General features: G+C 72.9%; 98 protein-coding genes, 1 tRNA gene and 2 pseudogenes (2 of these 101 cut by a window edge). 38 read left to right on the forward strand and 63 right to left on the reverse strand.

Annotated elements, in window-relative coordinates; genetic code table 11:
* Positions 1–636 carry the 5' portion of a PP2C family protein-serine/threonine phosphatase gene (locus ABFX46_RS23435; RefSeq protein WP_346045176.1) on the reverse strand. The gene continues 483 nt to the left of window position 1, outside the view, so the window shows 636 of its 1119 coding nt (coding positions 1–636); the start codon lies at positions 634–636; its stop codon lies off the left edge, out of view.
* A gap of 141 nt (positions 637–777) precedes the next feature.
* Here ABFX46_RS23435 and ABFX46_RS23440 point away from each other — a divergent pair, with 141 nt between their 5' ends.
* A complete protein-coding gene (locus ABFX46_RS23440) occupies positions 778–993 on the forward strand; it encodes a hypothetical protein (protein WP_346045177.1) in 216 nt (71 codons plus the stop codon).
* 13 nt (positions 994–1006) lie between these two features.
* Here the strand turns inward: ABFX46_RS23440 and ABFX46_RS23445 are convergent, their stop codons facing one another.
* The 8 genes from ABFX46_RS23445 to ABFX46_RS23480 all read right to left on the reverse strand — a co-directional run bounded on the left by ABFX46_RS23445 (position 1007) and on the right by ABFX46_RS23480 (position 7003).
* Positions 1007–1483 (reverse strand): ribose-5-phosphate isomerase, encoded by a 477-nt coding sequence (locus tag ABFX46_RS23445; RefSeq protein ID WP_346045179.1) that lies wholly within the window; start codon positions 1481–1483, stop codon positions 1007–1009.
* Between the two features lie 55 nt (positions 1484–1538).
* Entirely contained in the window at positions 1539–2525 is a 987-nt protein-coding gene (locus ABFX46_RS23450) for a hypothetical protein (RefSeq protein ID WP_346045181.1), read from the reverse strand.
* Between the two features lie 46 nt (positions 2526–2571).
* Positions 2572–3531, reverse strand: a complete 960-nt coding sequence (locus ABFX46_RS23455) for an ATP-binding protein (protein WP_346045183.1) — start codon at positions 3529–3531, stop codon at positions 2572–2574.
* Positions 3532–3637: 106 nt separating this feature from the next.
* The gene (locus ABFX46_RS23460; RefSeq protein WP_346045184.1) at positions 3638–4390 is read right to left on the reverse strand and encodes an energy-coupling factor ABC transporter ATP-binding protein; all 753 of its coding nucleotides are present in this window, start codon (positions 4388–4390) and stop codon (positions 3638–3640) included.
* Positions 4387–5151 carry a cobalt ECF transporter T component CbiQ gene (gene cbiQ, locus ABFX46_RS23465; protein WP_346045186.1) on the reverse strand — a complete coding sequence of 255 codons (765 nt, stop codon included), beginning with the start codon at positions 5149–5151 and terminating at the stop codon, positions 4387–4389. The genes ABFX46_RS23460 and cbiQ overlap by 4 nt, the downstream gene beginning before the upstream one ends.
* The gene (locus tag ABFX46_RS23470) at positions 5151–5525 is read right to left on the reverse strand and encodes a PDGLE domain-containing protein (protein WP_346045188.1); all 375 of its coding nucleotides are present in this window, start codon (positions 5523–5525) and stop codon (positions 5151–5153) included. Before ABFX46_RS23470 ends, cbiQ begins: the two co-directional genes overlap by 1 nt.
* A 13-nt stretch (positions 5526–5538) precedes the next feature.
* Positions 5539–6213 (reverse strand): energy-coupling factor ABC transporter permease, encoded by a 675-nt coding sequence (locus ABFX46_RS23475; protein ID WP_346045189.1) that lies wholly within the window; start codon positions 6211–6213, stop codon positions 5539–5541.
* A 175-nt stretch (positions 6214–6388) separates the two neighbouring features.
* Positions 6389–7003, reverse strand: a complete 615-nt coding sequence (locus ABFX46_RS23480; RefSeq protein ID WP_346045190.1) for a mycothiol-dependent nitroreductase Rv2466c family protein — start codon at positions 7001–7003, stop codon at positions 6389–6391.
* 178 nt (positions 7004–7181) lie between these two features.
* Here ABFX46_RS23480 and pepN point away from each other — a divergent pair, with 178 nt between their 5' ends.
* Complete coding sequence (gene pepN / locus ABFX46_RS23485) at positions 7182–9716, forward strand: aminopeptidase N (protein WP_346045191.1); 2535 nt, start codon at positions 7182–7184, stop codon at positions 9714–9716.
* Between the two features lie 71 nt (positions 9717–9787).
* Entirely contained in the window at positions 9788–10783 is a 996-nt protein-coding gene (locus ABFX46_RS23490) for a hypothetical protein (RefSeq protein ID WP_346045193.1), read from the forward strand.
* Here ABFX46_RS23490 and malQ read toward each other — a convergent pair.
* Both malQ and ABFX46_RS23500 read right to left on the reverse strand, forming a co-directional pair.
* Positions 10764–12764, reverse strand: coding sequence for a 4-alpha-glucanotransferase (gene malQ, locus ABFX46_RS23495; protein ID WP_346045194.1), 2001 nt, complete (start codon positions 12762–12764; stop codon positions 10764–10766). The genes ABFX46_RS23490 and malQ overlap by 20 nt on opposite strands.
* A gap of 28 nt (positions 12765–12792) precedes the next feature.
* Positions 12793–14217, reverse strand: coding sequence for an amidase (locus ABFX46_RS23500; protein ID WP_346045196.1), 1425 nt, complete (start codon positions 14215–14217; stop codon positions 12793–12795).
* Positions 14218–14415: 198 nt separating this feature from the next.
* On the opposite strand from ABFX46_RS23500, the gene ABFX46_RS23505 reads away from it, so the two are divergent.
* The 3 genes from ABFX46_RS23505 to ABFX46_RS23515 all read left to right on the forward strand — a co-directional run bounded on the left by ABFX46_RS23505 (position 14416) and on the right by ABFX46_RS23515 (position 17939).
* A complete protein-coding gene (locus ABFX46_RS23505; protein WP_346045197.1) occupies positions 14416–15306 on the forward strand; it encodes a nuclease-related domain-containing protein in 891 nt (296 codons plus the stop codon).
* A gap of 322 nt (positions 15307–15628) precedes the next feature.
* Positions 15629–17491 carry a dihydroxy-acid dehydratase gene (gene ilvD, locus ABFX46_RS23510; protein ID WP_346045199.1) on the forward strand — a complete coding sequence of 621 codons (1863 nt, stop codon included), beginning with the start codon at positions 15629–15631 and terminating at the stop codon, positions 17489–17491.
* Positions 17492–17591: 100 nt separating this feature from the next.
* Positions 17592–17939, forward strand: a complete 348-nt coding sequence (locus ABFX46_RS23515; RefSeq protein WP_346045201.1) for a DUF1330 domain-containing protein — start codon at positions 17592–17594, stop codon at positions 17937–17939.
* Here ABFX46_RS23515 and ABFX46_RS23520 read toward each other — a convergent pair.
* On the reverse strand, positions 17936–18154 hold the full coding sequence (locus tag ABFX46_RS23520; RefSeq protein WP_030171066.1) for an FmdB family zinc ribbon protein: 219 nt from the start codon (positions 18152–18154) through the stop codon (positions 17936–17938). The two genes, ABFX46_RS23515 and ABFX46_RS23520, sit on opposite strands and share 4 nt — an antisense overlap.
* A 213-nt stretch (positions 18155–18367) precedes the next feature.
* Positions 18368–18868, reverse strand: coding sequence for an HNH endonuclease (locus ABFX46_RS23525; RefSeq protein WP_346045203.1), 501 nt, complete (start codon positions 18866–18868; stop codon positions 18368–18370).
* Positions 18869–19142: 274 nt separating this feature from the next.
* Between ABFX46_RS23525 and ABFX46_RS23530 the strand changes: the two genes are divergently transcribed.
* Entirely contained in the window at positions 19143–21254 is a 2112-nt protein-coding gene (locus ABFX46_RS23530) for a prolyl oligopeptidase family serine peptidase (RefSeq protein ID WP_346045204.1), read from the forward strand.
* Positions 21251–22018 carry a class I SAM-dependent methyltransferase gene (locus tag ABFX46_RS23535; RefSeq protein ID WP_346045206.1) on the forward strand — a complete coding sequence of 256 codons (768 nt, stop codon included), beginning with the start codon at positions 21251–21253 and terminating at the stop codon, positions 22016–22018. The genes ABFX46_RS23530 and ABFX46_RS23535 overlap by 4 nt, the downstream gene beginning before the upstream one ends.
* Positions 22019–22175: 157 nt before the next feature.
* On the opposite strand, the gene ABFX46_RS23540 is transcribed toward ABFX46_RS23535, so the two are convergent.
* Both ABFX46_RS23540 and ABFX46_RS23545 read right to left on the reverse strand, forming a co-directional pair.
* Positions 22176–22766, reverse strand: a complete 591-nt coding sequence (locus tag ABFX46_RS23540; protein WP_346045208.1) for a GNAT family N-acetyltransferase — start codon at positions 22764–22766, stop codon at positions 22176–22178.
* 6 nt (positions 22767–22772) lie between these two features.
* Complete coding sequence (locus tag ABFX46_RS23545; protein ID WP_346045210.1) at positions 22773–24380, reverse strand: NsdA family TPR-like regulatory protein; 1608 nt, start codon at positions 24378–24380, stop codon at positions 22773–22775.
* A gap of 418 nt (positions 24381–24798) precedes the next feature.
* Here ABFX46_RS23545 and ABFX46_RS23550 point away from each other — a divergent pair, with 418 nt between their 5' ends.
* From ABFX46_RS23550 to ABFX46_RS23565, 4 genes and pseudogenes are all read left to right on the forward strand, one after another.
* Positions 24799–25098 (forward strand): hypothetical protein, encoded by a 300-nt coding sequence (locus ABFX46_RS23550; protein ID WP_346045211.1) that lies wholly within the window; start codon positions 24799–24801, stop codon positions 25096–25098.
* A 300-nt stretch (positions 25099–25398) separates the two neighbouring features.
* Positions 25399–26454: a mechanosensitive ion channel family protein gene (locus ABFX46_RS23555; protein WP_346045213.1), complete on the forward strand. Its 1056-nt coding sequence runs from the start codon at positions 25399–25401 to the stop codon at positions 26452–26454.
* Positions 26455–26515: 61 nt separating this feature from the next.
* Positions 26516–26881 (forward strand): annotated as a pseudogene (locus ABFX46_RS23560) (globin); the annotation flags it as partial.
* Positions 26882–26961: 80 nt separating this feature from the next.
* Positions 26962–28536 carry a glycoside hydrolase family 13 protein gene (locus ABFX46_RS23565; RefSeq protein WP_346045214.1) on the forward strand — a complete coding sequence of 525 codons (1575 nt, stop codon included), beginning with the start codon at positions 26962–26964 and terminating at the stop codon, positions 28534–28536.
* 91 nt (positions 28537–28627) lie between these two features.
* Here ABFX46_RS23565 and ABFX46_RS23570 read toward each other — a convergent pair whose 3' ends face one another.
* The 19 genes from ABFX46_RS23570 to ABFX46_RS23660 all read right to left on the reverse strand — a co-directional run bounded on the left by ABFX46_RS23570 (position 28628) and on the right by ABFX46_RS23660 (position 51404).
* Positions 28628–30037, reverse strand: a complete 1410-nt coding sequence (locus tag ABFX46_RS23570) for a S28 family serine protease (RefSeq protein ID WP_346045215.1) — start codon at positions 30035–30037, stop codon at positions 28628–28630.
* Positions 30038–30200: 163 nt separating this feature from the next.
* Positions 30201–30794 (reverse strand): GNAT family N-acetyltransferase, encoded by a 594-nt coding sequence (locus ABFX46_RS23575; protein ID WP_346045216.1) that lies wholly within the window; start codon positions 30792–30794, stop codon positions 30201–30203.
* Positions 30791–31222 carry an acyl-CoA thioesterase gene (locus tag ABFX46_RS23580; RefSeq protein ID WP_346045217.1) on the reverse strand — a complete coding sequence of 144 codons (432 nt, stop codon included), beginning with the start codon at positions 31220–31222 and terminating at the stop codon, positions 30791–30793. The genes ABFX46_RS23575 and ABFX46_RS23580 overlap by 4 nt, the downstream gene beginning before the upstream one ends.
* A gap of 55 nt (positions 31223–31277) precedes the next feature.
* Positions 31278–32606, reverse strand: a complete 1329-nt coding sequence (locus tag ABFX46_RS23585; RefSeq protein WP_346045218.1) for an enolase C-terminal domain-like protein — start codon at positions 32604–32606, stop codon at positions 31278–31280.
* Entirely contained in the window at positions 32603–34114 is a 1512-nt protein-coding gene (locus ABFX46_RS23590) for an aldehyde dehydrogenase (NADP(+)) (RefSeq protein WP_346045220.1), read from the reverse strand. The genes ABFX46_RS23585 and ABFX46_RS23590 overlap by 4 nt, the downstream gene beginning before the upstream one ends.
* Before the next feature lie 97 nt (positions 34115–34211).
* The gene (locus ABFX46_RS23595) at positions 34212–34880 is read right to left on the reverse strand and encodes a hypothetical protein (RefSeq protein WP_346045222.1); all 669 of its coding nucleotides are present in this window, start codon (positions 34878–34880) and stop codon (positions 34212–34214) included.
* Positions 34877–35380, reverse strand: coding sequence for an RNA polymerase sigma factor (locus ABFX46_RS23600; protein WP_346045223.1), 504 nt, complete (start codon positions 35378–35380; stop codon positions 34877–34879). Before ABFX46_RS23600 ends, ABFX46_RS23595 begins: the two co-directional genes overlap by 4 nt.
* Before the next feature lie 556 nt (positions 35381–35936).
* Positions 35937–37601, reverse strand: a complete 1665-nt coding sequence (gene ettA / locus ABFX46_RS23605; RefSeq protein ID WP_346045225.1) for an energy-dependent translational throttle protein EttA — start codon at positions 37599–37601, stop codon at positions 35937–35939.
* Between the two features lie 106 nt (positions 37602–37707).
* Positions 37708–39000 carry a sensor domain-containing diguanylate cyclase gene (locus ABFX46_RS23610; protein WP_346045226.1) on the reverse strand — a complete coding sequence of 431 codons (1293 nt, stop codon included), beginning with the start codon at positions 38998–39000 and terminating at the stop codon, positions 37708–37710.
* 1428 nt (positions 39001–40428) lie between these two features.
* Positions 40429–40890, reverse strand: coding sequence for a single-stranded DNA-binding protein (locus tag ABFX46_RS23615; RefSeq protein ID WP_346045228.1), 462 nt, complete (start codon positions 40888–40890; stop codon positions 40429–40431).
* Positions 40891–40974: 84 nt separating this feature from the next.
* Entirely contained in the window at positions 40975–42678 is a 1704-nt protein-coding gene (locus tag ABFX46_RS23620) for a GTPase family protein (protein WP_346045230.1), read from the reverse strand.
* Entirely contained in the window at positions 42675–44648 is a 1974-nt protein-coding gene (locus ABFX46_RS23625) for a GTPase family protein (RefSeq protein ID WP_346045232.1), read from the reverse strand. The genes ABFX46_RS23620 and ABFX46_RS23625 overlap by 4 nt, the downstream gene beginning before the upstream one ends.
* Positions 44645–45883, reverse strand: coding sequence for a uroporphyrinogen-III C-methyltransferase (gene cobA, locus ABFX46_RS23630; RefSeq protein ID WP_346045234.1), 1239 nt, complete (start codon positions 45881–45883; stop codon positions 44645–44647). The genes ABFX46_RS23625 and cobA overlap by 4 nt, the downstream gene beginning before the upstream one ends.
* Before the next feature lie 128 nt (positions 45884–46011).
* Positions 46012–47088: a nicotinate-nucleotide--dimethylbenzimidazole phosphoribosyltransferase gene (gene cobT / locus ABFX46_RS23635; RefSeq protein WP_346045236.1), complete on the reverse strand. Its 1077-nt coding sequence runs from the start codon at positions 47086–47088 to the stop codon at positions 46012–46014.
* Between the two features lie 15 nt (positions 47089–47103).
* Positions 47104–48117 (reverse strand): Rv2231c family histidinol phosphate aminotransferase CobC, encoded by a 1014-nt coding sequence (cobC, locus tag ABFX46_RS23640; RefSeq protein ID WP_346045237.1) that lies wholly within the window; start codon positions 48115–48117, stop codon positions 47104–47106.
* Positions 48114–48830 (reverse strand): precorrin-8X methylmutase, encoded by a 717-nt coding sequence (locus ABFX46_RS23645; RefSeq protein ID WP_346045239.1) that lies wholly within the window; start codon positions 48828–48830, stop codon positions 48114–48116. The genes cobC and ABFX46_RS23645 overlap by 4 nt, the downstream gene beginning before the upstream one ends.
* Before the next feature lie 53 nt (positions 48831–48883).
* Positions 48884–50182 carry a bifunctional cobalt-precorrin-7 (C(5))-methyltransferase/cobalt-precorrin-6B (C(15))-methyltransferase gene (locus ABFX46_RS23650; RefSeq protein WP_346045241.1) on the reverse strand — a complete coding sequence of 433 codons (1299 nt, stop codon included), beginning with the start codon at positions 50180–50182 and terminating at the stop codon, positions 48884–48886.
* 104 nt (positions 50183–50286) lie between these two features.
* Positions 50287–50772 carry a hypothetical protein gene (locus tag ABFX46_RS23655; RefSeq protein WP_346045243.1) on the reverse strand — a complete coding sequence of 162 codons (486 nt, stop codon included), beginning with the start codon at positions 50770–50772 and terminating at the stop codon, positions 50287–50289.
* On the reverse strand, positions 50769–51404 hold the full coding sequence (locus ABFX46_RS23660) for a GNAT family N-acetyltransferase (RefSeq protein ID WP_346045245.1): 636 nt from the start codon (positions 51402–51404) through the stop codon (positions 50769–50771). The genes ABFX46_RS23655 and ABFX46_RS23660 overlap by 4 nt, the downstream gene beginning before the upstream one ends.
* A 60-nt stretch (positions 51405–51464) precedes the next feature.
* On the opposite strand from ABFX46_RS23660, the gene ABFX46_RS23665 reads away from it, so the two are divergent.
* Positions 51465–52061 carry a TetR/AcrR family transcriptional regulator gene (locus ABFX46_RS23665; protein WP_346045247.1) on the forward strand — a complete coding sequence of 199 codons (597 nt, stop codon included), beginning with the start codon at positions 51465–51467 and terminating at the stop codon, positions 52059–52061.
* Positions 52062–52085: 24 nt separating this feature from the next.
* Here the strand turns inward: ABFX46_RS23665 and ABFX46_RS23670 are convergent, their stop codons facing one another.
* Positions 52086–52724 (reverse strand): ATP-binding protein, encoded by a 639-nt coding sequence (locus ABFX46_RS23670; RefSeq protein WP_346045248.1) that lies wholly within the window; start codon positions 52722–52724, stop codon positions 52086–52088.
* 194 nt (positions 52725–52918) lie between these two features.
* On the opposite strand from ABFX46_RS23670, the gene ABFX46_RS23675 reads away from it, so the two are divergent.
* From ABFX46_RS23675 to ABFX46_RS23690, 4 genes are all read left to right on the forward strand, one after another.
* Positions 52919–53764 carry a helix-turn-helix domain-containing protein gene (locus tag ABFX46_RS23675; RefSeq protein WP_346045250.1) on the forward strand — a complete coding sequence of 282 codons (846 nt, stop codon included), beginning with the start codon at positions 52919–52921 and terminating at the stop codon, positions 53762–53764.
* Entirely contained in the window at positions 53761–53961 is a 201-nt protein-coding gene (locus tag ABFX46_RS23680; RefSeq protein WP_163060489.1) for a DUF397 domain-containing protein, read from the forward strand. Before ABFX46_RS23675 ends, ABFX46_RS23680 begins: the two co-directional genes overlap by 4 nt.
* Positions 53962–54114: 153 nt before the next feature.
* Positions 54115–55134, forward strand: coding sequence for an LLM class F420-dependent oxidoreductase (locus tag ABFX46_RS23685; RefSeq protein ID WP_346045252.1), 1020 nt, complete (start codon positions 54115–54117; stop codon positions 55132–55134).
* A 473-nt stretch (positions 55135–55607) separates the two neighbouring features.
* Positions 55608–57263 carry an acetolactate synthase large subunit gene (locus ABFX46_RS23690; RefSeq protein ID WP_346045254.1) on the forward strand — a complete coding sequence of 552 codons (1656 nt, stop codon included), beginning with the start codon at positions 55608–55610 and terminating at the stop codon, positions 57261–57263.
* A 219-nt stretch (positions 57264–57482) separates the two neighbouring features.
* Here the strand turns inward: ABFX46_RS23690 and ABFX46_RS23695 are convergent, their stop codons facing one another.
* Positions 57483–58274, reverse strand: a complete 792-nt coding sequence (locus tag ABFX46_RS23695) for a methyltransferase domain-containing protein (RefSeq protein ID WP_346045256.1) — start codon at positions 58272–58274, stop codon at positions 57483–57485.
* Positions 58275–58412: 138 nt separating this feature from the next.
* Positions 58413–58619: a hypothetical protein gene (locus ABFX46_RS23700; protein ID WP_346045258.1), complete on the reverse strand. Its 207-nt coding sequence runs from the start codon at positions 58617–58619 to the stop codon at positions 58413–58415.
* A 243-nt stretch (positions 58620–58862) separates the two neighbouring features.
* Between ABFX46_RS23700 and ABFX46_RS23705 the strand changes: the two genes are divergently transcribed.
* From ABFX46_RS23705 to ABFX46_RS23720, 4 genes are all read left to right on the forward strand, one after another.
* Positions 58863–60050 (forward strand): sensor histidine kinase, encoded by a 1188-nt coding sequence (locus ABFX46_RS23705; RefSeq protein ID WP_346045260.1) that lies wholly within the window; start codon positions 58863–58865, stop codon positions 60048–60050.
* Positions 60051–60078: 28 nt separating this feature from the next.
* Positions 60079–60726 (forward strand): response regulator, encoded by a 648-nt coding sequence (locus ABFX46_RS23710; protein ID WP_346045262.1) that lies wholly within the window; start codon positions 60079–60081, stop codon positions 60724–60726.
* 134 nt (positions 60727–60860) lie between these two features.
* Complete coding sequence (locus ABFX46_RS23715) at positions 60861–61139, forward strand: hypothetical protein (protein WP_346045264.1); 279 nt, start codon at positions 60861–60863, stop codon at positions 61137–61139.
* 96 nt (positions 61140–61235) lie between these two features.
* Positions 61236–61916, forward strand: a complete 681-nt coding sequence (locus ABFX46_RS23720; protein WP_346045265.1) for a DUF4328 domain-containing protein — start codon at positions 61236–61238, stop codon at positions 61914–61916.
* A gap of 8 nt (positions 61917–61924) precedes the next feature.
* Here ABFX46_RS23720 and ABFX46_RS23725 read toward each other — a convergent pair whose 3' ends face one another.
* The 3 genes from ABFX46_RS23725 to ABFX46_RS23735 form a co-directional block, all read right to left on the reverse strand.
* Entirely contained in the window at positions 61925–65254 is a 3330-nt protein-coding gene (locus ABFX46_RS23725; RefSeq protein ID WP_346045266.1) for a DNA polymerase III subunit alpha, read from the reverse strand.
* Position 65255: 1 nt separating this feature from the next.
* Positions 65256–65531, reverse strand: coding sequence for a DUF6504 family protein (locus ABFX46_RS23730; protein WP_346045267.1), 276 nt, complete (start codon positions 65529–65531; stop codon positions 65256–65258).
* Between the two features lie 105 nt (positions 65532–65636).
* A complete protein-coding gene (locus ABFX46_RS23735; protein WP_346045268.1) occupies positions 65637–65876 on the reverse strand; it encodes a hypothetical protein in 240 nt (79 codons plus the stop codon).
* A 376-nt stretch (positions 65877–66252) separates the two neighbouring features.
* On the opposite strand from ABFX46_RS23735, the gene ABFX46_RS23740 reads away from it, so the two are divergent.
* The 4 genes from ABFX46_RS23740 (at position 66253) to ABFX46_RS23755 (ending at position 71142) form a co-directional block, all read left to right on the forward strand.
* Complete coding sequence (locus ABFX46_RS23740) at positions 66253–66921, forward strand: TetR family transcriptional regulator (protein ID WP_163063487.1); 669 nt, start codon at positions 66253–66255, stop codon at positions 66919–66921.
* A gap of 83 nt (positions 66922–67004) precedes the next feature.
* Positions 67005–67967, forward strand: coding sequence for a quinone oxidoreductase family protein (locus tag ABFX46_RS23745; RefSeq protein ID WP_346045270.1), 963 nt, complete (start codon positions 67005–67007; stop codon positions 67965–67967).
* A 73-nt stretch (positions 67968–68040) separates the two neighbouring features.
* Positions 68041–69363 (forward strand): DUF4389 domain-containing protein, encoded by a 1323-nt coding sequence (locus ABFX46_RS23750; protein WP_346045272.1) that lies wholly within the window; start codon positions 68041–68043, stop codon positions 69361–69363.
* A 45-nt stretch (positions 69364–69408) separates the two neighbouring features.
* The gene (locus ABFX46_RS23755) at positions 69409–71142 is read left to right on the forward strand and encodes a serine/threonine-protein kinase (protein ID WP_346045274.1); all 1734 of its coding nucleotides are present in this window, start codon (positions 69409–69411) and stop codon (positions 71140–71142) included.
* On the opposite strand, the gene ABFX46_RS23760 is transcribed toward ABFX46_RS23755, so the two are convergent.
* Positions 71139–72113 carry an alpha/beta hydrolase gene (locus tag ABFX46_RS23760; protein ID WP_346045276.1) on the reverse strand — a complete coding sequence of 325 codons (975 nt, stop codon included), beginning with the start codon at positions 72111–72113 and terminating at the stop codon, positions 71139–71141. The two genes, ABFX46_RS23755 and ABFX46_RS23760, sit on opposite strands and share 4 nt — an antisense overlap.
* Before the next feature lie 128 nt (positions 72114–72241).
* On the opposite strand from ABFX46_RS23760, the gene ABFX46_RS23765 reads away from it, so the two are divergent.
* Positions 72242–74020 carry a serine/threonine-protein kinase gene (locus ABFX46_RS23765; RefSeq protein WP_346045278.1) on the forward strand — a complete coding sequence of 593 codons (1779 nt, stop codon included), beginning with the start codon at positions 72242–72244 and terminating at the stop codon, positions 74018–74020.
* 13 nt (positions 74021–74033) lie between these two features.
* Here the strand turns inward: ABFX46_RS23765 and ABFX46_RS23770 are convergent, their stop codons facing one another.
* A complete protein-coding gene (locus ABFX46_RS23770; protein ID WP_346045280.1) occupies positions 74034–74672 on the reverse strand; it encodes a LysE family translocator in 639 nt (212 codons plus the stop codon).
* A 130-nt stretch (positions 74673–74802) separates the two neighbouring features.
* On the opposite strand from ABFX46_RS23770, the gene ABFX46_RS23775 reads away from it, so the two are divergent.
* The gene (locus ABFX46_RS23775) at positions 74803–76335 is read left to right on the forward strand and encodes a glycosyltransferase family 39 protein (RefSeq protein WP_346045282.1); all 1533 of its coding nucleotides are present in this window, start codon (positions 74803–74805) and stop codon (positions 76333–76335) included.
* A 3-nt stretch (positions 76336–76338) separates the two neighbouring features.
* Here the strand turns inward: ABFX46_RS23775 and ABFX46_RS23780 are convergent, their stop codons facing one another.
* Genes ABFX46_RS23780 through ABFX46_RS23795 form a run of 4 tightly spaced genes read right to left on the reverse strand, consistent with a single transcriptional unit; the run spans position 76339 to position 80075 of the window.
* Complete coding sequence (locus ABFX46_RS23780) at positions 76339–76965, reverse strand: DUF1444 domain-containing protein (protein ID WP_346045284.1); 627 nt, start codon at positions 76963–76965, stop codon at positions 76339–76341.
* Positions 76966–77003: 38 nt separating this feature from the next.
* On the reverse strand, positions 77004–78515 hold the full coding sequence (locus ABFX46_RS23785; protein WP_346045286.1) for a cobyric acid synthase: 1512 nt from the start codon (positions 78513–78515) through the stop codon (positions 77004–77006).
* The gene (locus tag ABFX46_RS23790) at positions 78512–79417 is read right to left on the reverse strand and encodes a cobalamin biosynthesis protein (protein WP_428831299.1); all 906 of its coding nucleotides are present in this window, start codon (positions 79415–79417) and stop codon (positions 78512–78514) included. Before ABFX46_RS23790 ends, ABFX46_RS23785 begins: the two co-directional genes overlap by 4 nt.
* Positions 79392–80075, reverse strand: a complete 684-nt coding sequence (locus ABFX46_RS23795) for a phosphotransferase (protein WP_346045287.1) — start codon at positions 80073–80075, stop codon at positions 79392–79394. The genes ABFX46_RS23790 and ABFX46_RS23795 overlap by 26 nt, the downstream gene beginning before the upstream one ends.
* A 224-nt stretch (positions 80076–80299) precedes the next feature.
* On the opposite strand from ABFX46_RS23795, the gene ABFX46_RS23800 reads away from it, so the two are divergent.
* A tRNA-Arg gene (locus ABFX46_RS23800) sits at positions 80300–80376 on the forward strand.
* A gap of 192 nt (positions 80377–80568) precedes the next feature.
* On the opposite strand, the gene ABFX46_RS23805 is transcribed toward ABFX46_RS23800, so the two are convergent.
* Positions 80569–80862: a hypothetical protein gene (locus ABFX46_RS23805; RefSeq protein WP_346045289.1), complete on the reverse strand. Its 294-nt coding sequence runs from the start codon at positions 80860–80862 to the stop codon at positions 80569–80571.
* Positions 80863–81579: 717 nt separating this feature from the next.
* Positions 81580–81879: a DUF6247 family protein gene (locus ABFX46_RS23810; RefSeq protein ID WP_346045291.1), complete on the reverse strand. Its 300-nt coding sequence runs from the start codon at positions 81877–81879 to the stop codon at positions 81580–81582.
* A 957-nt stretch (positions 81880–82836) separates the two neighbouring features.
* Between ABFX46_RS23810 and ABFX46_RS23815 the strand changes: the two genes are divergently transcribed.
* On the forward strand, positions 82837–85839 hold the full coding sequence (locus tag ABFX46_RS23815; protein WP_428831300.1) for an NACHT domain-containing protein: 3003 nt from the start codon (positions 82837–82839) through the stop codon (positions 85837–85839).
* Positions 85840–85854: 15 nt separating this feature from the next.
* Here the strand turns inward: ABFX46_RS23815 and msrA are convergent, their stop codons facing one another.
* On the reverse strand, positions 85855–86361 hold the full coding sequence (gene msrA / locus ABFX46_RS23820) for a peptide-methionine (S)-S-oxide reductase MsrA (RefSeq protein ID WP_346045295.1): 507 nt from the start codon (positions 86359–86361) through the stop codon (positions 85855–85857).
* Between the two features lie 195 nt (positions 86362–86556).
* Between msrA and ABFX46_RS43560 the strand changes: the two are divergent.
* The 3 genes and pseudogenes from ABFX46_RS43560 to ABFX46_RS23830 form a co-directional block, all read left to right on the forward strand.
* Positions 86557–86997: pseudogene (locus ABFX46_RS43560) on the forward strand (TerB N-terminal domain-containing protein); the annotation flags it as partial.
* Positions 86998–87139: 142 nt separating this feature from the next.
* Positions 87140–87901, forward strand: coding sequence for an exonuclease domain-containing protein (locus ABFX46_RS23825; protein WP_346045297.1), 762 nt, complete (start codon positions 87140–87142; stop codon positions 87899–87901).
* Positions 87902–87947: 46 nt separating this feature from the next.
* Complete coding sequence (locus ABFX46_RS23830; protein ID WP_346045299.1) at positions 87948–91325, forward strand: DUF4132 domain-containing protein; 3378 nt, start codon at positions 87948–87950, stop codon at positions 91323–91325.
* Here the strand turns inward: ABFX46_RS23830 and ABFX46_RS23835 are convergent.
* The 4 genes from ABFX46_RS23835 to ABFX46_RS23850 form a co-directional block, all read right to left on the reverse strand.
* The gene (locus ABFX46_RS23835) at positions 91303–92793 is read right to left on the reverse strand and encodes a DUF6297 family protein (RefSeq protein ID WP_346045301.1); all 1491 of its coding nucleotides are present in this window, start codon (positions 92791–92793) and stop codon (positions 91303–91305) included. The genes ABFX46_RS23830 and ABFX46_RS23835 overlap by 23 nt on opposite strands.
* On the reverse strand, positions 92790–93416 hold the full coding sequence (locus tag ABFX46_RS23840) for an ABC transporter ATP-binding protein (protein ID WP_346045302.1): 627 nt from the start codon (positions 93414–93416) through the stop codon (positions 92790–92792). Before ABFX46_RS23840 ends, ABFX46_RS23835 begins: the two co-directional genes overlap by 4 nt.
* A 150-nt stretch (positions 93417–93566) precedes the next feature.
* A complete protein-coding gene (locus ABFX46_RS23845; protein WP_346045303.1) occupies positions 93567–94496 on the reverse strand; it encodes an FAD binding domain-containing protein in 930 nt (309 codons plus the stop codon).
* On the reverse strand, positions 94493–97024 hold the full coding sequence (locus tag ABFX46_RS23850) for a molybdopterin-dependent oxidoreductase (RefSeq protein WP_346045305.1): 2532 nt from the start codon (positions 97022–97024) through the stop codon (positions 94493–94495). Before ABFX46_RS23850 ends, ABFX46_RS23845 begins: the two co-directional genes overlap by 4 nt.
* A 152-nt stretch (positions 97025–97176) precedes the next feature.
* On the opposite strand from ABFX46_RS23850, the gene ABFX46_RS23855 reads away from it, so the two are divergent.
* Entirely contained in the window at positions 97177–97959 is a 783-nt protein-coding gene (locus ABFX46_RS23855) for an SAM-dependent methyltransferase (RefSeq protein ID WP_346045307.1), read from the forward strand.
* Positions 97960–97970: 11 nt separating this feature from the next.
* Here ABFX46_RS23855 and ABFX46_RS23860 read toward each other — a convergent pair whose 3' ends face one another.
* Positions 97971–98900: an endonuclease/exonuclease/phosphatase family protein gene (locus ABFX46_RS23860; protein WP_428831301.1), complete on the reverse strand. Its 930-nt coding sequence runs from the start codon at positions 98898–98900 to the stop codon at positions 97971–97973.
* Between the two features lie 328 nt (positions 98901–99228).
* Between ABFX46_RS23860 and ABFX46_RS23865 the strand changes: the two genes are divergently transcribed.
* From ABFX46_RS23865 to ABFX46_RS23885, 5 genes are all read left to right on the forward strand, one after another.
* Positions 99229–99996, forward strand: coding sequence for a DeoR/GlpR family DNA-binding transcription regulator (locus tag ABFX46_RS23865; protein ID WP_346045309.1), 768 nt, complete (start codon positions 99229–99231; stop codon positions 99994–99996).
* 76 nt (positions 99997–100072) lie between these two features.
* Positions 100073–101623 carry an amino acid permease gene (locus ABFX46_RS23870; RefSeq protein WP_346045310.1) on the forward strand — a complete coding sequence of 517 codons (1551 nt, stop codon included), beginning with the start codon at positions 100073–100075 and terminating at the stop codon, positions 101621–101623.
* The gene (locus ABFX46_RS23875) at positions 101620–103053 is read left to right on the forward strand and encodes an FGGY family carbohydrate kinase (RefSeq protein ID WP_346045312.1); all 1434 of its coding nucleotides are present in this window, start codon (positions 101620–101622) and stop codon (positions 103051–103053) included. The genes ABFX46_RS23870 and ABFX46_RS23875 overlap by 4 nt, the downstream gene beginning before the upstream one ends.
* The gene (locus tag ABFX46_RS23880) at positions 103050–104513 is read left to right on the forward strand and encodes an NAD(P)/FAD-dependent oxidoreductase (RefSeq protein WP_346045313.1); all 1464 of its coding nucleotides are present in this window, start codon (positions 103050–103052) and stop codon (positions 104511–104513) included. Before ABFX46_RS23875 ends, ABFX46_RS23880 begins: the two co-directional genes overlap by 4 nt.
* Entirely contained in the window at positions 104510–105766 is a 1257-nt protein-coding gene (locus tag ABFX46_RS23885) for an NAD(P)/FAD-dependent oxidoreductase (RefSeq protein ID WP_346045315.1), read from the forward strand. Before ABFX46_RS23880 ends, ABFX46_RS23885 begins: the two co-directional genes overlap by 4 nt.
* Before the next feature lie 11 nt (positions 105767–105777).
* Here ABFX46_RS23885 and ABFX46_RS23890 read toward each other — a convergent pair whose 3' ends face one another.
* The 9 genes from ABFX46_RS23890 to ABFX46_RS23930 all read right to left on the reverse strand — a co-directional run.
* Entirely contained in the window at positions 105778–107478 is a 1701-nt protein-coding gene (locus ABFX46_RS23890; protein WP_346045317.1) for an ABC transporter ATP-binding protein, read from the reverse strand.
* A 7-nt stretch (positions 107479–107485) separates the two neighbouring features.
* The gene (locus ABFX46_RS23895; protein WP_346045319.1) at positions 107486–109270 is read right to left on the reverse strand and encodes an ABC transporter ATP-binding protein; all 1785 of its coding nucleotides are present in this window, start codon (positions 109268–109270) and stop codon (positions 107486–107488) included.
* A gap of 4 nt (positions 109271–109274) precedes the next feature.
* Entirely contained in the window at positions 109275–110324 is a 1050-nt protein-coding gene (locus ABFX46_RS23900) for an iron-siderophore ABC transporter substrate-binding protein (protein ID WP_346045321.1), read from the reverse strand.
* A gap of 83 nt (positions 110325–110407) precedes the next feature.
* Complete coding sequence (locus ABFX46_RS23905) at positions 110408–111298, reverse strand: ABC transporter ATP-binding protein (protein WP_346045323.1); 891 nt, start codon at positions 111296–111298, stop codon at positions 110408–110410.
* The gene (locus tag ABFX46_RS23910) at positions 111298–112344 is read right to left on the reverse strand and encodes a FecCD family ABC transporter permease (RefSeq protein WP_346045325.1); all 1047 of its coding nucleotides are present in this window, start codon (positions 112342–112344) and stop codon (positions 111298–111300) included. Before ABFX46_RS23910 ends, ABFX46_RS23905 begins: the two co-directional genes overlap by 1 nt.
* Positions 112341–113408 (reverse strand): FecCD family ABC transporter permease, encoded by a 1068-nt coding sequence (locus tag ABFX46_RS23915; RefSeq protein ID WP_346045327.1) that lies wholly within the window; start codon positions 113406–113408, stop codon positions 112341–112343. The genes ABFX46_RS23910 and ABFX46_RS23915 overlap by 4 nt, the downstream gene beginning before the upstream one ends.
* A 101-nt stretch (positions 113409–113509) precedes the next feature.
* Positions 113510–114019, reverse strand: a complete 510-nt coding sequence (locus ABFX46_RS23920; RefSeq protein ID WP_346045329.1) for a cupin domain-containing protein — start codon at positions 114017–114019, stop codon at positions 113510–113512.
* 2 nt (positions 114020–114021) lie between these two features.
* The gene (locus ABFX46_RS23925) at positions 114022–114600 is read right to left on the reverse strand and encodes a Dps family protein (protein WP_346045331.1); all 579 of its coding nucleotides are present in this window, start codon (positions 114598–114600) and stop codon (positions 114022–114024) included.
* 80 nt (positions 114601–114680) lie between these two features.
* Positions 114681–115094, reverse strand: partial view of a helix-turn-helix transcriptional regulator gene (locus ABFX46_RS23930; protein ID WP_346045333.1) — the 3' end only. 2319 nt of this gene lie beyond the right edge of the window; only the last 414 of its 2733 coding nucleotides appear in the window; its start codon lies beyond the right edge, outside the window; the stop codon is at positions 114681–114683.

Here is a 115094-nt window from a genome sequence, read left to right on the forward strand (position 1 = left end):
CAGCATCAGGGCCCGGGTCCCCGCGTCGGTGCCCTTGCCGGAGACGTCGACGAGCGCCACCTCCAGCGTCTCGCCGTCGCAGGACGACACGACGAAGTCGCCGCCGAACGACGACCCGCCGGCCTGCAGCATCACGACCTGCGTCTCCCAGCCGTCCGGCAGCTCGGGCATCTCGCCCTGCCGCCGCAGCCGGTCGCGCAGCTCCAGCAGCATCGAGTCGCCGCGCAGGCCCTGCACGCCGAGCTGCTGCCGGGTCCGGGCCAGGGTGAGCGCGAGCACCGCCGTGATCGTCAGCGTGGCGATCATGCCGGGGCCGATCGCGGCGACGTCCTTCCAGGCGTTGTAGGCCGCCATCGCGACGACGACGCCGAGCAGCGCGAGCAGGCTGCGCACCTTCAGCAGCAGCCCGCCGCCGAGCACGATCAGCACCAGCGCGCCGGACGGGGCCAGCCCGCGCGAGTCGCTGGTGGTCGCGAACCCGATCGCGATCGCCAGCACCGCGAGGACAGCGAAGACGTTCCGCTCCCTGGTCAGCTTCCCCTGCCGGGCCAGCCGGTACAGCGCCACGAGCAGCGGGATGCGGCGCAGCACGGCGCGCACCCGCGGCGGAAGGAGCTGCACCAGTCGTTGAAGCATGACTCCGGCACTGTATCGAGCAATCGGGCCCTCCGGTCGGTATCCGGGGACCCGGTGACTCTTTGCAACGGTCCAGCTCCGTTTTATATGGGTATGTGTCACCCAGGGGACAGGTGGTTCCGCGGTGGGAGGAGACGGCGCATGGTCCAGTCCGGAATGCGGATCACGGTGGACGCGGCGATGCGCGCGCGGGACGTGTCGCGTCCCCGCCCCGAGGGCGGGGAACCGCCGGCCGCCGCCCCCGGCCAGGGCCGGACCGCCGAACCCGCCCGGCGCACCAAGGCCGCCAAGAACGCGCGGCGCCGCCAGGGCAAGCGCGGCGCCGCCGCCCGCAGAACGTCCGAGAACGGCCTGTGACCCCTGAGGGTCGTCAGCCCTCGCGCGGGAGCGGGGGCAGTTCGCCGGTGTGCTCGTAGGCGCTGAGCATCCTGATCCGGCGGGTGTGGCGCGGCTCCTTGGAGTAGTGCGTCCCGATGAACAGTTCGACGAACCGGGTCGCGGTGTCCAAGTCGTGCTGGCGGGCGCCGAGCGCGATGACGTTGGCGTCGTTGTGCTCGCGGGCGAGCTTCGCGGTGTCCTCGTTCCAGACCAGCGCGGCCCGCACGCCCTTGACCTTGTTGGCCGCGATCGCCTCGCCGTTGCCGGAACCGCCGACGACGATGCCGAGCGTGCCCGGCTCCGCGGCCGTCCGCTCGGCGGCCCGCAGGACGAACGGCGGGTAGTCGTCCACGGCGTCGTACGCGAACGCGCCGCAGTCGACGGCCTCGTGCCCGTTCTCCTTCAGCCAGGAGACCAGGTGCTCCTTCAGCTCGAAGCCGGCATGGTCGGTTCCAAGAAACACGCGCATGCGGGAATTCTCCCAGGTCGCCGGGCGCCGCTCGCGCGGGGGTCGGGTCGCCGGGTCAGGCGTCCCCGCCGTCGCGCTTGCGGTCGACGATCGTCCGGTCGGCGAGGCCGAGGTCGTCGTCCGTCGCGGCGTCCTTCGCGGCGTCGTCCGCCGCGTCCTCGGGCGCGTCCGGCTTCGGCTCGTCCGGTGCCTCGGGGGCCGCGGGCGGGGCCTGCTCGGGCGCCGGCGCGGACGGCTGCGGCGGCACGGGCGGCGCGCCGTACTGCTGCGGCTGCGGCTGCTGGGGCTGGCCCGGCTGGGGCTGGGCCTGCTGCGGGTACTGCGGCTGCTGCTGGTACGGCTGCTGCTGGTACTGCTGCGGGACGGGCTGCTGGGGCATGCCGCCCCACGGCTGCTGCGGCTGCGCCTGCTGCGGGACGTACGGGACGGCCTGCTGCTGCGCCGGCTGCCCGTAGGGCTGCTGCACCGGCATGGCCGGCTGGTGCGGCGCGTACTGCCCCGGCTGACCGGGCTGCTGCGCCGCCGCGCCGCGCCCGCGGCTCATGAGGAAGCCGAGCAGCATGCCGAGCCCCGCGAGCCAGCCGTAGGCGAACCCGAAGCTCGCTCCCCGAGTGACCGCGCCGAAGATGAACGGGCCGCTGCCGCTGCTGATGTCCAGCGCCCAGCGCAGCAGGACGCCGATGACGAACCCGGCGATCCCGCCCGCCACGACCGTGGCCCACCAGCCGGTCACGACCGCGCCGATCGCGCCGCGCCGGTCGTCGACGGCGCGGGCGCCCGCCACCGCGAAGAGGATCAGCAGGACGAAGAACAGCACGACGCCGAAGTCCAGCACGGCGACGTACCTCCAGGCGGAGTCGCCGGGGGTCAGCCTCCACGAGGGGAAGAGCAGCCAGTACAGCGGCGGTGCGATGCCCTCGTCCCAGTGGAGCCCCGTGTCGTTGATCGCGTCGATGACCCACTGGTTGCCCAGCAGGATCGAGATGAGGGCGATGGGAACCACCGCGCCGCCCGCCATGACCAGCATTCGCCGCATCGTCATGGCGGGCAAGGGTAGTGGCGATCGCTGCCCATCGGTAGGGCCGGGGCTACCCCGCGTAGGCGGTCCCGGCCGCGGCCGGGAAGCGGAAGCCGGGATCGACCTGCGCCTCCAGGTCCTCGCCGGTGGCGCGGCTGGCCCAGCGCCGCGCGTTCTTCACGTGGAACTCGATCGCCTGCCGCTGGAACTTGTCCCAGTCCTTGGCGCGCCCGTCGACCTCGGCGCGCATGCGGTCGAGCGCGGCGGTGTTGCCGTCCTCCAGCGCGACGCCGCCGCGGCCCTGCTCCAGCGCCCGGACGGCGGCGGACTGCCCGAGCCACGTCAGCAGGTCGTCGCCGACGTGCTCGCGCAGGTAGGCGACGTCCTCCTCGCTCTGGACCTTGTTGCCGACGACGCGGATCGCGACGTCGTAGTCGCGGGCGTACTCGGTGTACTGCCGGTAGACGCCGACGCCCTTGCGGGTGGGCTCGGCGACCAGGAACATCAGGTCGAACCGCGTGAACAGCCCGGACGCGAACGTGTCGGCGCCGGCGGTCATGTCGACGACGACGTACTCGCCCGGCGCGTCCACGAGGTGGTTGAGGTACAGCTCGACCGCGCCGGTCTTGGAGTGGTAGCAGGCGACGCCGAGGTCGTCGTCGTTGAACGGACCGGTGGCGAGCAGCGTGACGCCGTCGACCTCCTGGCCCGCCTCGTGGAACGGGTCGTCGCCGCGGAACCGCAGCAGCCGCGAGCCGGCGCCGGGCGGGGTCGTCTTGACCATCGCGTCCGCGGACGAGATGCGCGGGTTGTCGCCGCGCAGGTGCTCCTTGAGCCGCGGGAGCCGGTCGCCGAGCGCGGGGATCTTCGCGGCGCGGGCCTCGTCCAGGCCGAGCGCGACGCCGAGGTGCTGGTTGATGTCGGCGTCGATGGCCACCACCGGCAGCCCGCGCCCGGCCAGGTGCCGGACGAACAGCGACGACAGCGTGGTCTTGCCGCTGCCGCCCTTGCCGACGAACGCAACCTTCACGAATGCCTCATTTCGGGTATGAAAACCGTTACCAGTGTCGAGACGTCGAGTCTTGCGAAGGCGGCGCGGCGAGGCAAGCGGAACGGCCGAAGAGAAGCCGAGTGGATTAGCGGACGGCGGCGGACGGGTCGAAGCCGAACGGCAGTTCGAGCCGGTGGGCGGCCAGCAGGTCCGCGTCCGCGAGCAGGTCGCGGGTCGGACGGTCGGCGGTGATGACGCCGCCCGACAGGACCACCGAGCGCGGGCACAGCTCCGCCGCGTACGGGAGGTCGTGCGTGACCATCAGGACCGTCACGTCCAGGCTCAGCAGGATCTCGGCCAGCTCGCGGCGGCTCGCCGGGTCCAGGTTCGAGGACGGCTCGTCCAGCACCAGGATCTCCGGCTCCATCGCCAGGACGGTGGCGACGGCGACGCGGCGGCGCTGCCCGAAGCTGAGGTGCTGCGGCGGCCGGTCGGCGACGTGCGCCATGCCGACGCGCTCCAGGGCGTCCGCGACCCGGCGGTCCAGGTCGGCGCCGCGCATGCCGAGGTTGGCGGGACCGAACGCGACGTCCTCGCGGACGGTCGGCATGAACAGCTGGTCGTCGGGGTCCTGGAAGACGATGCCGACGCGGCGGCGGATCTCCCGCAGCGCCTTCTTGTCCTTCGGGTCGACCGCGAGGCCGCCGACCCTGACCTCGCCCAGCCCGCCGTGCAGGATCCCGTTCAGGTGCAGGACGAGCGTGGTCTTCCCGGCGCCGTTCGGGCCGAGCAGCGCGACGCGCTCGCCGCGCCCGATCGTCAGGTCGACGCCGAACAGGGCCTGCGTGCCGTCGGGATAGGCGTACGCCAGGCCCTTCACCTCAAGCGACGGGGTCATGGCACCATCCAAGCAGCCAGGGCGACGAGGGCCGCGGCCAGCGGCAGGACGGCGGCGGCGCTCCACTGCACGGCGGACGCGCCGACGTCGTGCACCACCGGCATCCGCCCGTCGTAGCCGCGGCTCACCATGGCCAGGTGCACGCGCTCCCCGCGCTCGTAGGAGCGCAGGAACAGCGCGCCGACCGACTTGGCGAGCACGCCCGTCGCGCGCAGGTCGCGCGCCTCGAACCCCCGGGACGCGCGCGCCACCTTCATCCGCTGCAGCTCCGCCGTGACGACGTCGCCGTAGCGCAGCATGAACGTGGCGATCTGCGTGATGAGCTGCGGCATCCGCAGCCGCTCGATGCCGAGCAGCAGCAGCCGCGGCTCGGTGGTCGCGGCCAGCAGGATCGAGGCGACGACGCCGAGCGTCCCCTTGGCGAGGATGTTCCAGGCGCCCCACAGCCCGCTCTCGCTGAGCCGCAGCCCCAGCACGGTGATCCTCTCGCCCTCGGCGACGAACGGCATGAGGAACGCGAACGCGACGAACGGCACCTCGATGACGATGCGCCGCGCGACCGTCCCGAACGGGATCCGGGCGGCCGCCGCGACGGCCGCGAGCAGCAGCGCGTACAGGCCGAACGCCCAGATCCGCTCGCGCGGCGTGGCGACGACCAGCAGCACGAACGCCAGGACGGCGACGAGCTTGCACTGCGGCGGCAGCCGGTGCACTGGCGAGGCGCCCGGCACGTAGAGCCGGTGCGCGTGGCCCGCGCCCATCAGCCCTTCCGCGCCGGCTCGGACGGCGCCCGCTCGCCCCCCGCGGCCTGCTCGTCGCCGGCGGCCCGCTCGGCCTCCGCACCGGAGCCGCGCCGCCGGACGCCCCAGAACAGCCCGCCGCCGACGAGCAGCACCAGGCCGACGCCGATCACCCCGGACAGCCCGCCGGACAGCCGCGCGTTCTCGACGCCCTTGACGCCGTAGTCGCCGAACGGGGAGTCCTTGAACGAGTGGTCCTTCTCCTTGGCGCTGATGCCCTTGTCGGCGGCGACCTTCTCCAGCCCGTCGGGGCTGCTAGACGCGTAGTGGCTGACGACGCCCGCGAGCACGAGCGAGACGAGCAGGAACCCGATGAAGAAGCGCTTGGTGGTCATGTCGGTTCCCCTCTCAGGCGCGGGACGGCTCGGTGTCGGCGCTCCGCCCGGCGGTGCGCAGCTCCAGCGGCTTCAGCAGCCCGCGCGCCCCGTACACGAGGTCGGGCCGGACGGCGAGCACGCTCGACACGGTCACCGCGGTGATCAGCGCCTCGCCGATCCCGATCAGGACGTGCACGCCGATCATCGCGGTGGCGACCTTGGCGATCGACACGTCCGCCGTGCCGCCGACCGCGTAGATCAGCGTGAACGCGACGGCGGCGGCCGGCACCGAGACGACGGCCGCGACGAAGGACGCGATCGACACGGACGTCTTCGTCTTGGGCAGCACCCGCAGCAGCAGCCGGAACAGCCCGTACCCGATCACGACCGTGGTGAGCGCCATGGTGGTCACGTTGACGCCCAGCGCGGTGAGGCCGCCGTCCGCGAACAGGAGCGCCTGCATGAGCAGGACGACGGAGACGCACAGGACGCCGGTGTACGGCCCGACGAGGATCGCGGCGAGCGTCCCGCCGAGCAGATGCCCGCTCGTCCCGGACGCGACGGGGAAGTTGAGCATCTGCGCGGCGAACACGAACGCGGCGGTCAGCCCGGCGAGCGGCGCGGTGCGGTCGTCCAGCTCGCGGCGCGCCCCGCGCAGCGCGAGCCCGACCCCGGCCACCGCGACCGCACCGGCCGCGACGGACACCGGGGCATCAATGAATCCGTCCGGTACGTGCACGGCTGAACCACCCCTACCCGTTTGCCGTCAGTAGGTCCAGTTTGGCGGCACATCCCTAGTAGTTGCAACATGCTCGCAATAGCAAGCCGCATGTAGCTTGCAGGCAAGCATGCGGAGCGCCCGGCGCGTTCGAGACCGAAGCTCAGTCGAAGATGGGGTCCCTCGTTCGGGTTCGCTTCAGCTCGAAGAAACCGTCCGTGGACGCCACGGCCAGAACGCCGTCCCAGAGCTTGACCGCCGCCTCGCCGCGCGGGATGGGGGTGACGACGGGGCCGAAGAAGGCGCTGCCCTCGACCTCGATGACCGGGGTGCCGACCTCCTGGCCGACGCGGTCGATGCCGTCCTTGTGGGACGCGCGCAGGGCCTCGTCGTAGGCGGTGGAGTCGGCGGCGTCCGCGAGCGCCGGGTCCAGTCCGGCCGCGGTCAGCGCCGCCTCGGCGAGCGCGCGGTCGAGCTTCTGCTTCTCGTGGTGGCGGCGCGTCCCCATCTCGGTGTAGAGGCGGCCGAGCACCTCGGGCCCGTACTTCTGCTCGGCGGCGATGCACACGCGCACCGGTCCCCACGCATCGGCGAGCATGCGCCGGTAGTCCTCCGGGATGTCCTTGTCCTCGTTGAGGACGGCCAGGCTCATCACGTGCCAGCGGACCTCGATCGGGCGCAGCTTCTGCACTTCCAGGATCCAGCGGGACGTGATCCACGCCCAGGGGCACAGGGGATCGAACCAGAAGTCCACCGGGGTCGGTGCGTTCTCAGTCAACGTCGCCTCCAAGAGCGTGAAAGGGCTGCCTTAGACCGACAACCGGGGCGTACCCGTTCCGATTCCCGGGACGGGAGGCCCCCGAAGCCCGCACCTTAGGCCGTGGCGGGCGGACCCGGACGGCGTCCGGTTGGTAGACATGACTTCACCAAGCGAATAAGCCGACCAAGGAGTTCATGTGGCAGGCAACCTCACGCGCGACGAGGCGCGGGAACGGGCCCGGCTGCTCACCGTCCAGTCGTACACGGTCGACCTGGATGTCACCGCGGGCGCGGAGCGCTTCGGGTCGACCACGGTGGTCAGGTTCGGCAGCGCCGAGACCGGCGCGGACACGTTCATCGACCTGCACGGCGCCGTCGTGCGGGAGGCGACGCTGAACGGGAAGGCCCTGGACCCCTCGTCCTATGACGCCGAGAAGGGCCGCCTCCCGCTGCCGGGCGTGGCGGCGGACAACGAACTGCGCGTCGTCGCCGACTGCGAGTACTCGCGGTCCGGTGAGGGCCTGCACCGGTTCGTGGACCCCGTGGACGGCGGCGTGTACCTCTACTCGCAGTTCGAGACGGCCGACGCGCACCGCATGTACACCTGCTTCGACCAGCCCGACCTGAAGGCGACCTTCGAGTTCACCGTGAAGGCGCCGGAGGGGTGGGAGGTCGTCACCAACGAGCCGGCCGAGTCCGCCGAGGGCGGGACGTGGCACTTCCTGCCGACGCCGCAGATCTCGACGTACATCACGGCGCTCGTCGCCGGGCCGTACCACGTCGTCCGGGACGAGTACCGCCGCGAGGACGGCACCGTCATCCCGCTCGGCGTGTACTGCCGCGCGTCGCTCGCCGAGCACCTGGACGCCCCCGCCATCGTGGACGTGACCCGCCAGGGCTTCGCCTACTTCGAGAAGGTCTTCGGCCGCCCGTACCCGTTCACCAAGTACGACCAGCTGTTCGTCCCCGAGTTCAACGCAGGCGCCATGGAGAACGCGGGCGCCGTCACGTTCCTGGAGGACTACGTCTTCCGGTCGCGCGTCACCGACGCCGCCTACGAGCGCCGCGCCGAGACGATCCTGCACGAGATGGCGCACATGTGGTTCGGCGACCTCGTGACCATGCGCTGGTGGGACGACCTGTGGCTGAACGAGTCGTTCGCCACCTACATGAGCGTCCTGTGCCAGGCCGAGGCCACCAAGTGGACGGGCTCGTGGACGACGTTCGCGAACCTGGAGAAGGCGTGGGCGTACCGGCAGGACCAGCTGCCGTCCACGCACCCGATCTCCGCCGACATCCCCGACATCCGCGCGGTGGAGGTGAACTTCGACGGGATCACCTACGCCAAGGGCGCGTCCGTCCTGAAGCAGCTCGTGGCCTATGTCGGCCTCGACAACTTCCTGGAGGGCGTGCGGCGCTACTTCGACCGGCACGCGTGGGGCAACACCGTCCTGACGGACCTGCTGGGCGCGCTGGAGGAGACGTCCGGCCGCGACCTCGCGTCGTGGTCCAAGGAGTGGCTGGAGACGGCCGGCGTCAACACGATGCGGCCCGAGTACGAGGTGGACGGCGACGGCGACTTCACGTCGTTCACCGTCTTGCAGGAGGCCAAGGCCGACTACCCGACGCTGCGCTCGCACCGCCTCGCGATCGGCCTCTACGACCTCACGGGCGACGGGCTCGTCCGGCGCGAGCGGGTCGAGCTGGACGTCGTCGGCGCCCGCACCGAGGTGCCGCAGCTCGTCGGGAAGAAGCGGCCCGACCTCGTCCTGGTCAACGACGACGACCTCACCTACGCCAAGATCCGGCTGGACGAGCACTCGCAGAGGACGCTCATCGAGCACATCGGCGACATCAAGGAGAGCCTGCCGCGCGCGCTGTGCTGGTCTGCGGCGTGGGACATGACGCGCGACGCCGAGATGGCGACCCGCGACTACGTCCGGCTCGTCGCGAAGGGCATCCGCGGCGTCACCGACATCTCGGTCACGCAGACGCTGCTGCGGCAGGCGCGCACCGCCGTCCAGCAGTACGCCGACCCGGCCTGGCGCACCGACGGCCTCGCCCTGCTCGCCGACACGCTCTCCGGACTGGCGCGCGAGGCCGAGCCCGGCTCGGACTTCCAGCTCGCCTACACGCAGGCGTTCGCCGCGTCGGCCGTGTCCGGCGAGCACCTGGCGTTCGTCCGGGGCCTGCTGGACGGCTCGCAGTCGCTCGACGGCCTCACCGTCGACACCGACCTGCGCTGGACGCTGCTGCGCCGCCTCGTCGTCACCGGCCGCGCGGGCGAGGCCGAGATCGACGCCGAGCACGAGCGGGACCGCACCGCCGCCGGCGAGCGGCACGCCGCCGCCTGCAAGGCCGCGGTCCCGGCCGCGGAGGCGAAGGCGGCCGCGTGGGAGCGGGTCGTGTCCGGCGACCTGCCGAACGCCGTCTACCGGTCGACGCTCGGCGGCTTCGTCGAGCCCGACCAGGTCGAGCTGCTGCTCCCCTACGTCGACCGGTACTTCGCCGAGGTCGGCCGCGTGTGGAAGGAGTGGACGAGCGACATGTCGCAGACGTTCGCCGAGGTCGCCTACCCGTTCCTGGTGATCGAGCAGTCCACGATCGACCGGACCGAGGCGTACATCGCCGAGCAGAACCCGCCGGCGGCCCTCGCCCGGCTGCTGTCGGAGGGCCGCGACGGCGTCGCCCGCGCGCTGCGCGCCCGCGCCAAGGACGCCGCGTCCGCCTGACGCCTGTCCAGAACCCCCGTGACCATGCAACGATCGCATGGTCACGGGGCGGGTGGGGGCTGGAGGACGGTATGGAGACGGCACACGACGTGCTGACGGCGCTCGCGCGCCGGTACGCGTTCGGCGACCTGGAGGCGCTGATCACGCAGGGCACGCTCGCCGCCGACGGCCGCTCGACGGCGGTCGCGGCGCTGTGCGCGTTCGGGCAGCGCGTCCTCGACCTGGACGCCGAGGACTTCGGCATGCCGGAGGCCGTCGGCGAGGTCCCGCGCGACCTGCTCGACCGGGCCCGCGCCAGCCGGATGCCGCAGACCGCGCGGGAGCGCCCGCGCGGCGCCCTCGCGAGCCTGCGGCCCGCGTACGCGCTGCTGCTGGAGGTCATCGCGATCCGCTGGTACCGGCGCGACATGGCCGCGCTGGTCGCCGCCGTCCACATCGCGAGCGAGTACCTGCCGATGCTCGCCTGGGAGCCCGTCCTCGGCCACGCCGGCGACCCGGCGCTCATCGGCGCGTCGGTGAGCGGCCCGGGCAGCCGGTTCGGCGTGCCCGTCGAGCCGGGCTCGGCGCGCATGTGCGACCACACGCGTCCGGAGCGGTCCGCGTGCGAGCGGACGCTCCGCGTCTCCAAGGAGCCGGGCCCCGGCTGGCGCGCCTACCTCGACCGCCAGCACAGCCAGGTCGCGTCCGCCCTGGGCGACTGCGCGGCACGCTGCCGCACGCCCTGCACGGTCGTGACCCGGCTGGACGACGCGGTCCGCGCCGACCTCACCGAGCGGTGCCGGCTCGCCGCCGACTTCACCGACAGCGCCCTCGTCAAGCTGCGCCACGCGGCGCCGGTCGGGCACGGGTTCGGCGTCCCGTCCCCGGAGGAGGTGCAGACGGCGTGGACGCGCGCCCGCAAGTCGCTCTCCCACCACCCGCTCGGCCGCAAGGCCCTGGCGGACGCCGGCGACTCCTACCCGCTGCCCGGCCTGCCCGCGCTCTTCTCGGCGATCGCCGGCGCCCGCCTGCGTCCGGACTCGCTGCTCCACGACGTGACCAAGCGGATCACCGCCACGCTGACCTGATCGCGTCCGGGAGGTCCTCCAGGAGGACGGGCATCCCCGCGGAGTCGGCGAGGGGGACGCGCCAGTTGGGGTACTCGTCGACGGTGCCCGGCTGGTTCTGGGTGCGCCGCTCGCCGACGGCGTCGGCGAGGGAGATGCCCGACAGGCGGGCCGGAGTCCGGTCGAGGAACGCGTGCAGGGCGGCGACGATCCGCCCGTCGTAGGCGGTGGAGCCTTCGGCCAGCGCCCGCATGACCTCGGCGGGCCCGGCGGGCAGCAGGCCCTCCTCGTGGAGGAGCGCCAGCCAGTCGCCGAGCCGGCGGCGGTGGTCGGCCTCCTCGTCCTCGCGGGGACGGGTGAGCAGGCCCAGCCGGTCCCGGAGCGCGATGTGGTCGCCGTGGACGAATCCGACGATGGGCGGCATGTCGTGCGAGCCGACCGTGGCCAGGGACAGCTCGCGCCACGCGTCCGGCGGTTTCGGACGTCCCTCGGCGTCGCGTTCGAACCAGAGCAGGGACGTGCCGAGGATGCCGCGGTCGGACAGGCCGTCGCGGAGCTCGGGCTCGACGGTGCCGAGGTCCTCGCCGACCACGACGGCGCCCGCGCGCTCGGCCTCCCAGGCGAGGCAGCCGAGGAGCGCGTCCCGGTCGTAGCGGACGTAGGTGCCGTCGGCCGGCGAACCGCCCTCGGGCACCCACCACAGCCGCGACACCTGCATGGCGTGGTCGAGGCGCAGCCCGCCGCCGTGCCGGAACGCGGCCGCGAGCATCTCCCGGAACGGGAGGTAGGCGGCGCCGGCGAGGCGGTGCGGGTGCCAGGGCGGCTGGCCCCAGTCCTGGCCGCGCTGGTTGAACTCGTCCGGCGGCGCGCCGACGCTCATGCCGGGCGCGAACAGGTCCCGGTAGATCCAGGAGTCGGCGCTGCCGTGCGCGACCCCGACCGCGAGGTCGTGGACGATCCCGACCGGCATCCCCGCGTCCCGGGCCGCCCGCTGCGCGGCCGTCAGCTGGCCGTCCCGGCGCCACTGGAGCCAGGTGTGGAAGTCGACCCGGCCGGCGAGGCGGGCGGCCTCGGCGGCGACCGCGGGGCCTCCGGCGTCGTGGAGCTCGGCGGGCCAGCGGCGCCAGTCCGGGCCGTGCTTCTCGGTGAGCGCGCACCAGGTCGCGAACGCGGTCAGGGCCGTCCCCTCGCGGGCGCGGAACGCGTCGTAGTCGCGCTGCGCCTCGGTGCCGCGCGGAAGCCGGTGCAGGGGTTCGAGCGCCTGGAGCTTGGCCGTCCAGACCGCGTCCCGGTCGATGGTGCCGCCGGGGATGCGCAGCGGCTCGGCGAGCGCGGACAGGCGGTCGCGGTCCTCGGGCGGCAGCGCCGCGTACTCGGGGAGGTCCTCGACGCGCAGGTAGATCGGGGCGGCGAAGCGGCGGCTCATCGGCGAGTACGGGGACGGGCCGACCGGCGGGACGGGCTCGGCGGCGTGCAGCGGGTTGATCAGCGTGAACCCGGCCCCCAGCGCGCGGGCGCTCCAGGCCGCGAGATCGGCCAGGTCGCGCAGGTCGCCCATCCCCCAGGACGCGCGGGACCGCACCGAGTACAGCTGCACGGCGAACCCCCGCAGCCGGTCGGGCACCGCCAGCCTGCGCGGCGCGACCAGCAGCGGCGCGCTGTCGGCGCCCGCGCGCAGGCGGTGCCAGCCGAGCGGGAGGTCCCCGGTCGCGCCGGCCGCGGGGACGCTCTCACCGGTCGCCAGCTCGATGCTCGCGTCCGGGTACCCCGGCAGGCCGTCGCCGCGGCGGACGACCACGACCGGCGGCAGCCCGCGCCCGGGGCCGCCGGCCCGCTCCAGCGCCGTCCTGACGGCGTCCGGCGTCGACGCGTCGACCCCGAGCGCCGCCAGGACCGCGGCGAGCGTGTCCGGCGCGACCGCCGCCTCCCGGCCGCGCCAGTCGGTGTAGCGGGTCGCGACCCCGTGCCGCCCGGCCAGCCTGATCAGTTCGTCGTCGCCCACGCCTGGAGCATGCCCGGCGCGGGCGGGCTCACGCCGTCCAGATCTCCGGCTTGCGGCCGGTCCACGGGCGGGCCTCCTCCAGCTGCGCGGACAGCGAGATGAGCGTGCCCTCGCCGCCGAGCCGCCCGGCCAGCATGATCCCGATCGGCAGGCCCTCGTCGTTCCAGTGCAGCGGGACGTTCACCGCCGGCTGCCCCGACACGTTGTAGACGGCGGTGAACGGGGTGAAGTGCGTCTGCCGCCGGAAGTTCTCCTCCGGCTCCTGGTCGTGGAAGTGGCCGATGGGCACGGGCGGTGACGCGAGCGTCGGGTGCAGGATCGCGTCGAACTGGTCCGTGACGGGGAACGCCGCCCGCAGCGCGCCCTGCAGCGCGGCGTGCGCCTGCATCACCTGCGGCGCGGTGGTGGCGTTCCCGAGCCCGCGCAGCCAGCGGCTCAGCGGCTGCAGCAGGTGCTCGCTCTCCTCCGGGACGGGCGTCATCGTCGCCATCACGCCCCACAGCGTCGCGAAGTGCGGCAGCAGGTCGGCGCCGAGCACCTCGGGCAGGTCGACGACCTCGTGGCCCAGCTCCTCCAGCAGCGCCGACGCGGCCTCGTAGGCGGCGACGCAGTCCGGGTGGACCTCGACGCCCGGCACGGGCGGCCGCATGCTCCGCGCGATGCGCAGCCGGCCCGGCGCCCGGTCGGCGTGGGCGAGGAACGGCCCGTCCGCCGCCGGCGCCCGGTACAGGTCGCCGGGCATGTGGCCGGCCATCACGTCCAGCAGCAGCGCCGCGTCCCGGACGGTCCGGGCGATCGGCCCGTTCGTCGACAGCCCGAACAGGTCGGGGATGACCGGGCCGGCGGAGACCCGGCCGCGGGTCGGCTTGATCCCGAACAGCCCGCACGCGCTGCTCGGGATCCGGATCGAGCCGCCGCCGTCGCTGCCCTGCGCGACCGGCGCCAGCCCGGACGCGACCGCCGCCGCGGCGCCGCCGCTGGAACCGCCCGCCGACCTGGTGAGATCCCACGGCGTCCGGGCCGGAGGCGCGACGTCACTCTCCGTGTAGCAGGGCAGCCCGAACTCGGGCGTCGTCGTCTTGCCCAGCAGCACAGACCCCGCTTGCGCCAGCTTTGTCACCACATGGTCGTCGGCGAATCCGGTCAGCTCGGCGTAGGCCGCCGAGCCGAAGGTCATCCGGACGCCCTCGACCATGTTCAGGTCCTTGATCGGGACCGGGACGCCGTGCAGCGGCGGCAGGTCCGCCGGGTCCGCCGCGTCCAGCACCGCCTTCTCGGCCCGCCACGCCTCCTCGCGGGCCCGCTCCGCGGTGACCGTCACATAGGCGCCCACCTGGGCGTTCAGCCGTTCGATGCGGTCCAGGTAGTGGTCGGTGAGCTCGACCGGGGAGAGGTCCCGGGCGCGGACGGCCGCTGCCATCCGGGTGGCGCTGAGGTCATGTGTTTGTGTCACGAACCGGAACGCTAGACGCCGTGTGCGCGGGCATCAAAGAGGGCAGGGACGATAGGGCGAGGAAAGGTGGAGAGTATCGGCGCACCCGTCCGTCGCGTAAGTTACTCACTGACCGGAGGGCGACAAAACTATTAACCCTCTATGACTAGTCGCCGACCGGCCGGATGATTACTCTGCGCACGGAGGATCATGCCCCCGATGGGAAAGGAATACGGAGCGTCACTCATGGCGATCATGGAGCGGGGCAACACGCAGGGAGCCAGGGGCCACCCCCGGGCCGGATCCGAGGCGGAGGAGGCACGTACGGAGGAGACGCGTGAGCACCACCACCAGGCTCCGGTGAAGGAGAGTCCCGAGGGAGGCTCCGAGGAGCGCGCCACCGAGCGCACCGCCGCGGTGCTGCTCGACGATCCCCGGCTCCGCCGCTGGGCGTGGCGGGCCGGCGCGGCCGTCGTCGCCGGCGTCGCCGTCGCGGTCCTGTCCGGCTGGCGGCTCGGCATCGCCGTCGCGATCCTCGTGGTCGTCGGCGACGTGGTCCGCAGCTCGCGCAAGAGCTCGTCCGTCGCCGCCTGGCAGAAGTCGTCGGCCGCCGAACGGCGCACCGAGCGGCAGCTGAAGGCCCTCCAGCGCAGCGGCTACCTCGTGCTGCACGCGCGGGCCGTGCCGCGCGACGACGACGGCGTCAGCGACGGGCGGATCGACCACCTGGTGATCGGGCCGAGCGGCGTCTACGCCATCGACTCCGAGAAGTGGGACAAGCGCCTTCCGGTGCGCACCATGTCCCACATGAAGCTCTTCCACGGGCCCTTCAACAAGAAGGACCGGCTGGACGAGGCCCGGTGGGAGGCCCAGATGGCCAGCAGCATCCTCGCCGAGCGGGTCGGTTTCGAGGTGCCGGTGCAGCCGTCCGTGGCGATCTACGGGCCGTCCATCCCGTGGAAGGTCATGCGGGTGCGCGACGTCGACGTCTACGCGGGCAACCGGGCCCGCGCCTACCTGCGGCGCCGCCCGAAGATCCTCACCGACGCCGACGTCCGGCGCATCTTCCAGGCGGCGGAGAAGGCCCTGCCGCCGAAGTACCCCGACTGAGTCCGACCGACGGGCCGGCACAAGGCCGACAGGGCCGAGGGCGGCCTGCTTCCCCGGGCCGCCCGCCCCACCGGGGCTCAACGGCGAGCCCCCGCCGGGATCCCGCCGTGCCGTGACCGCCGCCTACGCCGGGACCACCGCCCCCACCGGGACGGCCGCGTCCCGGCTTTTCTCATGCCCGCCCGCCGGTTGGTAGCATCGGAGCCGTCACAGGCCGGCCCGCGCGCGACCTCACGCTGAGCCGGCGGCAGCGCCGCGATCCGCCGCTGCGGGCAACGCTCCCAGGAACACGGCTCGGCTCGTCACAGGTTTGGAGAGGTCTATGCCACCGCTCAGGTCACGCACGGTCACGCACGGCAGGAACATGGCGGGCGCCCGCGCCCTCATGCGCGCCAGCGGCGTCGAACGCGAGGACTTCGGCAAGCCGATCGTCGCGGTGGCCAACAGCTTCACCCAGTTCGTGCCCGGCCACGTCCACCTGGACGAGGTCGGCAAGGTCGTCGCCGGCGCCGTCCGCGAGGCCGGCGGCGTGCCCCGCGAGTTCAACACGATCGCCGTCGACGACGGCATCGCGATGGGCCACGACGGCATGCTGTACTCGCTGCCGTCCCGCGAGATCATCGCCGACGCGATCGAGTACATGGTCAACGCGCACTGCGCCGACGCGCTCGTCTGCGTCTCCAACTGCGACAAGATCACCCCGGGCATGCTGCTGGCCGCGCTGCGGCTCAACATCCCGACCGTGTTCGTCTCCGGCGGCCCGATGGAGGCCGGCAAGCCGGTCGAGGGCGTCATGGGCGGCAACAAGCTCGACCTGATCGACCCGATCATCGCCTCGGCGGACGGCTCGATCGCCGAGGACACGCTCCTCGAGATGGAGGAGAGCGCCTGCCCCACCTGCGGGTCCTGCTCCGGCATGTTCACCGCCAACTCGATGAACTGCCTCACGGAGGCGATCGGGCTGGCGCTGCCCGGCAACGGCACCGTCCTCGCCACCCACACCGCCCGCCGCCGCCTCTACGAGGACGCGGGCCGCACGGTCGTCGAGGTCGCCAAGCGCTACTACGACGGCGACGACGAGTCCGTCCTGCCGCTGAACATCGCCACCCGCGACGCGTTCGAGAACGCCATGGTGCTGGACGTCGCCATGGGCGGCTCCACGAACACGATCCTGCACCTGCTCGCCGCCGCGACCGAGGCCGGCGCCGACTTCGGCCTCTCCGACATCGACCAGGTGTCCCGCCGCGTCCCGTGCGTCTGCAAGCTGGCCCCGGCGACCGGCAAGTACCACGTCGAGGACTGCCACCGCGCGGGCGGCATCCCCGCGCTGCTCGGCGAGCTGAACCGGGCCGGGCTGCTGAACAGCTCCGCCCACTCGATCCACTCCGCGTCGCTGGACGAGTTCGTCGCCAAGTGGGACGTCCGCTCCCCCGACGTCCTGCCCGAGGCGGTCGAGCTGTTCCACGCGGCGCCCGGCGGCGTCCGCAGCACCTCGGCGTTCTCGCAGAGCGCCCGCTGGGAGACCCTCGACCTCGACCGCGAGAACGGCTGCATCCGCTCGGTCGAGCACGCCTACACCGCCGACGGCGGCCTCGCCGTCCTGCGCGGCAACATCGCCCCCGACGGCGCGATCGTGAAGACCGCCGGCGTCGAGGAGGAGCTGTGGACCTTCACCGGCCCCGCCGTCGTCTTCGAGTCGCAGGACGACGCCGTCGAGGGCATCCTCAGCGGCAAGATCAAGGCCGGTGACGTCGTCGTGATCCGCTACGAGGGCCCGAAGGGCGGCCCCGGCATGCAGGAGATGCTGTACCCGACGAGCTTCCTCAAGGGCCGCGGGCTCGGCAAGGCGTGCGCGCTGATCACCGACGGCCGGTTCTCCGGCGGCACCTCGGGCCTGTCCATCGGGCACGCCTCCCCGGAGGCGGCGGGCGGCGGCATCATCGCCCTCGTCGAGGACGGCGACCCCATCGTGATCGACATCCCGAACCGCGTCCTCGAACTGGACGTCCCGGCCGACGAGCTGGAGATCCGCCGCGAGAAGCTGCTCGCCGACCTCGGCGGCTACCGCCCCCGCGACCGGCACCGCCCGGTCAGCGCCGCCCTCCGCGCCTACGCCGCGATGGCGACGTCCGCCTCCACCGGCGCGGCCCGCGACGTCTCCCAGGTGGAGCGCCTCAACGGCTGAGCATTACCCGGCGGGTAATCGTCTTCGTTCCCTCTCCTTGGGCAGAGTGGTGGTCGCCGGACGAACAGAGTCCGGCGGCCACTACCCAAGGGAGTTCACGATGACCGCCTACGCACTCGCCCACCTGCGCCCGCAGCCGCCGCTGCACGAGGACGTCTTCGTCTACATCGAGCGCATCCAGGCCACCTTGGACCCGTTCGGCGGCCGCTTCCTCGTCCACGGGAGCAACCCCGACGTCATCGAGGGCCCGCTGGAGGGGAGCTACGTCCTCATCGAGTTCCCCGACATGGACAAGGCCCGCGGCTGGTACGAGTCGGACGCCTACCAGGCGATCCTCCCCATGCGCACGGACCACATCGACGGCACGGCCGTGCTGCTGCAGGGCGTCCCGCCGAACTACGACGCCGCCGCCACCGGCAAGGCGATGCGCGCGGCCCAGAACGGCTAGGAGCAGCAGCCTCCGCCGCAGCAGCCCCCTCCGCCGGCGGGCTTCGGCGGGGGCGCGGTCCCGCGCGACGTGCCGGTGACGGCGACCGTGGACAGCAGCTTCACCGTGTCGTCATGCCCCTCGGGGCACGGCGCCGGATCGGACGCATTGATCATCGGACGCGAGACCTCGAAGGTCGACCCGCACGCCCGGCAACGGTAGTCATAACGAGGCACCCTCCAAGGATAAGCCCCGGCCACCGGCGCACGGACAGGCACGCGGAGGGCGCTCCAGCCCCCGGAGCGGGCCTGCCCGCCGAGCCGGGCGACCGCAGCGACACGCCACAAACCCGCACGGTCACGACAAACCCGCACCGTGGCGTGAGGATCGACCGGCTCGCAACGGGGGTTCCAGGGGGTCGCCCCCCTGGGTCAACACAGCCCCCTGGGTCATGCAGCCACGTAGGGGGCCCATTGGGGGTCGCCGTCGTGGACGAGGCCGATGAGGCGCCAGTGGGCGCCGCGGGGGACGGCGGGGGTGATGCTGAGCGTCCAGCCCAGTTCGGACAGGAGGCGGTCGGCCTTGCGGTGGTTGCAGGTCATGCAGGAGGCAACGCAGTTCTCCCAGGCGTGCTTGCCGCCGCGGCTGCGCGGGTGGACGTGGTCGATGGTCTCGGCGCGGCGGCCGCAGTAGACGCAGCGGAAGTTGTCGCGGCGCATCAGCGCGGCGCGGGTCAGCGGGACGCGGGTGCGGAACGGGATGCGGACGTAGCGCCGCAGCCGGATGACGGACGGCACCTCCACCGCCATCGTCGCGGAGTGCAGCACCGCGCCCGAGGTGTCGTGGTGGACGATCTCGGCCTTCTCCCGGAGCACGAGGCAGACCGCCCGCCGCAGCGGGAGCGTGGTGAGTGGTTCGTACGTCGCGTTCAGGAGGAGGACCTGCCGCATCAGACGGCCTCCACCGGGTTCTGCTGTGCGTCGGCCTCGGCGGGCGCGGTCGTCCGCGCCTCGAACCGAGGCCCGGTTATTGTCTCCGGTTCCTGCGCACTCGCCATGAGGACCTCCCCAGGGGCGAACCGACCTCCATCAGTGTGGCGTCTGATGGAGTCCGTCCGCTACCCCAATAATCCCCCTTCGGAGCCCGGATCGAACGCGGGGGCGGGTTCGCGGCGAGTCGGAGTGTGCGGGACGGGTGGCCCGGAACGGCCAATACAGTGCATACATGACGCCGTATCCGCCCGCGCAGCGCCAGGACATCGTCGAGGACATCCACGGTCACCGGATCGCGGACCCGTACCGCTGGCTGGAGGACGCCGAGGCCGACGACACCAAGGAGTGGCTCGCGGCGCAGGACCGGCTCTTCCACAAGGTCGTGGACGCGCTGCCGGGGCGGGCGCGGCTGCGCGAGCGGCTCGGCGAGCTGCTCGGCGCGGGCAGCGTCGGCTCCCCCGTGTGGCGGGGCGGGCGCCGGTTCTTCACCCGGCGCGCCGCCGACCAGGAGCACCCCGTCCTCTACACGGTGGACCCGGACGGCTCCGAACGCGTCCTGGTCGACCCCATGGCCCTCGACGTGGACGGGACGACGACGCTCGACGGGTGGCAGCCCGACAAGGAGGGGCGCCGGCTCGCCTACAAGGTCTCGACCGGCGGGGACGAGGAGTCGCTGCTGTACGTCATGGACGTCGCGACCGGCGAGCAGGTCGAGGGGCCGATCGACCGGGCGCGGTACTCGTCGGTGGCGTGGCTGCCGGGCGGCGAGGCGTACTACTACGTGCGGCGGCTGCCCGCGCGGGAGGTCCCGGCGGGCGAGGAGCAGTACCACCGGCGCGTCTACCTGCACCGGGTCGGCACCGAACCCGACACCGCCGACGTGCTCGTCTTCGGCGCGGGGATGGACAAAACCAACTACTACGGGGTCGGGGTCAGCCGGGACGGGCGCTGGCTGACGGTGTCGTCGTCGCAGGGCACGGCGCCGCGCAACGACCTGTGGATCGCGGACCTGTCCGCGTCGTCCCTCGAGGCGCCTGCGCTGCGGGTCGTCCAGGAGGGCGTGGACGCCGGCACCGGCCTGCACGTCGGGCGGGACGGCCGCGCCTACATCTTCACCGACCGGGACGCGCCCCGGTCCCGCCTCTGCGTCGCCGACCCGTCCGACCCGTCGTACGAGCGGTGGCGCGACCTCGTCCCGGAGGACCCGGAGGCCGTCCTCACCGACTTCGCGATCCTGGACGACTTGGAGCGCCCCATCCTGCTGGCCGGGTGGACGCGGCACGCGATCAGCGAGATCACCGTCCACGACCTGGAGACGGGCGAGCGGATCGGGAGCGTGCCGACGCCGGGCTACGGCTCGATCGGCGGGATCATCGAGCGGCCCGAGGGCGGGCACGAGGCGTGGTTCGGCTACACGGACAACGTCACGCCGTCGTCGGTGATGCGCTACGACGCCCGTACGGGCGAGACCACGCTGTGGGCGTCGGCGCCGGGCACGGTCGCCGTCCCCGAGATCGAGACGCGGCAGGTCGTCTACACCTCGCGCGACGGGACGCGGGTGCGGATGCTGATCGCGTCCCGCCCCGGCCTCTCCGGTCCGCGTCCGGCGATCCTGTACGGCTACGGCGGCTTCAACATCTCGCTCACGCCGTCCTACTCGGCGAGCATCCTGGCGTGGGTGGAGGCGGGCGGCGTCTACGCGATCGCGAACCTGCGCGGCGGCTCCGAGGAGGGCGAGGAGTGGCACCGCGCGGGCATGCGGGACCGCAAGCAGAACGTGTTCGACGACTTCCACGCCGCAGCCGAGAAGCTGATCGCGGACGGACTGACGACGCCCGCGCAGCTCGCGATCTCGGGCGGGTCCAACGGCGGCCTGCTCGTCGGCGCGGCCCTCACCCAGCGCCCCGACCTGTACCGCGCGGTGGTCTGCTCGGCGCCGCTCCTCGACATGGTGCGCTACGAGCGGTTCGGGCTCGGCCAGACCTGGAACGACGAGTACGGGACGGCGGACGACCCCGAGGAGTTCGGCTGGCTCATCGGCTACTCCCCGTACCACAACGTCCATGTGGGGACCGCGTACCCGGCCGTCCTGTTCACGACGTTCGGCAGCGACACCCGGGTGGATCCGCTGCACGCGCGCAAGCTGTGCGCCGCCCTCCAGCACGCGACCGCGTCCGACGCCCCGATCCTGCTGCGCAACGAGGCCGAGGTCGGCCACGCCGCCCGCTCGGTGAGCCGCTCGGCCGACCTGATGACCGACACCCTCACGTTCATGGCCGCGCAGACCGGGCTGGCCTTCCCGGAGGGCTCGGACGAATTGACTCGTGGTCTAATAGCGGGATGAGCACGGTGACGCCGCAGACCACCGCCGACCGGGTCCTCGACCTGCTCCGCGAGCCGCCCGAGGCACCGGACCGGTCCGCGGGCTACCTCGACCTGCTCGGGCCCCCGGCGAAGCCGTCCCTCGCCCAGTCGGCGATGGAGTCGACGTTCCTGCCGCGCATGTACGAGAAGGTGTGGCGCCCCATCGGCTTCAACGTCGCCAAGGGCTGGCCGTTCGGCCCCGGCACCGCCGCCGAGCACGCGATGGCCCGCGACTGGCTCGGCCTCACCGCCGACCGGCCCGCGACCGTGCTGGACGTCGCCTGCGGCCCCGGCAACGTCACCCGCGCCCTCGCCGACGGCGTCGCCCCGAGCGGCCTCGTCGTCGGACTCGACGCCTCCGAGACCATGCTCGCCCAGGCCGTCCGCGAACCGCGCGGGACCATCGGCTACGTCCGCGGCGACGCGGTCGACCTCCCGTTCCGCGACGGCGTGTTCGACGCCGTCTGCTGCTTCGGCGCCCTCTACCTGTTCGACGACCCGTGGAAGGCCGTGGACGGCATGACCCGCGTCCTCAAGCCCGGCGGCCGGCTCATCATCCTCACCTCGCGCAGGCCGTCCCCGCTGCCCGGCGCCCGCATCGGCGGCGAACTGCTCCGCCGCGCCACCGGCTTCACCGTCTTCGGCGACGGCGAGGTCGTCCGAGCCCTCACCGCGCGCGGTTTCACCTGCGTCCGGCGGCACCGCTACCCCCTGATGCAGGTGGTAGGAGGCCGACGCTCCTGAAGGTTTCCTGAACCCCTCCCTAGGACACGTCCAAGGATCGCGCTACGCTGCCACAAGAACACGCACGGAACACCCGTGCGACCAAGCACCCCCCTCCTGGGGTTGGGAAGCCTCCAGGAGGGGGTGTGTCGTACCTGTACCGGGCTCGTGCGGTGGGTCAGCGCAGGGGTTTCTCGATGTAGACGTTGACGATGCCGCCGATGGTCTCGCGGCGGGTTTCCCGCCAGCCGAACTTGCGGTAGAGGGCCAGGGCGGGCGCTTGGAGTTCGGTGGTGTCGGCGCGCAGGAGGCGGTAGCCGTATTCGGCGGCGCGCTCCTCCAGGGCGCGGACCAGTGCGGCGCCGTAGCCGCGGCGCTGGACGGCGGGCAGGACGCGCAGGCGGACCATCTCCACGGCGTCCAGGGCGGGGGAACCGGGGGCGTAGCCGCCGAACGCGCGGGCGTGGCCGCCGGGGATGAGGTCGGCGCGCCGCAGGCCGCCCATCGCGACGATGCGGCCGCCGAGTTCGCCGACGAGGAACTCGCCGTCGTTGCGGAGGTAGATGTCCTCCATGCGGAAGAAGTCGTGGTCGTAGTAGACGCCGTCGCCGGGGCGCAGGCCGACCTGGGCCAGGCCCTCGCGGTGCAGGGCCAGGACGGTGCCGTGGTCGGCGGTGTGGTAGCGGCGGATCCGGAGGTCGCCGAAACTCCATACGGGGGGCTCGTCCTGCATCCGGACGAGGTGGCCTTGCGAGAAGGTGCTGCCCATGCGAGGTCAGACCTGTTCGGCCGGAGGGACGGGCGCCGGGCTCTTCACCGAGGGGCCGGCGAGCGCCTCGTAGAAGTCCTTCAACGCGGGGATGTCGCCGTGCTTGGCCGACACGGCCGCGCCGATCTGGCGGGCCCTGTGCACGAGGATGTCGGACCGGTGGTCGGCCGGAAGGTCGAGGATGGCCTCCCGGCCCGCGGTGAGCGCCGCGTCGGGATGGCCCGCGTGCAGCTTGCACATCGCGCGGTCGAGGCGCACCAGGGTCAGGTCGACGCGGTCGGTGGGCGAGTAGAGGGTGAGGGCGTGGCTGAGCACCTCGTCGCCGTGCTTGTGGTCGCCGAGGTTGGTGAAGGTGTCGCCCTCGTAGAAGGCCATCTGCCGGTCGGTGAACCCGAACACCAGGTCGCCGGTGTCGGTCTTGGAGAGCTGGTCGAAGACCGAGCGCCCGCGGACGAGCGCCCGGCGGGCGCTCGGGGCGGCGTCGCCGCGTCCGCGCAGGGCGAGCATGCCGAGCGCGCGGGCCTCCACGGCCGGGGCCATCGCGGCGGCGACGCCGGGCGTCCGGCCGGCGAGGTCCTGGGCCTTGCGGGCCAGGTGCAGCGCCTCCCGGGGGTCGCCGTAGTACATCGGCACCAGGGATTCGCGGACGGTCACCCAGGCGCGCAGCTGCCGGTCGCCGGTCTCGTCGGCGGCGGTGCGCGCGGTCCGGAAGAACGACCGGGCGAGCCGGTGGTCGCCCAGGTTGATCATGATCAGCCCGGACAGCCCGGACAGCTGCGCCGCGATCCGGCACAGCCGCTCCTGGAGTTCGACCGGCTGCCGCTTGTCGCACATGCGGCGCACCTCGCTGAAGTCCAGCAGGACGTCGCAGAGCATGCGCAGGGACGGCGTCGCCTGGTACTGCCGGCCGTAGCCGTAGGTCGTCTCCTCCCACTGGTCCAGCATGGTCGGCGAGACGGTCGCGCCGACCAGGGTGTCGTCCATCTTGCGGCGCAGGTTGTCGACGGCCCCAAGGAACTGACCGTCGAGCGCCACGCCCGCTCCGGCCAGAAGTTGCAGAAGGGTCCTACGAAGCACGATGTCCTCCTCTCCCACATCAATGGTCAGGGGGCCTTCGGCGCGGTCGGGGCCCCGTAAGTCGTTCACGGTGATCCAGGGACGTTCCTCGCCCCTGGGGACGATGGCGCCGACGAGCGCGTCGGCGGCCGGTGGCACCGGGCGCCGCTCGGGGGCGCGCGGTTGGGGGACGCCGGGGGCGCCCGTGCGAGCCGCGTGGCCGCGGCCGCAGATGCAGGGACTCTGGTAGTCGAGCGCGTCGGGCTCGACCCGGTAGACGGCGCAGATGTAGTGCAGGTACTCGGGACCGGGGCGCTTGTAGCCGCTCTCGTAGGCCGACAGCAGCGTCTCCCCGAGCCGGGGCGGCGGCTTGCCGTCCACCTCGTAGAGGGCCTTGACCTGCGCCACGATGTCGGACAGCGCGACGCCGTGGGCGAGGCGGTGCGCCTTGATCCGGCTGGTGCCGAACAGCGGGCCGCACTGCTCGTGGATCTCCTGCGCGATCTGGACCGGACCTTGCCCCCGGGCCAGGGCATGCGCGCGGATCCGGCGAGCCACGTCCGTTTCTTTCCGGGGGGGATCCGACATCGACTCCGGCCTCCTCACCGTCGGGCGGGGACGCCGTTCCCAGGGGGAGGGCGATCGTCCCTGCCACGGCGACCGGTCATTAGATGGCCACGACAGATAATCTCTCGCGCACGCAGCGTAACCCCCGTCACGGGGGTCGCCAAGCGGTTTCGCAGAAGAGGGCGGGGGCCGGAGGCGTCCCGTCCTCCGTGGGTAGAGATTCTTCCTCCGTGGGAGGAGAGCCTTCCTCTGAGGTGGGGTAATCCGGTACTTCGCCGGACGGCCGGTCTCTTGACCCGCCAGTGTGAGAGTTGCAATTCTCGCCGCGAGTGACCGAACGGATTCACAGAGTCGATCATCCGGTCGGTCCGGTCAGCGCCCGGTGCTCGCCCATGGAGGGGGTGTCAAGGTGGTCAGCGACAGACGCGTCGGCTACCTGGAAGAGCTGGAGCACGAACTCGACACGCAGGGTCTGGTCGCCCGCGTCGTCCGGACCCGTTCGGGGCCCGCCTTCCTGCGGGTCGTGAACCCGGAGGCCGCGAGTCTGGCGGAGGACGTCACCTGCGCGCCGGCTCCCGAGACCAAGGACCACTACTTCTGGTGGTCGTGGGGAGAGCGCATGCACCGCGTGGACGACGTGGGCGGCGCCGCCATGAAGCTGGCGCGCGTGCTCCAGCCGCTCCCCCGCGCGGCGGGCGGCCGCCGCTGAGACCGGGCCCCGCCCGAGGGCGCCCACTCCGAACGGCCGGCTCACCGATGACCGGCACCCCATGATCGACACTCGGCTCCCCCAGACCGGGCGTGTCCCGCGGACCGCGGTGGGAAAGGCGCGGCAGCCGCAGGCCCGCGGGACACGCTCGCCGGACAGACCCTCCCCGGCCGCGTCGCGCCGTCTCACCCGGCACCGTACGAACCGGTCGTCACCGTCCCCTACGATCGGGCTCGTACGGCGCCGCGGGTCCACGGTCGAGGTGGCGAGGCACCACAATGGCCGGGGAGGGTCTGCACCATGTCACTCGCGGGATCCGCGCTCGCCGCATCGCTCACCACGCCGCTCACCACGTCCGCTCCGGCGCTCGCCGGGCCCGCCGTCCTGCCCTGGGCCGACAAGGGCTCGCCGGAGTCGGCCTGCGGCGACCCGAGGCCGACCACGGCGTGCCGGCTGGTCTGGAACGTCTCGCACGACACCGGCTTCACCAAGTTCTTCGCGACCTGGCTCGACAAGCCCCTCACCACGCTGCTGCTGATCATCATCACGTTCGTGATCGCGCTGGTCGTGAAGAACATCGCGCACCGCATGATCACCAAGGTCACGCTGCGGATGGCCGAGGGGACGATGTCGGAGCGGGCCCGCGAGCGCTCCCGGGCGGTCTTCGAGGGCAGCCCCGTCCTGCTGAACAAGCGGCGGGCCCAGCGGGCGCAGACGCTCGGCTCGGTGCTGCGCTCGATCGCGTCCGTCCTGATCATGGGGACGGCGCTGTTCAGCATCCTCGGCTCGCTCGGCCTGAACCTCGCCCCCATCCTGGCCAGCGCGAGCGTCATCGGCGTCGCGGTCGGGTTCGGCGCGCAGAACATCGTCAAGGACCTGCTCGCCGGGCTGTTCATGCTCCTGGAGGACCAGTACGGCGTCGGCGACTTCATCGACGTGGGCAGCGCGAAGGGCACGGTCGAGGCCGTCACGCTGCGGGTCACCCGGATGCGGGACGTCAACGGCGTCGTCTGGTACGTCCCGAACGGCGAGATCAAGAAGGTCGGGAACGAGTCGCAGAACTGGGGCCGGGCCGTCCTCGACATCCCCGTCGACATCCACGAGGACACCGAGAAGGTCAAGGAGATCCTGCAGGCCACCGCCGACGAGATGGCCGCCGACGCCGCGTGGAAGGAGCTCGTCCTGGAGCAGCCGTCGGTGTGGGGCGTGCAGGCCCTCGCCGGCGACGCGATCGTGATCCGGGTCGTGCTGAAGACCGCCCCCGGAAAGCAGGGCGACATCGCCCGCGAGCTGCGCGAACGCGTCAAGCGCTCGTTCGACGAGGCGGGCGTCACGGTGGCCACCCCGGCGCCGTAAGCGATCAAGGTGAGGATCGGGACGCATCTCACATATGGTGGGGAGCGCTATGGCTGAACAGGTGACTTTCTACGAGGCGGTCGGCGGCGAGGAGACCTTCCATCGCCTGGTGCACCGCTTCTACCAGGGCGTCGCGGAAGACCCCGATCTGCGCCCCATGTACCCCGAGGAGGACCTCGGTCCCGCCGAGGAGCGGCTGCGGCTGTTCCTGATCCAGTACTGGGGAGGCCCGAACACCTACAGCCGGCGGCGCGGGCATCCGCGGCTGCGGATGCGGCACGTGCCGTTCGTGATCGACGAGGCCCAGCGCGACCGGTGGCTGAAGCACATGCGGGACGCGGTCGAGGAGCTGGAGCTGCCCGAGCCGCTGGAGAAGCAGCTCTGGGACTACTTCACGATGGCGGCGCGGAGCCTGGTGAACGCCCCTTCCTGACGCGGGACGGGTGACGCGGGCCACATGGTGCCGGGCGCGTGACCGCCGCGGCGTAAACGGGTAGATCGCCGTGTATGACGCGAATCCCGTGGTGGCGCAAAGCCGTCGTGTACGAGGTCTACGTCCGCAGCTTCACCGACTCCGACGGGAACGGCGAGGGCGACCTCCAGGGGATCCGCTCCCGGCTCGGCCACCTGCGCGACCTGGGCGTCGACGCGCTGTGGCTCACCCCCTTCTACACCTCCCCGCTGGCGGACGGCGGCTACGACGTGGCCGACTACCGCGACGTCGACCCCCGGTTCGGCACGCTGGACGACTTCGACGCCCTCGTCGCGGACGTCCACGCGCACGGTCTGCGGCTGATCGTCGACATCGTCCCGAACCATTCGTCCGACCGGCACCGCTGGTTCCGGGAGGCACTGGCCTCGCCGCCGGGGTCGGCGGAGCGTTCGCGCTACATCTTCCGTCCCGGACGGCCGGGCGAGCGCCCCGGCGAGGAGGACCCGCCGAACGACTGGCCGTCCGCGTTCGGCGGGCCGGCCTGGACGCGCCTGGACGACGGCGAGTGGTACCTGCACCTGTACGCGCGCGAGCAGCCGGACTTCAACTGGCGCAACCCGGAGGTCGCGCAGGAGTTCGAGGACGTCCTGCGGTTCTGGCTCGACCGCGGCGTGGACGGCTTCCGCATCGACGTCGCCGCCGGCCTGTTCAAGGACGCCTCGTTCCGCGACCTCGGGGGAAGCGACCGCCGCGTCCTGAACGGCCCCATCTGCAGCCGTCCGGAAGTGCACGGGGTGTACCGCAGGTGGCGGCAGATCCTGGACGAGTACGACGGCGACCGCATGGCCATCGGCGAGGTGTGGACGGACGGTCCCGAAGACCTCGCGCTCTACCTGCGTCCAGACGAACTGCACCAAGTCTTCCAGTTCGACCTGCAACTGGCGTCGTGGTCGGCGACGGCCTTCCATGACGTGATAGTCGCCGCGTTGAAGGCGGTGGCGCCTACGGGTGCCGCGCCCACATGGGTGCTGTCCAGTCACGACTCCGTCCGCCACGTGACACGTTACGAGCGGGCAGGGGGTCTCCCTGGGATCGGACGTGCCAGAGCAAGGGCGGCACTCCTGCTGCTGTTGGCGCTCCCCGGCTCGGCGTACCTGTACCAAGGTGAGGAACTCGGCCTGCCCGAGGTGACGGACCTCCCGGACGAGGCCCGCCAGGACCCCATCTTCGAGCGCACGAACGGGGAACTCGCCGGCCGCGACGGCTGCCGCGTCCCGCTGCCCTGGTCGGGCGACGCCGAACCGTACGGGTTCTCCCCCGACGGCGTCCGGCCGTGGCTGCCGATGCCGCCGGACTGGGCGTCCCTGACGGCGGAGGCGCAGGCGTCCGACCCGTCCTCCATGCTGGCCTGGTACCGCGACGCGCTGGCGCAGCGCCGCCGGCTGGCGGACGTCCTGCCGGAGGACGTGGAGTGGCTCGACTCCCCCGGCACGGCCCTGTTCTTCCGGCGCGGCCCGCTCACGTGCGCGCTGAACTGCGGCGAGAACCCGGTGCGCCTGCCGCCGGGCACCCCGCTGCTCACCAGCGCCCCGCTCTACGGCGACCTGCTCCCCGGCGACACCGCCGCCTGGCTCACGTCCAGCCGGTAGCCGCGCTCACGTTGGCGACGCGGTGCGCCGGGCTGTGCCAGGGGTCAGCGCACAGCCGGCGCACCGCGAGCCTTCGCCGGTGGACGTCCTGCTACAGCGGCGGGCGCTGGAGCTGGAGCGGGTCGTCGGCGCGCGGCGCCGACGTGAAGGTCTGGACGCCGGTCTCGGCGCCCGCCCAGCGCTTGACGTCCGCGATCGCCTTGGCCTGCTCGTCGGCGGGCAGCCGGGCGATGAGGCGGGCGCTGTGGTTCATCCCCGGCGCGACGTAGACGGCCGAGTCGCGGGCACCGCGGCCGAGCGTGAACGGCTCGGCGCCCCACGGGTCGTTGGCGCCGTACAGGAACAGCATGTGGCTGGAGTTGTGGCGCACCCAGCGGTCGATGTCGCGCATGGCGCGGCCGTGGTCGAACCGCATCGGGATGTCACGCGGGACGTAGGTCCGCGGCTGGTAGCTGCTCTCGTAGCGCAGCAATGGCCGCAGGTTCTTGAACTTGGGCGACGGCCAGCCGAGCTGCGTGCCCGCCTGGTAGTAGTACGGGATGTACGGCGCGAGCCCCTGGTCGCTGTAGAACGACAGCCCCGAGATGGCGTCGAGCGTCTGGTAGATCTCGTCGTCGGAGGCGTCCACCGGCGGCAGGGACGCGCAGTCGGACTGCAGGCTGTACTGCCAGAACGCCCACTCGTAGTCCATCACCGAGTTCTCGAACGCGCGGTCCTGCGTGCGCAGGATGGTGAAGGTCAGGCCCTGCTCGTCGGCGGCGGCCTTGAAGCGCTTGAGCATCGCGGGGCGGCGCTTCAGGAACTCGCGGGCGAGCGCCTTGACGTGGGCCCGGCACTGCGGGTCGTCGCCGACGGTCGTGAAGAACGCGTCGTAGGCGCGGTCGTCGTTGTTGTTGACGTCGTTGGGCGCGACGTAGACGACGCTGCCGTCGACGTCGTTCGGGTAGAAGCGCTTGTGGTAGACGGCCGTCATGCCGCCCTTGCTCGCGCCGGTCGAGATCCATTTGCCCTTGTAGATGGTCTTGAGCGCGCCGATGAGCCGGTGCTCGTCGGTGGCGGCCTGCCAGATCGTGTCCTTCGTCCAGTCGGTCGGCTCGGGGCGGGACGGGGTGAAGTAGCGGTACTCCACCGAGATCTGGTTGCCGTCGACCAGGGCCGTCGGCTCGGAGGTGAACATCACCTCCGGCGTGTTGTAGCCGCTGGTGTACAGCACCATGGGCTTGTCCGCCGACTTGTGCTGCAGCATGATGCGCTGCTCGAACCACGGCCCCCCGGGCTTGCGGTGGTCGACGGGCTGCCGGTACTCCAGCCAGAACCAGCGGTAGCCGGGAATCGTCGAGGTCTTCTCCGTCACCTGCATTCCGGGAATGGCCTTGAGCTGGGCGAGAATGTCGCCCGCCTGGGCCGTACCGGCCCGGGCGGGACCGGCCTGCGTGGTGATCGCCGCCTGCGCGGCCGTTGCGCCCGCCCCGGTCATTCCGGCGGCGAGCAGCAGTGCCATCGCTCCTCGTGAGACGCGCCGCATTGTGCCCCTTTCACGTGGGTTCTCCACATTCGCGTCGCGACACTAGAGGGAGAAGACGGCCGAAAACGGATTGCTGTAACGCTTGTTACCTATCCGTGACAGCTCGGTTGTCACCGGGCCGCCGGGGCCGAAACGCCGTTCACGCGGGCGGGGTCAGCGCCACTCCGTCGTCCCACGGGGCCAGGCATTCGAAAAGGCGCTCGTCATGCCAGCGTCCGTCCAGGTGGATGTGGCGGCGGGCCGTCCCGACGGCGGTGAATCCGTTGTTCAGCAGGACGCGCTGGGACGCGTGGTTGTCGAGCCGCGTGAACGCCTCGACGCGGTGCAGACGCAGGGCGCCGAACGCCACGTCGAGCGCCTGCCTGAGCGCCTCTGTGGCGACACCGCGGCCGGCGTGCGCGCGCGCCACCCAGTAGCCGACGAAGCAGCTCTGCAGGGGGCCGCGCAGGACGTTGTTGAGCGTGATCCGCCCGGCGAGCTCACCGTCCACCATGATGGCCCCCGGCCACATCTCGCCGGCGGCGTACGCCTCGATGAGATCGTGCAGGTTGTCGCGCTGGCCGTCGACCGTGAAGTACGACTCGTCCCGCTCCGGTTCCCAGGGGCGCAGGTACTCGCGGTTCTCCCGGACCAGTGCGGCGAGCGCCTCCGCGTCCGCCATCTGGACGACGCGGAGCCGCACACCGGGCGGGCGCCCGTCCAGCACGGACGGCGGCCCGGCCAGCGTGGTCATGCGCGGGGCACCACGTAGCGTCCGATGAACTCGCGCTCCTCCGGCGTCCAGCGGCGCAGCCGGTTCGACTCGACGTCGAACGCGACGAGCGTCGAGGTCGCCTCCGCGTACACGTTCTCGTCGTCCCGCACCTCGTAGGCGAGCTTGACCGAGGCGGCGCGGGCCTCGGTCACCCACGTCTCCACCCGGATCGGGTACACGGTCGGCATCAGCGGCAGCCGGTAGTCGATCTCGTGCCGCGAGATCACCATGCCGCGGACGGGCTGCTCGCCCTTGCGCACCGGGTCTCCGTGGAACATCTCCAGGCGCGCGTCCTCCAGGTAGCCCAGGAACTTGACGTTGTTCACGTGGCCCTGGGAGTCGATGTCGCCGAACCGGATGTTGAACTCGTAGACGTGCCGGTACTCGGCCGGAGGCGTCCGCTGCATGTCCTCGCCTGGGGTATGGGGAACCGGGGGTCGGCCCGATGTTACCCGCAGTAGTTCAGTCCCGGACGAGGGAGGGGCGCTTGCGGTCGAACGTCCACCCGGGGATCAGGTACCGCATCGCCGCCTCGTCGTCGCGGTCGCCGAGCCCGTACCGGCCGTAGAGCCGGTGCGCCTCCTCCAGCCGCTCCTCGTCGATGTCGACGCCGAGGCCGGGTGCGTCGGGGAGGGCGATCTCCCCGCCCGCGATGCGCAGCGGGTCCTTGGTGAGGCGCTGGCCGTCCTGCCAGATCCAGTGCGTGTCGATCGCGGTGATCGCGCCGGGCGCGGCGGCGGCGACGTGCGTGAACATCGCCAGCGACACGTCGAAGTGGTTGTTGGAGTGCGAGCCCCAGGTCAGGCCCCACGCCTCGCACAGCTGCGCCACCCGGACCGAGCCGCGCATCGTCCAGAAGTGGGGGTCGGCGAGCGGGATGTCGACCGCGTCCAGCCGGATCGCGTGGCCCAGCTCCCGCCAGTCGATCGCGATCATGTTGGTGGCGGTGCGCAGGCCGGTCGCGCGGCGGAACTCCGCCATCGTCTCGCGTCCGGAATAGCCCAGTTCGGCGCCGCACGGGTCCTCGGCGTAGGCGAGGACGTCCTTGAGCGCACCGCCGATCCGGATCGCCTCCTCCAGCGACCACGCGCCGTTCGGGTCGAGGTTGATGCGCGCGTCCGGGAAGCGCTCGGCGAGCGCCCGCACCGCCTCGGCCTCCTCGTCGGCCCGGAGCACACCGCCCTTGAGCTTGAAGTCGGCGAACCCGTACCGCTCCTGCGCGGCCTCCGCCTGCCGGATGATCGCGTCCGGCGTCAGCGCCTCCTCGCGCCGCACCCGGAACCAGCCGTCCGCGTCCTTCGGGGGCGCTTCATACGGAAGGTCGGCCTTGTTCCGGTCGCCGACGTAGAACAGGTAGCCGAGCATCGGGACCGTCCGGCGCTGGACGCCGTCGCCGAGCAGCGCCGCGACCGGCACGCCGAGGAAGCGTCCCATCAGGTCGAGCAGCGCCGACTCGATCGCGGTCAGCGCGTGGACGGTGATGCGCGTGTCGTGGGTGAGCGGGCCGCGCCCGCCCGCGTCCAGGTGGCCGAAGGCGGCGCGGACGGAGTTCAGGATCTCGTCCGACCGCCCGATGGGCCTGCCGACGATCAGGCCGCGCGCGTCCTCCAGCGTCCTGCGGATGCCCTCGCCGCCCGGCACCTCGCCGACGCCCGTGGCGCCGGACGAGTCGGTGAGCAGCAGCACGTTCCGGGTGAAGAACGGGCCGTGCGCGCCGCCCAGGTTGAGCAGCATGCTGTCGTGCCCGGCGACCGGCACGACCCGCATCTGCGTGACGACCGGTGTGCTCATCGGGGGACCCCCTGGTAGGCGATCGGCCGCTGGAACCGCTCGATGGCGAGGCTCCCCACGGAGGTCGTGCGCGCGTCGGACGTCGCCGGGAACGGGCCGCCGTGGACCATCGCGTGCCCGACCCTGACGCCGGTCGGCCAGCCGTCCCACAGGATCCGGCCGGCCAGGCGCTCCAGGACGGGCAGCAGCCGCGCCGCGTCGTCGCCGCCGCCGTGGATCGTCGCGGTGAGCTGGCCCTCCAGCCCGCGCGCCACGCCGACGGCCTGGTCGAGGTCGTCGCAGCGGACGACGAGCGAGCAGGCGCCGAAGATCTCCTGCTCCAGGTCGGGGCCGAAGTGCGCGGCGTCCACGACCGCGAGCGCGGCCCGGCAGCCGGCCGCCGCGTCGGGCTCCCGCCCGCGCGCGATGATCTCCACGTCCGGACGGCCTTCGAGCCGCCGGACGCCTTCCGCGTAGGCGCTCGCGATGCCCGGGGTGAGCATCGGCGCGCCGGGGTCGGCCTCGATCCGCTTCGCGGCGGCGTCCAGGAACGCGTCGAGGTGCGGGCCCTTGACCGCGAAGACGAGCCCGGGGTTGGTGCAGAACTGCCCGGCGCCGAGCGTCACCGACCCGACGAACCCCTCGGCCAGTTCGGCGGCGCGCGCGGCGAGGGCGTCCGGGAGCAGGAACACCGGGTTGACGCTGCTCATCTCCGCGTAGACGGGGATCGGACGCGGCCGGTTCGCCGCCGCCCGCGCGATCGCGAGGCCCGCCTTGCGCGACCCGGTGAACCCGACCGCCTGGATGCGCGGGTCGGTCACGAGCGCGATGCCGAGCGTCGGGCCGTCCCCGTACAGCATCGAGAACACGCCCTCGGGCAGGCCCGCCGCCTGGACGGCCTCCGACACCGCGCGTCCGACCAGCTCGCACGTCCCGGGGTGGGCGTCGTGCGCCTTCACGACGACCGGGCAGCCCGCCGCCAGCGCCGACGCGGTGTCGCCGCCCGCGACGGAGAACGCGAACGGGAAGTTGCTCGCGCCGAACACCGCGACCGGGCCGAGCGGCACCCGGCCCTGCCGGATCTCGGGCCCGCCCTCGTTCGCGGGGTCCGTGCTCAGGACCGGGCGGTCGCCGTCGCGGAGGCCGTCCAGCGAACCGGGCGCGGCGGCGGCGCGCAGGTCGGCGGCGAAGAGCCGGAGCTGCCCGGTGGTGCGGCCGACCTCGCCGGTCAGCCGCGCTTCGGGGAGGCCCGTCTCCGACATCGCGCGCCGGACGAGGTCGCCGGCGAGGGCGTCCAGCCTCTCGGCGATCGCGTCGAGGAACGCGGCCCGCTGCTCGGCGGTCGTCGCGCGGTAGGCGTCGAACGCCTCCTCCGCCAGGGCGCAGGCGCGTGCCGCGTCGCCCTCGTCGCCGTAGCGGTACTCGGGGTCGAGGTTCGCACCGGTGCGGGGATCGACGGCGGTGATCGCCCTCCCCGTGCCGGCGACGCGGTCGAAGCCGATCACCATGCGTCCGGTGAGCTGCGCCAAGGTCCGTCCTCCGTCCGTGTGGTCCGCAACGGACGATAGGAGACGGGAACGATACCTGTCCAACACGAAAAACGCATCGTTCGATTCGCGGGAGGTATCAGTCTTGAGGGGCGAACGGATCGGTCACCGGACCGGTCGGCAGCGCCGCCGACACGCTGTTCAGCAGGCCGGCGAACTCCGCCAGGCAGGTGGTGCACCGCGCGGCGTGCCGGCTCAGCTCCCGGATCTCCTCCTCGCTGAGCACCCGGTCGGCCGGGACGTCGCGGACGCGGCCGCAGCGGGCCCGCGGCTCGGGCCGGAAACCGGCGAGCATCGCATCGATCCGGTCGGCGGCCTCGGGATGGCCGGCCGCATAGGCCTCCGCGTACGCCTGCGCGGCCTCGGTGACCAGCGGCAGGTCCTCGCGGCCGCGCGACCCGGCGAGCCGGTCGAGCGTCCGGCCCAGGCGGAGCGCGGCGTCCGCGTGGTCGTTGCCGGCCGCGATCCGGTACCAGCGGGCGGCCTCGCCGAGGTTCCCGTCCGCCTCGTGGCGGCGCGCCAGCTCGTAGGCGGCCCGGTCCAGTTCGAGCGACTCGACGAACGACGCGTGCCTGGCCCGGACGATGTCGTCGCGCTGCCGCCGCCGGAACTCCTCCTCCACCTCGCCGAGCCCGACGGCGAACTCCCCCTCGGGCATGGACGCGATGGCCGCCGCGGCATCGGCGAGGGCACCGTCCAGGCCCCCGCGGGACGGCGTCCGCACGGCGCCGTCACGAGGACCCCTCACCGCGCCTCGCCCTCCGCCGCGCCGACGAGCCCGGCCATCCGCCCGCGCGCCCGCTCCACATGCGTCGCGGCGGCGTCCTCGCTCACGCCGAGGATGCGCGCGACGTCCGGCACGGGGAACTCCAGCAGGCAGTGCAGCGCGACGGCCTCCCGCTGCCGCCGCGGCAGCCCGCGGACCGCCGCCATCACGTCGCCTCCCGTTTCGCCCGCGACCATCTCGTCCAGCGACGTGCACTGCTCGCGCGCCTTCGCCTGCCAGCGCCGCAGCAGGGTGGTCGCGACCCGGAACAGCCAGACGCCCGGGCGCTCGCAGGTGACCAGCTCGTCCCAGCCGCACCGCGCGGCGAGCAGGCTCTCCCGCGTGATGGCCTCGACCCAGCGCCGGTCGGCCGTCTGGGCCCGCAGATACCCGGTGAGCCGCGGCGTCCAGTGCCGGTAGAACGCCGGGAACGACGTCAGCGTCTCCCGGTCCCCGCTCACCGCGCCGCCCGGCCCGGCCATGGCCCGCCGCAGAAGATCAGCGACTCCACCACAAAGCTCCTCCGCAGTCGCACGAACGACTTTCATCCCAGTCTTACGCATATGACTGCCACCGGAGCTCACATTCACCAACATCCACCGCACCACCCCAGTGATCAAAAACACCAATGACCGCCAGGTCACCAAAACCCCGCGCCTTCCAGCCCTGATACCCCCAGTCAAGCCCACCAGGAAATTGGAAAACACTCACCAAACCAGACATTCCCCCAACAACACCCGAACCAAATTCCACTCCCTGCGCCCCGCACTCTCTCCCATTTCAACCCCCGCAGGACCGGCCAATCCGAGACCGCAACGGCGACCATCCATGAAGAGTTGGGACCCAGCCCACATGACCGGCCGACCAGCCTGGAACCACGGACCGGCCCAGCGACTCGACCGCTCGCGGGGTGAACGCCGGGCTCAGCAGCCTGCGCATCCGGGTGTGGCCGGGGCGCGCCCTGTCAGGGCGGGAACGCGAACGGCCGCGCGGCACCGGTGAGGGTGTCCGCGCGGCCGTTCGGCGTGGTGCGGTGGGTCAGTCGCGGGTGAGCTTGCGGTGCGTCACCCGGTGCGGGCGGGCGGCGTCGGCGCCGAGGCGCTCGATCTTGTTCTTCTCGTAGTCGGCGAAGTTGCCCTCGAACCAGAACCAGTTCGAGCCCTCTTCCCACGCGAGGATGTGGGTGGCGATGCGGTCCAGGAACCAGCGGTCGTGCGACGTGATCACGGCGCAGCCGGGGAATTCCAGGAGCGCGTTCTCCAGGCTGGACAGGGTCTCGGTGTCCAGGTCGTTGGTCGGCTCGTCCAGCAGCAGGACGTTGCCGCCCAGCTTGAGGGTCAGCGCCAGGTTGAGGCGGTTGCGCTCGCCGCCCGACAGGACGCCCGCCGGCTTCTGCTGGTCGGGGCCCTTGAACCCGAACGCGGCGACGTAGGCGCGGGACGGCATCTCCACATGGCCGACGTTGATGTGGTCGAGCCCGTCCGAGACGACCTCCCACACCGTCTTCTTGGGGTCGATGCCGCCGCGGCCCTGGTCGACGTAGGAGACCTTGACGGTCTCGCCGAGCCGCAGTTCACCGGAGTCCGGCTGCTCCTCGCCGACGATCATGCGGAAGAGCGTGGTCTTGCCGACGCCGTTCGGGCCGATGACGCCGACGATGCCGTTCGGCGGCAGGTTGAACGACAGGTCGTCCATCAGCACCCGGTCGTCGAAGCCCTTCGTCAGCTTGTCGGCGACGATCACCGTGTTGCCGAGGCGCGGGCCCGGCGGGATCTGGATCTCCTCGAAGTCCAGCTTGCGGGTCTTGGCGGCCTCCGCGGCCATCTCCTCGTAGCGCTCCAGACGCGCCTTGCTCTTCGTCTGCCGCGCCTTCGGGTTGGAGCGGACCCACTCCAGTTCGTCCTGGAGGCGCTTCTTGCGCTTGGCGTCCTTGTTGCCCTCGACCTTGAGCCGGTCGGCCTTCTTCTCCAGGTACGTGGAGTAGTTGCCCTCGTAGGGGTAGCAGCGGCCGCGGTCGAGCTCAAGGATCCAGGTCGCCACGTTGTCGAGGAAGTACCGGTCGTGGGTGACGGCCAGCACGGTGCCCTCGTACTTGGCGAGGAACTGCTCCAGCCACTGGACGCTCTCCGCGTCCAGGTGGTTGGTGGGCTCGTCCAGCAGCAGCAGGTCGGGCGCCTCCAGCAGCAGCTTGCACAGCGCCACGCGCCGCCGCTCACCACCCGACAGCTTGCTCACGTCGGCGTCGCCGGGCGGGCAGCGGAGCGCGTCCATCGCCTGCTCCAGCTGGCTGTCGAGGTCCCAGGCGTTGCGATGGTCGAGCTGCTCCTGCAGCTTGCCCATCTCCTCCATGAGCTCGTCGGAGTAGTCCGTCGCCATCTTCTCGGCGATCTCGTTGAACCGGTCGACCATCGCCTTGGTCTCGGCGACGCCCTCCTGCACGTTCCCGAGGACGGTCTTCTCCTCGTTCAGCGGGGGCTCCTGCTGGAGCATGCCCACGGTGAACCCCGGCATGAGGCGCGCTTCGCCGTTGGAGGGCTGTTCCAGACCGGCCATCATCCGCAGCAGCGTCGACTTGCCGGTGCCGTTCGGCCCCAGGACTCCGATCTTCGCGCCCGGCAGGAAATGCAGGGTGACGTCGTCCAGGACGACCTTGTCGCCATGTGCCTTGCGCACACGCTGCATCGTGTAGATGTACTCGGCCATATCCTCAAGCCTAGAGGGTCTCGGGCACCGCTTCGTCGCCCGTGCCGCCCCTGCACGCCCACACGCCCGATACGACCGGCGAGCCCCCGGTCACCGGTGTCGGGTGTCAGCTGTTGCCGGACGTTTTAGGGCCGTCCAGTGCCGGTAGGCACACTCGGTCGCGGCCGGACGACTTGGCGCGGTAGAGGGCCAGGTCGGCGGCGGCCAGCAACTCCAGCAGGTCTTGGCCGTGGGTGCGGAAGAGCGCGACGCCGACGGACACCGTGACCGTGACCGTCCCCTCCTCGGCCGGCACCGCGAGCCTGCGGACGCGGCCGCGGAGCCGTTCCGCCACGCGGCACGCCTCCACGGTGTCGGCGCCCGGCAGCAGCACCACGAACTCCTCGCCGCCGAACCGGCCCACCACGTCGTAGTCGCGCAACTGGTGGCAGAGCGTGCTGGCCACCCCCACGAGCACCTGGTCGCCGATCAGGTGGCCGTGGGTGTCGTTGACCCGCTTGAAGTGGTCGATGTCGATCAGCAGCAGGGCGACCGCGTCGTGGGTGCGCTGCGCCCTGGACAGCTCCGTGTCGGCCTCCCGCTGCCAGGCGGCCGCGTTCAGCAGGCCCGTCTTGGCGTCGGTGCGGGCGGCGGCCTGCAACTGCTGGTGCATCAGGCTGCGCTGCAGCAGCATCACGGGGGGCAGCGCCAGGAAGAGCAGGCCGAGCGACAGGGCGCTGGTGATCGCGACGAGGGTGCCGACGCACAGCTCCACCACGTCCAGCAGCAGGCTCTCGCGGGTCCACAGGACGTCCCGCCAGCGGCTCTCGGGGTTCGCCGCGTGCGCCGCGACCGCGACGAGCGCCGCGTTCACCACCGTGAACAGCGCGGCGCATCCGACGGCGGCCGGGATGCCCGGATACGCGTCGACGACCCACTGCGGCGCCCCCTCCAGCGGCTCCGGCACCACCAGGTGGAACACCACGGAGGCGCACGCACCGGCGATCCCGACGGCGGCGGCGACGACCGCACGCCGGTAGACCAGCGTCCGCCGCACCCGGAACTGCAGCAGCGTCTGCACCGGCACCGGGATCAGCAACGCGTACACCGGCGGCAGCAGCAGCGCGACCGGCAGCCACCAGGCCGACAGCAGGTCGCGGGCGACCCCGGCCGGCATGCCGAGCCGCCGGGTCGCCTCGATGCACACCGCCCCGCACGCCAGCAGCGCCGCGAACGTCATCAGGTCGTCGGCCCGGAACGGGGTCTCCACGAGCCCCGCGACGATGAGCGCCAGATGTACGGCGACGACCACCGGCACGTAGATCACGAGCAGGGACGGACGCCCCAGTCGCGCCCGGCGCCCGGGCGTGCGGGCCAGTTCCCCACCACGGTCCTCGGCGGACGACTGCACTGCCGTCATCCTTCCCCCTTACGCGAATCACGTTGTGTAACACGATAGTTGCAACGTGTGCGGAACGGGCGTGAAACAGGTACGTTCGGGAAGGCACATGCGGGTGACCGTCCCGGCCACCCGCATCCGGGCCCGCGGGATCGCGGTGCTCAGCACATCCTGAGGGGGATATCGCCATGCGCGGCATTTCCTGGATATGACCAGGCCGCAGAAACACCCCTACGGCGCGGGGACGCCGGCCGGGCCCCACACCGGCCGGCCCCCCGCTCCCCCGAACAAACGCACGCGACCCCCACACCGCCCCGCCCCAAAGACACCTCCACCCACCAACCGCCGCCCAGGGCGCCCGACTCACCCAAGACACGCCCACTTGGCCCACAAGCCAGACGCCTCACACGTCAACATGCGCCTGACAGCACACGCCCGCACCTAACAAGCCCGCACACGACGCGGCAACACGGCGACGCGGCAACACGGCAACGCGGCGACGCGGCGACGCGGCACACAGCCCCGCAATATGCGACAGCGCAAGCGACCACGCCCCACGCGACCGCGCGGCTCACATCCCCCCACCTCACGTAGCCGCACCTCACCCGGCCCCGCGCATCCCATGACCACGCACGACGTAGCCACCCTTGGCACGGCCATGCACGACATGGCCACGTGCATGGCCGCACCTTGCGAGGCCGCGGTTCAGGCGGCCGAGGCTCACATGACCGCGCATCACGTAGCCGCGCACCCGCCACCCGCGTCCGACGGCCACCCACATCACATGACCACCCACAACGCGGCCGCACCTCACGTGGCCCGCCTCATATGGTCGGCACCTCACATGGCCCCGCGTCACATGGCCGCGCACGACCTAGCCGCGCAGACCGTGGCCGCGCACCACGTCACCCCGCGTCACGTGGCCGCGCAGACCGTGGCCGCGCAGACCGTGGCCGCGCCTTGCGAGGACGCGGCTCACGGGGCCACACGTCACCTGACCCCTCCTACGCGCCGCGCCTCACGAGGACGAGCACACGTGGCCGCGTCTTACGGGCCGCGCATAACGCTGAGTCACGTTACGTCCCATCAAACGTCACCCTGCGTCACGTGGCCGCGCAGACCGTGGCCGCGCCTTGCGAGGACGCGGCTCACGGGGCCACACATCACCTGACCCCTCCTACGCGCCGCGCCTCACGAGGACGAGCACACGTGACCGCGCCTTATGTGGCCGCGCATCACGTCACCCCGCTTCACGCGGTCGCATTGCATGGTCGCGCCTTGGGGGCCGCCGGGCGTATGGCTGCGCATCCGTGGGCGTTTGTTATGTGCCCCGCCTAGCCTGCTCTGTCTACGTGGCCGTGCGTTGCGGTGGCTCTGTTTTGTGTGGCTGTGCCTTGCGAGGGCGTGGGGGCGTGGTCTCGTTTCTTGTGGTTGGGGGTGCTCTGCGGGTTAGGCGGCTTTGGGTTCTTCTTCGGTTGGGGTTGTCAGGGCCCATTGGTCGGCGGTTTCGCGGGCCAACTGGCGGTCTTCGTCGGTGAGGGGGCCGCTTCGTTGGGTGGGGCGGAAGTCGACGGTGCCTCGGTTCAGGTCAGGGCCCAGGGTCATGGCCTCGACCTCGGCGGAGAAGCGCCACTGGTCGTCGCGTTCGTACTGGCGGATGCGGAGGCGGCCGGTGAGGACGACGGGGGTGCCGCGCCGGAGTTCGGACGCGTTGACGTTCTCGGCGAGGTTGCGCCAGCAGTTGACCGTGACGTGGAGGGGCTCGTCGTCCTGCCACTGGTTGGTCTGGCGGTCGAAGCGGCGGGGTGTGCAGCCCACCCGCAGGGAGAGGAACGGCGTTCCGTTGGACGTTACGGCGTAGCGGGGCTCCGCGGCGACCCAGCCGGTGATGGTGACGTGCGCCTCGTTCACTGTGACCTCCGTTGTCTCGGTTGCGAGACCAACGGTGGCCCAGCGGGAGGGCGGGCGGCAGGGGGTCGGGGAATTGTGGATAACTCAGCCGAGGGCCAGGTCGACGTCCTCGCGGAAGCGGGCGTAGATCTCCAGGTCGTCCTCGATGGGCTCGACGACCTTCTCGAAGGCGACGCGCTCGATGCCGAGCCGCATGTGGTGCTCCATCTTCTCGCCGTGCTTGGCGGACGACAGCGCGACCAGGTTGCGGCAGGCGGAGGCGGTGAGCCAGCCCATGCCGAGGGTGCAGACCACCAGGACGGCCACGTAGGGGATCAGGCCCGCCTGGCCGATGAGGCCGCCCGGGTCGTCGCCGCCCGCGCCGAGGAGGCCGTAGGCGACGAGGAAGCCGATCCACACGACGCTGAGGACGGCGACGAGGACGAGGAAGTACTGCCAGGTCTTCACCAGCCACCACCAGCGCGGCACCGCGTTGAAGGTGGGCAGGGCCTCCTTCAGCGAGTCGCCGAGCGCCTCGGGGATCTCGGTGGCGTGGAAGCGGGCCGCGGCGCGGACGGAGCGTCCCCAGTGGGTCGGGAGGGCGGGGGTCAGGCCCTCGGTGACGCTCTGGAGCGCGTTGTCGACGTCGCCCTGCTGGGCGCCGATCGGGCCGGTGAAGGCGTTGCGGAGCTCCTCGCGCAGTTCGGTGAGGCGCATCCGGCGCAGGGGGTCCGAGCGGAGCCGGTTGACGATGGCGGTGACGGGCCAGCCGACGAAGTCGGCGGCGCGCAGTTCGTAGGCGCTCTCCATGGCCTCGGCGACGGCGGGCGCGCCGGCGGCGTCGGTGAGGGCCTGGATCAGCTCGGCGCGGCGGCCGTCGTCGACGGTGGTCGGCGGCTCGGCCTCGAAGCGGTAGGCGGTGAAGCGCTCGGCGACCCGGTCGACGTCGGCGGACAGGCGCTCGGTGCGGGCGCGGCGGGCGGCGACGGTGTCGATGAGGACGTCGCGGAAGCCGTGCACGCCGTCCTCGGCGACGGCGGAGGTGGTCACGATCCGCGGGTCGGCGAGGCCCTCGGCCTCCAGCAGGCGGCGCAGGTCGGCGACGCAGTCGTCGATCTCGTGCGGGGCGAGCCGGTCGACCTGGTTGAGGACGATCAGCGTGACGCCGGTGTGCCGCGCGAACGGGACGATGTAGTTGCGGTGCAGGGCGGCGTCGGCGTACTTCTGCGGGTCGACGACCCAGACCAGGAGGTCGGCGATGGTGACGAACCGGTCGACCTCGGCGCGGTGCACGGCCTGGATGGAGTCGTGGTCGGGCAGGTCGATCAGCACGAGGCCCTGCAGGCCGGCGTCGGCGCGCTCCAGGTCGAGGGCGCTGGCGCGGGCGTAGCGGTGCCGCTTGTCGACGTCGAGCCAGTCGAGCAGCGGCCCGGCGCCGTCCAGTCCCCAGACGCAGGAGTGGGCCTTGGACGTCATCGGGCGGCGCATCCCGGTCGGCGACAGCTCGAGCCCGCAGATCGCGTTGAACAGGGACGACTTGCCGCTGCCAGTGCCGCCGGCGAGGGTGACGACGGTGTGGTCGCCGGACAGCCGCAGCCGCTGCCCGGCGCGGTCGAGCAGCGCCCGCGCGTCGTCGAGGACGGGCTGCTCCAGCCGTCCGTACCCGGTCTGGACGAGCCGGTCGAGGGCGTTGAGCCGGTCGACCAGCCCGGGCGGGCCGGTGGGCACGGCCGCAGGGGCGGCCTCGCCGAGCGTCGGGATCCCGCCGGTCGCCGCAGGCGAGTTCGCGGGGAGGGCCGAGGTGGTCATCGGGCGACCTCGAGGTTGTAGGTGGCCTGGTACAGCTGGACGGGGACGGTCTCGTCCGGGATGCCGGCCGAGTCGAGCACCTGCCCGAACCGGATGGCCTCCTCGTCGAACAGCATCCCGATGCGGCTGCGCAGGTCGGCGCGGGCCTTGGCGCCCATGCCGCGCAGCGACTCGGCGCCGAACAGCGCCTTCAGCAGCCGCTGCGGGACGGCGCTGTTGCCGCCCTCGACGGCCACGTCGGACGTGCCGTAGCCGAGCAGGCCGATCATCAGGACGAGGGAGACCGCCTCGGTGTCGAACGAGACCAGCTTCGCGACCGAGCGCTTGGTGACGCCCTCGGTGCGGATCAGCTCCTGGACGTGGTCCTGCCAGGAGCTGACGGCCCGGGTGACGCGGCGCGACAGCTCCGGGGAGACGTGCGCGAGGTCGGCGTCCACCCCGGCGAGGACCTGCCGCCCGGACGGGTGGTCGCGCCAGCGCGCGATGACCTGCTCGGCGCCGTGCTCCGCGGACGCCATGATCAGTGATTCGAGCCCGCTGCGCAGCGCCGCCTTCAGCGCGCGCACCCGGGCGGGGCTGCGCCGGCCGGCCCGGCGCCCGGCGGCCCGGCCGCGCCGGGACCGCTGCACGTGCAAGGCCTTCAGCAGGTCGCCGGTGCCGGCGAAGTCCTGCCAGCGGGCGAGGACCTCGCCGCGCAGCAGGGAGCCGTTGCGGGTGGCCTCGTCGAGTTCGGCGAGGGCGGTGCCGTACCCGGCCTCGACCTCGCGGGCCAGCTCGGCGCGCTGCTCGACCTGCGCCTCGACCTGCCGGGCGACCTCGGGGACGCGGGTGCGCAGGCTGTCCAGGACGGCGGCGAGGGTGTCGCTGATGACGATCTCGCGGTCGTCGGCGTCCTCGGCGACGCCGATCAGCCATTCGCGGATGTCCTCGACGGTCTCCTCGGGGAGCCGGCTGTTCTCGATGCGGGTCTCGGGGATGGTGAAGCGCTGCGCGTCGCCGACCTCGTGCTCGTCCAGCATCTCGCCGAAGTGCTCGACGACCTCGGCGCCGGCGCCGTCCGGGACGCGGGACAGGACGACGCCGATCGTGGCGCCGTTCTCCTTGGCGCGCTGCAGCATCTGCCACACCTGCGCGTCGGCGTAGCGGGCGGCGGTGGTGACGCACAGCCACAGGTCGGCGGCGGCCATCAGCTTGGTCGCGAACTCGTAGTGGTCCTCGAAGACGGAGTCGAAGTCGGGGCTGTCGAGCAGCGCGAGGCCGGGCGGCAGCACGTCGCTGCCGATGATGACCAGCTGGTCACCGGCGATGGCGTCGGGCGCCGGGCCGCGGACGCGCCCCATGCCGGGCAGCATCGGCCCGTTCATGAACCACTCGGTGTGGTCGGGGTGGCAGACCAGGATGGGGCTGCTGGTGGTGGGGCGCAGCACGCCGGTGGCGCTCACCCGGGCGCCGACGAGAGTGTTGACCAGCGTGGACTTGCCGGCGCCGGTCGACCCGCCGAGCACCACGAGCATCGGGGCGCCGGCGGCCTGGATGCGCGGGAGGACGTAGTCCTCCAGCTGGCCGCGCAGCTCGGCGCGGGCCTCGCGGGCCTCCTGCACGCCGGGGACGTCCAGCAGCAGATCGAACGCGCCGAGCTGGTCGCGCAGCGCGGTCAGCGCCCGGATCAGCTCGCCCTGGCGGACCGTGCCGCCGCCCGCGGGGGCCGGCCGGGGGGCGCGGCGCCGCCCGGCCTTGGCCCTGCCCCTGCTCTTGCCGGACGGGGCCGCTTTCTCCGGCGCATCGGGGGTCTCAGAGGTGTCGGGGGGCTCAGAGGTGTCGGGGGTGTCGGAGGTCTCGGGGCTGTCCTTGTCAGGCACGGCGTCCTTCTCGGGCACGGCGTCCAGACCGGGCGCGGAGTCATCGATCCCGCGTTCCCGGCCGGCGGCCTCCTCGTCGTGGACCGCGCTTCGCTCTGCCGGGGGTGTCACGGATCCCGTCCCATGTCCGCTCGAATCACGTCGATCTCTCGTGCCACGTTCACCACGTCGCCGACGACCACGATCGCCGGGGGTCGGACGCCGGCGGCGGACATCTCGTCGGCCACCGTGCCCAGCGTCGCCGTCAGCGCGCGCTGGCCGGGGAGCGTGCCGTCCTGTACCACGGCCACCGGCGTGTCGGACGATCGACCATAGCGCATGAGCGCCGGTGCGATGAGCGCCATCCGCTCCACCGCCATGAGCAGGACGATCGTGCCGTTCGCGCGGCCCAGCGCCGCCCAGTCGACGGTCGAGTCGGGGTGGCCGGGCGGGACGTGCGCGGAGACGACGTGGAACTCCTGCGACACCCCGCGGTGGGTGACCGGGATGCCCGCGGCGGACGGCACGGCGACCGCGCTGGTGATGCCGGGGACGACCGTGACCGGGACGCCGTGCCGGGCGCAGTACAGGGCCTCCTCGCCGCCGCGCCCGAACACGAACGGGTCGCCGCCCTTGAGCCGGACGACGAAGCGGCCCGCCCTGGCGTGCTCGACCAGGTACTCGTTGATGCGGTCCTGGGTGACGGTGCGCCCGTAGGGGATCTTGGCGGCGTCGATCACCTCGACGTCGGCGGCCAACTCGTCCAGCAGGCCGCCGGGGGCGAGCCGGTCGGTGACGACGACGTCGGCCATGGCGAGCAGCTGCCGCCCGCGCACGGTGATCAGGCCGGGGTCGCCGGGGCCGCCGCCGACGAGCGCGACCCCCGCGGGCTTGCGCCGGGAGTTCCGGGATTCGAGCGCGCCGTCGCGCAGCCCCTCGACCACGGCGTCGCGGATGCCGGCGGCGCGGCGCGGGTCGCCGCCGAGCAGGACGCCGACGGTCGCGTCGCCCGCGTGCCCGCTCGCGGGCGTCCAGGCGGGAGACGCCTCGGCATCGTCGGCCCGGACGGCCCAGATCCGCGCGGCGTCGGCCTCGGCGACCACGTCCCCGTTGACGCGGGGGTCGTCGGTGACGGCCTGCACGAGCCAGGCGCCCCGGCAGTCGCCGCGCTTGTACGGGCGCTGGTGCCAGGTGATCCGGCCGTGGTCGGCGAGGCCCTCCAGGGTCGCGGTGACGGCGGGCGAGACCAGGACGACGTCGGCGCCCGCGTCCAGGAGCGCGGGGACCCGGCGCTGGGCGACCCGGCCCCCGCCGACGACGAGGACGCGTCGCCCGGCGAGTCGCAGGCCAAGCAGGTACGGGGGCACGTGGTGGTTCTCTCGACGACGGTGACCGGCAGTGTCTTCGAGGAACAAAGGTACTCGGGATGTCGAGTCCGTGGAGAGGGGCTCCGCTCGTTCGATAGCCGAGCGTGACTCAAGCCGTGATCACGCCGTTACGGCTGCCCGGCGTCCTTCTCGCTGACGCCGGCCGAGTCGAACGTGGCGACCTCGTGCAGGACCCGCACCGCGCCCTGGACCAGCGGCAACGCCAGCAGCGCGCCGGTCCCCTCGCCGAGCCGGAGCTCCAGGTCGACCAGCGGCCGCAGGCCGAGCGCCTCGACCGCGGCGGCGTGGCCGGGCTCGGCCGAGCGGTGCCCGGCGACGCATCCGGCGAGGGCGTCCGGGCACAGCGCGGCCGCGGCCAGCGCGGCGGCCCCGGCGATCACCCCGTCCAGGACGACCGGGACGCGCAGCGCGGCCGCGCCGAGGACGAATCCGGCGATCGCGGCGTGCTCCAGCCCGCCGACCGCCGCGAGCACCTCCAGCGGCGGCCTGCCCCGCTCGGGGAGCCCGTGCCGGGCGAGGGCCGCGCGGACGACCTCGACCTTGTGCGCGTGGGTGGCGTCGTCGATGCCGGTGCCGCGGCCGGTGACCCGCTCGGGCGGCAGCCCGGTGAACGCGGCGATCAGCGCGGCGGACGCGGTGGTGTTGGCGATCCCCATGTCCCCGGTGATCAGGCACCGCGCGCCGTGGCCGGCCAGCTCGCGGGCCGTCTCGATGCCCGTCTCGACGGCGCGGCGCGCCTGCGCGCCGGTCATCGCGGGCCCGGCCGTCATGTCCGCGGTGCCGGGCGCGATCTTGCGCCGCAGCAGGCCGGGGGCGTCGTCCAGCTCGGCGGCGACGCCGACGTCGACCACGCTGACACCGGCGCCGACTTGGGCGGCGAACGCGTTGACCACGGCTCCGCCGGCCAGGAAGTTGGCCACCATCTGCGCGGTGACCTCCTGCGGCCACGGGGTGACGCCCTGGGCGTGGACGCCGTGGTCGGCGGCGAACACGGCCACGGCGGCGGGCTCGGGCAGCGGCGGGGGGCACTGCCCGGCCAGCCCGGCGAGCCTGACCGACACCTCCTCCAGGACGCCGAGCGAGCCGGGCGGCTTGGTGAGCCGCGCCTGGTGGTCGCGGGCGTCCCGCATGGCCGCCTCGTCCAGCGGGCCGATGGCGGCGATGGTCTCGTCGATCAGGTTCACAGCGTCCTTCCTGGATCAGATACCGAGTTCGCCCAGCACGCCGAGCAGCCGGTCATTGGACGGACGGTCGCGCACGGCGATCCGCAGCCAATCGGAGCCCAGCCCTGGGAACGTGTCACCGCGCCTGACGGCGTAACCGCGCTGTCTTAGCAAGGCCCTGATGCCGAGGGCATCGGGCACGCACAGGCACAGGAACGACGCTCGCGCCTCAGGGACGACGTAGAGGCCGCGTCCGGTGAGCTCCGCCGCCAGCCGGTCACGCTCCTTGCCGAGTTCGACGGCCCACGCCTCGGCCTCGGCGACGGCCTCCGGTGAGGAGCACGCTTCGACGGCGACGAGCGCGGGAGTCGACACGGCCCAGAGCGGTTGCGCCTCTGCGAGCCGTCCCACCAGATGGGGGTCGGCCAGGATGTACCCAGCGCGGAGCCCGGCGAGCCCCCATGTCTTGGTGAGCGACCTGATGACCACCACGCCCGTGGGGAGCCGGCTGGCGAGGGACTCGGGTTCGCCCGGGACGACGTCCATGAACGCCTCGTCGACGACGACCGTCCGGCCGGGCCTGGCGAGGGCCGCGACGGCCTCGGACGGGTGCAGCACCGACGTGGGATTGGTCGGGTTGCCGACCACGACGAGGTCGGCGTCCTCCGGCACGAGCGCCGGATCGAGGGTGAAGTCCTTGCTGAGGATCACCCGCTCCACCTCGTGCCCGGCGGCCCGCAGCGCGGCCTCGGGCTCGGTGAACTGCGGGTGCACCACCACCGCCCGCCGCGGCGCGAGGACCCGCGCGAGCAGCACGAACGCCTCCGCGGCGCCGGCGGTCAGCAGCACCTCCTCGACGGACCTGCCGTGCCGGCGCGCGACGGCCCGGCGGGCCGGGCGCGGGTCGGGGTAGGCGGCGAGGTCGGCGACCGACGCCCGGATCCGCTCGGCCAGCCACCGCGGCGGCATGCCGGTCCGGACGTTGACGGCGAAGTCGGCGAGCCCGTCGCCGACCTCCGCGTCCCCGTGATGGCGCAGATCGACGTTCATGGGCGGCCCGCCTCGTACTGCCCCGCCTCGTAGCGCCCCGCCCGGTCGTACCCGGCCCCGTGACGCCCGGCCTGACGCTGCCCCGCCTGATGCTGCCCGGCCTGATGCGGCTCGGCCTGGGGTTGTTCCGCCTCCGTGTACAGGAGCGCGTTGACGGCCGCGGCGGCGACCGCGGAGCCGCCCTTCTCCGAGACGTTGCTGAGCTGCGGGAGCCCGCTGGCGCGCAGCGCCTCCTTGGCCTCGCGGGCGCCGACGAAGCCGACCGGCATGCCGATGACGAGGGCGGGCGCGACCCGGCGCTCGATGATCTCGAAGATCGCCTCCGGCGCGGAGCCGACCACCCAGACCGCGCCCGGCCCGACCTCCGAGTACGACAGCCGCACGGCCGCCGCGGACCGGGTGATGCCGGCGGCGCGCGCCATCCGGGCGGCGGCCGGGTCGGCGGCGTGGCAGATCGGCTCGCGTGCGGTGATCCCGGCGGCGACCATGCCCTCGTCGGTGACGATCGGCGCCCCGGCGTGCAGCGCGGCCCAGCCCTGCTGGAGGTGCTCCTCCCTGGTCAGCAGGTCCACCGCGTACTCCAGGTCGGCGGTGGCGTGGATCACCCGCTCGGCGACGGCGCGCCACAGCGGCGGCATCGGCGACAGGTCGACGCGGGACCGCAGGATCTCGTACGACCGGACCTCGATCGGGTGGGGCTGTCGGACGGTCAACTGCGCTCCTCCAGTGCTCCGGATCCTTGCCTCCGGACGGGGTTACCAGGGTTTCACGGCTTGCGGGGCGGTACGTCCGGATCGGCCGCGGCCGGGCGGCGGGGCCCGGCCGGCCCGGCCGGCTCGCCGGGCGGTGCCGGGATCGTCTCGATCGGACGGTCCGTCCGGGACGGCCGCCGCGCCGGGGTCCGGGCGTCCCGCTCGCCCCAGACGACGATCACCGGGTCTCCGGGCTCCTCCGGTGGGGTCAGCCGGGTCGCCTGGAGCCGGACGGCGCCGGGGGTGAAGCCCTGCTCGTCCAGGATGTCCAGTATGACCCGAACATCGGCGGGCGTGGAGAGGGCGACGAGCCGGGACGGCCTGAGCTGCGCGCACACCCGCACGGCCCCCGGCCCGCCCCGGCCGACGAAGACCGCGTCGGGCCCGGGCAGATGGCCGGCCGCCGACTGGACGTCCCCCGACGCCATCGCGACCTTGGCCCCGTGCAGCCGCACGTTCTCCCTGATCCGCCTGCACGCGGCGTAGTCGCGGTCGATGGCGACCACGGCGGCGCCGAAGCGCGCGCACTCGATGCCCACCGAGCCGTCGCCGGACTCCACATCCCACACCATGTCGCCGATCCCCGGGCCGAGCTTGGCCAGCACGAAGGCCCGGACGTCTGGACGCATGCCGGGGCCGTCGCCGAACGCGTCCTCATTCAGGCCCCATCCGGCGGGAGCACGCCGCGGCCCGGCGAACCAGCTCGCCTCCCCCAAGGCGTGACGGTTGTCCAGCACGAGCACCACGTCGGGGTTGTTCCACGGACGAGTGGTCGCCTCCGCCGGACGCACGTACACGACCCGCTCCCTAGGCCCGCCCAAGTCCTCGCAGACCACGAACGAGCGCGGAGTGACCGGGAACAGCGCGCGCGCCAGTTCGGCGGGCCCCGCGCCAGGACCGGTCAGCACCGCCACCTTCGGATGGGCACGGCATGCGTTCACGGCCTGCCGCAGATGCCCGCCCCTGGCTGAGACGACGAGAGCGTCCTCCCAGGGCAGACCCGCCTGGGCGAAGGCACGCGCCACCAAGGGCGTCGCAGGGATCGCGTCCGGCGCATGCCCCTGTTCGAGCAACTCCCGGACGATCCCGAAGTAGCCGGGGTCACCGTCCACGACGACCACGACGTCCTGCTCGGTGACATCGACCCCTTGCAGGGCTTCCAGCACGTCCGTTGCGGCGACCTTGCCGACGTCCGGTGCCAAGGGAAGGCGCTCCAGCAGCGCGGGCTCCCCCACCACCAGCGCGGCGCTCCCCAACACCGCCTGCGCCGCCTCCGAAAGCGGCGAACCATCACAGCCGACGACCGTAAGCATCGCCCTGCCCTACCAATCGCCTACCGTGCCACTCGCCTACGGTGCCACTCGCCTACGGGACACCCGTACCTCACGTCGCCGCCCACCCTGCCCGCAGGGGCGGCTCACCGGGCCATGCGGCCGTACATGCCGACCATGCGCTCGCCGGCCGCGTCGAGCAGGACGACCTGCGCGGCGAGCGGGCTGTGCGGCGCGCCGGCGGCCTCGGCGGCGAGGCGCTCCAATTCCCCGGCCGTCCGGCGGCACAGCTCCCGCCCGCACGGCCCGAGCCGGCCCGCCGCCTCCCACAGCGCGTACGCGTCCTGAGGGGTCGCCACCCGCGAGACCTCCCCGGCCAGCGCGACGCCGCAGTCCATGTCGAGCGTGATCGACTCCAGCAGGCCCGCCGCCCCGCCGAGCACGGCGACCTGCTCGTCCATGCCCGCGACCAGGACGATCTGCGCGGTGCCGTCCTTGACCGCCGTCCCGACCGCCTCGCGCACCGCCCCCGCCGGGACGAAGCAGTCGTCCGGCAGCTTCGGCAGCATCCCCCGGGCGGCGTCGCGCGCGCCCTCCCCGTACAACACGAGCGTCCGTTCCGTTGCGGTCACTGGTACCGTCCCTCCTCATCGTCGGCGACGAGCCTCGCGGAGGCGCCGTCCGCGTGCGGGCCCGGCGCGCCGGGCAGCGGCGGATCGGTCCCGATCCGGCTGAAGACGATCATGTCGCGGCTGACGCCGTCCGCGTCGCGCTCGGCGCCGCGCGCGACGCCCTCCCGCAGGTAGCCGGCCTTCTCCGCGACCCGGATCGAGGCGCGGTTGGTGACCATCGCGCGGAGTTCCACGCGGAACAGCCCGCAGTCGTGCAGCGCCCAGTCGGAGACCAGGCGGAGCGCCTCGGTGGCGTAGCCGCGCCCGCGCGCGCCGGGCCGCATCCCGTAACCGACCTCGGACGTCAGATGGGACCAGTCGACCTTGAACAGCCCTATGGTCCCGATAAGGTCGCCCGTGTAACGCTCTGTCACCGCGAGATGGATGCCCAGACCGAAATGCTGAACCTTGTGGACGCCCTCCTGGAGGAACCAGGCGATGGGCTCGGCTTCCAGCGCAGTCGGGAAGTTCGGCGGAAGGAAGTCCTCCTCGGCGCGGATGACCTCGATCAGCGCGCCGGCGTCGTCCAGGCCGAACGGGCGGAGGACGAGCCGCTCGCCCACCAGGCGCACGGTCCCCTCGAAGGCGTTCACCGGCGCTCCCCTCACGCCGCCCGCCCGGCGCGGGCCGCCCGCACAGAATAGGCTGTCGCGGTGAGCTACCAGCGGCTGTCCCCGGACGAACGGCGCGCCCAGATCCTCGCCGTCGCCCGGCGGATGTTCACCGAGCTGCCGTACTCGGAGGTGTCCACGGCCGCGATCGCCCGGGAGACCGGCGTGCAGCGCGGCCTGATCCACTACTACTTCGGGACGAAGCGGGAGCTCTTCCTCAAGGTCGTCCACGGGCTGACCGCGTCCGCGGCGATGCAGGTCCCGCCGCCGGACGACCGGCTGACGCTGCCCGAGTCCGTCGAGTTGCTGGTGAACCTGTTCCTCGACACCGCCGACCAGAACGCGACCACCTGGTTCGCGGCCCTGGACGCCGAGGGCTTCGGGCAGGACCCGGAGCTCCTGCGGGTCGTCAACCGGTTCAAGGACGAGGCCGTCGAGCACATGCTGGCCATCCTGCGGGTGCCGGAGCCGACCGAGACGCTGCGGGCCGTCCTGCGCGTCTACACCGGGCTGGTGGACGCGGCGACCCGGCAGTGGCTGCAGGAGAAGACGCTCGACCGCGAGCAGGTGCACACGCTGCTCTCCCGGTCGCTGCTGGCGCTGGTCAGCGACATCGGCCCCGCACTGGAGAAAGACTGACCCCGGCCCTCGCCCCCCGGACGGTCAGCGGGGCGGTACGGCGGCGCCGGGGATCGTGAACCAGACGGCCTTGCCGCGGACGGGCGGCCCGAGCCGCGACAGCGTGCGCCGCAGCCCCCAGCGCCCGCCGGACAGCTCCCGGACGATGCTCAGCCCGCGCCCGCAGTCGCCGGACGTCCACGAGTAGCCGGGCAGCGCGGCGTCGGCGAACGCGTCGAAGACCGCGCAGCGCACCTCGCGGACGCACCCCTCGCCGCCGTAGAGCCACAGCTCGTGCGGGCCGTGCTCGCCCGCGTGCTGGTGGGCGTTCGTGGCCAGCTCGCTCACCATGAGCTGCGCGTCGGCGATCGCGTCCGGCGGCGCGCCGAGCGAGGCGAGCGCGTCGCGCAGCACGCGGCGGGCGTGGCCGGCGCAGCCGGGACCGCCCGGCAGCGCCCACACCCAGCCGCGCATGCCGTCGCGCGCGGTGCCGTCGCCGTCCCGCGAGGCGTGCGGCTCGGCGGCGTCCGCGAGGGTCTCGGTCAACGCGACGGTCTCGGTCAGCGCGGCGGTCCCGGTCAGGGCGTCGATCGCGCTGTCGGTCACCGCGGTGCTCTCCGCCATCACGGTGGTGTCCGCCGCCGCGGCGGTGTCCGCAGCGGTATCGGCCGGCGTGCTCTTCACGGGTCCTCCCGCGGTCTACGTGCCCGGACTCCGCGACCGTCCAGCGGTCACTGTCAGTCTCCGGACGGTCACTCGTTCAAGAGTCTCGTGAGATTCTCACGATCGCAACCGTCTTCCCGGAATTCCCCCCACCTTTCCGCCGGGTTCGCCAATCGCGTTGTGACGGGCGTCGAGAGTCGCAAGACTCCACTTCCATGACCTACCGCCCCACCGTCCGCGGCCGCCGCCTCGCGCGGGAGCTCCGCAAGCTGCGCGAGGAGCAGGGCCTCACCCTGCAGGAGGTGGCGGACCGGCTGGACTGGTCGCGAGCCACCGTCTCCCGCCTCGAGACCAGCCAGACCCGCCCGAAGCCCGGCGACATCGCCGACATCCTCGACCTCTACGGCGTCCCGAGCCCGGACCGCGACGCGCTCATCACCCTCGCCCGGCAGGCCGGCCAGCGCGGCTGGTGGACGGCCTACCAGGACGTCTTCGCCGGCAGCTACGTCGCGCTGGAGGACGAGGCCTCGCACATCCGCACCTGGGACCCGCAGCTCGTCCACGGGCTGCTGCAGACCGAGCCGTACTCCCGCGCCGTGATCACGGCGGGCCGGCTGCTGCCCGCCCAGGAGGACATCGAGCGCCGCATCGCCGCCCGCAAGATCAGGCAGGCGCTGCTGGACCGCGCCGACGCGCCCCGCTTCCAGGTGATCTTCGACGAGGCGGTGCTGCACCGCCCGATCGGCGGCCCGGAGGTGATGCGGGGCCAGCTGGAGGCCCTCGCCACCGCCGCGCGGACCCGCCCAACGGTGACGATCCAGGTACTTCCGTACACAGCAGAGGCGCATGCGGGCCTTGACGGACGTTTCACCATATTGTCGTATCCAGACCCCGCGGACCCCGATATCGCCTACGTCGAGGGCACTATGGGCGACGTTTACCTTGAGAGCGCCGAGGAAATAGCAAAGCATAGGGACCGCTTCGATCTCATCGTGGCGCAAGCCCTGTCCCCCGAGGATTCCGCGCACCTCATAGCCGAGGCAGCAAGGAGCAGCCCGTGACCAACCTGCAGCGCGAACTCACCTGTGCCGTCTGGCGCAAGTCGTCCCGCAGCGGAAGCGGCGACCAGTGCGTCGAGATGGCGGCCCTGTCCAGCGACCTTCGCGCGGTGCGCGACTCCAAGGACCCCGCCGGACCGGCACTGGTCCTGACCCCGTCCGCCTGGCGGGGCCTGCTGGACGCGATCAAGGAGAGCTAGCGGCGAATCCCCCCCCCCCCCCCGCGGGCCGCGGCGCACCGCGCCGCGGCCCTCGTTCGCGCCCGGACCGTCCCCGCCGGGAGGCCGACCCCCTACCGGGAAACTAGAACGTGTTCTAGTATCGCCGGTGCGTCGACTACCGGAGGGTGCAACGTGACCGCGGAACTCAAGCTCGGCATCAACGTCGGCTACTGGCAGGGCGAACCCGACGACCAGACCGAGACGGTGCTGGCCGCCGAGCGCTGCGGCTACGACTCGGTGTTCACCGCCGAGGCGTACGGCTCGGACGCGTTCACCCCGCTGGCCTGGTACGCCGCCCGCACGTCCCGGATCAAGCTCGGCACGGCGGTCGTCCAGATGTCGGCGCGCACCCCGGCGGCCACCGCGATGCACGCGCTGACCCTGGACGCGCTCTCCGGCGGGCGGATGATCCTCGGCCTCGGCGCGTCCGGGCCGCAGGTCGTCGAGGGCTGGTACGGGCAGCCGTTCCCGAAGCCGCTCGCCCGCACCCGCGAGTACCTCGACATCGTCCGGCAGGTCTGGCGGCGCGAGGGCCCGGTGACCAGCGAGGGCCCGCACTACCCGCTGCCCTACCCCGGCGGTGCCGGGCTCGGCAAGCCGCTGAAGTCGATCGTCCACCCCGTCCGGCCGGAGATCCCCGTCTACCTGGGCGCCGAGGGCCCGAAGAACGTCGCGCTCTCGACCGAGGTCGCGCAGGGCTGGCTGCCGCTGTTCGTCGACCCGGAGCAGATCGACTCCGTCTTCGGCGCCTCGCTCGCCGACCGCCCGGACGGATTCGAGATCGCCGCGACCGTCACCACGATCGTCACCGACGACCTCGCCTCGGCGCTGGAGTTCGCCAAGATGCCGCTGGCGTTCTACATCGGCGGCATGGGCGCCAAGGACCGCAACTTCCACCTCGACCTGATCGGCCGGCTCGGGTTCGCGGAGCAGGCCGCGCGCGTCCAGGAGCTGTTCCTGTCCGGCCGCCGCGACGAGGCGATCAAGGCCGTCCCGGACGAGCTGGCCGACGCGATCTCGCTGCTCGGCCCGCTCGGCCGGATCAAGGAGCGGCTCCAGCTCTGGCGCGACAGCCCCGTCACCACCCTGCTGATCGCCGGCGTGCGGGACGAGCCGACCCTCCGCGCCATCAAGGACATGGCCGAGTCCTGAGCCGCGCCGCCGCCGTGCCGCCGCCGCACCGGCCGGTGCGGCGGCGACGGTCTCAGCCGGCCGCGCCGGCGACCTCCAGCAGGTCGACGATCTCGAACGGGCCGGAACGCTCACCGAGCGTGGGGCCTCCCGTTGAGGAGAATCCGGGATGCGAGGAGTCGACGGATTCCATCGCCCTGATTGTGATCACGGTAGACCAGAACTGGGCTTGTCAGAATGTGGATAACAATTTCCATATTCTCACGACTTGCCGTTGATAAGGCTCTGTCGCGGCCAATGTCGGGATTACCCTGGGCGGGCGCGCACGATGATCGCCGGAGCGGCCGGACGCCGTGGACCGCGAGGTGACCGCATCCGGCCCCGCCGACCGTCCGGCCGACTGAGATCGACTCCACAGCGCGCCGCGGAATGGAGGGCGCGCCCCGGGTGCTGTACGGGAGGCACCAGCGAGACGCGAACTGGAGATGGGACAGATGTCCGCGCAGCAAGACGCCGCCCGCCTGCTCGTCAGGACCCTTGAGGCGGAGGGCGTCGAATACGTCTTCGGCATTCCGGGCGAGGAGAACATCCATTTCGTCCATGCTCTGAACGACTCCTCGATCCGCTACGTCCTCGTCCGGCACGAGCAGGGCGCGGCCTTCATGGCCGAGATCTACGGCCGCCTCACCGGCCGCGCGGGCGTGGCGTCCGCGACGCTCGGCCCCGGCGCGATCAACCTGCAGCTCGGCGTCGCCGACGCCACCACCAACAGCACGCCCGTCGTCGCGATCTCCGCGCAGGTCGGCCTCGACCGCATCTACAAGGAGTCGCACCAGGTCATCGACCTCGTGTCGCTGTTCCGGCCGATCACCAAGTGGTCGGAGCTGGCGCCGCGCGCCGAGGCGCTGCCCGAGATGGTGCGCAAGGCGTTCAAGACCGCGCAGACCGAGCGCCCCGGCGCGGTCTACCTGGCCATCCCGGAGGACGTCGAGGCGGCGAAGGTCTCCGCCGACCTCGCGCCCCTCCCGCTGAACGTCGTCCGGACGCAGGAGCCGTCGGCGTCCCAGATCGCCCGCGCCGCCGACGTGCTCGCCCTCGCGCGGCGGCCGATCGTCCTCGCCGGGCACGGCGCGACCCGCGCCGGCGCGGGCGACGCGCTGGTCCACTTCTCCGAGCGCCTCGGCCTGCCGGTCGCGACCACCTTCAACGGCAAGGGCGTCTTCCCGGACGACCACCCCAACGCGCTCGGCGCCGTCGGCTTCATGCGGCACGACTACGTCAACTTCGGCTTCGACGAGGCGGACGTCCTGATCACGGTCGGCTACGAGCTCCAGGAGTTCGACCCCGTCAAGATCAACCCGGCGGCGGACAAGAAGATCGTCCACATCCACCAGTTCCCCGCCGAGGTCGACGACCACTACCCGGTCGCGGTCGGCGTCCAGGGCGACATCTCCCGCTCGCTGCACGCGCTCGCCGACTCCGTCCACCGCCGCTTCGACGTGAACGGCACCGGGCGCAAGATCCGGGAGATGCTCCGCGAGGAGCTCGCCGAGGGCGCCACCGAGGACGGCTTCCCGCTCTCGCCCCGCCGCATCGTCGCCGACGTCCGCGCCGCCATGGGCCGCGAGGACATCGTCCTCGCCGACACCGGCGCGGTGAAGATGTGGATGGCCCGCATGTACCCGACCTACGAGCCGAACACCCTGATCGTCTCCAACGGCCTGTCCTCGATGGGCTTCTCCGTCCCGGGCGCGATCGCCGCGAAGCTCGCGCACCCGGACCGGAACGTCCTCGCCGCGACGGGCGACGGCGCGTTCCTGATGAACTCCCAGGAGCTGGAGACCGCCGTCCGCGAGAACGTCCCGATCACCGTCCTGATCTGGGACGACTCCGCCTACGGCCTGATCGAGTGGAAGATGGACCTCGACCTCGGCACCAGTTCCCACATCGCGTTCGGCAACCCGGACTTCGTGACGTACGCGGAGAGCTTCGGCGCCCGCGGGCACCGCGTGGAGTCCGCCGGCGACCTGCTCCCCACCCTCCGCAAGGCCCTGGCCGAGGACGCGGTCTCCGTCGTCACCGTCCCCGTCGACTACTCCCACAACCTGCAACTGACCGACAAGCTGGGAGAACTGACCGACCCCTTCTAGCCGCGCGGTAAGGGGCCGCTTTCGGCCCTCGGCGATCTTGGTCTCTCATCGCGGGTCGCGTACGCGCCCGTCCACCGCAACGAGGAGCTGGAGCCGCGCATCCGCGTGATCGCCCGGCGCCTTGTCGAGGCGGCGCTGGAGTCCGGCGCGTTCGACCTGGTCACCGAGATCGCCGCGCGGCTGCCCACCGGCGGCTTGCGGCGCTGGGCGATGTGAGGGTCAGGCGCGGCAGAGGATTTCGCCGTGGGTGACCGAGTACCAGCCGTCCTCGGCGGCGGACCATTCCTTCCAGCCCTCGTAGATGCGCTGGAGTTCGTCGCGGGTCGCGTGGCCGCCCGCGACGGCGTGGTCGGCGACCGAGGAGTTGATCAGGCGGCCGCCCCAGGACTCGCTCCACCATTCGCGCTCCTCGGGGGTGGCGTAGCACCAGGCGGAGGCGGTCGCGGTGACGTCGGTGAAGCCGGCGGCGCGGGCCCAGGAGACCAGGCGGCGGCCGGCGTCGGGCTCGCCGCCGTTGCCGCGCGCGACCTTGTAGTAGACCGGCAGCCAGGCGTCCATGGCGGGCGGCTCCGGGTACCAGATCATGGTGCCGAAGTCGGCGTCGCGGGCGGCGACGACGCCGCCCGGCCGGGCGACGCGGCGCATCTCGCGCAGGGCCTGGACGGGGTCGGCGACGTGCTGCAGGACCTGGTGGGCGTGGACGATGTCGAAGGTGTCGTCGGGAAAGTCCAGCGCGTGGACGTCGGCGACCGCGAACTCGACGTTGGACGAGGCCGCCGTGCTCTTGCGGGCCTCGGCCAGGACGGTCTCGGCGGCGTCGGCCGCGACGACGCGGCCGGGGGCGACGCGTTCGGCCAGGCCCGCGGTGATGGTGCCGGGGCCGCAGCCGACGTCCAGGACGGACAGCCCCGGACGCAGGTGCTCGATCAGGTAGGCGGCGGAGTTCTCGACCGTCCGCCACTGGTGCGAGCTCAGGACGGTCTTGTGGTGGCCGTGGGTGTAGGCCGGCATCGGGATCACCTCTCTGTGTCCGGTGCCCGAACACTACGACCTGTTCTCAGAGTTTGAGAAGTACGTATCGATATATGAGACACAGAGGCATGAGAAAAGGGGATCGAGGGCGCCCTCGATCCCCTTCTCGTCGGTGCGTCAGGCCGCCACGGCGATGCGGCGGGCGGGCACGGGCCGCTGCCGCACGGGCAGGGCCTCGACCGGGGCCAGCGCGGGCGCGGGCTCGGCGTAGGCGTTCAGCGACGCGTGCGAAAGCTCGGTGAGCCACGGCTCCACGACGGTCCGCTCGGCGGGCCCGTCGAGCCGCGGGTGGGAGAGATGGAACGTGCCGGTCGCTGCGCTCATGCCAACACCCCTTCCTTGAACCCCGGTGGGCCGCTCCTGTGCGGGTGCCACCGGTAGCCACATACCCCTAAGTACGTCATTACAAGCCACTCGGTTCGACGCCTGTTCCCAGGTGTCGCCCAAATCACGTGGTCAACGCTACGGGGCGGGTCTGACATTTTCGAATGCATATTCGACCGGCCGGGGCGGATCGGCCGAACGGTCGATCCCCGGAGCCCGCGGCGGGACGTACCCTGCATGACCGTGAACGACGTCGGGGCAGGGCTGGACCGCATCCACTCGGTGGGCGGCTGCGTGGTGCGCATCGCCTACGCGGGGTTCGCCGGCCTGTTCCTGCTGCTCTGCCTCGTCTACGCCCTCCAGGACGCGCCCGCCCTGTGGATGGTGGTCGTCGCGGCCGTCGCCAACGCCGCGGCGGTCTCCCGGCGGCTCGTCCCGTGGGCCGTCGGGGCGGGGGCGCTGTCGGCGTTCACGACCCTCTACCTCGGGACGGCCGTCCGGCCGCCGTTCACGACCCCGAGCGTGTTCGCCGAAATCGGCGGGCTGCTGATCGTGATCGCGCGGGTGGTGTGGAAGGCGCGCCGGGAGGAGCTCCTCCCGCCGGCGCTGCTGCTCGGCGCGGCGGTCCTCGCGACCCCGCTGCGCTGGTCGGCGCTCGCCGCGGCGCTGTTCACCGCGCCGCTCGGCATCACCGTGTCGGTCTCCCTCGGCGTCGGCCTGTACCTGCGGGCGCTGGACGCGCGGCGGTCCCGGTCGCTGGCGGCGGCGCGGCGGGACGAGCGCCTGGAACTGGCCCGCGACCTGCACGACTTCGTCGCCCACCATGTGACGGGCATCGTCGTCCAGGCGCAGGCGGCGCGGTTCGCGGCGCAGGCGGGCGCGGGCCAGAAGCCCGAGGACCTCGACCGCATGTTCGGCGGCATCGAGAAGGCGGGCACCGAGGCGCTGACGTCGATGCGCCGCATGGTCGGCCTGCTGCGGGACGCGCAGCACGTCAACGCGCCGGACGGGGACGCCCTCGCGGACGGCGGCTCCGCCACCCGTCCCGTCGGCGACCTCGCGCAGCTCCGGGAGCTCGTCGCCGGGTTCACCCACCCTCCGGCGACGCTGACGCTCGCGCCCGACCTCGGCACGCTGCCGCCGGAGGTGGCGGCGTCGGCGCACCGCGTCGTGCAGGAGGCGCTGACCAACGTCCGCAAGCACGCCGCCGACGCCGAGGCCGTCCGGGTCACCCTCACCAGGACCGGCGGCGGCGTCGAGGTGGCGGTGCGGGACGACGGGCGGGGCCGCGGCCGGATGCTGCCGTCCGGCGGGTTCGGGCTGACCGGGCTGGCCGAGCGGGTCGGCGCGCTCGGCGGCCGGCTGCGCGCGGGTCCGCGCCCGGAGGGCGGCTGGGAGGTCGTCGCGCTGCTGCCGGCCGGGGAGCGGTGACCGGTGCGTTGCTGACAGAATCGGCCCCGTGGCCATCCGCGTACTCGTCGCCGACGATCAGGAGATGGTCCGGACCGGGTTCCGGATGATCGTCGACTCGCAGCCCGACATGGAGGTGGTCGGGGAGGCCGCCGACGGCGCCGCGGCCGTCGCGCTGGCCCGCCGGCTGCGCCCCGACGTGTGCCTGTTCGACATCCGGATGCCGACGATGGACGGCCTGGAGGCGACCCGCGCGCTGGCCGCGCCCGGCGTCCCCGACCCGCTCCGCGTCGTGATCGTCACCACGTTCGACATGGACGAGTACGTCTACGGGGCGCTGCGCGGCGGCGCGGTCGGGTTCCTGCTGAAGGACAGCGGGCCCGCGCTGCTGGTGGAGGCGGTCCGCGCGGCGGCGAACGGCGGGTCGCTGGTGTCGCCGTCCATCACCGTCCGGCTGCTGGAGCGGCTGGCGCGGCCCCGCCCGTCGGCCGCCCCGCCGCGCGAGCCGCTCACCGACCGGGAGCTGGACGTGGTCAGGCTCGTCGCGCGCGGCCGGACGAACGAGGAGATCGCCGGGGAACTGTTCGTGTCGCTGTCCACGGTCAAGACGCATCTCGGGAGCGTCCACCGCAAACTGGCCACCCGGAACCGGGTGGAGACGGCCGCCTGGGCCTGGGAGTCGGGCCTCATGACCTGACCGGGAGCGGACGGCACGAGGCAGGCACGCGCGGGGGAAGGATCACGGCACTGGCACCGGAGTCGCTGGACGGGCTGCCCGTCGCCGCCCTCGTCGTCTGGGCGCTGTGCGCGGCCGGCTGGGCCGCCGTCCTCGTGGCGCTGCGCCGCGGCCTGCACGGGCCGGAACGCGGACCGGCCCTGTTCGCGCACGTCGCGACCCCCGCCGGCAGCGTCCTGCTGTTCTCGCTGATCGGGTTCGGATCGCTGTACGGGACGATCGCGCTCGCCGCCCAGTGGTGGGCGCTGCTCGCGGTGACCGGCCTCCGGCCGGAGCGGCTGCTGGCGACCGGCGGTCTCGGCCGGCTCGCCTCGTGGGCCGCCGTCACCGCCGCGTTCGCCTATACGGCCGCCGGATTCGTGTTCCACGTGTGACGATCCGGTAAGGGCCGCGAACCCGCGCGGGGTCGCGCATGTCAAACGTACGTAGTATCCAAAGCAACCAACCGCAAAGGCCAAGGGAGGTGCATCATGCCGTGCGCGCTGTGCGGCGACATCATCCCGACGGAGGTCGACCGGTGCCCGGCCTGCGGTGCCTGGGCGCGGCGCCGCGACTTCCGCGCCGTCGGCGTGGCCGTGTTCATGCTCCTCGGCTTCAACGCGTTCGTCGCGCTCGGCGCGGGGATCAGCCTGCTCAGGCTCGCGCACCCGCTGCGCGGGGCGACGCATGACAGCTACGACGCGGTCGCCACCGGCAGGGCCCTCGCCCCCTACGCGGACGTGTTCACGATCGGCGTGATCATGGCCGTGGTCACCGGGCTCCTCTACCTCGTGTGGCTGTGGCGGGCGTTCCGGCAGTCGCCGGGCCCGCACCGGCACCACCGCGCCTGGGTCCTGCTCGGCTGGGTCCTGCCCGTCGTCAACCTGTGGGTGCCGCCCCGGGTGGTCTACGAGGTGTGGGTGAACAGTGGCCGGTACCGGACGGCCGAGCGCCAGGCCGCCGCGCTCGTCGTGGCGGCCTGGTGGGTCTGCGCCCTGCTCGGCCTGCTCCTCGGCCGCGCGTTCACGCACGGCAGCGTCGACACCCTCGCCGAGGCGCGCTTCGACGTCCACGTCGGCGTCGCCGCCGCCGCGTTCCAGGCCCTCGCCGCCTCGCTCTGCATGGCGACCGTCTTCCAGATCACCCGCCTGCAGCTCGTGCGGGAGAGCTGACCGGAGGGCTACCCGGAGCTTCCCGGGCTGGTGTGCCAGAGGGCGGACCTCGGCGGACGCTTGATCGCCGGACCGGCGTGCGCGATGTCGGAGTACGGGGACATCGCGAAGCCGGTCGGGTGGACGACGCGGCGGCCCACCGGCCGGCCGTGCGAGGCCGTACCGCTCATCGCGGCGCGGACGGCGTCCGGCCCGCCGCGCCGCCACTCCTCGTACAGGACGTTCAGGTCCCAGCAGGCGCTCGCCGTGATCGACACGGCGCGGTCCCCGGCATGGCGGACGCGGCCGCGCGCGACGAGCAGCCAGGAGCCGAACACGGTGGCGGCGCACCGGTCCTGCACCGACTCGAAGAAGGTGAGGTCGACCGGGCCCGTCGCGTCGTCCAGCGTGGCGAAGATGACGCGCTGCCCGGACCGGACCGCCGGGGTCTGCGTGGCGACCTTGACCCCGGCGACCAGCACCTCGCTCCCGGCGGGGCGTCCGGGCAGGTCGGCGGCGCGGACGACGCCGAGCCCCGCGAGCAGCCCGTCGTAGAAGGTCAGGACGTGCCGGCTCACGTCCATGCCGAGGATGTCCAGCTCCGCCTCGACGATCTCGGACGGCGTCATCGGCGGCAGCTCCCCCGCCGGGATCTCGTCGGCGAAGTCGACCTCCAGGCCCGCCTCGTCGGCGAGGGCGAGCTGGCCCTCGACCGGGGCGGTGCGGGCGGTGGCGCGGTCCAGGGCGCCGACGCGGCAGAGCAGGTCGCGGCGCGGCACGCGGGCGTGGACGCCGTCGAACGCCCCGGTCAGCACGAGCCGCTCCGCGGTCGGCCGGGACACCCCGGCGCGGCGCCAGAAGTCGGCCAGCGACCCGTACGGCCGGGCGCCGACGATCGCACCGACCTCGGCCTCGGAGATGCCCTTGACCTCGCTCAGCGCGACCCGGATCCCGGTCGTCCCGCCTTCGGAGACGGGTTCGGCGTGCCAGTCGGCGGCCGAGCGGTTGACGTCCAGCGGCAGGATCGGGACGCCGAAGTGCCGCGCGTCGTCGAGGATGACCCGCTTGGGGTACATGCCGGGGTCGTGGGTGAGGACGCCCGCGTAGAAGGCGGCCGGGTGGTGCCGTTTCAACCAGGCCGACTGGTAGGTGGGCAGCGCGAACGACGCGGCATGGGCCTTGCAGAAGCCGAACGCGCCGAACGCGGTCAGCGTCCGCCAGACGCGCTCGACGGTCGGCCCGTCGTAGCCGCGCGCCAGCGCCCGCTCCCGGAACCAGGCGCCGACCACCTCCTGGCCGCGCTCGTGGCCGAGGCTCCGCCGCGCCGCCTCCGCCTGCGACAGTCCGCATCCGGTCATCGCGTCGACGACGCGGAGCACCTGCTCGTGGAAGACGACCACGCCGAGGCTCTCCCGCAGCGCCGGTTCGAGGTCGGGGTGCGGGTAGGCGGGCTCGCGGGTCCCGGCGCGCGCCTCCAGGAACGGCGACACCATGTCGGAGTTGACCGGGCCCGGCCGGAACAGCGAGATGTCGATGACCAGGTCGTCGAGGTCGCGGGGCTGGAGCCGGCCGATCAGGTCGCGCTGGCCGGGCGACTCGATCTGGAAGCAGCCGAGCGTCCGGGACGTGCGGATCAGCGCGAACGTCGCGGGGTCGTCGCGCGGGACGTCCTCCAGGACGATCTCCTCCCCCGACAGCCGCGCGACCTCCGCCACCGCGTGCGCCATCGCCGACTGCATGCGGACGCCGATCACGTCGAGCTTGAGCAGGCCCATCGCCTCGACGTCGTCCTTGTCGAACTGGCTCATCGGGAACCCGGCCGCGGCCTGCTCGATCGGCGTCCGGTCCCGCAGCGTCGGGTTCGACAGCAGTACGCCGCACGGGTGCATGGCGATGTGCCGGGGCAGGCCGTCCAGGCGCTCGGCGATCCGGAACAGCACCTCCAGGCGGCCGGCGGCCAGGTTGCTCTGCCGCAGCTCGGGCAGGTCGTCCAGGGCGGCGCGGATCTGGCTCGCCCGGATCCGCGGGAACGCCTTGGCGATCGCGTCGATCTCGGCGGGCGGGAGCCCGACGGCGTTGCCGACGTCGCGGAGCGCGCTGCGCGCCCGGTAGGTCTCCATCATCGACACGCACGCCGTGCCGTCGGCGCCGAACCGGTCGAACAGCGCCCGGTACGCCTCCAGGCGGCGCGCCGACTCCACGTCCAGGTCGATGTCGGGCAGGCCCTCGCGGCTGTCGGCGAGGAACCGCTCCATGAGCAGGCCGTGCCGCAGCGGGTCGAGGTCGCCGATGCCGAGCAGGTAGTTGACCAGGCTGCCCGCGCCCGACCCGCGGATCGCGCAGCGGATGCCGCGCTCCCGGATCAGCGCGGCGGCGTCCGCGACGGTGAGGAAGTACGGCGCGAGGCCCTTCCGGGCGATGACGCCGAGTTCGGCGTCGAGCCGGCCGGCGGCCTCGGCCGACCCTTCGAGCCCGCGCCGGGCCATCCCGTCCGCGCACCGGGCGACGAGCCGGGCGTACGGGTCGCCGTGCACGGCCGGCAGGTGGACGTCGTCCATCCCGAGATCGCGGCCGGGGTCGAGCACGCACCGCTCGGACAGCCTCCGGGTCGCCGCGAGCAGCGCCTCGGCCTCCTCGGGGCCGCAGGCCAGCTCGGCGGCGCGGCGCATCTCCGGGACCGACTTCAGGTAGGCGTGCCCGGTGTGGTCGTCCAGGTGCCGCCGGTCCAGCGGGACGAGCTTGCGCGTGACGTCCAGCACCTGCGCGACCGGGTGATCGGCCGGCTCCAGGTACCGGACGGCGTTGCCGAGCACGGCGGGCACGCCGGCGTCCCGGGCGAGCGCCAGCATCCGCGCGGCGCGCGGCCCGTCGCCCCTGCCGTGGTGGTTCACGATCTCGACGGCGGTCTCGGCGGTCGCGCGCCAGGCGTCCAGCCGCGCCGCCGCGGCGTCCGGGCGCCGGCCGGCGACGGCCCGCCCCACGTCGGACGCCGGGCCGAGCAGGACGATGAGCCCCTCGGCGTGCGCGCCGACCATCTCCCGCGTGACCACGGGGTTCCCGCGCCCGCCCGCCGCGTGCGCCGCAGACACCAGCCGGCACAGCGACCGCCACCCGGCCCGCCCCTCGGCGAGCACCACGATCCGCTCCTCCCCGGTGGAGACGACCCGCAGGTCGGCGCCGACCACGGCGCCGAGGCCCGCGTCCGCGCAGGACCGGACGTGGCGGACGGCCCCGTACAGCCCGTCCCGGTCGGTCAGCGCGAGCGTCTCCATGCCGAGGTCCGCCGCGCGCTCGGCCAGCGCCGCGGGCGAGGCGGTGCCGTGGCGGAGCGAATAGCCCGAAGCGACATGAATGTGCACGTCAATCCCATACCCGCGAGAGCAGCCAGCTGTCGGCGGCCACGTCATGGCGCAGCTCGTAGACGCCGATCTCCCGGTCCGGGGTCGCCTCGACCCGCCAGAACTCCCGCTCCCCGGTGGCCTCGCCGGCGGGCTCCTGCTCCCGCCACCAGTCACGGGTGGTGACCCAGTGCTCCAGCACCCGCCGCACGGCGTAGAGCCGGCCGCGCCAGACGAACCGGACCGGACGGCCGTCGGTCACCCAGACGTCCACCGGATCGCCGAACACGCGTGTCATCTGCCTCCCCCTCGCGCTCACCGCACGGGGGAAGGACATGCGGACGTTCGAACAAACGTTCGCCTCGGAGTCTAGGGAAGGGGCCGCCCCGGGAGCAAGGCGGGATCAGGTCAGGAGGCGGGTCAGTTGGTCGGCGGCCGCGCCCACGTCGGTGACGTCGGCCATGCCGCCGTCCGGCCACAGGTAGGACCAGCCGTCGGCCACGGGGGTCGCGACGACCATCAGCCGGCGCCGGGTCCGCGGGCCGTAGACGGCCAGCAGCGACTCCCCGGGGCCGGCGAACCGCCAGCCGAGGCCCCGGGCCTCGACCTCGCGCGCGAGCGCCGCGAGGTGGCGCCGGCGCATCTCGGGAATCTCCCGTTCACCGACTACAGACACTTCAGCCGCCCATCACGGTCCGAGCCGTCCCGATGACCTCGGGCGATCATCCGGCGACGAATGGTGACCGTCCCTCAGCATGACCCGAAAACCGCGGCTGCGCAGCGAGAATCCGCAGAGTGGGACGGCTGTTTCCCGTTACCGCGGGGATGGTTCCCGGGGAGGGGCGCGGCACGCCGCGTCCGGCCGCGCCAATCGCGGCGGCCGGGCACGGCGGCCGGGCACGGCGCGCGCGCGTTCCGGCGGGCGGAACCCGCCCGCATGCGGAGGGTCCGTCCGTGATAGAAGCCTCTAGGAAACGGGCACGCCACGCCCGCGCCAGCCAGATAGAAGGAGCGAGCCGATGAGCGCCGTCCCCGCCGGCGACCCGTCAGGCCATGTCCCAGCACCGGACCGCGCGCTGGCCGGGCTCCGCGAGCGCAAGAAGCAGCGGACGCGGCTCGCGCTCATCGACGCCGCCCTGGACCTGTTCACCGCCAAGGGCTACGAGGCCACGACGATCGACGAGATCGTGGCGGCGGTGGAGGTGTCGCAGCGGACGTTCTTCCGCTACTTCGCCACCAAGGAGGACGTCGTCACGAGCTTCCTGAGCGAGCACGACCAGGTGCTCGCCGAGGCGCTCGCGGGACGGCCGCCCGGGGAGCGGCCGTTCACCGCGCTGTTCGAGTCGCTGCGGGTGGTGCTGCGGACGATCGCCGAGAGCGACCCCGCCGAGGGCGCCCGGTTCCGCCGCGTCCGGAAGGTGATCGAGTCGACGCCGTCGCTGATGGCCGCGCAGATGGCGCGCTACTCGGCGTCGGCGGAGTCGCTCGCCGACCAGATCGCGCGGCGGGAGGGCGTCGACGTGGAGCACGATCTGCGGCCGCGGATCGTCGTCGCGTTCTACCTCGCGACGGTGAAGGTCGCGTTCGAGGAGTGCGCCCGGCGCGACATCTGGGACGCCGGGACGGTCGCGGCCCGGGTCGAGGAGGCCGTCGCGCTCGCCGGCCGGACGATGCGCGACTGGGTATGACCGCCCGGCGGCGGGACCGGGGGAACAACCGGCGGAGGCGGCGGGTTTCGCAGATCACCGACCACTGATCAGGAGGGCCGCACATGCGCGCGATCGTCATCACCCGGAACGGCGGACCCGAGGTCCTGGAGCCCGCGGAGCGCCCCGCCCCGGAGCCCGGCCCCGGCGAGGTGCTGATCGACGTGGCCGCGGCCGGCGTCAACTTCATCGACGTGTACTACCGGAAGGGCGCGTACGCGCAGGAGCTCCCGTACACGCCGGGCGTGGAGGCGGCGGGGACGGTCGCGGCGGTCGGCGACGGCGTCCGGGAGTTCTCCGCCGGCGACCGTGTGGCCTGGGCCAACGTGCAGGGCGCGTACGCGGAGAAGGCCGTCGTCCCGGCGGACGTGGTCGTCCCCGTCCCGGACGGCGTCACGCTGGAGGACGCGGCGGCCTCGCTGCTGCAGGGCATGACGGCGCACTACCTGACCCGGTCGACGTATCCGGTCCGGGAGGGCGACACCGTCCTCGTGCACGCGGCGGCGGGCGGGATGGGCCTGCTGCTCACCCAGGCGGCCAAGGCGCTCGGCGCCCGCGTCATCGGCACGGCGTCCACCCCGGAGAAGGAGCGGCTCGCCAAGGACGCGGGCGCGGACGTCACCATGGGCTACGACGGTTTCGCCGACCGGGTCAGGGAGCTGACCGGCGGCGAGGGCGTCGCCGCCGTGTACGACGGCGTCGGGGCGCCCACGTTCGACGGGAGCCTGGCGAGCCTGCGGCGGCGCGGAACCCTGGCGCTGTACGGGGCGGCCGGGGGCGCGGTGGCGCCGTTCGACCCGCAGCGGCTCAACAAGGCCGGGTCGGTGTACCTGACACGGCCGACGCTCGCCCACTACGTGGCCGAGCGCGAGGAGCTGCTGGAGCGCGCCGCCGACGTCTACGGCTGGGTCGCGTCGGGCGCGGTGAACGTGCACGTCGGGCACCGGTACGACCTCGCCGAGGCCGCCTCCGCGCACGCCGACCTGGAGGCGCGGCGCAGCACCGGCAAGCTCCTGCTGATTCCCTGACCGGCCCTTGGCGCTCCCCTGACTCCCTTAGGCTGGGCCGGAAAGACGATCTTTCCGAGGAGCACCGCCCCCCATGACGACGACCGCCGCCGGACCGCTGGAGCAGGACGAACCCCGCGTCCTCGGCCCCTACCGCCTGCTCGGGCGGCTCGGCCGCGGCGGCATGGGCACGGTCTACCTGGGCGCCGAGCCCGACGGGCGGCGGGTCGCGGTGAAGGTCGTCAACCGGGACCTCGCCGGGGAGCCCGCGTTCCTGGAGCGGTTCCGCCGCGAGGTGACCGCCGCGCGGCGCGTCCACCGGTTCTGCACGGCGCCGGTGATCGACGCCGAGCTCGACCAGGACCCGCCCTACATCGTCACGGAGTACATCGACGGGCCGAGCCTGGAGAAGGCCGTCGCCGAGCGGGGCCCGCTGCCCGGCTCCGACCTGGAGGGCCTCGCGGTCGGCGTCGCGACCGCGCTCGCCGCCATCCACGGCGCCGGGATCGTCCACCGCGACCTCAAACCGGCCAACGTGCTGCTGTCGTCCACCGGCCCCCGCGTCATCGACTTCGGCATCGCGCGGGCGCTCGACGCCCCCGACGGGCCGACCCGCACCGGCCAGTTCGTCGGAACCCCGTCCTATATCGCCCCTGAGGTCCTGCGCGGCGAGCCGGTCGAGCAGGCGTCGGACGTGTTCGCGTGGGGCTGCGTCGTCGCCTACGCCGGGACGGGCCGCCCCCCGTTCCAGGGCCGGACGGTCGCGGAGACGTTCCACCGCATCGGCCACGAGGACCCCGACCTCACCGGCCTCGACCCGCGGCTGCGCGAGATCGCCGCCGCCGCGCTCAGCAAGGAGCCGGCGGCGCGCCCGATGGCGCGGCAGCTCCTGACCCGGCTCGTCGGGCAGGAGAAGGCCGACCCGGAGCGCGCCGCCGAGACGATCTCGATGTCGTGGCGGGGCCCGGATCCGGCCCCGGCCCCCGCCCCGGTGCCGGAGCCCGCGCCCGCCGCCCCGCCCGTGCCGGACGCGGAGGTCCCGCGGCCGCGTCCCGTCCCGGCGGCCGAACCCGTCCCGGCGCGGGAGCCGGAGCCGGACGGGGAGCCGGCTGTCACGGTCGACCTGCCGTTCCCGGCCGCGTGGCGGGGGCCGAGGCGCTGGTTCACCCTGCTCAGGGGCCTGCTGGTCATCCCGCACCTGGTCGTGATGCTGGTCATGTACGCGCTGCTGGTGGTCGTGATGGTGGGCAGCTGGCTGGTGATCCCCTTCACCGGCCGCTACCCGCGCCCGCTGTACGGGCTGGTCGTCGGCTGCCAGCGCTGGTCGAACCGCGTCGTGGCGTACGCGTTCGGGCTCACCGGCGAGAAGCTGCCGCCGTTCCGCACCCTCCCCCGCGCCCGCCGGACCTCCCACTAAGGTTCTACGGACAACTCCCCCGATTCCCCTTCAGGATCGATCACGATGACCACGCACGCAGGAGAGAACGGCGAGGCCCTGCGCCCCGAGGACCCCGCGGAACTCGGCCCCTACCGGCTGATCGGCCGGCTCGGCCGGGGCGGTATGGGCACCGTCTACCTCGGCGAGGACACCGCCGGGCGCCGCGTCGCGGTGAAGGTGATCAACCGGGAGCTGGCCGGGGAGGGCGCGTTCCGGGAGCGGTTCCGGCGCGAGGTGACGGCGGCGCGGCAGGTCCGCCGGTTCTGCACGGCCCCGGTGATGGACGCCGAGCTCGACCACGACCCGCTGTACGTCGTCACCGAGTACATCGAGGGCCCGAGCCTGGAGAGCGCCGTCGCCGATCGGGGCCCGCTGCCCGGCTCCGACCTGGAGGGCCTCGCGGTCGGCGTCGCGACCGCGCTCGCCGCCATCCACGGCGCCGGGATCGTCCACCGCGACCTCAAACCGGCCAACGTGCTGCTGTCGTCCACCGGGCCCCGCGTCATCGACTTCGGCATCGCGCGGGCCCTGGACGCCTCCGACGGGCCGACCCGCACCGGCCAGTTCGTCGGGACGCCGAACTACCTGCCGCCCGAGCTGCTGCGCGGCGAGCAGGTGTCCCCCGCGTCCGACGTGTTCTCGTGGGGGTGCGTCGTCGCCTACGCCGGGACGGGGTCCGCGCCGTTCGCGGGCAGCACCGTCCCGGAGATCTTCTACCGGGTCGTCCACGAGGAGCCGAAGCTGGACGGGCTCGACCCCGGCCTGCGGGACGTCGTCGCCGCCGCCCTCGACAAGGACCCGCGGCGCCGGCCGACCGTCCAGGAGGTGCTCGGGCGGCTCGTCGGCAACGGGACGACGGACCCGGCGACGCTCGCCGAGACCGTCCAGGCGGGCTGGCATGGGCCGTCCGGGCCGTCCGGGCCCGGCGGCGGGCCCGCCGGGGCGGGCACGCAGGCGTCCGCCGTGCCCGCCGCCTTCCAGCAGCCGAACGGCATGCACGGCGCCGACGTCACCCGGCGCGACGCGCGTCCCGGCTCCGGGTCGGGCGGCGGCCTGCCCGGCCGGGCGCTGGCGATCGGCGGCGCGGCCGTCGCCGCGGTGGTGGTGCTCGCCGTCCTCGGGTTCACCCTCCTGCGGTCGGACGGCCCGCCCGACGACCTGGCGACCGCGTTCAGCGACGCCTTCTCCAGCCCCGACTCCGGCTGGGGCGACATCTACGACAAGACCTACGGGTACGCGGACGGCAAGTACCGCATGCAGACCAGCGGCACCATCGGGGCGGTCACCCGCTGGGTGCCGAAGGACAAGGCCGAGGACTTCCCCGACCCGATGCTCGCGACCGTCACGGTCTCGGTCGAGCAGGGCCCCGCCGACGGCGCGTTCGGGCTGATCTGCCGGGGCAACGAGGACGCCAAGAAGCAGTACGTGTTCCTCGTCCGCCACGACGGCAAGGGCGCCGTCCTCCGCAAGGTCAACGGGGACGTCGGCACGAAGGACCTCGCCGTCCCCGACTCCGTCCCCGGGTTCGACTCCGACGGGCCGAACAAGGTCCAGATCGCCTGCGAGGGGCAGGAGGAGGACGGCCCGAAGGTGCGGCTGCGGCTCTGGGTGAACGGCGAGAAGGTCATCGACGAGACCGACACCGACCAGCCGCTGCCGAACGGCTGGGTCGGCCTGCAGACCGAGCGGGGCGGGAACAAGGCCGAGCAGATCGTCGCCGACTTCGACGACTTCGACATGTCGAAGATCCTGAGCTAGCCCCCGGCCCGGCCGCTCTCGGCCGGGAGGTAGCCGTTCGTCCAGCGGGCGAGCTCCTCGAACACCCGCGTGCGGACCGGTTCGGGGGACAGCACCAGGTCGTGCAGGCCCCCGTCGATCCGGACGAGCGTGACGTGCCGTCCGATCCGGGGCGCGTACCGGGCCATATGCTCGACGTCCAGGACGGCGTCGGCGCCCGTCACGTCCAGCACCTTGCGGGTCGGGCGGACGCTGCGCGTCGACGCCATGACGAGGACCGGCACGTCGACGTCCAGGCCCCGGTGCAGGCGGAGCTGCCCCCGCCGGACGGCCGCGAGCCACGCCGCCCGCACCGGGAACCCGAGGAGCGGCTTCCAGGCGAGGTCGAAGTCCCATTCGCCCTCGTGCTCGCGGTGCAGGCTGCGCGGGTACCGGTCCGACACGCCCGCCGGCAGCTTCGCCTTCGGGAACCGGGAGCGCAGCGCCCGCGCCAGCCCGGCGCCGGCCTTGCGCATGACGAGCGGCTCGGCGAGGTCGAAGAACGGGCTGTTGAGGAACAGGCCGTCGACCAGGCCCCGGCCCTTCACCCGGTCGGCCCAGAGGGCGGCGATCAGGCCGCCGGTGGAGTGGCCGTTCAGCAGGAGCGTGTCGTGGCCGTCCACGTCCCGGACGATCCGGACGGCCTCGCCGATCTCCGGGAAGTAGTCCGAGAGGCTCTCGATGTAGTTCGGGGTCTGGTGCGGGCGCAGCGAACGCCCGTACTTGCGCAGGTCGAGCGCGTAGAAGTCGAAGCCGAGGTCCACGTAGAAGTCGGCCAGGTGCTTCTGGAAGAAGTAGTCGATGAACCCGTGCAGGTACAGGACCGCCCTGCGCGACGGGTCCGGGCGCCGGCGGCGCACGAGCGTCGCCACGACCTCGCCCTCGGCGTCCCGGCCCATCGGCAGGTCGATCGCCTCGTACTCTGGGCCGAGCACGTCATCCGTAACGTCCACGCTTCCTCCCGAACCCGGCCGCCGTTCCCGGCGTCCAAGCGTACGGGCGCGCCGCCCAGACGGGGACCGGCCACCCCGTCCGCGCGTCCGAAAACTGAAACGATGACTCCTCCGCTCCGGGAGACGCCATGCAGGCCCCCCTTCGTGACCGTGACCCGCGGCAGCTCGGCCCGTACCGGTTGACCGCGCGCCTCGGGCGCGGCGGCATGGGCACCGTGTTCCTCGGCGCGGACGGCGCCGGGCGGCAGGTCGCGGTCAAGGTCATCAATCCCGAGCTGGCCGACGACGAGACGTTCCACGAGCGGTTCCGCCGGGAGGTGACGGCCGCGCGGCAGGTCCGGCGGTTCTGCACGGCCTCGGTGCTGGACGCCCGGCTGGACGGCGACCCCCTCTACGTGGTGACCGAGTACGTCGCCGGCTCCTCGCTCGACGAGGCCGTCAAGGAGGGCGGGCCACTGCGCGGCGGCGACCTGGAGGCCCTCGCGGTCAACATCGCGACCGCGCTGAGCGCCATCCACGCCGCCGGGATCGTGCACCGCGACCTCAAGCCGTCCAACGTGCTGCTGTCCCCGACCGGGCCGCGCGTCATCGACTTCGGCATCGCGCGGGCGCTGGACGCCACCGACGGGCCGACCAGAACCGGCCAGTTCGTCGGCACGCCCGCCTACATCGCGCCGGAGCTGATGCGGGGCGAGGAGATGACCCCGGCGGCGGACGTGTTCTCCTGGGGGTGCGTCGTCGCCTACGCGGGCACGGGACGCTCCCCGTTCGGCGGCGGGGCCGCCCTGGAGGCGATCAACCGGGTGATGTCCGCCGAACCCGACCTGGAGGGCCTCGACCCGGCGGTGCGGGACCTGGTGGAGCGGTCGCTCGCCAAGGACCCGGCGGGACGTCCGGCGGTGAAGCAGCTGATCCAGGCGCTGACCGGCGAGGACGAGCCGCGCGAGACCCCGCCCGCCGGGCTTCCGGCCGCAGGAGCGGCGTCCGCGGAGCCGCCGGCCGCGGAGCCGCCGGCCGGGGAAGCGCCGGCCGGGGAAGCGCCGAACGGGGAAGCGCCCGCGATGCCGCCGCCGGGCACGCTGCCGCTGCCTCCGCCGGAGCCGCTGACCGCCGTCGACTCCGTCCCGCCCACGCATCCGGCGGGCGCGCCGCCGGCGTCCCCGGTGCCCGGGCTGCCGCAGCGAGGGCCGCGGGAGCCGCGCCACGTGCTCATCGTCATGGCCGTGATCTTCGCCGTCATGGCCGGTGGCATCGGCTTTCGCCTCCTGGCGAACGGGAGCGGGAAGCCGGACGACTCCGCGACCACGGCGGCCGCCCACCTCGGCGAGCGTCCCCCGGACGTCAAGGACAAGGTCTTCGACGACAAGTTCAGCGACGAGACCTCCGGCTGGAAGACCGCCACCACGCCCACCTGGGACGCCTCCTACCGCGACCGCAAGTACGAACTCCACGTGCTGCCGACGACGACGCACACGATCGTCGACGCGCCCGTGGCTGACGTCCCCGACTCCCAGCTCATGGAGGTCAAGGTCGACTCCAACGAGGCCGGCGGCGAAGCGGGGGTGTTCTGCCGCGGGCAGAGCGGCGGCTTCGCGTTCCTCCTGCGCGCGGACGGGGTGGCCCGCATCGCCAGGCTGGACGGCGGTCAGGTGAAGGGCGGGCTTGCGGTCGGCAAGGCCACCGACCTCGACGACGGCGACAACCGGATCCAGGCCGCGTGCGTCAAGCGGAGCGGATCGGCGATCGACCTGGCCATGTGGGTGAACGGCGAGCGGGTGGTGTCGTCCGCGTCCACGCCGGCGGCGGGCGGCGAGTCCGGTCCGAGCGGCCTGCTCGTCGTGCGTCCCGAAGGCGCCGCCGGGTGGCCCGAGGCGGTGTTCGACAACTTCTCGCTCTGCTCCGTCTGAGCCCGGGGCGGGGTCAGTCCTTGCGGCCGGTCGCGGCGACGGTCACGCCGAGGCCGATCATCATCAGGCCGCCGGTGCCGCCGATCGCGGCGAGGCGGCGCGGCGAGCTCGCGAACCAGGCGCGGGCCGTCCCGGCGGCGATGCCCCACACGCTGTCGCTGAGCAGCGCGATGACCGCGAAGATCACCCCGAACACCATCATCTGCACGGCGGCGTGGCCGTGCTCGCGGACCACGAACTGCGGCAGGACGGCCGCGAAGAACACCGTCGTCTTCGGGTTCGTGACGCCGACGACGAAGCCCTGGAGGAGCGCGCGTCCGCCCGTCCCGTCCGCCTCGTCCGCGCCGACCGCCTCCTGCAGCGAGCGCCGGTGCCGGATGGCCTGCACCCCCAGATAGACGATGTAGACCGCGCCGACGATCTTCAACGCGGTGAACACGACCACCGACCGCTCCACGACCGACCCGATGCCGACCGCGACGGCCGCCGTCAGCACGAGCGCGGCGAGCACCCCGCCCACGACACCGGCGAGCGCGGTGCGGCGCCCGTGCGCCAGCGCCCGTCCCACGACGAACAGCACGGACGGACCCGGGATGATGATGATCGCGAACGCCATCACCGAGAATGCCAGCACCTGATGCAGCGAAACCATGGCCGCACACTACGCAGCATGGACGACACGTCCCACTGAATATCTCGCCGCCGCCGCGCCGTTCCGGTGTCCGGGGGCGGACGGCGCGACGATCGTGACTTAGACCACGATCTCTGCCAAAGTCTGGATCATGACCGCCCCTGCGTCCGAGGCGTCGCGGCCTGTCGAGACCTCGTCCGACGCGCCGGTGATGGCCTGGCGGCCGCTACTGCTGATGGCGGGCGCGCTCGGCGTGCTGCTGCTGGCCCTCAGCGCGCGCTACGGCTACCACCGCGACGAGCTGTACTTCCGGGTGGCCGGACGGCATCTGGCCTGGGGGTATCCCGACCAACCGCCGCTGCTGCCGCTGATCGCGCGGGCGGTCACGGCGGTCTTCGGCGACTCGCTCGTCGCGCTGCGCGTCCCGGCCGCACTGTTCTCCTCCGCCGGCGTGATCGTCGCCGCGCTGACGGCGCGCGAGATGGGCGGCGGGCGGCGCGCGCAGCTCCTGACGGCCGCGTCCTACACGGTGTGCCCCTTCGCCGTGGCGATCGGGCACACGTTCTACACGGCGACCCTCGACCTGCTGCTGTCGACGGGGATCGTGTGGCTTACCGTCCGGTGGGTGCGGACCCGCGACCAGCGGCTGCTCCTCGCCGTCGGCGCCGTGGCGGCGCTGGCGCTGAACGTGAAGTACCTGGCGGCGTTCCTGCTGGCCGCGCTGGTGGCCGGGCTGCTGGTGTCGGGGCCGCGCGAGCTCCTGCGGCGTCCGATGCTCGCGGCCGGGGTGCTCGTCGCCGTCCTGGCGGTCGTCCCCGGGCTGGTGTGGCAGGCGCGGCACGGCTGGCCGCAGCTCGACATGGCGAGCGCGATCGCCGACAAGGGGGACTTCGCCGGACGGCCCGGATTCCTCCCGTTCCAGCTCATCCTGACCGGCGTGTTCACGTCCTGGCTGTGGATCTACGGGCTGTGGCGGACGTACCGGTCGGACGGCCTGCGCACGTTCCGGTTCCTCGGGCACGCGTACCTGCTGCTGAACGTCCTGTTCCTGATCACCGCCGGCAAGCCGTACTACCTGAGCGGGCTGTGGGCGGCGCTCTGGGCCGCCGGGGCCGTCGAGGTCGAGCGGAACGGCGCGCCGCGCGGTTTCGGGTGGCTCACGTCCGTCCCGGTGTACGTGATCACCGGGATCACGACCGTGCTGCTGACGCTGCCCGTCTACCCGGTGCAGTGGCTGGCCGACACGCCGCAACCGGTGATCAACGCGGACGCGGCCGAGACGGTCGGCTGGCCGCGCTTCGCCGCACAGGTCGCCGGCGTCTACCGGGCGCTGCCGCCGGACGAGCGGGCCGCGGCGACGATCGTCGTCGGCAACTACGGCGAGGCCGGGGCGCTCGACAAGTACGGGCCCGGCCTCGGCCTGCCCCGCGCCTACAGCGGCCACAACGGCTACTGGTACTTCGGGCGCCCGCCGGACACGGGCGGCCCCACCATCGTGGTCGGCCCGGACACCGTCGCCGAGGGCGCCGGGCTGCGGCGGTTCTGGTCGGACGTGCGTCCGGTGGCGCGCATCGACAACGGCGTCGGCCTCGACAACCAGGAACAGGGCAAACCGGTCTGGGTGTGCCGGGGGCGGCGCGCGTCGTGGACGCAGCTGTGGCCCGAGTTCAAGCAGCTGTCGTGACCGTCACGCGGCGAGGACGTCCCAGACGCCGGCGCGCCGCACCATCAGGTTGTGCGTGAGCAGGCTCGCCGCCGGGACGTCCCAGCCGGGGTCGGTGTTGTCGCGGTCCTCGGCCCACACCTGCGCGACCGCCCAGCGCAGCTTGTCGACGCCGTCGGGGTGGCCGGTACCGGACGCCACGAACACGTCCCGCGCGGGCGCCGCCACGACGAGGTCGCCGTCGACGTCCTGCGCCAGCTTCTCCAGGAACCCCTCGTCGAGCAGCAGGCCCGACTCCAGGCTGCCGCGCCCGGGCGCGCCGCCGAGCGACACCGTCACCGCGCGGACGTCCGGATACCAGCTGAGGCTCAGCTCCGGCCGCAGGTCGCGCAGGTTGATCACCGCGCGGCGGCGCAGCTCGCCCGGCGCCACGTTCAGCTCGGCGCAGTGCCGGCGCGCCACCTGCTCGTGGCGGTGCCCGGACGGGACGCCCTCGTCGGCGGTCTCCAGCGCGTAGGTGACGTACAGGTCGCCGGCGAACGGGTCGCGGATCGGCTCCTCGTCGGCGGGCAGCGGGAACTCCAGCTGGACCTCCGCCGGTACCCGCGCCTTCATCAGCGGGACGATCAGACTGGACCGCGGGTCGGTCACGGGACGTTCCTCCTGGTACCTGGTGCGGCCTGAGTGGATCACCTTACCGCCGCGGCGGGCGGTTCCGGAGCGCCACCGGGAGGCACGACGGGCAGCCCGGCGGGCGCGCCCTTCTCGATGATCCGCCACAGGGCGCCGGTGTCCATGTGCTCTTCGACGAGGTCGCCGAGCGCGTCGAGAGTGGCCTCTCTGAGCCGCTGGAACGACACGTCGGGGGCGGGGGTGAAATCCCTTCGGGCATGCTGGGCCACGTCCTTGAGGAAGGCCCTTCTGAACGCGTCGTTCTCCATGGCGCCATGCCAGGTCGTGCCCCAGACGGCGCCTTTTCGGCAGCCGTCCAGGAATGGCTCGCCGTGTGCGGTGACGACGCCGTGGTGAATCTCGTAGGCGTGGACGTCCTCGCCGTAGGCTTCGCCGATGGGACGCCCGAGGATCTTCTCTTCCCCGAATTCGACTCTCGCCGGTAGAAGGCCGAGGCCGTGCACCGTTCCCCTTTGGGACTCGATGTGGTCGACGATCTCCTCGGCGAGCATCTGGTAGCCGCCGCAGATGCCGAGCACAGGGCGCCCTTCTCTGGCCCGTTTCCGGATTTCGTCGGCCATTCCCCTGCCGCGCAGCCATTCGAGATCGCTCACCGTGGCCCTGGTACCCGGAAGGACGACGAGATCGGCCTCCGCGAGGTCGCCGACGCTGGCCGCGTACCGGACGATGACGCCCGGCTCGCATGCCAGGGCGTCCAGGTCGGTGAAGTTCGAGATGCGCGGGAACCGGACGACGGCGATCCGGAGCGCCTCTTTCCCGTAGGGGCCCTTGGCATCGGGTCGGGGGGCGTCCAGCGCGAGGGTGTCCTCGCTGTCGAGATACAGGCCGAGTTTCCAGGGCAGAACGCCCAGCGTCGGCCGCCCGGTGAGCGCTTCAAGCTGTTCGAGCCCCGGCTTCAGCAACTCATACGCGCCTCGGAACTTATTGATGACGAACCCCGCGATGAGAGCCTGGTCTGCCTCCTCCAGCAGTGCGACCGTCCCGTACAGGGACGCGAAGACGCCACCCCGGTCGATGTCGCCGACGACCACGACCGGCAGGTCGGCCGCCCGCGCCAGGCCCATGTTCACGATGTCGCCACCGCGCAGATTGATCTCGGCCGGGCTCCCCGCGCCCTCGCAGACCACGACGTCGTACTCGGCCCGCAACTCCTCAAGGCTTTCGAGCACGACGGCCTTGAGCCTTTCCTTATGCCTGCCGTACTCCAGCGCGTCGACCTCCGCGACGGGCCGCCCCAGTACCACGACCTGACTGCGCCGATCGCTTCCCGGCTTCAGCAGCACGGGATTCATCACGGCACGCGGCTCGACGCCCGCCGCCTGAGCCTGCATGTACTGCGCCCGTCCGATCTCCGCCCCGTCACTCGTCACCATCGAATTCAGCGACATGTTCTGGGCCTTGAACGGCGCGACCTTCACACCTTGCCTGGCCAGCCAGCGGCACAATCCCGCCGTGACGACGCTTTTACCGGCGTCCGACGTCGTCCCGGCCACGAGCAGCCCGCTCACCGCAGCACCCCGATCACCACGGCCGCAGCGAATGTCACCGCCGCCGAAAGTCTGACGGCCCTCCTGATGTCGTTCACCTCGGGCACCCTGCCGTCCCCCATCTCGGGACGCCGTTCAACACGTCCCCCATAGGCATTGACACCGCCCAGCCGCACATCGAGCGCACCCGCGAAGGCCGCCTCGACCTGCCCGGCATTGGGACTCGGATGCTTCTTCCCGTCCCGCCTGAGCACCCGCCAAGCCCCGGGCCCCCCGCAGGCCACGACCAGCCCCGCAGTCACCCGAGCCGGAATCCAATTGGCGAAATCGTCCAACCTCGCCGCCGCCCACCCGAACCGCTCATATCGCGGACTCCGGTACCCGACCATCGCGTCCAGCGTATTGATGGCCCGATACATCAGCAGCCCCGGAATGCCCGCCACCGCTCCCCAGACCAACGGGGCCACCGACGCGTCCGAAGTGTTCTCCGCAACGGACTCCACAACCGCCCTGCTCAACCCTGGCGCATCCATCCCCTCGGGATCCCGTGCGCACAAATGGGAAAGGCGCGCCCTCGCGGCCTCCAGATCACCCTGCTCCAGCACACGCGCCATGACGAGCCCTTCACGTCCCAAGGACGTCCCGCCGAGTACAGCCCAGGTAGCCACCGCAGTGGCAAGCCCGTGCACACCGAACCGTCGGCTCACCCGCTCCAGCACAACGCCAACAGCCCCCGCGCCCCCCACAAGCACCCCGGCATAGACAACCCCGCGCCACCGTGAATCCCCATAGACCGAACCCTCGACGACCGAAGCGACACGCCCGAACCCCGCAACCGGATGCCACCGCCTCGGATCCCCCAGCAGGGCGTCGAGCACGACACCGCCCACAAGCCCCTCAGCAGAGCCGCGCATCGAGTTCATCCCAGTGCCCCTCCAGCCAGTCCTGCGCGCGGCGGATCCGTGGCCCGGCGCCGCCGTCCCAGATCCGCGCCCACCCGCCACCGCGCTGCGCCCTGGCCCGCATGGCCCGGTACGACCGCTCGAACCGCACCCGCGCCGCCGGCAGCACATCCCGCCGCAACTCCCGCGCCAACCCGTACGCGTCACAGAAGATCTTGATCCTTCGCCCGACATCGGCCCCGTACAACAGGGCATCCCGGTCGGCCGGATCCTCGATCGGCGCCCAATGCCGCAACGCGGTGACAACATCGAACAACCGCGTAGTGGGCCGAGCCAGATCGAAATCGATCAAAGCCGCCGGCGCCCCACCCCGGAAGACCACGTTCTCCGGTGTGACATCGCAGTGCCCAACGATCTCGGGTTCCCCGTCCAAATTGGAGAGGTCCCGATCCCACCCGACACCCGGCACACCATACGAGGCCACAGCATCGTGGTAGCGCCGCAGCAGCCGCCCGACACCCCGCAGCGCGTCCTCCGAAACGACATACGCCGCCAGCGGCCGGTGCGGCACCTCCCCCGGCACCCAGCTGAGCACCTCGCGCCCGCGCTCATCGACACCGAGCACCCGCGGCGCCCCGTCGAACCCCACCGCCTCCAGATGCCGCAGCACCCCGTGCACAGCCGGACTATGCGCCCCGACCGGCCTCCGCACCGTCTCCCCGACCCGCACCACGCCCTCCGACACGTCCCCACCGGAGAGCGGCACCTCAACGTCCACAGCCACAGCACCCAAAGATAGATCCCGAAGCACACCCCCACGTCCCGCGTGTGACGTCGTTATAGATGTGGAGCTGAGGGACCCGCGCCCTTACACTATGTCCCGGCGTCCCGCCGGGCCGCCGGGCGCCCGTAGCTCAGCTGGACAGAGCATCGGACTTCTAATCCGACGGTCGCGGGTTCGAATCCTGCCGGGCGCGCCATCTTGACCAGCCGATCAAGGCCCTGACCTGCGAGCACGTCTTTCGCGCCGGTTCGGCCGGATGCAGCCGAACGCAGCCGCGCGGCACTGTTCCCGGAATATACGCGGAATGACTCGGGCCGCGTTTGCCCAGGTCAGCACGCAAGACAAGAGAGGCCCCGGAACGCTCCGGAGCCCCTCCCGCAGTTGTCGATCATGCCGCCAACGCGTCCTCGATGCGCTGGTTGGCGACGTCCCGTTGGCCATCTATGCACTTAGCGTAAACACGCAACATCACGTCCACCCCATGGCCAGCGCGTTCGGCCGCCTCAGGCGCATGGACGCCAGCGTTGACCCAGAGCGACACCGCCGCATGGCGAAGGTCATACGGCCGCGCGGCCAACGGGGACTCGACCTGATCGGGAGTCAGCGCCAGGGCGCGAGCCTGTTTCCAGACTTGCGCGTAGGCCGAGCCGGAGAACGACCGGCCGCCACTGGTGACGAACAACCGCCCGTCCTTGGCCGTCCCGAAGGCGTCAAGGGGCGGCGGCGCTTGGGCCGCTGCGCGGCCCCGCGCCAGGCCGCCCGGAGCGTGCGGCGTGGGCGCCGGTCACCGGACGGCCGCGCCGGGCCGCGCATCGCGACGCTTCCGCCCCGTCCGCCAGCCGCCGGCGGTCACTGGGGCGCGCCCCCGCCTTCCCCGTCCACTCAGCGATCAGAGTCGTTGCGGTTCCTGACATGGCGCACTGCGTCACTCGCTGCTCCCACCACGGTTCCCACGACGGCACCCATAAGACCGGTGCCGATCGCGCTGTCACCGGGTTCGTAGCTGTTCCCCAGGTATCCCCACACCGCCCCCAAAGTCGCGCCGGCAAGGAGCCCGAACAGCCATCCCCACTTCGCTCGCATAGGACAGCTCCTGCACACCGACGTCAAAGTCCCCTGTGAGCCTTCAGGCCCCACCGCACGTTGTCGAGCCCGGAACGCTAAAGCGCACAGTCCGAAACCGGCCGCCGCTTGACGAACTTGCAAGCAGGCCTGGAAAGGTGCGGGGCTCCCCCGACCCAATGTGTTGAGGATGGCGGCGGCCGGAACCCGTCAAGGGCGCCCTACGGGCGTCACTACGTCATGGCTGCGCCACCCTTGACAGAACCTGTCCGCCGCTAGGTAGGAAGCCCGTTCAGCTCGTACAGCGCGCGTCCGTGGAAGCCGTCCCAGCGGTACGTCACACCCGGCCTTCCCAGCCCGGCGGCGTGTAGCGAACGAAGCTCTCTTCCCTGCCCTGCAGGGCGTCCTGCACCGCCTCTTCGTAGCCGGGACGGCCGTAGGCGATGGCACGTAGGCGCCACTGCCGAAGGAGGGTTTGGACCTGCTTGAAGCGCACCAAGTCGTGAGCGGCGTCGAGTGCCTCGTCATACTCGGCCCGGAACTGGTCGCGATGCGCCGGCAGGAGCGCATCGAAGATCGCAGCCGGATCCTCGCCGGGATCGCGCGGCGCGGTCGGCTCCTCGGGCTGAGCAGTCATGGTGTCCAATCTACCTGTGAGCCGCAGGCCGCACGGAGACTCCCGCGGAGCAAGCGACGGCCTCCGAGCAAGATCCGGAGTAGGTACGGAATGATCTTGTGCGGAGCGCCGTCCCGCCGGAAAGTACGCGCAAGTCAACGAGGGTGCGGAGCGTCCGAAGATCCTCGGACTCTGATCCGACGGTCGCGGGTTCGAATCCTGCCGGGCGCGCCACCCAACCAGCCATGTGACGAAGCGGGCGCAACGGGTCCAGATTCGGCGGAGACGTACGCGTCGGCCCCGGCCACGCCAACACCAGAGAGCCCGTCTCGCCGACAGCACACCGCCTCCTGCCCCAGACCCGGCGTGGACGCCTGCCCCTGGAGGTCGTCCGGGTAGACGCACTGGCCGGGTTGCGCATCCCTGTCACACTGCTGGCCCGCGCCTCGGCCACCAGGTCCCGCCACTCCAAATCCGCCCTGGGACCGGCAGGGACGAGCGGACGCAGGGACGACCTACCCCCAAGCACAGTCGCGCCGCCCAGCACGACCACGCGGCAGCCGCCACGAGACCACGGTTCGCACAGCGACACGGCACCCCGCATAGCTACGACGAGTCATGCGGAGGGGGACCCGGTGTCGAGACGTGCGGCGGACCCGATCGTCGTCCCGGATTCATGGTGGGGGCGCCGCCCTTGTTCACATCAGTTAGGAATTTCATCCCCTCGTGTCCCACCTGGGCCTGACGCAGAGGGGCCAGGCAGCCGGCGACGGAATCGTCGCTGGAGGAGCCGGACTTTCCATCGGGAAACGCGTGGCTTCTCACGGTGCCGATGGCGGGCCGGGCGCGAGGGCGTGACGGCCGGCACCGCGCTGGTGCGGGTGGCGCCCGAGTGGGCCGGAGGTGGTCATGAGTGGTGGGCGATTGATGGCCGGGGAGCAGGATGGCGGTATCGCTTTCTAGCTGCAGGAGGGCTTTGTGGGGCGTCCGATCAGTTATGCGGAGGCGGTCAGGATGCTCGGGGAAAGCGAGAGCAAGCTGATCAATCTGCTCGACTGGCTGGCCGGGCTCGGGCTGGCCGGGGCCGGGCTGGATGTGCTGGGGGCCCGCGAGGAGGCGGTGCGGCTGGGGCACGCGCTCACCCGCGATCTCGGTGACCGGCTGCGGGGCCTGAACCGCCTGACCCGTACCGAGCGGCTGCGGGCGGCGCACACGATCATCGTCCTGGCGGCCTACTTCGAGACACTCGCGGACGTGCTGCCGCAGGTCAGACTGAAGCCGGGCGAGCAGGTCTCGCTCACCGGAGCCGTCGAGGACGTGGGACGCCGCGGTGTGGCCCATGCGTTGACGCGGGTGGAGCTGCCCACGCCTGGACCATCGCACACGCACGAGTCGATACGGCGCGAGCTGCTCGCGTACTACGGGCGGCTCGGCACGAGTCTGGTCGAGTTCGCCGCCGGGCTGCCCGGAGGGGCTGGTCTGGGGGAGGACGTCCGCGAACTGACCCCGGCCGTGCCTGAGCAGGCCCTGGCCAGGTACGAGGAGATGCTGCGCCGACTGGCGGTGGACTGCCCGGAGTTCGGCATCTGGATCGAGCACTGGGAAAGGCGCGCTGCCCAGAGCGAACTGGCGAGCGGGATGGCCGAGCTGGAGCGGCTGCTCGCGTCCATGACGGGCCGGTCCGGTGCGCCCCGGAGCGCGCTGTCCCGCTCTTACCAGGCATCCCTGCACCGGCCCATCACGGTGGGCGGCGACATCCCGTCCGGCCTGACGATCCCGACCCTGGAGCAGGGATACGTCGACCATCGCCTCCGCGCGGCGGTCATGGACGCCACGGCGCGTCCGAGCCACGACTCCTGGTGGACGGACATTCCGGTCTACGCCCAACCGAGCCGCTTCTTCGCCGGCTACCTGACCTCGCCGGAGGCGGTCGCGTCGCCGCTGCTGGTGCTCGGCCAGCCCGGGTCGGGCAAGTCGGTCCTCACCCGCGTTCTGGCCGCGCGCCTTCCGGCGGACGACTTCCTGCCCATCGTGGTCGAACTCCGGCAGGCGCCGACCGAGAACGATCTGCAGACCCGCATCGAGGACGCCGTCCGGCAGGCGACCGGCGAGCGGATGTCCTGGCCGCGCCTCGTCGAGGCCGGCGCCGGTGCGCTTCCCGTGGTCATCCTGGACGGTTTCGACGAACTGCTGCAGGCGACGGGCGTCACCCAGACCGACTTCCTGATGAAGGTGACGGCCTTCCAGGAGCGCGAGGCCGACCAGGGCCGCCCGGTCGCGGTCGTCGTGACCAGCCGGACGGCCGTGGTCGACCGCGCGAGGATTCCGCACGGTTCCGTCGTCGCGCGCCTGGAACCGTTCGACGACGCGCAGATCAGGACGTGGCTGGCGAACTGGCGCGAGCTCAACGAGCCCGCCCTGCGGCGACGCGGGCTGAGGTCCCTTTCGGACGAGGTGGCACTGGCGCATCGGGAACTGGCCGAGCAGCCGCTGCTGCTGCTGATGCTCGCCTTGTACGACGCAGACGGTAACGCCCTGCACCAGAGGTCGGCGGACTTCGACCGTACGGGCCTTTACGAGCGGCTCCTGCGGGAATTCGCCGGGCGCCAAATCCGCAAGCTGCTTCCCGACCTGGACGACGAAGGGCATGAGCGGGCGGTCGAGCAGGAACTGCTGCGGCTGTCGGTCGTCGGTTTCGCCATGTTCAACCGGCGCAGCCAGTGGGTCTCCGACACCGACCTGGACGCCGACCTCGCCGCGCTGCTCGCACCGGAGCGCGCTCAGTTCGGAGACGCCGGACTCCAGGCTCCCTTGTCGGCGGCGCAGATCGTGGTGGGGCGGTTCTTCTTCGTCCATGAGACGCAGGTGACCCGTGACGGGCGGCCGTTGCACACCTACGAGTTTCTGCACGCGACGTTCGGTGAATTCCTCATCGCCCGGCTCGTCGCCCGCATCCTCGGCAGCATGGCGGATCAGGCCGCCATGGCGACCGGGTCACCTCTGGCTCCGCAGATCAACGACGGCCTGCTCCATGCGCTCCTGTCCTTCGCGGGACTCACGGCCCGGGCGCCCATCATCGACTTCTTGGCGGACATGTTCGCCCAACTGGACCCGGCACGGCGAAAGGCGCTGACCGGGCTGCTGCTCGACCTCTACCGCCGGGCACTTCATCCGCGTCCCGGCTCCACGCATGATCAATACCGGCCGCGGCCGGCCACCGTCCCGGCGCGGCATGCGGCCTGGAGCATGAACCTCGTGGTCCTGGCGGTACTGGCCGCCGGCGAGCTCACCGGACGGGACCTCTTCCCGGAAGGGGACGCGGGCTTTCCCTGGCGCGTGCAAGCCACCCTGTGGCGATCCCAGCTCCATGGCGAGGAATGGGGCGGCCTCTGCAGGACCATCGCGCTTCATCACGAGTGGGACGGAAGCAGGCGCACCATTCGCATCACCCGCATGACCGGAGGTCACCAACCCGACTCGCCGGACCTGTACTGGGCGTACAACATCCCGCCAGAGCACGAGATGCGCGGCGACATTCTTTTTGATCCGGCGCACGAGCCTTTCCAAATTCGACTCAAGAGCAGCGTGTTCTGCAGTGCGACGGACGCCTTCATGCTCCATTCAATGGAGCCGTTCGTCAGGGCCTTCCCCACGATCGCCAACCTGGCCGCTCCCGGCGAACGCGCCGTCTCGGTGACCCATGCCCTCCTCGCCGCGCTGGTCGCCGGATTCCGCGACGAGCGGGACCCCGGCGCTTTTGCGGACCTCGCGCGAGTAGTCGTGACCGTGTCGGTGCTCCCCGCGAGGCAGGAGCGCGACCTCTACCTGAAGGCCGCGCTGGAGACCATCCTTTCCTCTCTTCACCGAGGGCTCGCCGCGTCAGAGGACCTGGCCGCGCTCGAAGGGCTGCGCCTTGACGATTCCCACGACGCGAAGGTCCGCGAACTGTTCGACCAGGTGAATGAACGACTCCACCGTTGAGTGCGCGCCCCTTTGCTACCTGACCGCGCGCTTGGGGAGTTTCCAGTTGGGGCGGGGGAAGTGGCAGGTGTAGCCGTTCGGGTACTTCTGCAGGTAGTCCTGGTGCTCGGGCTCGGCTTCCCAGAAGTCGCCGGCGGGGGTCACCTCGGTGACGACCTTGCCCGGCCACAGGCCGGACGCGTCGACGTCGGCGATGGTGTCCTCGGCGACCTTCCGCTGCTCGTCCGTGGTGTAGAAGATCGCGGAGCGGTAGCTCGTGCCGATGTCGTTGCCCTGCCGGTTCACGGTCGAGGGGTCGTGGATCTGGAAGAAGAACTCCAGCATGGCGCGGAAGTCGGTCTTCTCGGGGTCGTAGAGGACCTCGATGGTCTCGGCGTGGGTCCCATGGTTGCGGTAGGTCGCGTTGGGGACGTCGCCGCCGCTGTAGCCGACCCGTGTGGACACCACTCCGGGCTGGCGGCGGAACAGCTCCTCCATCCCCCAGAAGCATCCGCCCGCGAGCAGCGCTCTCTCGGTTGCCATGTCCTCTCCCCTCTGCTCGTCCGGGACGCCCGCACCAGCACGTGGCCCATGTCCTTGCGCTGATCAGACACCCCTAATCCGTCCAACCCCTGAACCCCCGCCCGGATTCCCGGCAGTCCGGCATCCCGCGGTGACGCTACAGGCTCGGTTCGCCGCCATGCTCCTGAGACAGATATCTCGGGACCGAGAGTGGCCATGGTGGGACCGGAGAACGGCAGGGTGTGCAGCCACCTTCGGCTGTCCGTTGAGCGGGGCCGGGGGAACCTTGCCGACGTATCCGTGGGGTATGCGTTCCTGTTCCTCTACGGTCTGGAGCGCCGGGTCCTTGTGGACCTTCAGCGGGACGACGGCGCGCGTGCGGCGGAACTTCCGCTGATCCGGGCCGAGGTCGAGCGGCTGCTGGGGCTCTTCGGGTCCGATGGCTCCTTCCGCGGCTACGCGACCGAGTTCTGCGCGCTGCTGGAAGCCGGCGCCGCCGCAGATGCCGAGGTGTGGGCCGGGCCTCCGCCGGAGGTCGATCGGGCCAGTCCCTCGCCGAGGTTGCGCATCGGGCTGGGCGAGTTCGCGCGCGCCGGACGGCCGATCCCCGCGGAATGGGCACTCCATTGGGTGTTGTCCCATCCGGGGTATTCGCCGAGGACGGCGGCCAAACGGTGCCCCGAGGAATTCGCGGCGCTTTTCGCGTTGCGCCACGAGGACCGTCACCTCGGGGGGCTTCACCTCAGGCCGACGGGGCCTCAGCTGGCCTTCTCCTATCGTCCGGCGAGCAGCGGGTTTCGTGGCGTCGCCGAGATGGCCGTGCCGGGCGTCCCGCACGATCGCCTACGCCGCCTGCAAACTCGACGTCGGCGCCACCTGGGCCGCCCTCCCGGACATCGCGGCCGCCGCCGAGGCCGGGGAGACCGCTCACCACACGCCGCCCGCTCCCGCCGTCCCGCACCGGCACGAGATCGGCGCACTCCCCTACGCGGTGATCGACGTCGAGACCACCGGCCTGGACACGCTGCACGACCGGATCGTCGAGATCGCCGTCCACCGGCTCCACGCGGACGGCAGCCCTGACCGGTCCTACAGCACCGTCCTCCACAACGACTCCGGTCCTGGTCCCACACATGTCCACGGCCTCACTGCCGGCGACCTGGCCGGCGCCCCCGCCTTCCCCGAGGTCGCCGGCGACATCGCCGAACTGCTCGACGGGGCCGTCCTCGTCGCGCACAGCGCGATGTTCGACAGCGCGATGCCGCGGAGACAGAGGGCGTCCCGCTTTCCCGAGCGCACTCCGCCGCCCACGACGCGCAGGCCACCGCGGCGCTCCTGCTCCGCTACCTCGGCCGGGCCGGCGAAGCGGGCCGCCACTACCTCGATGAGATCGGCGCGACCGGTGACCTGCCCGCACACGGGTGCGCCCCCTGGGCAGGCCCGAGCCCTGGAGCTCGACCCATCAGCACTGACGCGCGTCCACGAACGCCTCGCTACGGCCTGGGAGTCTCATCCGACCGAGCAGGCCCTGCTCCGCACCCTTGGCTCACCTGACCGGTAACCCGGTTCTGGGCCGGGTGTCGGTGATCTCCTCTACGGTCTTGTTCATGATCGACACGACGGGGATCGGTGAGGACGCGTTCGTCATGCCGGACGTGTGGCGGCGGGCCCGGCATCCGCGGCGGGATCGGGCGGGCGGGCCGGCGGCGCCCGTGCTCGGTGAAGACGCTGTCGGGCAGGTGCGCTCGATGGTGGACGCCGTCCGTGACGACATCGAGGTGATCCTCGGGCTTCCGGGCACCGAGGGTGATATCGCGGAGGCGGCTCGGGCTCACCTGCGCGGGGAGTCCGATGCGCTGGGGGCCGCTGCGGTTGCGTATGTCGTGGCGCCGCTGCAGGAGATGTCGGAGCGGTCCAAGCCCGAACATCTGCTCATCGACGCCATGGTCGCCGAGCACGGTGTCGCTTTCGCGGCCCGCGCCTACACGGAGTGGGCCGGGATCTATGTCGACAACCCGGCGATCGGCAACGCCACCGGACTGCCGGTGGCGAGGGGCCGCCGTGAACAACTGCGGTCGATGACGATTCGCCGCCAGCGTCCCGATGAGAAGTACTGCGACTGGTGGTTGCAGCGGGACAGCGGCCGGGCGCTGCGCGCCCGGCTCGCCGCGGCCTCCGACGAGGTCTACGCGGAGGCCGTCGAGCTGGTCTCGGAGGTTCGGCGGCACCCGTTGCAGAAGGTCGTCGCCGCCTATCTCATCCCCACCCGTGACGATTGGGTCGAGGATCTGTGGGCGCGGCCCGGGGAGATCCCGTTCGACTACATTCCGCTGTGGCTGCCGCTCTGCGCGCTCGGACGGCCCCATCAGCCCGCAGCGCTCGGCCAGCCACTCGGTTTCGACTGCCGGCGCGATGTCGTGGCGACGCTGCTGGAGGGCGTCGGCGTCGATGCCGTCGTGCCCCTGGTGGTCGAGGCACTGGACGGGCCCTACAAGACCAGCACCGACGAGGTCCGGTCGGTTTTGGACTTCTTGGTCGCGCTGCCTCGGGACGAGGCGTTCCAGGCGCTCGTCGACCGGGTCGGCCGTCCGGAGGTCGTGCCGGCCCTGCTGACGGCCGCCAGGCGGTATCCGGTCCGGGCGATGCGGCTGCTGCCGGGGAGGCGGCGCGCCGCCGAGCTGCTGTCGGCGCACGTCCGGGCCAACCCGCGCATCGCCGTGGAGGTCTCGCGGGATCTGCCCGTCAGGCAGGCGAGGGCGATTCAAAGGATTCTCGACGGGAACCGGCGCCTTCCGCAGGCCGGCGACGTCCCGCTTCTTCTCGTTGAGCCGCCGTGGGCTCGTCCTCGTGCCAAGGCCAAGCCCGTCGTCATGAAGGATCTGCCCGCGCCCCGTCTCCGCGCGGTCGCCTGGGGGCCCGGTGAGCGCGACACCTGGGCGGCGCGGGAGTCCCATCTGTGGGACCTGCGGGCGGACGGCACGGACTTCGCCGCCAGGGCCGCCGCGGTCGCCGCGGCCGCCGAGGGGCGGACCTTCTCTATGACCGAGCGTCCCACTCTGTTCTTGAGAGGCCCCGAGGAGTTGGTGCGGCCGCTGGTGCCGCACTGGGAGCCCACCGAAAGCGAGATGCGGGAGGTCCACGACTGGCTCGGGCCGCTCGTCGCGCGGCACGGGGCGGACGCCTGCGGTCCCGCGCTGAGCGTCGCCCGCCGCGATCCCGGGGCCTTCGGGCAGTACGTGCTGCCGCTGCTGTCCGACGAGATCGCCCGGACGATGGCCGACTGGCTCGTCCGGCTCAAGTCCGGGGGCAGGACGGCCCGCGCCTGGTTCCGCCGCCACGGGACGACGGCCGCGCCCTGCCTGATCCCGGACGCGCTCGGCACGGCGGGCCCGGCTCGCCGTGCGGCCGAGGCGGCGCTGCGGCTGATCGCCGGCCGGCACGGTCCGGAGGCGATCGTGGCGGCGGCGCGCGTCCATGGGGAGGTGGCCGCGGCCGCGATCGAGGCGCTGCTGGCCGCCGACCCCCTGGACGACCTGCCGAAGAAGATCCCCGTCGTCGACTGGGCGGACCCGCGCGCGCTTCCGCAGATCCTGCTGCGCGACCGCGAGCGGGCCCTGCCGGACGAGTCGGTGGGGCATGTCATGACGATGCTGGCGATGTCGAAGCCGGGCGACGCGTACGCGGGTGTCCGGGTCGTCCGCGAGCTGTGCGATCCGGCGTCGCTCGCCGAGTTCGGCTGGGCGCTGTTCCGCTGGTGGGAGCTGTACGGCGGGCCGGCCAAGGAGAGCTGGGCGTTCACGCAGCTGGCGCTGACCGGGGACGACGAGACGGTCCGCCGGCTCACCCCGGTCATCCGGGCCTGGCCGGCGGACGGCGGTCACGCCAAGGCCGTGACCGGCCTGGACGTCCTCGCCGCGATCGGCACCGACACCGCCCTCATGCACCTGCACTCGATCTCGCAGCGGGTCAAGTTCAAGGGCCTCAAGGCGCGGGCGCAGGAGCGGATCCGGGAGCTCGCGGCCGAACTCGGACTCTCCGCCGAGCAGCTCGCGGACCGGCTCGTCCCCGACTTCGGGCTGGACGCGTCCGGCACGCTCACGCTCGACTACGGCCCGCGCCGGTTCGCGGTCGGGTTCGACGAGCTGCTCAGGCCCGTGACCGCCGACGAGGACGGTGCGCGCCGCACGTCCCTGCCCAAGCCCGGCGCCAAGGACGATCCCGAGCTCGCCCCCGCCGCCTACAAGCGGTTCGCGGCCCTCAAGAAGGACGTCCGGACGGTCGCGACCGATCAGCTCACCCGCTTCGAGGCCGCCATGGTCGCGAGCCGGCGTCAACCGGTGGCCGAGTTCCGCGAGTTCCTCGTCGGGCATCCCCTGGTCGGCCATCTGGTGCGGCGCCTGGTCTGGCTGGCCGAGGACGGCCCGGCGTTCCGCGTCGCCGAGGACGGCACGTTCGCCGACGCGGCCGACGACACCGTCACCCTGCCCGAGGACGCGCGGGTCGGCATCGCGCACCCCGTCCACTTGCGCGAGGAAGTGAAGGCGTGGACGGAGTTGTTCGCCGACTACGAGATCCTGCAGCCGTTCGAGCAGCTCGGACGGCCCGTGCACCTGCTCACCGACGAGGAGCGCCGAACCGGCCGGCTGACCCGGTTCGAGGGCCTGAACGCGGCGGCCGGCGACCTGTTCGGCCTCGTCCGGCGCGGCTGGGAGCGCGGGGCGCCTATGGAGGCGGGCATCGAGTGGTACATCTCCCGCCGCGTCCCCTCCGGACGCCACCTGGTCGTCACCTACGACTACGGCATTCCCGTGGGCATGCCCGATGAGATGGGCGATCAGGTCTTGCGGGACGTCCGGTTCGCCGTGCATCCCGACCGCTACAGCAGCCGGCGGCCCGCCGCGGACGTCCCGGACGACCTCGACCCGGTGATCGTCTCCGAGGCGCTCGCCGACCTGGCCCGGATCACCGGCCCGGTGGACGGGTGAGGAGGTACATCGCGGCAACTCCCGTCCCCGCCAACGCCTGGACGAGCAGGAGGGGTCCGAGCGCGGTCGCGTGACCGGCCAGGGCCACCAGGAGCGGTATGCATCCGAGCACGGCCAGGTCGGCTCCGGCCAGCGCCCACAGGACCGGCCCCATGGGTATGACGCCGAAGGGCGTGGCGATGACCGGCATGGAGTGGTCGACGGGGCGGCGCCGCGCCATCCGCAGCGCCCCGGCGGCCAGCGCGGGGGCGGCCGCGGGGCCGAACAGCCACCAGGGCCCGGCGCCGAGCGCGCCGTCCAGGGACAGCCAGGCCAGCGCGAGGCCGAGCCACGCACCGCCCGCCAGCGCGGGCGGCAGCGCGCGGGCGGCCGGCACCAGCCGGCTCTCCGCCGCGGAGAGCCGCAGCAGGCTCGGGTCGTGAGCGTCCCTCCGCGCCGCGGCCGCGCAGCCCGCCGCCACGGCGAGCGCCCCGCCGACCAACGCGACCAGCACGGCGGGGGTGAGCCCGGCGCGGGCGGCGAGCAGGGGCAGCGCGGCGCTCGCCGCCACCAGCGCCGACCGGCCCGGACGCCTCGTCAGGCGGCGCCATTCGGGCCACGCGAGCAGCAGGGAGGTGCGCAGCGGACGCGGCGGCCGCCCCGTCCGCGAACCGCGCACCACGCTCGGCAGCGGGCGTGACCGCAGGACCCGCCGCCGCCAGTGCGCGTCCTCCGCGATCCACGTCAGCGCCCCGGGGTCCAGCACGACCGCCGCGGTCGCCACGGTCCCCGTTCGCGTCGAGGCGGCCAGGATGCTGTGCGCCGGGACGCGTTCCAAAGCGGACCATGCCGCTCTCACCACCACGGCGGCCGCGGACGCCCCCGCGACCGCCGCGACCGCCCACGCGTCGGCGGACGCTCCGGCGGCCACGATTCCCGGCGAGGAGCGACCGCCGCTGTGCACGGCCGCGAACACCGCGAACACCACCACGACCGCGATCCCGGCCACCAGCCAGCCGTCCCATGCCTGCGACGCCTGCGCGAGAACGGCCGCCGCCATCCCACCGGAGGTCGCCGACAGGCCCAGCACCGCCGCCGCCAGCAGCCGCACCGCGTACTGGTCGCGGACGCCGACCGCCGACAGCAGGCCCAGTGCCAGCACCAGCCCGCCCACCAGCGAGATCCCGAGCAGGACCAGGACCGTCCTGCCCAGAACGCGGCGGCGCGGCAGCGGCGAGAGCACCAGCCACGCCGCGTCGGCCGCGGACGTGGCGACGGGGCCGAACGTGCGGGCCAGCGCCAGGTATCCCGCGTAGGCGAGCGCCACCAGGGCGATGCCCGCCCCCATCCTGGACGGGGTCACGTGGTCCGGAAGGCCGGTCAGCGCGCTGGTCAGCGCCGGTCCGAGGAGCAGCACCGCCATGGCCGCACCGAGCACGGTGCTGTACAGACCCGACCAGCTCTTCAGCACGCCCGCTCGCGGCGTCACGCCGCCTCCAGAGTCATCCGGCGGGCACCGGTGGCGTCGGCGAGCGGCAGGTCGTGCGTCGCCATCACCGCCGTGCCCCCGGCCGCCGCGTACTCGGTCACGCCCGCCGCGAGCCGCGTGCGGAACGCGGGGTCGAGGCCGCGCTCCGGTTCGTCCAGCAGCAGCAGCCGGCTGGGCCTGATGAAGGCCATGGCCAGCGACAACCGCTGCCGCTGACCTGTCGACATCGCCAGCGGCGCCATGTCCGCCCGTCCGGCAAGCCCGAAGAACTCCAGGGCGGCATCGACCTCCATCCGCGCACCGCCGTGCACCGCCGGCATCAACTCAAGGTGCTCGCGGACGGTCAGTCCCGGATACCAGGCGGGTTCCTCGGCGACGCGGACGACGTCCCGCCAGAACCACGCCGCGTCCTCCGGCGGCCGGCGGAAGACCTCGATCTCTCCCGACGCCCCCGGCTGGAGTCCCGCCAAACAGCGCAGCAGGGTCGACTTCCCCGCACCGTTCTCCCCCAGCACGGCCACGACGTCGCCCCGCCTCACCTGGAGGTCGACGCCGGTCAGCACCGGGCCGCCTCCGAGTGTCAGGCTCACGTCCCTGGCCTCGATCACTGTTTCGCGCGACATTCCTCAAGTCTCCGGCATCTCACGCCATGATCCACACACTTCCCGTGCGCAGACCCCGGGCCGAGGGGGTCTTGTGGTGGCGGACGACCGAACGGACGGCGTGCCGGCGGGGATCGACGCCTCGGTGGCGCACCCGGCGCGGGTCTACGGTCAGCCGGCCGTGACCGCGCAGGCGGTGAGGGTGTCGATCAGGGTGGCGCGGAGCAGCGGCACCTTGTAGGCGGTCTGCGGCAAGGGGCTGCAGCGGGCGACCACCAGTTCCGCGGCGGCGGCGAGGGTCTCCCCGGTGGCGGGCTTTCCCACCAGCGCTTCGGCCACTTCGGGGAGGACGAGCGGCGTGCGGGCCACTCCTCCCACGGCTACGGCGGCGGTGCTGACGGTGTCGCCGTCGAAGGTGAGGCGGGCGGCGGCTTCGACCAGCGGCCATTCCGCCAGCTCACGGGCCGTGGTGCGGTGGTAGGCGCCTCGCTCGGACGCCGTCGGAGCGGGCAGGAGCACGGACTTGAGGACCTCGGCGGCGTCGAGGCAGTGGTCGCGTGTCGGGTCGCCGCCGTCCCCGTACAGGTCGGCGACGTCCAGCACACCACGGCCGTGGATTTCGACGGTGGCACCGTAGGTCAGGAGTGCCACGGCCAGCGAGGACGGGTGCGGGGCGATGCACGGCCCTTGGTCGATGACGGCCGAGTACAGGTGGTCGCCCTCGCGGGCAGGGCAGGTGTCGCCGCCCGTCTGGTGGCACGTGAAGGCGGGGTTGCGCAGGTACCAGCAGCGGTTGCGCTGGAGGAGGTTCCCGCCGACCGTGGCGACGTTGCGGATCTGCGGCGTCGCGACGGCGGCCGCCGTGGCGGCGAGCGCCGGATAGGCGGCGGTCAGGCGGTCGTCGGCGAGCAGGTCGGCGATGGCGGTGACGGCGCCGATGCGGGCGGAGCCGTCCGCCTGCCAGTCGACGCCGCGCAGCCCGGGGACGCCGAGCAGGTCGACCGGAGGCCGGCCCGGACGGGTCATGACATCGGTGCCGCCGGCGCGCAGTTCGCCGCCGGTGCCGCGGACGGCCGCGGCGGCGTCCTCGATGGTGGTCACGCGCCGATCCCCTTCAGGAGCAGGTCAGGCCGGACGGGCAGGTCGAGCGGGCGCCAGCCGGTGGCGTGCCGGACGGCGTTGCCGACCGAGGCGGCGACGGCCACGGTGCAGACCTCGCCGAGGCCGACGCCGCGGCCGGGGACGTGGTCCCAGCCCTCGGTGTGGAAGTGCACGTCGATCTCCGGGGTGTCGGCGATGCCGGGGATGCGGTAGTCCTCCAGGTTCGCCGTGAGGACGGTGCCGGTGGCCGGATCGTCCCGGCGCTGCTCGAACAGCGCGTAGCCGATGCCCTGGATGACCCCGCCCTCGCACTGGTTGCGGGCCAGCCGGGGCGCGTAGATGTGCCCGGCGGACACCCCGCACCAGACGCGGGTCGGCCTGACGCGGCCGAGCAGGGTATCGACCTCGACCTCGGTCATGACGACGGCTCCGGTGAAGCCGCGTCCGATGGCGAAGTGGTCCAGGGGGAAGGGCGTGACGTAGCCGCGGCGGTCGCGGGGGCGTCTGCCGACGACCTCCAGCCCCTCGGCCTCGTCGAGGGTGCGGCCCCCGAGGGCCTTGCGGAGGCGGCGCGCCGCGTCCTCGGCCGCCGGTGCGACGGACGGGGTCGTGCAGCTGCTGGCGGACGTCGGCCCGTAGGCGTGGTCGCTGTTGCCGATCTCGACGCGCACCTGGCCGGGCCGCAGGTCCAGCGCCGACCGGACGACCTCGGCGATCACCGAGCGGCTGCCGGTCCCGATGTCCTGGGCGGCGACGCGGGCGACCACGGCGCCCTGCTCGACCGCCAGCGAGACCTTGGTGCCCGGGTCGACGAAGTACATGTAGTTGGCGGCGGCGACGCCCACGCCGCGCCGGATGCGGCCCTCGCCGGGGTCGGTCCGGTCGCGCCACATGGGCAGGTCGGCGGCCCGGTCGTAGAGCGCGTGGCGCTTGGCGTTGCCGTCCCAGCGGCGGCGCAGCGCGAGGGGGTCCTCGCCGCGGCGCAGCGCCATCTCGTCCACGCCCTGCTCCAGCGCCCACAGCATCGGCGGCAGGCCGGGGCCCCGGAAGGGGATGCCGGGGGCGCGGTTGGTGATGTGGTCGTAGTCGCGGATCCGGCGGGGCGCGTTGCCGTAGAAGAACCGCGAGTGCCAGGCCGCGTTGGACCCGATGGAGACGCCGGCGTCGCCGTGCGCGTCCATGGTGAAGGCCGCCAGCCCGCCGTCGTCGTCCGCGAGGAGGGCCAGCTCGATGCGCACCCCGGGGCGGCTGCCTCCGTCGACGAGCTCCTCCTCCCTGCTGAGGACGACCCGCACGGGCGCGCCGTGCAGCCGGGACAGCTCCACGGCCGCGGCCACATCGGCGGTGACGTTGACCTTGGACCCGAACCCGCCGCCCACATGCTCGGCCACGATGTGGACCTGCTCCGGCCGGAGCTCCCAGCGCTTGGCCGCCTGGCTCGCGACCCGGGTCACGGCCTGCGTGGACAGGTGGAGATGCAGGTCGCCGTCTTCCCAGCGGGCCACGCAGCCGTGCGGTTCCATGCAGGTGTGGGCTTGCGCGGACGTGGTGAAGGTGGCCTCCACCAGTGCCCGTCCGCCCTCGCTCCGGGCCTTCTCGATGCGCTTGACGGCCGTGCGTCCCCGCCAGCTCATCCCGGCCGGCCCGCGCACGTTGCCGTTCCACTTGGCGGACGCGAGCGGGCCTTCGTTGGCGCGCGGAGCCTCCTGCCACGACTCCTTGGTCGGGTAGACGACGGTCTCGTCGTCCTCCGACAGGACGGCGGGCAGCACCGTGTACTCCACCTCGACCCGCGCCGCGATCGCGAGCGCCTCGGCCCGGGTGGGCGCGGCGACCGCCGCCACCGGCTGCCCCGCGTACCGGACGACGCGGTCCGCCGGCAGCAGCTCGGCGAGCGGCCCGCCGGACCGGATCTCCCCCACCTTCGCGTGCGGGTGGGGCGACCGGACGATGACGCCTTCGAGCTGCCCGTCCAGGACCACGTCCGCCGTGTAGCGCGCCGCGCCTGTGATCTTCTCAAGCGCCTCGACACGCACCGGCACCGCCGCATCGTCCGCCGGGCCGTCGTACTCGCCCGCGCACGCCGCCGCGACCGCCTCGTAGATGCCGACGTACGACCCGCAGCGGCACAGGTGGCCGGCCAGGGCCTCGGCGATCTGCTCGCGGGACGGCTCGCAGGCGCCGTGCTCGGCCCGCCACCGGTCCATGAACGCCGCCGCCTCCACCACGAAGCCCGGCGTGCAGTAGCCGCACTGCAGCGCGTCGTGCGCGGCGAAGGCCCGCTGCACCGGATGGTCGCCGCCGAGCCCCTCCACGGTCGTGACCTCGCGGTCCGCCACCGTCCCGGCGGGCAGCAGGCAGCTCGCGGCCGTGCGCCCGTCCACGAGCACGGTGCAGGTGCCGCACACCCCCGTGCCGCAGGCGACCTTCGTCCCGGTGAGCCCCAACCGCTCCCGGAGCACCCCCGCCACGGTCTCCGCGGGCTCGGCGCCGACGTCGACGGGCTTGCCGTTGAGGGTGAATTCCATACGCGCTCCATGCGCCGGGGGGTGATCAGCGCCATCGTGGCACAGCCGACCCCGTAATTCACTGCTTACGCACGTTCTGAGCCCCTATGATCGTTTAGAACGTTCTATTCGGCCACGGCAGACGGGAAGCATCGGTGTCGCAGGAGCCAGTCGTGCCGCAGGGGATCGACCCGAGCACCCCGAACGTGGCCCGCATGTACGACTACGTGCTCGGCGGCAAGGACAACTACGCCGCCGACCGCGAGCTCGCGGGCCACCTCATCGCCTCCATCCCGGACGGCGTCGAGGCCCTGCGCGCGAACCGCCGCTTCCTCGGCCGCGCCATCGCCCACGTCGCCGCGCAGGGCATCGACCAGTTCATCGACCTCGGCGCCGGGCTGCCCAACCAGGGCAACGTCCACGAGATCGCGCAGAGCGTCCACCCGCACGCGCACGTCGTCTACGTCGACATCGACCCGATCGTCATCGTGCACGCCCGCGCCCTGCTGGCCTCCGACGACCGCACCGCCGCGATCCAGGCCGACATGCGCAACCCGGAGACCGTCCTCGCCTCCGACGCCGTGGCGCGCCTGATCGACTTCGACCGCCCGGTCGGCGTCATCTTCAACGCCATGCTGCACTTCGTCACCGACGCCGAGGACCCGGCGGGCATCGTCGCCGCCTTCACCGACCGCATGGCCCCCGGCAGCCACCTGGTCATCTCCCACAGCACGCTGGACGACCGCCCGGCCGACCTCGTCGAGATCATCAGGTCCGCCTACGAGAACGCGTCGGCGACCATGAACTTCCGCGACCACGACCAGATCCTGCGCCTGTTCAACGGCCTGACCCTCATCGAGCCGGGCCTGGTCAAGGTGAACCGCTGGCACGCCGACGCCGAGGAGGAGGCCGCCTCCGGCGGCGCCTGGGTCTACGGCGGCATCGCCGTCAAGTAGCTCCCGGCCCGTCAGCCGAGGGTGAGGTAGGCGGCCAGCGGCAGGTGGTCGCTCGCGGTGGCCGGAAGAGGACGAACCCGGGTCACGGTCGCCCGGCGGGCCATCACCTGGTCGATCCGGGCCAGCGGGAAGGACGCCGGGAAGGTGAAGGCCAGGCCCCGCTCCGCCGTGTTCAGCCGTCCGGTCAGCGGGGCCAGCCCGCGGTCGTCGACCGTGCCGTTGAGGTCGCCGAGCAAGATCACTGTGCCCATCTCCTCGGCGGCGACGGCCCTGCCCAGCAGGACGGCGCTCTCGTCCCGCCAGGCCGAGGCGAGGCCGCTCGGCCAGACGCGCACCGAGGGCAGGTGCGCGACATACGCGGCGATGTCGCCGTGCGGCGTCCGGACCACGGCCCGCAGCCCCCGGCTCCATGTCTCCGTGATCGCCCGGGGCTTGATGTCCAGGGGCCGCACCCCGGTGAGCGGGTGCTTGGACCAGAGCCCGACGGTGCCGTGGACCGCGTGGTACGGGAAGCCGGAGGCGAGGGTCTTCTCGTAGACCGGCAGCGCCGCCGGCACCAGTTCCTCCAGCGCGATGAGGTCGGGCTTCGCGGCGGCCAGCGCGCGGGCGGTGCCCGCCGGATCGGTGTTCTCGTCACTGACGTTGTGCTGGACGACGACCACGGCACGACGGCCGGGTTCGGCCGCGGGCAGGAGCAGACCGCCGAACAGGTGCGCCCACGCCGCCACCGGCAGGAGCAGGGCGACCAGTGCTGTCGCCGAACGGCGCAGCAGCGCGGCGAGGAGCAGCGCCACGATCACCAGCCCGAGCCAGGGCAGGAACGCCTCCAGCAAGCTGCCCATGCGGCCGGGCACCAGGCGATGCAAGGCCAGCAACCCGGCGGTCCCCACCGCGAGCGCGGCAAGCACGCGCCCCCGCGCCCACACCGACCGGCCCCGCATCCACGCCGCTCGGGCACGGGTCCACGCCGACCGGGCCCGCGTCCAAGCTGATCGGATGCGAGGCCACGCTGGTCGGCGTTGGGTCGCCGTTGGGATCTTCGCCGTCGCAGGCTCCTGGTTCACCATGCTCCTCTGCGCTCGCCCCTCTGTAGGACGGGGCGGCGGGTGGGGCGGTTCGGGCGGGTGTGGGAGGGGCCGCGAGGGGCGTATCGAGGGGTGGCGTGGGTCGTTGCAGGGCCGTGACCTGGGGTTGTCTTGACTAAAAGTCCATAGTTATGCACACTTCCCCATATGTTCGGTCAATCTTCCACAAAGTCGGTCAGCGGCCGTGCTCGCGCCTGAGCGGCACCGGCGGATCCGGGAGGCGCTGCGCGACCGGTCCGTGGTGCGGACCGAGGAGTTCGCGGCGATGCTCGGCGTGTCCGCCGAGACGGTCCGGCGCGACCTGGTGGCGCTGGAGCGGCGCGGGTCGCTGGTGCGGGTGCACGGCGGGGCGACCAGCGTCGTCGGCGGGTCGGGCGAGGAGGCGCCGTTCGCCGAGCGGGCCGGCGCCGACCGGGACGCGAAGGCGGCCATCGGGCGCGCGGCCGCCGAGCTGGTGCGGCCGGGGCAGACCCTGATCATCGATGTGGGGACCACCGCGCTGGAGGCGGCGCGGGCGCTGCCGCAGGACCACTACGGCGTGGTCGCGACGTGCTCGCTGCTGGCGGCGGCGGAGCTGGCCGGACGGCCGCGGGTCGAGGTGCTGGTGGCGGGCGGGCGGCTGCGCACCGGGGACCTGGCCTGCTCGGGCGCGGATACCGTGGGGTTCTTCGCCGACCTGAACGCGGACGTGGCGTTCCTCGGTTCCGGCGGGGTGGACGTCGCGGCGGGCCTGACCGACTACCACCTGGACGAGGTCGCCACCCGCCGCGTGATGATCGCGAACACGGTGCGCTCGTACGTGCTCGCCGACTCCCGCAAGCTCGGCCGCGTCGCGGCGCACCGGGTGTGCGGCCTGGACGACTTCGATGGACTGATCACCGACGAGATGCCGTCCCCGGCACTGCGCGAGGCCCTGGAGGACTCCGGCGGCCTCATCGTGGCGACCGGGTGAGTTCACGGTGGCCGGGCGGCGCTGCCACGTCGCCCGGCCCGATCGCCAACCCCCTCATGAACCAAGGAGACGATCAATGGCCGATTCTTCCACGCCGTCGCGCGGCACGGCGGCGGGTCCGCCGGCGTCCGGTGACGGGCTCTCGGAATTCGGTTACGCGCAGGAGGTCAAGCGCGAGCTCGGCTGGTACGCCTCGTTCGCGGTGGCGTTCGGGTTCGTGTCGATCGCGACCGGGATCTTCACCGCCTACGGGTCGGTGCTGCAGAGCTCCGGCCCGCTCGGCATCTGGACCTGGCCGATCGTGGTGGTCGGGCAGCTGAGCGTGGCGCTGATCTTCGGCGCGCTCGCGGCCCGCATCCCGGTCAGCGGCTACGCCTACCAGTGGACGTCGCGGCTGGCCAACCCGGTGCTGGGCTGGATCATGGGCTGGATCTCGTTCATGTTCCTCGGCGTCGTGGTCGTCGCCGTCGACTACACGATCGCCGCGACGATCCTGCCGGTGCTGTTCCAGTACGAGGGCACCAGCCAGAACGCGTGGGTCATCACCGCCGTGGTGGTGCTCCTGCAGGCGATCCTGGTCGCCCTGTCGACCCGCGCGACGCAGCGGGTCAACACCGTCGCGGTCACCATCCAGCTGATCGGCATGGTGTCGCTGACCGTGCTGCTGTTCGCGGTCGGCGCGTTCACCGGCGACCTGGACTTCGGCACCCTGTTCAGCAAGGGCGACGTCGCGAGCGACGGCTACTTCTCGCTCGGCGGGGCGACCTCGGTCGGGCCGTGGGCGCTCGGCTTCCTGCTCGGCGCGTTCACCATCGTCGGCTTCGAGTCGGCGGCGAACCTGGCGGAGGAGACCAAGGACCCGGCGCGCGTGGTGCCGAAGGCGATGGCGCAGGCCGTCATCGGCCTCGGTGTGCTCGGCATGCTGTTCCTGGTCGCGGTGACGGCGCTGGCGGAGAACCCGTCCGCGCTCGCGCAGTCCGACACCCCGGTCGCGGACGTCATCACCCGGGTGCTCGGCTCCTACGTCGGCAAGGGCCTGCTCGTCCTCGTCGTGATCTCGATCTTCTCCTGCGGGCTCGTGATCTCGCTGAGCGGGGCCCGGCTGGTCTGGGCGATGTCGCGGGACAAGCGGTTCCCCGGCTGGCAGCTGCTGCGCCGCATCAACCCCTCGACCGGCACCCCGATGAACGCGGCCGTGTTCATGTTCGTGGTCGCGCAGATCCTGCTGGCGCTGTTCGCCCGCTCCACCCAGGCGCTGTTCTCGCTGTTCTCGGCGGCGACGCTGCTGCCCGCGATCATCTACGCGGCGACGGTGGCGCTGTACCTGGCCAAGCGGCGGAGCCTGCCGCCGTCCAAGGGCTTCGACCTCGGCCGCTGGGAGATCCCGGTGCTGGTCGTGGCGGTCTGCTGGCTGGTGTACGAGCTGCTGATCTTCCGTGACTCGTCCTTCGCCGAGCCTTGGCGCTACGTCGCGGTGATGTCGGCGATCGGTGCGGTCTACTTGGCGTACCTGCTGATCCGGCACGGCACCAAGGGGCTCACCATGCCCGACATGCACGACATCGACAAGGTCCTGGACGAGGACGCCCCCGGTCAGCCGACGCAGGCCCCCGGAGGCCGTCCGTGACCACCGTGCTGGCCATCGACCAGGGCACGTCGGGCACCAAGGCCATGGTCGTGGACGGCTCCGACCGCGTCCTGAGCGTGGTGGAACTGCCGGTGCGGCCCCGCTACCTGTCGGGTGGTGGGGTCGAGCAGGACCCCATGGAGCTCCTGGACTCGGTCCTGGAGTCCGGGCGGCGCGCCGTCGCCGAGGCGGGGGCCCGGGTCGACTGCGTGACCCTGGCCAACCAGGGCGAGACCGTCCTGGCCTGGGACCCCGCCACCGGCGAGCCGCTCACGCCCGCGATCGTGTGGCAGGACCGCAGGTCCGCGGGGATCTGCGCCGAGCGCGCGGAGTCCGCGGACCTGGTGGCCCGGCGCACCGGCCTGGTGCTGGACCCGTACTTCTCGGCGCCGAAGATGCGCTGGATCCGGGACCGGCTCACCCGCGACGGCGTCGTCACCACGTCCGACACCTGGCTGCTGCACCGGCTCACCGGCGAGTTCGTCACCGACGTGTCGACGGCGTCCCGCTCGCTGATCACCGATCTGGACACGGCCGCCTGGAGCCCCGAGCTGCTGGAGGTGTTCGGGCTCGGGGACGAGCGGCTGCCGCACATCGCGGCCTGCGACGAGATCGTCGGCGAGACGGCCGCGTTCGGCGGACGGGCCGCGGTGGGCGGCCTCGTCGTGGACCAGCAGGCCGCGCTGCTGGCGCAGCGCTGCCTGGAACCGGGCGAGGCCAAGTGCACGTTCGGCACCGGCGCGTTCCTGCTGGCCAACATGGGCACGACGCCCGCCCGGTCCGGTTCGGGGCTGGCCGCGTCGGTGGCGTGGCGGGTCCGCGGCGAGACGTCCTACTGCCTGGACGGCCAGGTCCCGACCGCCGCCTCGGCGGTGCGCTGGCTGGCGGACCTCGGCCTGGTGGGCGGCGCGCCCGACCTCGACCGGGTCGCCGCACCGGACGCCGACGGCGTGCTGTGCGTGCCGGCGCTGGCCGGGCTGTCGGCGCCGTGGTGGGCGCCGGAGGCGACCGCGTCGTTCACCGGCATGACGCTGTCCAGCACGGCCGGGCACCTGGTCAAGGCGGTGCTCGACGGCATCGCCGCGCAGGTCGCCGAGCTGGCCGACTGCACGGCCCGCGACACCGGCGCCGCCCTGCCGCGGCTGCGCGTCGACGGCGGCCTCACCCGCAGCCGCGTCCTGATGCAGGCGGTCGCCGACCTGCTGCAGACGCCGGTCGAGGTGTTCCCGTCCGAGCACGCCACCGCGCTCGGGGCCGTGGCGTTCGCCCGCGGCGCGGCCGACCCGGCGCTGCCGCTGCCCGACGCGATCGTCGGCTGGACGCCGGACACCGCGTACACGCCGCGGATGGACGCCGGCCGGGCCGCCGAGTTCCGCGCCCGGTGGCGGGACGCCGTCGAGAGCACCGCGATCGGAAGGGAGAAGAAGTGAGCACACCGCAGACCGCGCCGCCGGATCAGCGGATCGCGGACGTCGCGGTGATCGGCGCGGGCGTCGTCGGCTCGGCGATCGCCCGCGCCCTGGCGGGGCACCGGCTCGACGTCGTCCTGCTGGACGCCCGCTGCGACGTCGGCGACGGCACCAGCAAGGCGAACACGGCGATCCTGCACACCGGCTTCGACGCGTCCCCCGGCACCCTGGAGGCGCGCCTGGTCGCCGAGGGGTACCGGCTGCTCAAGGACTACGCCGACCGCACCGGCATCCCCTGCGAGCCGACCGGCGCGCTGCTGGTCGCCTGGGACGGCGAGCAGCTCGCCGCGCTTCCCGGCCTGAAGGCCAAGGCGGAGAAGAACGGCTACACCGAGAGCGAGATCGTCGGCCCGGACGAGGTGTACCGGCAGGTCCCCTCGCTCGGTCCCGGCGCGCTCGGCGGGCTGACCGTGCCGGGCGAGTCGATCATCTGCACCTGGACGACCACGCTCGCGCTGGCGACCGACGCGGTCCGGCGCGGCGCGCGGCTGCTGCGGTCGCACCGCGTCGAGTCCGTGACCCGAGGCGAGGACGCGACCGTCCTGCACACCAGCCGCGGCGACGTCCGCGCGCGGTGGGTCGTCAACGCGGCCGGGCTGGGCGGCGACGTGCTGGACGCGCAGTTCGGCCACGACCGGTTCCACCTGCACCCGCGGCGCGGCGAACTGCTCGTCTACGACAAGCAGGCCCGGCCGCTGGTGGACCGGATCGTCCTGCCGGTGCCGTCCAAGCTCGGCAAGGGCGTGCTGATCAGCCCGACGATCTACGGCAACGTGATGCTCGGCCCGACCGCCGAGGACATGGCCGACCGCGCCGACACCTCGACGACCGAGGACGGCTACGCGTTCCTGCTGGAGCGCGGGGAGCGGATCATGCCGCGGCTGCTGAAGGAGGAGGTCACCGCGACCTACGCCGGGCTGCGCGCGGCCAGCGACGTCTCCGACTACACCATCGAGGTGGACGCCGAGCGGCGCTACGCCGTCGCCGGAGGAATCCGCTCCACCGGGCTGACGTCCAGCATGGCGGTCGCCCGGCACCTGCTCGACCTGCTGGGCAAAGCGGGCCTGGAGCTGGACGAGCGCACCGATCTGCCCGACCCGCCGCGCATGCCCAACATCGGCGAGGCGTTCCCCCGCCCGTACGCGGACGCGGAGCGCATCGCCGCCGACCCGGAGTACGGCACGATCGTGTGCTTCTGCGAGCGGGTCACCCGCGGCGAGATCCGCGACGCGCTCGCGAGCACGATCCCGCCGTGCGACATGGACGGGCTGCGCCGCCGCACCCGCGCGATGAACGGGCGCTGCCAGGGCTTCTACTGCGGCGCGAACGTCACCGGGATGCTGGCGGACGGCCTGCGGGCCGCCGGCGGGGGAAACGGCGGGGGATCCGCCGGGGCGAGCGACGAGGAAGGCGAACGATGAGCACGACGCGCACCCGGCTGACACCCGCGGTGGCCATCGTCGGCGGGGGCCCGGCGGGGCTGCGCGCCGCCCGGGAGCTCGCGGGGGCGGTTCCCGGTCGGCCGCTCGTCCTGGAACGGGAGCGGCACGCCGGGGGCATCCCGCGGCACTGCGCCCACACCGGTTTCGGTGTCCGCGACCTGCACCGCGTCCTGACCGGGCCGGAGTACGCGCGCCGCATGGCCGAGAGCGCGGCGGGGGCGGGCGCCGAGATCCGCACGGGCGCGATGGTGACCGGCTGGACCCCGGACGGGGCGCTGGAGGTCACCGCGCCGGACGGCCTGTACGAGGTCCGCGCCGACGCGGTGGTGCTGGCGACGGGCGCCCGGGAGCGTCCGCGCACGGCGCGGCTGGTGCCCGGTGACCGTCCGGACGGCGTGTACACCACCGGCCACCTGCAGAACCTCGTCCACCTGCGGCACCGCAGGCCGGGCCGCCGCGCGGTCATCGTCGGCAGCGAGCTGGTGAGCTGGTCGGCGGTGCTGACGCTGCGGGAGGCGGGCTGCCGCACCGTCCTCATGACCTCGGAGCGTCCGCACGGCGAGGCGTACGCGGCGCTCCCCGTCGCCGGGCGGCTCGGGCTGCGCGTGCCGCTGCGCACCCGCACCCGCGTCACCCGGATCATCGGCAAGCGCCGCGTCGAGGCCGTGCAGATCGAGGACACCCGCACCGGACGGCGCCACGTCGTGCCCTGCGACACGGTCGTGTTCACCGGGGACTGGATCCCCGACAACGAACTCGTCCGCTCCGGCGGCCTCGACCTCGACCCCGGCACGCTCGGCCCGGCCGTCGACGGTGCGCTGCGCACGAGCCGCCCGGAGGTGTTCGCGGCGGGCAACATGCTGCACCCCGTGGACACCGCGGACGTCGCGGCCATCGACGGCGCGCACGTCGCCCGGAGCGTCCTCGACCATCTGGCCGGGAAGAAGGGCTCGGGCGGTGCGGTCCGGATCGTGGCGGACGAGCCGCTGCGCTGGATCTCCCCGTCGACGCACCGGCCCGGTGAGCGCGGCCCCGCCCGCGGGCGGCTGCTGGCCTGGGTGGACGAGTTCGTGCCCTTCCCCCGCGTCACCGTCAGCCAGAACGGCCGCACCGTCGCCGAACGCCGCCTGCCGTGGCCTGCCGCGCCGGGCCGCGTGTTCCGCATCCCCAGCGGCATGCTGGACGCGGTCGGCCCGGACGACGGGGACGTGCACGTCTCGCTCCGCCGGTAACCGCCCGGCGGTCAGCGCGCCACGGTCAGGCGGTAGTGCTCGTCCGCGCCGAGGAGGTTGCGGTGCGTGTCCTCGGCGGTGATGACGCCGCCGTCCAGGACGAGGACGCGGTCGGCGGCGTCCAGCAGGGCCGGGCTGCTCGTGATCACGAGGGTGGTCCGGCCCCGCCGCAGCCCGGCGATGCCCCGGGCGATGAGCTGCTCGGTGACCGCGTCCACGGCGGTGGTCGGGTCGTGCAGGACGAGGACGGGGGCGTCGGCGGCGAGGGCGCGGGCCAGGGACAGCCGCTGGCGCTGCCCGCCGGAGAGGTTCGCGCCCCGGTCGCGGACGCTGTGGTCGAGGCCCTCGCGGTGGAGGGCGACGACGTCGGTCAGCATCGACGCCTCGACGGCCGCCTCGACCATCCGCCCGGTGCCCGACGGGTCGATGTTCGTGCGGAGGGTGCCCGCGAAGATCTCCCCGTTGGACGGGTTCACCAGCATGTGCGCGCGGAGCGCGCCGATCGACAGGTCCGCCGTCTCCCGCCCGCCGACCCGCACCACGCCCTCGTACGCGCCGGGCGGGACGTCGCCGGAGAGCAGCGCCATGAGGTCGGCGGCCGCGGGCTGCCGGTAGGCGGCGATCGCCACGAACTCCCCCGCCGCCACCTGGAACTTCAACTCGCGGAGCGACCCGTACCGGACGGAGTCGACCTCCAGACCGCCGTCCGCGGCCGGACGCCCCGAGCCGGGGGCCATCACCGGCGGCGCGGCCAGCACCAGCGCCATCCGGTCGGCGGACGCGCGCGCGACCATGACGTGCTTCGGCATCTCCGAGAACAGCTTGAGCGGTTCCATGATGAACTGCGCCAGCCCCACCGCCATGACGAGTTCACCGGTGCTGATCTTTCCGTCGAACGCGAGCCGTCCGGCGAGCAGGGTGACGGCGGTGGCGAGGAGCGCGTTGAGGGCGAGGGCGGCGCCGGCGTACGCGCCGTTCGCCCTGGCGACGGTGACCGCCTGGTCGCGCGCCTCCGTGCTGACCGTGCGGTAGGAGCGGAACGCCGCGTGGTTGCCGCCGAAGCCGTGCAGCGGGCGCAGCCCCGCGATGAGGTCGGCGACCTTCGCGCCGGCCCGCGCCACCCGCGCCTGCTGCTCGCGGGTGCTGGAGCCGATCCGCCTGGACAGCACGCTCAGCACCGACAGGACGGCGACGGTCCCGACGATCACCAGCACGCCGAGCCCGATGTCCGCCATGCCCAGCGCGACCGCCGCGATCAGCACCGCGACCAGCGAGCTGACCAGCAGCGGCACCACCTCGATGATGTCGGCGGTTTGGTCGGCGTCCTCGGTGGCGATGGTCAGCACCTCGCCGGACTTCAGGCCGGTGTCCCGGGCCACCGGCTGCAGCCCGCAGGCCGCGACCCGGACCCGCCAGCGGTGCGCCTCGGTCGTGTTGGCCTTCTGCAGGATGCGCATCCCGAACCGCCACGAGAACGACACGGTCGTGATGATCACGGCGAGCGCGGCGACGGACAGGCCGAGCGCGCCGAGGCTCCGGTCGCGCATCGTGTGCTCGACGATCAGGCCGAGCGCGATGGGGAACGCGGTCTCGCCCGCCTGGTACAGGCCCATCAGGACGGTGCCCGAGGCCATGGCGCCGGCGTTGCGGCGCAGCGCGGTCCGGAGGATCTGCGACCCCGTGCGGGGTCCCCTGGTGTCCGGGGTCGTCATCGCCTGCTCAACCGCCCGCCCGCCAGGCCCGCCACAGCCGCGCGTACCGGCCGCCGAGCGCCACCAGTTCGTCGTGCGCGCCCTGCTCGACCACGCGGCCCGCGTCCAGGACGGCGATCCGGTCGGCCGCCATCGCCTGGGTCAGCCGGTGCGCGACGAACAGCGTCGTGCGCCCCCGGCACGCGGCCAGGACGGCGCGCTCCAGTTCGGCGGCGCCCTGGCTGCCGGCCTCGGCGGTCGACTCGTCCAGCACCACCACCGGCGACCGGTTCAGCACCAGCCGGGCCAGCGCGATCTGGGTGGCCTTGGTGGCGTCGAGCCGCTCGCCGCCCTCGCCGACCCGGGTCTCCAGGCCGTCGGGCAGCGCGTCGACCCAGCCGTCCGCGCAGACCGTGCGCAGGGCGTCGCGCAGCTCGGCGTCGGTCGCGTCCGGCGCGGCCAGCCGCAGGTCGCCGGAGAGCGGGCCGGAGAACACGTGCGTCTCCTGCGTCAGGATGCTCACCAGGGCCCGCGCCCCGGCTTCGTCCAGCCCGGCGAGGTCGACCGTCCCGATGCGCACCGACCCGGCCTGCGGTGTCCCGATGCCCGCGATGAGCGCGGCCAGGGTCGACTTGCCCGCGCCCGTCGCGCCCACAAGCGCGAGCGAGCCGCCCGCCGGGATCGCGAGGTCGACGTCCCGGAGGACCGGCTCCTCGGTCCCGGGATAGCTGAACGTCAGGCCCTCGACCGTGACGGAGTGGGCCGCGGCGCCGGCCGGGACCGGTGCGCCGCCCACCAGCCGCTCCTCCGCGGCCTCCCCCAGCACCCCGACCAGGCGGGTGAGGCTCGCGCCCGACTTCTGGGCCTCGTCGAAGGTGAACAGGATGGAGCCCAGCGGGTTGAACAGGCGGTGGAACAGCAGCGGAGCCGCCGACACGTCGCCCAGGCTCGCGGCGTCGTTCTCCAGCAGGACGTATCCCACCACGATGATCAGGACGAGTCCGATGAACTCGGCGCGGTTCTCCCGGCCGACGAACCGGCCGAAGAGGCGGAACACGTCGATGCCGATGTCGCGCACCCGCCACGACTCGCGGGTCACCCTCGCGCGGAAGGCGTCCTCCAGCCGGTAGGCCCGGACGGTGCCGATCCCGTCCAGGCCGCTGATCAGCTCCTGCGCCCGGTCGGCCTGGGCCGCCCGCTGCCGCCGGTACATCGGCGCGGACCTCGGCAGGTACCAGCGCAGCGCCAGCGCGTACGCGGGCAGCGCCCCGGCGCCCGCGAGGCCGAGCCGCCAGTCGAGGCCGAACATGCCGGCGGTGGCGATGGCGACCAGCACCCCCGCCGAGAACACCGTGGGGACGGCCGTCCGGATGCCCTTGGACAGGACGGCGACGTCATCGCCGACCCGGGAGAGCACGTCCCCCCGGCCGACCTGCTCGATCCGGGCGCTCGGCATGCCGAGCACGGCCTTGACGGCGCCCTCCCGCAGCCGGGCGAGCAGGTCGGCGCCGAGCCGTCCGATCAGGTACTCCGACGCCGCGGTGGCCGCCGCGCCGAGCGGCGCCGCGGCCACCATGAGGACGCCGACCGTGATCAGGATCGACGGCGATCCGCCGCCGGTGACCCCGTCGACCACCCGGCCGAGCAGCAGGACGGGCAGCACCTGGAGCGCCGCCCCGGCCACCGTGGCGAGCACGGCGGCCGCGGTCGGCCAGGGCGTCTCGCGGCAGTGCGCCGCGACCCATCGGGCGGCCTCGCGCCCGGTCGCCGTGCGCAGGGCGGCCGGGGCGGGGCGCGTCATGGCGGTGCCCACGCACCTACCCGACCGACTTGACGATCTCGTCGATCGCGTAGGGCAGGGACAGCAGCGTGCTCTGCGAGATGGCCGCGCCGACCGCCGGGCCCTCGCTGTCCAGCAGGTAGGACACCTTGCCGTCCTTGACCGCGGAGAGGTTGGTGAACAGCTCGAACTTCTTCAGCGCCTCCTGGTCGGCCTTGTCGTTGATGACGAAGATCCGGTCGACGTCGACGAGGTCGATGCGCTCGGGGGACAGCGTCGTGTAGAACTTGCCGCCGGCGATCTTGTCGATCTCGGCGGCGCCCTTGAAGCCGATGCCGGTGACCAACTGCCCGCGCACGTCGGTGGTGGTGAAGGGCGCGACCGAGTTCTTGTACCAGGACAGGACGACGGCGGTCTGCTCCACGAACTCCGGGTGCGCCTTGCGGGCGGCGTCGAGCTTGGCCTGGATGCCGGCCACCATCTGCTTGCCCTCGGCCTCCTTGCCCAGGGCCTTGGCGATGTGCACCGCGTTGTCCTGCCACGGCGCGCTGAACGGCTCCTTCTCGGCCTTCGTCCGCGCGACCGTCGGGGCGATCTTGGAGAGCTTGTCGTAGGCGGCCTTGTCGATCTCGGAGTAGACCGCGATGATCAGGTCCGGCCGCAGCGCGGCGATCTTCTCGAAGTTCGGGCCGGAGTCGCCGTTGTTCATGACGACCTCGGGACGGGCGTCGCCCCACTTGTCCTTCACCCAGGGCCACCGGGTGTTGATGTCCGGGGTCGTGCCGGGCGGGTTCGGGTACTGGTCGACCATCCCGACCGGCTTGGTGCCGAGCGCCAGGATGGCCTGGTCGTCGGTGTAGCCGACGGAGACGACCCGCTGCGGGGCCTTCTCGACCCGCGTGGACCCGAACGCGTGCTCCACGGTGACTGGGAACACGCCGCCCGCCGCGGCCGGGGCGTCGCCGGCCGCCTCGTCGCCGGAGTCGGAACCGCATCCCGCGAGGAGGCCGGCGCCGAGGATCGCGGCGGACAGGATCGCCGCCCACCGCCGCCGGAATCCGGTGGGTCTCGTCGATTGCAGGGGCATGCGAAATCCTCGCTTTTGTGCTGTCCGCTACGGCCCGGTAAGGGCGGCCTTACCCTAGCACGATCAAATAAGGGTAGGCTAACCTAATGAGCTGATTCCGGCTGGTCGTCCCGTTCCGGGCGGACGCCGGCGCGGACGCCCTCGCGGACATGGGCGCGGCCGATCGGCACGATGAGCGGCCGGTCCCCCACCGGGTCGTCGATCACCTCGGCGCGCAGCCCGAACGCCTCGTGCAGCAGCTCGGCCGTGATGACGTCGCGCGGGTGCCCCTGCGCCAGGATCGAGCCCGCCCGCATCACGATGAGGTTGTCGCTGTAGCGCGTGGCGAGGTTGAGGTCGTGCAGCACCATGACGACGGTGCGGCCCGACTCGTGCAGGTCGTCCACCAGGTCGAGGACGTCGATCGCGTACGCGAGGTCCAGGTAGGTGGTCGGCTCGTCCAGCAGCAGGAGGTCGGTGCCCTGCGCCAGGATCATCGAGATCCAGACGCGCTGCCGCTGCCCGCCGGACAGCGTGTCGACCGGACGGGTGGCCAGGTCCTCCACCCCGGTCATGGCGAGCGCGCGCTCCACGACGTCGGCGTCGTCCGACGACCACTGCCGCAGCCAGCCCTGGTGCGGATGGCGGCCCCGCGCGACGAGGTCGGCGACCGTCAGCCCCTCCGGCGCGACCGGCGCCTGCGGCAGCAGGCCGAGCTTCTTCGCCACGTCCCTGGTCTTGAGCCCGGCGATGTCGGCGCCGTCCAGCACGACCGTGCCCGCGGCCGGCCTGAGCAGCCGCGACAGCGTCCGCAGCAGGGTCGACTTGCCGCAGCCGTTGGGGCCGATGATCGTGGTGACCACCCCGGACGGGATCTCCACGTCGAGCCCGTCGATGACCGTCCGGCCGCCGTAGCCGACCGCGACGCCCCGGGCGGCGAGCCGCGCCCCGCCCCCGGTCCCGGCGCTCCCGGCCGGCCGCCTCCGCCTCATCATCACGCCACCCGTCTCAGGTTCGCCCGCACCAGCAGATAGACAAGGAAGGGCCCGCCGATCGCGGCGGTCACCACGCCGACCGGGAGGCCGACCGGAAGCACCGTCCGGGCCACCAGGTCCGCGCCGATCAGCAGCAGCGCGCCGAGCAGGCCGGAGGCCGCCAGCGGCGGCGTCGGGCAGCGCGCCAGCCGCATCGCCGCCTGCGGCGCCACCAGCGCGACGAACGGGACCGGGCCCGCCGCGCTCACCGCCGCCCCGGCCAGCAGCACCGCGCACAGCAGCATGACCGCCCGCACCAGCGAGTACCGGACGCCGAGGCCGGCCGCGACCTCGTCGCCGAAGTGCAGCGGCCTGAACTGGAACGCGGTCCCCGCCACGACCACCAGGAGGACGAGCGTGCACCCGAGCGCCACCTTCACCTCGGCCCACCCGCGGCCGTCCAGCGAGCCGATCAGCCACGCCTGGGCCCGCGCGACGTCGGTGATGTCGGCCGTGACCAGCAGCCAGGTCGTGAGCGCCTGCATCAGCGCGCTCACCGAGATGCCGATGAGGATGAGCCGGAAGCCGTCGATCCCGCGCCGCCACGCCAGCAGGTAGACGAGCAGGCCGGTGCCGAGGCCGCCCGCGAGCGCCGCCGCGGGCACGCCCACCGAGCCGGCGACCGCCGCGGTCGTCCCGCCCGACACCGTCAGCAGCAGCACCGCGACCGCGCCGGCGCCCTGGGTGATCCCGAGGACGTCCGGGCTGGCCAGCGGGTTGCGGGCGATGGACTGCGTGATCGCGCCCGACGTCCCGAGCGCGATGCCCACCACCAGCCCGGCCAGGGCGCGCGGCAGCCGCAGATCCATGATGACGAACTCGTCGACCCGCTCGCCGCGGCCGGCGAGCGTGCCGATCACGCGCGGCAGCGCGATCGGGAAGTCCCCGGCGCCGATCGACAGGCAGAACAGCAGGAAGGCCGCCGCCGCCAGCAGCAGCGTGACGAGGAGGGGCCGGGGCCGCCACGCGAACGACACGCGTCCGAGCCGCACGCCCGGCGCGCTCATGCGGTCCTCAGCTTTCCGCGCCACACCAGGGCCGCGAAGAACGGGGCGCCGACCAGGGCGACGACGATGCCCGCGTCCAGCTCGCCCGGCCGGACGACCACGCGGCCGGCGATGTCGCAGACCATCAGGACGACCGCGCCGAGCAGCCCCGCGTACGGGACCAGCCAGCGGTAGTCGGGCCCGGTCAGGTAGCGGGCCACGTGGGCCACCATGAGCCCGATGAACGCGATGGGGCCGCACGCGGCCGTCGCCGCGCCCGCCAGCAGGGTGATCGCGACGATGCCGGCCGTCCGGCTCACCGCGATGTTCACCCCCATCGCCCGCGCGACGTCGTCGCCCAGGTTGAGCAGGTTGACGGCGGGCAGCGTGGCCAGCGCCAGCGCCAGCCCGACCGCGACGAACACCGCCACCGGCCAGATGACGCCGAACCCGACCCCGGCCACCGAGCCCGCGTTCCAGAACCGCAGCGCGTTCAGCGACTGCCGGTCCGACAGCGCGATCGCCGTGGTCATCGCCGCCAGGAAGACCGTGACGCCCTGCCCGGCCAGCGCGAGCGTCAGCGGGTCGCCGGCCCCGCGCCCGATGCTCGCCAGCCCGAACACGACGGCCCCGGCGGCCGCCGCCCCGAGGAACGCGAACCAGACGTACTGGAAGGGGTTGGTGAGCCCGAGCAGCGCGACCGCCGTCACCACGGCGAACGAGGCGCCGGAGTTCACCCCGAGCAGGCCCGTGTCGGCGATCGGGTTGCGCGTGGCCCCCTGGATCAGCGCCCCGCCGACCCCGAGCGCGATGCCCGCCACGATCGCGAGGACCGTCCGGGGCAGCCGCACGGTCCGCACGATCAGCCTGATCTCGGTGAGCCGCTGGTCGGGGCCCGGCGACGCGAACAGCCCGTCCCAGACCTCGGCGGGGCTCAGCGCCCGCGCGCCGACGGCCAGCGACCCCGCCGCGGCGCCCGCGAGCAGCACGGCGAGCACGGCCAGCCCGACGATCCGCCGCCTGCGCACCGCCGCGACCCCGGACGCGAGACCGGACGCGGGCCGCTTCGCCGCGACCGCGCTCATCCGCGTCGGCCGAGTCCGGCTAGCACCACTTTCCTCCGAAATCGAAGATCGATTAAGGAGAGCCTAACCTAAGCACTGCTCGCGGAGCGCGCGCGGCCTCGTCAGTGGTTGGGCGGGGTGAGGTTGTAGCGGCGGACGACGTCGTCCAGCCAGTCGGGGGTGCCGTAGGTCAGGCCGTACTTCACGGCGAGTTCGGTGAAGTCCGCGCGAGGCGCGGAGGCGGCGGTGAGGTCGGCGAGTTCCCGGAAGTAGCTCTCGAAACCGCCCGGGATGATGATCTCGACGATGCGGCCGGGCACGTCGCCCGCGTTCCACATGGCGTGCATCTGGCCGCGCGGCTTCACGATGTAGCCGCCCGGGCCGAGGACGGTCTCGGTGTCGTCGGAGCGGAAGCCGATCCGCCCTTCGAGGACGAGGGAGTACTCGTCCTCCCGGCTGTGCATGTGCGGGGCGGTGAGCGTCCCCACGGCGAAGGGGTGCTCGACGATGGCGACCGCGCCCCGGGTGTCGCCGCCCCGCAGCTTGTAGGTGGCCCCGAACCCCCCGATGCGCGCGGTGTCGCCCTGCTCGGGCGGCACGACGATGAGGGGCGGGACGTCGCCGGGCTCCACCGTCAGGCCCGGACGAGCGGGGTGTCGACGAGGTGCTCGGCGAGGAACCACGCCTGCAGCTCGCCCGTGCGGACGACCTCGGAGACGAGCAGGTCGTTGGTGCCGTCGTCGCCCTGCTCGGCGGCCCGCGCGGCCGCGTCGTGGGCCTCGGCGAGGATGGTCTCGTGCGCCGCGAGCAGCCGGGACAGCATGGCCGGGACCTCCTCGGCGCCGTCCGGCGGGCGCGGGATCTCGGTGATCTCCGCGACGTGGCGCGGGTCGCCGACGGCGACGCCGCCGAGGGTCTGGACGCGTTCGGCGATGCCGTCGACCAGTTCCAGCTGCTCGCCGGCGTGCTTGTCCAGCAGCAGATGGAGCTGGTAGAAGGTGTGCCCGCGGACCAGCCAGTGGTGCTTCTTGTAGAGCGCGTACAGGATCTGCGTGTCGGCGAGGACCCGGTTGAGGCGCTGGCAGGAGTACATGCGGGCGTCGTATGACAGCGCCAGCGGGAACTGCCGCACCGTGCCGAACTCCTGGATCTCCCGGCCGCGCTGGTGGAGCCACGGCTGGCTGTTCGCGGTGGTCGCGTGATCGGCGGTCATGGGCGAACTCCTTCTGCCGGTTGCCTCGATCGTCGCGCCGGGGGCGGCGCGCTCGCATCCGCCACCGCACAGTCCGCTCGCTAGGGCAGCACGCGGTCGAGCTGGCTGCGCGAGGTGATGCCGAGCTTCGCGAACACCTTGCGCAGGTGGTACTGGACGGTGCGGGAGCTGATGAACAGGCGGGTCGCGATCTCCGGGTTCGACAGGCCCTCCAGGGCCAGCCGGGCGATCTGCGCCTCCTGGGCGGTCAGCTCGGTCGTGGCGGGGACGGTGCGCTTGCGGGCCGTCCCGCCGGTGGCGAGCAGCTCGCGCCTGGCCCGTTCGGCGAACGCGGCCATGCCCATCGCCTCCAGCATGCCGTGGGCGGTGCGCAGCTGCCGGCGCGCGTCGGTGCGGCGGCGCCGGCGGCGGAGCCACTCGCCGTAGAGCAGGTGCGCGCGGGCCAGTTCGGGGCGGACGCGGGTCCGGCCGAGGTGGGCGATCGCCTCGCGGTA

This window comes from Actinomadura chokoriensis, from assembly GCF_039529475.1.
GTDB lineage: Bacteria > Actinomycetota > Actinomycetes > Streptosporangiales > Streptosporangiaceae > Spirillospora > Spirillospora bangladeshensis.

Bases quoted from the DNA above. Each gene is read 5' to 3' on its own strand.
- ABFX46_RS23440 (WP_346045177.1), top strand. From the start codon at position 778: ATGGTCCAGTCCGGAATGCGGATCACGGTGGACGCGGCGATGCGCGCG.
- ABFX46_RS23445 (WP_346045179.1), bottom strand. From the start codon at position 1,483: ATGCGCGTGTTTCTTGGAACCGACCATGCCGGCTTCGAGCTGAAGGAG.
- ABFX46_RS23450 (WP_346045181.1), bottom strand. From the start codon at position 2,525: ATGACGATGCGGCGAATGCTGGTCATGGCGGGCGGCGCGGTGGTTCCC.
- ABFX46_RS23460 (WP_346045184.1), bottom strand. From the start codon at position 4,390: ATGACCCCGTCGCTTGAGGTGAAGGGCCTGGCGTACGCCTATCCCGAC.
- cbiQ (WP_346045186.1), bottom strand. From the start codon at position 5,151: ATGGGCGCGGGCCACGCGCACCGGCTCTACGTGCCGGGCGCCTCGCCA.
- ABFX46_RS23470 (WP_346045188.1), bottom strand. From the start codon at position 5,525: ATGACCACCAAGCGCTTCTTCATCGGGTTCCTGCTCGTCTCGCTCGTG.
- ABFX46_RS23490 (WP_346045193.1), top strand. From the start codon at position 9,788: ATGGAGACGGCACACGACGTGCTGACGGCGCTCGCGCGCCGGTACGCG.
- ABFX46_RS23505 (WP_346045197.1), top strand. From the start codon at position 14,416: ATGGGAAAGGAATACGGAGCGTCACTCATGGCGATCATGGAGCGGGGC.
- ilvD (WP_346045199.1), top strand. From the start codon at position 15,629: ATGCCACCGCTCAGGTCACGCACGGTCACGCACGGCAGGAACATGGCG.
- ABFX46_RS23515 (WP_346045201.1), top strand. From the start codon at position 17,592: ATGACCGCCTACGCACTCGCCCACCTGCGCCCGCAGCCGCCGCTGCAC.
- ABFX46_RS23525 (WP_346045203.1), bottom strand. From the start codon at position 18,868: ATGCGGCAGGTCCTCCTCCTGAACGCGACGTACGAACCACTCACCACG.
- ABFX46_RS23530 (WP_346045204.1), top strand. From the start codon at position 19,143: ATGACGCCGTATCCGCCCGCGCAGCGCCAGGACATCGTCGAGGACATC.
- ABFX46_RS23535 (WP_346045206.1), top strand. From the start codon at position 21,251: ATGAGCACGGTGACGCCGCAGACCACCGCCGACCGGGTCCTCGACCTG.
- ABFX46_RS23540 (WP_346045208.1), bottom strand. From the start codon at position 22,766: ATGGGCAGCACCTTCTCGCAAGGCCACCTCGTCCGGATGCAGGACGAG.
- ABFX46_RS23555 (WP_346045213.1), top strand. From the start codon at position 25,399: ATGTCACTCGCGGGATCCGCGCTCGCCGCATCGCTCACCACGCCGCTC.
- ABFX46_RS23565 (WP_346045214.1), top strand. From the start codon at position 26,962: ATGACGCGAATCCCGTGGTGGCGCAAAGCCGTCGTGTACGAGGTCTAC.
- ABFX46_RS23570 (WP_346045215.1), bottom strand. From the start codon at position 30,037: ATGGCACTGCTGCTCGCCGCCGGAATGACCGGGGCGGGCGCAACGGCC.
- ABFX46_RS23575 (WP_346045216.1), bottom strand. From the start codon at position 30,794: ATGACCACGCTGGCCGGGCCGCCGTCCGTGCTGGACGGGCGCCCGCCC.
- ABFX46_RS23580 (WP_346045217.1), bottom strand. From the start codon at position 31,222: ATGCAGCGGACGCCTCCGGCCGAGTACCGGCACGTCTACGAGTTCAAC.
- ABFX46_RS23585 (WP_346045218.1), bottom strand. From the start codon at position 32,606: ATGAGCACACCGGTCGTCACGCAGATGCGGGTCGTGCCGGTCGCCGGG.
- ABFX46_RS23600 (WP_346045223.1), bottom strand. From the start codon at position 35,380: ATGGCCGGGCCGGGCGGCGCGGTGAGCGGGGACCGGGAGACGCTGACG.
- ettA (WP_346045225.1), bottom strand. From the start codon at position 37,601: ATGGCCGAGTACATCTACACGATGCAGCGTGTGCGCAAGGCACATGGC.
- ABFX46_RS23610 (WP_346045226.1), bottom strand. From the start codon at position 39,000: ATGACGGCAGTGCAGTCGTCCGCCGAGGACCGTGGTGGGGAACTGGCC.
- ABFX46_RS23620 (WP_346045230.1), bottom strand. From the start codon at position 42,678: ATGACCACCTCGGCCCTCCCCGCGAACTCGCCTGCGGCGACCGGCGGG.
- cobC (WP_346045237.1), bottom strand. From the start codon at position 48,117: ATGAACGTCGATCTGCGCCATCACGGGGACGCGGAGGTCGGCGACGGG.
- ABFX46_RS23650 (WP_346045241.1), bottom strand. From the start codon at position 50,182: ATGCTTACGGTCGTCGGCTGTGATGGTTCGCCGCTTTCGGAGGCGGCG.
- ABFX46_RS23675 (WP_346045250.1), top strand. From the start codon at position 52,919: ATGACCTACCGCCCCACCGTCCGCGGCCGCCGCCTCGCGCGGGAGCTC.
- ABFX46_RS23690 (WP_346045254.1), top strand. From the start codon at position 55,608: ATGTCCGCGCAGCAAGACGCCGCCCGCCTGCTCGTCAGGACCCTTGAG.
- ABFX46_RS23695 (WP_346045256.1), bottom strand. From the start codon at position 58,274: ATGCCGGCCTACACCCACGGCCACCACAAGACCGTCCTGAGCTCGCAC.
- ABFX46_RS23700 (WP_346045258.1), bottom strand. From the start codon at position 58,619: ATGAGCGCAGCGACCGGCACGTTCCATCTCTCCCACCCGCGGCTCGAC.
- ABFX46_RS23720 (WP_346045265.1), top strand. From the start codon at position 61,236: ATGCCGTGCGCGCTGTGCGGCGACATCATCCCGACGGAGGTCGACCGG.
- ABFX46_RS23730 (WP_346045267.1), bottom strand. From the start codon at position 65,531: ATGACACGCGTGTTCGGCGATCCGGTGGACGTCTGGGTGACCGACGGC.
- ABFX46_RS23735 (WP_346045268.1), bottom strand. From the start codon at position 65,876: ATGCGCCGGCGCCACCTCGCGGCGCTCGCGCGCGAGGTCGAGGCCCGG.
- ABFX46_RS23740 (WP_163063487.1), top strand. From the start codon at position 66,253: ATGAGCGCCGTCCCCGCCGGCGACCCGTCAGGCCATGTCCCAGCACCG.
- ABFX46_RS23745 (WP_346045270.1), top strand. From the start codon at position 67,005: ATGCGCGCGATCGTCATCACCCGGAACGGCGGACCCGAGGTCCTGGAG.
- ABFX46_RS23750 (WP_346045272.1), top strand. From the start codon at position 68,041: ATGACGACGACCGCCGCCGGACCGCTGGAGCAGGACGAACCCCGCGTC.
- ABFX46_RS23755 (WP_346045274.1), top strand. From the start codon at position 69,409: ATGACCACGCACGCAGGAGAGAACGGCGAGGCCCTGCGCCCCGAGGAC.
- ABFX46_RS23765 (WP_346045278.1), top strand. From the start codon at position 72,242: ATGCAGGCCCCCCTTCGTGACCGTGACCCGCGGCAGCTCGGCCCGTAC.
- ABFX46_RS23770 (WP_346045280.1), bottom strand. From the start codon at position 74,672: ATGGTTTCGCTGCATCAGGTGCTGGCATTCTCGGTGATGGCGTTCGCG.
- ABFX46_RS23775 (WP_346045282.1), top strand. From the start codon at position 74,803: ATGACCGCCCCTGCGTCCGAGGCGTCGCGGCCTGTCGAGACCTCGTCC.
- ABFX46_RS23790 (WP_428831299.1), bottom strand. From the start codon at position 79,417: ATGAACTCGATGCGCGGCTCTGCTGAGGGGCTTGTGGGCGGTGTCGTG.
- ABFX46_RS23810 (WP_346045291.1), bottom strand. From the start codon at position 81,879: ATGACTGCTCAGCCCGAGGAGCCGACCGCGCCGCGCGATCCCGGCGAG.
- msrA (WP_346045295.1), bottom strand. From the start codon at position 86,361: ATGGCAACCGAGAGAGCGCTGCTCGCGGGCGGATGCTTCTGGGGGATG.
- ABFX46_RS23830 (WP_346045299.1), top strand. From the start codon at position 87,948: ATGATCGACACGACGGGGATCGGTGAGGACGCGTTCGTCATGCCGGAC.
- ABFX46_RS23840 (WP_346045302.1), bottom strand. From the start codon at position 93,416: ATGTCGCGCGAAACAGTGATCGAGGCCAGGGACGTGAGCCTGACACTC.
- ABFX46_RS23850 (WP_346045305.1), bottom strand. From the start codon at position 97,024: ATGGAATTCACCCTCAACGGCAAGCCCGTCGACGTCGGCGCCGAGCCC.
- ABFX46_RS23860 (WP_428831301.1), bottom strand. From the start codon at position 98,900: ATGCGGGGCCGGTCGGTGTGGGCGCGGGGGCGCGTGCTTGCCGCGCTC.
- ABFX46_RS23870 (WP_346045310.1), top strand. From the start codon at position 100,073: ATGGCCGATTCTTCCACGCCGTCGCGCGGCACGGCGGCGGGTCCGCCG.
- ABFX46_RS23885 (WP_346045315.1), top strand. From the start codon at position 104,510: ATGAGCACGACGCGCACCCGGCTGACACCCGCGGTGGCCATCGTCGGC.
- ABFX46_RS23890 (WP_346045317.1), bottom strand. From the start codon at position 107,478: ATGACGACCCCGGACACCAGGGGACCCCGCACGGGGTCGCAGATCCTC.
- ABFX46_RS23900 (WP_346045321.1), bottom strand. From the start codon at position 110,324: ATGCCCCTGCAATCGACGAGACCCACCGGATTCCGGCGGCGGTGGGCG.
- ABFX46_RS23905 (WP_346045323.1), bottom strand. From the start codon at position 111,298: ATGATGAGGCGGAGGCGGCCGGCCGGGAGCGCCGGGACCGGGGGCGGG.
- ABFX46_RS23910 (WP_346045325.1), bottom strand. From the start codon at position 112,344: ATGAGCGCGCCGGGCGTGCGGCTCGGACGCGTGTCGTTCGCGTGGCGG.
- ABFX46_RS23915 (WP_346045327.1), bottom strand. From the start codon at position 113,408: ATGAGCGCGGTCGCGGCGAAGCGGCCCGCGTCCGGTCTCGCGTCCGGG.
- ABFX46_RS23925 (WP_346045331.1), bottom strand. From the start codon at position 114,600: ATGACCGCCGATCACGCGACCACCGCGAACAGCCAGCCGTGGCTCCAC.